The sequence below is a fragment of the Planococcus wigleyi genome, assembly GCF_014836985.1.
Classification (GTDB): Bacteria; Bacillota; Bacilli; order Bacillales_A; family Planococcaceae; genus Planococcus; species Planococcus notacanthi.
The window spans coordinates 115,344-230,686 of the sequence record NZ_JACSPU010000004.1 but is presented as its reverse complement, the minus strand read 5'-3'; the positions used below and the strand labels follow the sequence as shown (position 1 = coordinate 230,686).

At 44.1% G+C, this 115,343-nt stretch carries 118 protein-coding genes and 1 other annotated feature (2 of these 119 cut by a window edge); of the genes, 83 read left to right on the top strand and 35 right to left on the bottom strand.

The window, feature by feature from the left end; translation table 11 throughout:
- From mce to rnz, 5 genes are all read left to right on the top strand, one after another.
- A protein-coding gene (gene mce, locus H9630_RS12540) for a methylmalonyl-CoA epimerase (protein WP_191715822.1) crosses the window boundary here: on the top strand, nt 1-19 show its final stretch. The gene continues 380 nt to the left of window position 1, outside the view; 19 of the gene's 399 nt are visible here — the last part of the coding sequence; its start codon lies off the left edge, out of view; its stop codon occupies nt 17-19.
- A gap of 18 nt (nt 20-37) precedes the next feature.
- Nucleotides 38-1,579 (top strand): acyl-CoA carboxylase subunit beta, encoded by a 1,542-nt coding sequence (locus H9630_RS12535; protein ID WP_191716059.1) that lies wholly within the window; start codon nt 38-40, stop codon nt 1,577-1,579.
- Between the two features lie 23 nt (nt 1,580-1,602).
- Nucleotides 1,603-2,724 carry a M20/M25/M40 family metallo-hydrolase gene (locus tag H9630_RS12530; RefSeq protein ID WP_191715821.1) on the top strand — a complete coding sequence of 374 codons (1,122 nt, stop codon included), beginning with the start codon at nt 1,603-1,605 and terminating at the stop codon, nt 2,722-2,724.
- Nucleotides 2,725-2,810: 86 nt separating this feature from the next.
- On the top strand, nt 2,811-4,052 hold the full coding sequence (locus H9630_RS12525; RefSeq protein ID WP_191715820.1) for a DNA polymerase IV: 1,242 nt from the start codon (nt 2,811-2,813) through the stop codon (nt 4,050-4,052).
- Nucleotides 4,053-4,059: 7 nt separating this feature from the next.
- Complete coding sequence (rnz, locus tag H9630_RS12520) at nt 4,060-5,019, top strand: ribonuclease Z (RefSeq protein WP_191715819.1); 960 nt, start codon at nt 4,060-4,062, stop codon at nt 5,017-5,019.
- A gap of 387 nt (nt 5,020-5,406) precedes the next feature.
- Here rnz and namA read toward each other — a convergent pair whose 3' ends face one another.
- A complete protein-coding gene (gene namA, locus H9630_RS12515) occupies nt 5,407-6,423 on the bottom strand; it encodes an NADPH dehydrogenase NamA (protein ID WP_191715818.1) in 1,017 nt (338 codons plus the stop codon).
- 46 nt (nt 6,424-6,469) lie between these two features.
- Nucleotides 6,470-7,273, bottom strand: coding sequence for a pyrroline-5-carboxylate reductase (gene proC / locus H9630_RS12510; protein ID WP_191715817.1), 804 nt, complete (start codon nt 7,271-7,273; stop codon nt 6,470-6,472).
- Nucleotides 7,274-7,322: 49 nt separating this feature from the next.
- Nucleotides 7,323-7,528, bottom strand: a binding site (T-box leader).
- Between the two features lie 118 nt (nt 7,529-7,646).
- Between proC and H9630_RS12505 the strand changes: the two genes are divergently transcribed.
- The 9 genes from H9630_RS12505 to H9630_RS12465 all read left to right on the top strand — a co-directional run bounded on the left by H9630_RS12505 (nt 7,647) and on the right by H9630_RS12465 (nt 17,791).
- The gene (locus H9630_RS12505) at nt 7,647-8,594 is read left to right on the top strand and encodes an MBL fold metallo-hydrolase (RefSeq protein WP_191715816.1); all 948 of its coding nucleotides are present in this window, start codon (nt 7,647-7,649) and stop codon (nt 8,592-8,594) included.
- 157 nt (nt 8,595-8,751) lie between these two features.
- Nucleotides 8,752-9,303, top strand: a complete 552-nt coding sequence (locus tag H9630_RS12500; RefSeq protein WP_191715815.1) for a DUF3221 domain-containing protein — start codon at nt 8,752-8,754, stop codon at nt 9,301-9,303.
- A 141-nt stretch (nt 9,304-9,444) separates the two neighbouring features.
- On the top strand, nt 9,445-10,680 hold the full coding sequence (locus H9630_RS12495; protein ID WP_191716058.1) for an argininosuccinate synthase: 1,236 nt from the start codon (nt 9,445-9,447) through the stop codon (nt 10,678-10,680).
- Nucleotides 10,677-12,050, top strand: a complete 1,374-nt coding sequence (gene argH, locus H9630_RS12490; RefSeq protein ID WP_191715814.1) for an argininosuccinate lyase — start codon at nt 10,677-10,679, stop codon at nt 12,048-12,050. Before H9630_RS12495 ends, argH begins: the two co-directional genes overlap by 4 nt.
- Before the next feature lie 363 nt (nt 12,051-12,413).
- Nucleotides 12,414-14,168: an ABC transporter ATP-binding protein gene (locus tag H9630_RS12485; RefSeq protein ID WP_191715813.1), complete on the top strand. Its 1,755-nt coding sequence runs from the start codon at nt 12,414-12,416 to the stop codon at nt 14,166-14,168.
- Complete coding sequence (locus tag H9630_RS12480; protein ID WP_191715812.1) at nt 14,168-15,952, top strand: ABC transporter ATP-binding protein; 1,785 nt, start codon at nt 14,168-14,170, stop codon at nt 15,950-15,952. Before H9630_RS12485 ends, H9630_RS12480 begins: the two co-directional genes overlap by 1 nt.
- Before the next feature lie 286 nt (nt 15,953-16,238).
- Nucleotides 16,239-16,949 carry a cytochrome c biogenesis CcdA family protein gene (locus tag H9630_RS12475; RefSeq protein ID WP_191715811.1) on the top strand — a complete coding sequence of 237 codons (711 nt, stop codon included), beginning with the start codon at nt 16,239-16,241 and terminating at the stop codon, nt 16,947-16,949.
- Nucleotides 16,950-16,974: 25 nt separating this feature from the next.
- Entirely contained in the window at nt 16,975-17,298 is a 324-nt protein-coding gene (locus H9630_RS12470) for a thioredoxin family protein (RefSeq protein ID WP_191715810.1), read from the top strand.
- A complete protein-coding gene (locus H9630_RS12465) occupies nt 17,291-17,791 on the top strand; it encodes a CcdC family protein (protein ID WP_191715809.1) in 501 nt (166 codons plus the stop codon). The genes H9630_RS12470 and H9630_RS12465 overlap by 8 nt, the downstream gene beginning before the upstream one ends.
- A gap of 14 nt (nt 17,792-17,805) precedes the next feature.
- Here the strand turns inward: H9630_RS12465 and H9630_RS12460 are convergent, their stop codons facing one another.
- Entirely contained in the window at nt 17,806-18,240 is a 435-nt protein-coding gene (locus H9630_RS12460) for a DUF2621 domain-containing protein (protein ID WP_191715808.1), read from the bottom strand.
- Nucleotides 18,241-18,360: 120 nt separating this feature from the next.
- Between H9630_RS12460 and H9630_RS12455 the strand changes: the two genes are divergently transcribed.
- From H9630_RS12455 to H9630_RS12440, 4 genes are all read left to right on the top strand, one after another.
- Nucleotides 18,361-18,579, top strand: coding sequence for a DUF1659 domain-containing protein (locus tag H9630_RS12455; protein ID WP_191715807.1), 219 nt, complete (start codon nt 18,361-18,363; stop codon nt 18,577-18,579).
- Nucleotides 18,580-18,600: 21 nt separating this feature from the next.
- Nucleotides 18,601-18,816 (top strand): DUF2922 domain-containing protein, encoded by a 216-nt coding sequence (locus tag H9630_RS12450; protein ID WP_191715806.1) that lies wholly within the window; start codon nt 18,601-18,603, stop codon nt 18,814-18,816.
- 56 nt (nt 18,817-18,872) lie between these two features.
- Complete coding sequence (locus tag H9630_RS12445; protein WP_006831430.1) at nt 18,873-19,001, top strand: YvrJ family protein; 129 nt, start codon at nt 18,873-18,875, stop codon at nt 18,999-19,001.
- A 94-nt stretch (nt 19,002-19,095) separates the two neighbouring features.
- On the top strand, nt 19,096-19,659 hold the full coding sequence (locus H9630_RS12440; RefSeq protein WP_191715805.1) for an SCO family protein: 564 nt from the start codon (nt 19,096-19,098) through the stop codon (nt 19,657-19,659).
- 8 nt (nt 19,660-19,667) lie between these two features.
- Here H9630_RS12440 and mscL read toward each other — a convergent pair whose 3' ends face one another.
- Nucleotides 19,668-20,057 carry a large conductance mechanosensitive channel protein MscL gene (gene mscL, locus H9630_RS12435; RefSeq protein WP_191715804.1) on the bottom strand — a complete coding sequence of 130 codons (390 nt, stop codon included), beginning with the start codon at nt 20,055-20,057 and terminating at the stop codon, nt 19,668-19,670.
- Nucleotides 20,058-20,332: 275 nt separating this feature from the next.
- On the opposite strand from mscL, the gene H9630_RS12430 reads away from it, so the two are divergent.
- Nucleotides 20,333-20,971, top strand: coding sequence for a lytic transglycosylase domain-containing protein (locus H9630_RS12430; protein ID WP_191715803.1), 639 nt, complete (start codon nt 20,333-20,335; stop codon nt 20,969-20,971).
- A gap of 40 nt (nt 20,972-21,011) precedes the next feature.
- Here the strand turns inward: H9630_RS12430 and H9630_RS12425 are convergent, their stop codons facing one another.
- From H9630_RS12425 to H9630_RS12415, 3 genes are all read right to left on the bottom strand, one after another.
- Nucleotides 21,012-21,272, bottom strand: coding sequence for a GlsB/YeaQ/YmgE family stress response membrane protein (locus H9630_RS12425; RefSeq protein ID WP_191715802.1), 261 nt, complete (start codon nt 21,270-21,272; stop codon nt 21,012-21,014).
- 90 nt (nt 21,273-21,362) lie between these two features.
- Complete coding sequence (locus H9630_RS12420) at nt 21,363-21,905, bottom strand: cysteine hydrolase family protein (protein WP_191715801.1); 543 nt, start codon at nt 21,903-21,905, stop codon at nt 21,363-21,365.
- Between the two features lie 272 nt (nt 21,906-22,177).
- Entirely contained in the window at nt 22,178-23,038 is an 861-nt protein-coding gene (locus tag H9630_RS12415) for a site-specific integrase (protein ID WP_191715800.1), read from the bottom strand.
- Nucleotides 23,039-23,259: 221 nt separating this feature from the next.
- Here H9630_RS12415 and H9630_RS12410 point away from each other — a divergent pair, with 221 nt between their 5' ends.
- The 4 genes from H9630_RS12410 (at nt 23,260) to H9630_RS12395 (ending at nt 27,430) form a co-directional block, all read left to right on the top strand.
- Nucleotides 23,260-23,751: a DinB family protein gene (locus tag H9630_RS12410; RefSeq protein ID WP_191715799.1), complete on the top strand. Its 492-nt coding sequence runs from the start codon at nt 23,260-23,262 to the stop codon at nt 23,749-23,751.
- A gap of 141 nt (nt 23,752-23,892) precedes the next feature.
- Entirely contained in the window at nt 23,893-26,607 is a 2,715-nt protein-coding gene (gene acnA / locus H9630_RS12405; protein WP_191715798.1) for an aconitate hydratase AcnA, read from the top strand.
- A gap of 99 nt (nt 26,608-26,706) precedes the next feature.
- The gene (locus tag H9630_RS12400; protein WP_191715797.1) at nt 26,707-27,147 is read left to right on the top strand and encodes an acyl-CoA thioesterase; all 441 of its coding nucleotides are present in this window, start codon (nt 26,707-26,709) and stop codon (nt 27,145-27,147) included.
- Complete coding sequence (locus tag H9630_RS12395; protein ID WP_191715796.1) at nt 27,131-27,430, top strand: hypothetical protein; 300 nt, start codon at nt 27,131-27,133, stop codon at nt 27,428-27,430. Before H9630_RS12400 ends, H9630_RS12395 begins: the two co-directional genes overlap by 17 nt.
- Nucleotides 27,431-27,688: 258 nt before the next feature.
- On the opposite strand, the gene H9630_RS12390 is transcribed toward H9630_RS12395, so the two are convergent.
- Both H9630_RS12390 and plsY read right to left on the bottom strand, forming a co-directional pair.
- A complete protein-coding gene (locus H9630_RS12390) occupies nt 27,689-27,988 on the bottom strand; it encodes a HesB/YadR/YfhF family protein (RefSeq protein ID WP_191715795.1) in 300 nt (99 codons plus the stop codon).
- A gap of 22 nt (nt 27,989-28,010) precedes the next feature.
- Entirely contained in the window at nt 28,011-28,601 is a 591-nt protein-coding gene (plsY, locus tag H9630_RS12385; protein WP_191715794.1) for a glycerol-3-phosphate 1-O-acyltransferase PlsY, read from the bottom strand.
- 130 nt (nt 28,602-28,731) lie between these two features.
- On the opposite strand from plsY, the gene H9630_RS12380 reads away from it, so the two are divergent.
- The 6 genes from H9630_RS12380 to H9630_RS12355 all read left to right on the top strand — a co-directional run bounded on the left by H9630_RS12380 (nt 28,732) and on the right by H9630_RS12355 (nt 38,588).
- The gene (locus tag H9630_RS12380; protein WP_191716057.1) at nt 28,732-29,145 is read left to right on the top strand and encodes a CoA-binding protein; all 414 of its coding nucleotides are present in this window, start codon (nt 28,732-28,734) and stop codon (nt 29,143-29,145) included.
- 118 nt (nt 29,146-29,263) lie between these two features.
- Nucleotides 29,264-31,234: a DNA topoisomerase IV subunit B gene (gene parE, locus H9630_RS12375; protein WP_191715793.1), complete on the top strand. Its 1,971-nt coding sequence runs from the start codon at nt 29,264-29,266 to the stop codon at nt 31,232-31,234.
- A complete protein-coding gene (gene parC / locus H9630_RS12370; protein WP_191715792.1) occupies nt 31,231-33,657 on the top strand; it encodes a DNA topoisomerase IV subunit A in 2,427 nt (808 codons plus the stop codon). The genes parE and parC overlap by 4 nt, the downstream gene beginning before the upstream one ends.
- 303 nt (nt 33,658-33,960) lie before the next feature.
- On the top strand, nt 33,961-35,250 hold the full coding sequence (gene ilvA, locus H9630_RS12365) for a threonine ammonia-lyase IlvA (protein ID WP_191715791.1): 1,290 nt from the start codon (nt 33,961-33,963) through the stop codon (nt 35,248-35,250).
- 121 nt (nt 35,251-35,371) lie between these two features.
- Nucleotides 35,372-35,932 carry a DNA-3-methyladenine glycosylase I gene (locus tag H9630_RS12360; protein ID WP_191715790.1) on the top strand — a complete coding sequence of 187 codons (561 nt, stop codon included), beginning with the start codon at nt 35,372-35,374 and terminating at the stop codon, nt 35,930-35,932.
- 724 nt (nt 35,933-36,656) lie between these two features.
- Complete coding sequence (locus tag H9630_RS12355; protein WP_191716056.1) at nt 36,657-38,588, top strand: fructose-1,6-bisphosphatase; 1,932 nt, start codon at nt 36,657-36,659, stop codon at nt 38,586-38,588.
- 94 nt (nt 38,589-38,682) lie between these two features.
- On the opposite strand, the gene H9630_RS12350 is transcribed toward H9630_RS12355, so the two are convergent.
- The 3 genes from H9630_RS12350 to H9630_RS12340 are packed head-to-tail and all read right to left on the bottom strand — an operon-like array spanning nt 38,683 to nt 40,285.
- Complete coding sequence (locus H9630_RS12350) at nt 38,683-39,177, bottom strand: DMT family transporter (protein WP_191715789.1); 495 nt, start codon at nt 39,175-39,177, stop codon at nt 38,683-38,685.
- An 11-nt stretch (nt 39,178-39,188) separates the two neighbouring features.
- The gene (locus tag H9630_RS12345; protein ID WP_191715788.1) at nt 39,189-39,866 is read right to left on the bottom strand and encodes a Crp/Fnr family transcriptional regulator; all 678 of its coding nucleotides are present in this window, start codon (nt 39,864-39,866) and stop codon (nt 39,189-39,191) included.
- Complete coding sequence (locus tag H9630_RS12340) at nt 39,860-40,285, bottom strand: DMT family transporter (protein WP_191715787.1); 426 nt, start codon at nt 40,283-40,285, stop codon at nt 39,860-39,862. The genes H9630_RS12345 and H9630_RS12340 overlap by 7 nt, the downstream gene beginning before the upstream one ends.
- Nucleotides 40,286-40,580: 295 nt before the next feature.
- On the opposite strand from H9630_RS12340, the gene H9630_RS12335 reads away from it, so the two are divergent.
- Together H9630_RS12335 and H9630_RS12330 are read left to right on the top strand one after the other, a co-directional pair.
- Nucleotides 40,581-40,964, top strand: a complete 384-nt coding sequence (locus tag H9630_RS12335; RefSeq protein ID WP_191715786.1) for a hotdog family protein — start codon at nt 40,581-40,583, stop codon at nt 40,962-40,964.
- A gap of 170 nt (nt 40,965-41,134) precedes the next feature.
- Nucleotides 41,135-43,186 (top strand): GAF domain-containing sensor histidine kinase, encoded by a 2,052-nt coding sequence (locus tag H9630_RS12330; protein WP_191715785.1) that lies wholly within the window; start codon nt 41,135-41,137, stop codon nt 43,184-43,186.
- 125 nt (nt 43,187-43,311) lie between these two features.
- Here H9630_RS12330 and H9630_RS12325 read toward each other — a convergent pair whose 3' ends face one another.
- The 3 genes from H9630_RS12325 to H9630_RS12315 are packed head-to-tail and all read right to left on the bottom strand — an operon-like array spanning nt 43,312 to nt 45,734.
- Nucleotides 43,312-45,009 carry a cbb3-type cytochrome c oxidase subunit I gene (locus H9630_RS12325; protein WP_191715784.1) on the bottom strand — a complete coding sequence of 566 codons (1,698 nt, stop codon included), beginning with the start codon at nt 45,007-45,009 and terminating at the stop codon, nt 43,312-43,314.
- Between the two features lie 58 nt (nt 45,010-45,067).
- Nucleotides 45,068-45,535, bottom strand: coding sequence for a cytochrome c oxidase subunit II (locus H9630_RS12320; RefSeq protein ID WP_191715783.1), 468 nt, complete (start codon nt 45,533-45,535; stop codon nt 45,068-45,070).
- Between the two features lie 43 nt (nt 45,536-45,578).
- Complete coding sequence (locus H9630_RS12315) at nt 45,579-45,734, bottom strand: cytochrome c oxidase subunit 2A (protein ID WP_191715782.1); 156 nt, start codon at nt 45,732-45,734, stop codon at nt 45,579-45,581.
- A gap of 799 nt (nt 45,735-46,533) precedes the next feature.
- Between H9630_RS12315 and H9630_RS12310 the strand changes: the two genes are divergently transcribed.
- Together H9630_RS12310 and H9630_RS12305 are read left to right on the top strand one after the other, a co-directional pair.
- Nucleotides 46,534-47,415 (top strand): DMT family transporter, encoded by an 882-nt coding sequence (locus tag H9630_RS12310; protein ID WP_191715781.1) that lies wholly within the window; start codon nt 46,534-46,536, stop codon nt 47,413-47,415.
- An 80-nt stretch (nt 47,416-47,495) separates the two neighbouring features.
- Nucleotides 47,496-48,050 carry a GNAT family N-acetyltransferase gene (locus H9630_RS12305; RefSeq protein ID WP_191716055.1) on the top strand — a complete coding sequence of 185 codons (555 nt, stop codon included), beginning with the start codon at nt 47,496-47,498 and terminating at the stop codon, nt 48,048-48,050.
- A gap of 79 nt (nt 48,051-48,129) precedes the next feature.
- Here the strand turns inward: H9630_RS12305 and H9630_RS12300 are convergent, their stop codons facing one another.
- Complete coding sequence (locus H9630_RS12300) at nt 48,130-49,164, bottom strand: YeiH family protein (protein ID WP_191715780.1); 1,035 nt, start codon at nt 49,162-49,164, stop codon at nt 48,130-48,132.
- 105 nt (nt 49,165-49,269) lie between these two features.
- Here H9630_RS12300 and H9630_RS12295 point away from each other — a divergent pair, with 105 nt between their 5' ends.
- The 10 genes from H9630_RS12295 to H9630_RS12250 all read left to right on the top strand — a co-directional run bounded on the left by H9630_RS12295 (nt 49,270) and on the right by H9630_RS12250 (nt 60,803).
- Nucleotides 49,270-50,175, top strand: coding sequence for a LysR family transcriptional regulator (locus H9630_RS12295; protein ID WP_191715779.1), 906 nt, complete (start codon nt 49,270-49,272; stop codon nt 50,173-50,175).
- Nucleotides 50,176-50,480: 305 nt separating this feature from the next.
- Nucleotides 50,481-51,059 carry a lipoprotein BA_5634 family protein gene (locus tag H9630_RS12290; protein ID WP_191715778.1) on the top strand — a complete coding sequence of 193 codons (579 nt, stop codon included), beginning with the start codon at nt 50,481-50,483 and terminating at the stop codon, nt 51,057-51,059.
- 55 nt (nt 51,060-51,114) lie between these two features.
- A complete protein-coding gene (gene asnB / locus H9630_RS12285; RefSeq protein WP_191715777.1) occupies nt 51,115-52,989 on the top strand; it encodes an asparagine synthase (glutamine-hydrolyzing) in 1,875 nt (624 codons plus the stop codon).
- Between the two features lie 130 nt (nt 52,990-53,119).
- The gene (locus tag H9630_RS12280; protein WP_191715776.1) at nt 53,120-53,545 is read left to right on the top strand and encodes a hypothetical protein; all 426 of its coding nucleotides are present in this window, start codon (nt 53,120-53,122) and stop codon (nt 53,543-53,545) included.
- A gap of 220 nt (nt 53,546-53,765) precedes the next feature.
- On the top strand, nt 53,766-54,449 hold the full coding sequence (locus H9630_RS12275) for a response regulator transcription factor (protein ID WP_191715775.1): 684 nt from the start codon (nt 53,766-53,768) through the stop codon (nt 54,447-54,449).
- Nucleotides 54,450-54,461: 12 nt separating this feature from the next.
- The gene (locus H9630_RS12270) at nt 54,462-55,484 is read left to right on the top strand and encodes a sensor histidine kinase (RefSeq protein WP_225218534.1); all 1,023 of its coding nucleotides are present in this window, start codon (nt 54,462-54,464) and stop codon (nt 55,482-55,484) included.
- 102 nt (nt 55,485-55,586) lie between these two features.
- Nucleotides 55,587-56,399, top strand: coding sequence for an ABC transporter ATP-binding protein (locus H9630_RS12265; RefSeq protein WP_191715774.1), 813 nt, complete (start codon nt 55,587-55,589; stop codon nt 56,397-56,399).
- A complete protein-coding gene (locus tag H9630_RS12260) occupies nt 56,377-58,290 on the top strand; it encodes an ABC transporter permease (protein WP_318247998.1) in 1,914 nt (637 codons plus the stop codon). The genes H9630_RS12265 and H9630_RS12260 overlap by 23 nt, the downstream gene beginning before the upstream one ends.
- Nucleotides 58,291-58,625: 335 nt before the next feature.
- Nucleotides 58,626-59,711: an MBL fold metallo-hydrolase gene (locus H9630_RS12255; protein WP_191716053.1), complete on the top strand. Its 1,086-nt coding sequence runs from the start codon at nt 58,626-58,628 to the stop codon at nt 59,709-59,711.
- Nucleotides 59,712-59,939: 228 nt separating this feature from the next.
- Nucleotides 59,940-60,803 (top strand): AraC family transcriptional regulator, encoded by an 864-nt coding sequence (locus H9630_RS12250; RefSeq protein WP_191715772.1) that lies wholly within the window; start codon nt 59,940-59,942, stop codon nt 60,801-60,803.
- A gap of 128 nt (nt 60,804-60,931) precedes the next feature.
- On the opposite strand, the gene H9630_RS12245 is transcribed toward H9630_RS12250, so the two are convergent.
- Nucleotides 60,932-61,342: an Lrp/AsnC family transcriptional regulator gene (locus H9630_RS12245; protein WP_191716052.1), complete on the bottom strand. Its 411-nt coding sequence runs from the start codon at nt 61,340-61,342 to the stop codon at nt 60,932-60,934.
- Nucleotides 61,343-61,459: 117 nt separating this feature from the next.
- Here H9630_RS12245 and H9630_RS12240 point away from each other — a divergent pair, with 117 nt between their 5' ends.
- From H9630_RS12240 to H9630_RS12200, 9 genes are all read left to right on the top strand, one after another.
- On the top strand, nt 61,460-62,221 hold the full coding sequence (locus H9630_RS12240) for an MBL fold metallo-hydrolase (RefSeq protein ID WP_191715771.1): 762 nt from the start codon (nt 61,460-61,462) through the stop codon (nt 62,219-62,221).
- 512 nt (nt 62,222-62,733) lie between these two features.
- Entirely contained in the window at nt 62,734-62,877 is a 144-nt protein-coding gene (locus H9630_RS12235; RefSeq protein ID WP_191715770.1) for a hypothetical protein, read from the top strand.
- Between the two features lie 240 nt (nt 62,878-63,117).
- Nucleotides 63,118-63,405: a metal-sensitive transcriptional regulator gene (locus H9630_RS12230; RefSeq protein WP_191715769.1), complete on the top strand. Its 288-nt coding sequence runs from the start codon at nt 63,118-63,120 to the stop codon at nt 63,403-63,405.
- A 74-nt stretch (nt 63,406-63,479) separates the two neighbouring features.
- Complete coding sequence (copZ, locus tag H9630_RS12225) at nt 63,480-63,686, top strand: copper chaperone CopZ (protein WP_191715768.1); 207 nt, start codon at nt 63,480-63,482, stop codon at nt 63,684-63,686.
- Nucleotides 63,687-63,757: 71 nt separating this feature from the next.
- Nucleotides 63,758-65,869: a copper-translocating P-type ATPase gene (locus tag H9630_RS12220; RefSeq protein ID WP_191715767.1), complete on the top strand. Its 2,112-nt coding sequence runs from the start codon at nt 63,758-63,760 to the stop codon at nt 65,867-65,869.
- A gap of 525 nt (nt 65,870-66,394) precedes the next feature.
- Nucleotides 66,395-67,864 carry a sucrose-6-phosphate hydrolase gene (locus tag H9630_RS12215; RefSeq protein WP_191715766.1) on the top strand — a complete coding sequence of 490 codons (1,470 nt, stop codon included), beginning with the start codon at nt 66,395-66,397 and terminating at the stop codon, nt 67,862-67,864.
- A 160-nt stretch (nt 67,865-68,024) separates the two neighbouring features.
- The gene (locus tag H9630_RS12210) at nt 68,025-68,423 is read left to right on the top strand and encodes a VOC family protein (RefSeq protein ID WP_191715765.1); all 399 of its coding nucleotides are present in this window, start codon (nt 68,025-68,027) and stop codon (nt 68,421-68,423) included.
- Between the two features lie 445 nt (nt 68,424-68,868).
- The gene (locus H9630_RS12205; protein ID WP_191715764.1) at nt 68,869-69,021 is read left to right on the top strand and encodes a hypothetical protein; all 153 of its coding nucleotides are present in this window, start codon (nt 68,869-68,871) and stop codon (nt 69,019-69,021) included.
- A 79-nt stretch (nt 69,022-69,100) separates the two neighbouring features.
- Nucleotides 69,101-69,586 carry a hypothetical protein gene (locus tag H9630_RS12200; RefSeq protein WP_191715763.1) on the top strand — a complete coding sequence of 162 codons (486 nt, stop codon included), beginning with the start codon at nt 69,101-69,103 and terminating at the stop codon, nt 69,584-69,586.
- A gap of 1,552 nt (nt 69,587-71,138) precedes the next feature.
- Here H9630_RS12200 and H9630_RS12195 read toward each other — a convergent pair.
- Nucleotides 71,139-71,333, bottom strand: coding sequence for a helix-turn-helix transcriptional regulator (locus H9630_RS12195; RefSeq protein ID WP_191715762.1), 195 nt, complete (start codon nt 71,331-71,333; stop codon nt 71,139-71,141).
- 697 nt (nt 71,334-72,030) lie between these two features.
- Nucleotides 72,031-72,297: a SunI/YnzG family protein gene (locus H9630_RS12190; protein WP_191715761.1), complete on the bottom strand. Its 267-nt coding sequence runs from the start codon at nt 72,295-72,297 to the stop codon at nt 72,031-72,033.
- Nucleotides 72,298-72,876: 579 nt separating this feature from the next.
- Between H9630_RS12190 and H9630_RS12185 the strand changes: the two genes are divergently transcribed.
- Both H9630_RS12185 and H9630_RS12180 read left to right on the top strand, forming a co-directional pair.
- The gene (locus H9630_RS12185) at nt 72,877-73,530 is read left to right on the top strand and encodes a hypothetical protein (protein WP_191715760.1); all 654 of its coding nucleotides are present in this window, start codon (nt 72,877-72,879) and stop codon (nt 73,528-73,530) included.
- Nucleotides 73,527-73,934 carry a hypothetical protein gene (locus H9630_RS12180; RefSeq protein WP_191715759.1) on the top strand — a complete coding sequence of 136 codons (408 nt, stop codon included), beginning with the start codon at nt 73,527-73,529 and terminating at the stop codon, nt 73,932-73,934. The genes H9630_RS12185 and H9630_RS12180 overlap by 4 nt, the downstream gene beginning before the upstream one ends.
- 119 nt (nt 73,935-74,053) lie before the next feature.
- Here the strand turns inward: H9630_RS12180 and H9630_RS12175 are convergent, their stop codons facing one another.
- A complete protein-coding gene (locus tag H9630_RS12175) occupies nt 74,054-75,181 on the bottom strand; it encodes a 2-methylaconitate cis-trans isomerase PrpF family protein (protein WP_191715758.1) in 1,128 nt (375 codons plus the stop codon).
- A gap of 129 nt (nt 75,182-75,310) precedes the next feature.
- Between H9630_RS12175 and H9630_RS12170 the strand changes: the two genes are divergently transcribed.
- Nucleotides 75,311-76,174 (top strand): LysR family transcriptional regulator, encoded by an 864-nt coding sequence (locus tag H9630_RS12170; RefSeq protein ID WP_191715757.1) that lies wholly within the window; start codon nt 75,311-75,313, stop codon nt 76,172-76,174.
- Nucleotides 76,175-76,358: 184 nt separating this feature from the next.
- Nucleotides 76,359-77,666 (top strand): CitMHS family transporter, encoded by a 1,308-nt coding sequence (locus H9630_RS12165; protein WP_191716051.1) that lies wholly within the window; start codon nt 76,359-76,361, stop codon nt 77,664-77,666.
- 43 nt (nt 77,667-77,709) lie between these two features.
- On the opposite strand, the gene yyaC is transcribed toward H9630_RS12165, so the two are convergent.
- Entirely contained in the window at nt 77,710-78,210 is a 501-nt protein-coding gene (gene yyaC, locus H9630_RS12160; RefSeq protein WP_191715756.1) for a spore protease YyaC, read from the bottom strand.
- A 334-nt stretch (nt 78,211-78,544) separates the two neighbouring features.
- On the opposite strand from yyaC, the gene tcuA reads away from it, so the two are divergent.
- Entirely contained in the window at nt 78,545-80,047 is a 1,503-nt protein-coding gene (gene tcuA, locus H9630_RS12155) for an FAD-dependent tricarballylate dehydrogenase TcuA (RefSeq protein WP_191715755.1), read from the top strand.
- 67 nt (nt 80,048-80,114) lie between these two features.
- Here tcuA and H9630_RS12150 read toward each other — a convergent pair whose 3' ends face one another.
- Nucleotides 80,115-81,011 (bottom strand): LysR family transcriptional regulator, encoded by an 897-nt coding sequence (locus H9630_RS12150; protein ID WP_191715754.1) that lies wholly within the window; start codon nt 81,009-81,011, stop codon nt 80,115-80,117.
- A 362-nt stretch (nt 81,012-81,373) separates the two neighbouring features.
- Between H9630_RS12150 and H9630_RS12145 the strand changes: the two genes are divergently transcribed.
- Nucleotides 81,374-81,814 carry a hypothetical protein gene (locus H9630_RS12145; RefSeq protein ID WP_191715753.1) on the top strand — a complete coding sequence of 147 codons (441 nt, stop codon included), beginning with the start codon at nt 81,374-81,376 and terminating at the stop codon, nt 81,812-81,814.
- Between the two features lie 325 nt (nt 81,815-82,139).
- On the opposite strand, the gene H9630_RS12140 is transcribed toward H9630_RS12145, so the two are convergent.
- The 3 genes from H9630_RS12140 to H9630_RS12130 form a co-directional block, all read right to left on the bottom strand.
- Nucleotides 82,140-82,592, bottom strand: coding sequence for a universal stress protein (locus tag H9630_RS12140; RefSeq protein WP_191715752.1), 453 nt, complete (start codon nt 82,590-82,592; stop codon nt 82,140-82,142).
- Nucleotides 82,593-82,804: 212 nt separating this feature from the next.
- Nucleotides 82,805-83,698 carry an SDR family oxidoreductase gene (locus tag H9630_RS12135; RefSeq protein WP_191715751.1) on the bottom strand — a complete coding sequence of 298 codons (894 nt, stop codon included), beginning with the start codon at nt 83,696-83,698 and terminating at the stop codon, nt 82,805-82,807.
- A 158-nt stretch (nt 83,699-83,856) separates the two neighbouring features.
- On the bottom strand, nt 83,857-84,807 hold the full coding sequence (locus tag H9630_RS12130; RefSeq protein WP_225218531.1) for an MFS transporter: 951 nt from the start codon (nt 84,805-84,807) through the stop codon (nt 83,857-83,859).
- 85 nt (nt 84,808-84,892) lie between these two features.
- Between H9630_RS12130 and H9630_RS12125 the strand changes: the two genes are divergently transcribed.
- The 5 genes from H9630_RS12125 to H9630_RS12105 all read left to right on the top strand — a co-directional run bounded on the left by H9630_RS12125 (nt 84,893) and on the right by H9630_RS12105 (nt 89,971).
- Entirely contained in the window at nt 84,893-85,399 is a 507-nt protein-coding gene (locus H9630_RS12125) for an RrF2 family transcriptional regulator (protein ID WP_191715749.1), read from the top strand.
- Between the two features lie 2 nt (nt 85,400-85,401).
- Nucleotides 85,402-88,236: a YhgE/Pip domain-containing protein gene (locus H9630_RS12120; protein ID WP_225218553.1), complete on the top strand. Its 2,835-nt coding sequence runs from the start codon at nt 85,402-85,404 to the stop codon at nt 88,234-88,236.
- A 293-nt stretch (nt 88,237-88,529) separates the two neighbouring features.
- A complete protein-coding gene (locus tag H9630_RS12115; RefSeq protein ID WP_191715747.1) occupies nt 88,530-89,108 on the top strand; it encodes a histidine phosphatase family protein in 579 nt (192 codons plus the stop codon).
- Nucleotides 89,109-89,121: 13 nt separating this feature from the next.
- A complete protein-coding gene (locus tag H9630_RS12110; RefSeq protein WP_191715746.1) occupies nt 89,122-89,316 on the top strand; it encodes a GNAT family N-acetyltransferase in 195 nt (64 codons plus the stop codon).
- 148 nt (nt 89,317-89,464) lie between these two features.
- Nucleotides 89,465-89,971 (top strand): DUF3916 domain-containing protein, encoded by a 507-nt coding sequence (locus tag H9630_RS12105; RefSeq protein ID WP_191715745.1) that lies wholly within the window; start codon nt 89,465-89,467, stop codon nt 89,969-89,971.
- 90 nt (nt 89,972-90,061) lie between these two features.
- On the opposite strand, the gene H9630_RS12100 is transcribed toward H9630_RS12105, so the two are convergent.
- The 3 genes from H9630_RS12100 to H9630_RS12090 all read right to left on the bottom strand — a co-directional run bounded on the left by H9630_RS12100 (nt 90,062) and on the right by H9630_RS12090 (nt 94,503).
- Entirely contained in the window at nt 90,062-92,485 is a 2,424-nt protein-coding gene (locus H9630_RS12100; RefSeq protein ID WP_225218530.1) for a PAS domain S-box protein, read from the bottom strand.
- 277 nt (nt 92,486-92,762) lie between these two features.
- Entirely contained in the window at nt 92,763-93,674 is a 912-nt protein-coding gene (cyoE, locus tag H9630_RS12095; protein ID WP_191715744.1) for a heme o synthase, read from the bottom strand.
- A gap of 367 nt (nt 93,675-94,041) precedes the next feature.
- Nucleotides 94,042-94,503: a universal stress protein gene (locus tag H9630_RS12090; protein ID WP_191715743.1), complete on the bottom strand. Its 462-nt coding sequence runs from the start codon at nt 94,501-94,503 to the stop codon at nt 94,042-94,044.
- 253 nt (nt 94,504-94,756) lie between these two features.
- Here H9630_RS12090 and H9630_RS12085 point away from each other — a divergent pair, with 253 nt between their 5' ends.
- Nucleotides 94,757-94,933, top strand: coding sequence for a hypothetical protein (locus H9630_RS12085; protein ID WP_191715742.1), 177 nt, complete (start codon nt 94,757-94,759; stop codon nt 94,931-94,933).
- A 206-nt stretch (nt 94,934-95,139) separates the two neighbouring features.
- A complete protein-coding gene (locus H9630_RS12080; RefSeq protein WP_191715741.1) occupies nt 95,140-95,316 on the top strand; it encodes a hypothetical protein in 177 nt (58 codons plus the stop codon).
- Between the two features lie 2 nt (nt 95,317-95,318).
- On the opposite strand, the gene H9630_RS12075 is transcribed toward H9630_RS12080, so the two are convergent.
- A complete protein-coding gene (locus tag H9630_RS12075) occupies nt 95,319-95,549 on the bottom strand; it encodes a hypothetical protein (RefSeq protein ID WP_191715740.1) in 231 nt (76 codons plus the stop codon).
- A gap of 193 nt (nt 95,550-95,742) precedes the next feature.
- On the opposite strand from H9630_RS12075, the gene H9630_RS12070 reads away from it, so the two are divergent.
- Entirely contained in the window at nt 95,743-96,129 is a 387-nt protein-coding gene (locus H9630_RS12070) for a tubby C-terminal domain-like protein (protein WP_191715739.1), read from the top strand.
- Between the two features lie 74 nt (nt 96,130-96,203).
- Here H9630_RS12070 and H9630_RS12065 read toward each other — a convergent pair whose 3' ends face one another.
- Together H9630_RS12065 and H9630_RS12060 are read right to left on the bottom strand one after the other, a co-directional pair.
- Nucleotides 96,204-96,680: a DUF948 domain-containing protein gene (locus H9630_RS12065; RefSeq protein WP_191715738.1), complete on the bottom strand. Its 477-nt coding sequence runs from the start codon at nt 96,678-96,680 to the stop codon at nt 96,204-96,206.
- Nucleotides 96,681-96,852: 172 nt separating this feature from the next.
- Nucleotides 96,853-97,479 (bottom strand): RraA family protein, encoded by a 627-nt coding sequence (locus H9630_RS12060; protein ID WP_191715737.1) that lies wholly within the window; start codon nt 97,477-97,479, stop codon nt 96,853-96,855.
- 227 nt (nt 97,480-97,706) lie between these two features.
- Here H9630_RS12060 and H9630_RS12055 point away from each other — a divergent pair, with 227 nt between their 5' ends.
- The 5 genes from H9630_RS12055 to H9630_RS12035 all read left to right on the top strand — a co-directional run bounded on the left by H9630_RS12055 (nt 97,707) and on the right by H9630_RS12035 (nt 101,278).
- Entirely contained in the window at nt 97,707-98,585 is an 879-nt protein-coding gene (locus tag H9630_RS12055; protein WP_191715736.1) for a helix-turn-helix domain-containing protein, read from the top strand.
- 219 nt (nt 98,586-98,804) lie between these two features.
- Nucleotides 98,805-99,305, top strand: coding sequence for a GNAT family N-acetyltransferase (locus H9630_RS12050; RefSeq protein ID WP_191716049.1), 501 nt, complete (start codon nt 98,805-98,807; stop codon nt 99,303-99,305).
- A 177-nt stretch (nt 99,306-99,482) separates the two neighbouring features.
- Complete coding sequence (locus tag H9630_RS12045; RefSeq protein WP_191715735.1) at nt 99,483-100,415, top strand: DUF5996 family protein; 933 nt, start codon at nt 99,483-99,485, stop codon at nt 100,413-100,415.
- Between the two features lie 150 nt (nt 100,416-100,565).
- The gene (locus H9630_RS12040) at nt 100,566-100,868 is read left to right on the top strand and encodes a hypothetical protein (RefSeq protein WP_191715734.1); all 303 of its coding nucleotides are present in this window, start codon (nt 100,566-100,568) and stop codon (nt 100,866-100,868) included.
- A gap of 23 nt (nt 100,869-100,891) precedes the next feature.
- Nucleotides 100,892-101,278 carry a hypothetical protein gene (locus H9630_RS12035; protein ID WP_191715733.1) on the top strand — a complete coding sequence of 129 codons (387 nt, stop codon included), beginning with the start codon at nt 100,892-100,894 and terminating at the stop codon, nt 101,276-101,278.
- 90 nt (nt 101,279-101,368) lie between these two features.
- On the opposite strand, the gene H9630_RS12030 is transcribed toward H9630_RS12035, so the two are convergent.
- Both H9630_RS12030 and H9630_RS12025 read right to left on the bottom strand, forming a co-directional pair.
- Nucleotides 101,369-102,460 carry an FAD-dependent oxidoreductase gene (locus tag H9630_RS12030; protein WP_191715732.1) on the bottom strand — a complete coding sequence of 364 codons (1,092 nt, stop codon included), beginning with the start codon at nt 102,458-102,460 and terminating at the stop codon, nt 101,369-101,371.
- Between the two features lie 16 nt (nt 102,461-102,476).
- Nucleotides 102,477-103,058, bottom strand: a complete 582-nt coding sequence (locus H9630_RS12025) for a CDP-alcohol phosphatidyltransferase family protein (protein ID WP_191715731.1) — start codon at nt 103,056-103,058, stop codon at nt 102,477-102,479.
- A 189-nt stretch (nt 103,059-103,247) separates the two neighbouring features.
- On the opposite strand from H9630_RS12025, the gene H9630_RS12020 reads away from it, so the two are divergent.
- The 6 genes from H9630_RS12020 to H9630_RS11995 are packed head-to-tail and all read left to right on the top strand — an operon-like array spanning nt 103,248 to nt 109,842.
- Nucleotides 103,248-105,131, top strand: a complete 1,884-nt coding sequence (locus tag H9630_RS12020) for an FAD-dependent oxidoreductase (protein ID WP_191715730.1) — start codon at nt 103,248-103,250, stop codon at nt 105,129-105,131.
- Nucleotides 105,128-105,775, top strand: coding sequence for a TVP38/TMEM64 family protein (locus H9630_RS12015; RefSeq protein WP_191715729.1), 648 nt, complete (start codon nt 105,128-105,130; stop codon nt 105,773-105,775). The genes H9630_RS12020 and H9630_RS12015 overlap by 4 nt, the downstream gene beginning before the upstream one ends.
- Before the next feature lie 47 nt (nt 105,776-105,822).
- Nucleotides 105,823-107,070 carry an ABC transporter substrate-binding protein gene (locus H9630_RS12010; RefSeq protein WP_318247997.1) on the top strand — a complete coding sequence of 416 codons (1,248 nt, stop codon included), beginning with the start codon at nt 105,823-105,825 and terminating at the stop codon, nt 107,068-107,070.
- The gene (locus tag H9630_RS12005; RefSeq protein WP_191715728.1) at nt 107,054-107,938 is read left to right on the top strand and encodes an ABC transporter permease; all 885 of its coding nucleotides are present in this window, start codon (nt 107,054-107,056) and stop codon (nt 107,936-107,938) included. The genes H9630_RS12010 and H9630_RS12005 overlap by 17 nt, the downstream gene beginning before the upstream one ends.
- On the top strand, nt 107,938-108,753 hold the full coding sequence (locus H9630_RS12000; RefSeq protein ID WP_191715727.1) for an ABC transporter permease: 816 nt from the start codon (nt 107,938-107,940) through the stop codon (nt 108,751-108,753). The genes H9630_RS12005 and H9630_RS12000 overlap by 1 nt, the downstream gene beginning before the upstream one ends.
- A 12-nt stretch (nt 108,754-108,765) precedes the next feature.
- Nucleotides 108,766-109,842, top strand: a complete 1,077-nt coding sequence (locus H9630_RS11995; RefSeq protein WP_191715726.1) for an ABC transporter ATP-binding protein — start codon at nt 108,766-108,768, stop codon at nt 109,840-109,842.
- 180 nt (nt 109,843-110,022) lie between these two features.
- Here the strand turns inward: H9630_RS11995 and H9630_RS11990 are convergent, their stop codons facing one another.
- Together H9630_RS11990 and H9630_RS11985 are read right to left on the bottom strand one after the other, a co-directional pair.
- The gene (locus tag H9630_RS11990) at nt 110,023-111,306 is read right to left on the bottom strand and encodes an NAD(P)-binding domain-containing protein (protein ID WP_191715725.1); all 1,284 of its coding nucleotides are present in this window, start codon (nt 111,304-111,306) and stop codon (nt 110,023-110,025) included.
- A gap of 84 nt (nt 111,307-111,390) precedes the next feature.
- Nucleotides 111,391-111,711: an ArsR/SmtB family transcription factor gene (locus H9630_RS11985; protein WP_191715724.1), complete on the bottom strand. Its 321-nt coding sequence runs from the start codon at nt 111,709-111,711 to the stop codon at nt 111,391-111,393.
- Nucleotides 111,712-111,882: 171 nt separating this feature from the next.
- On the opposite strand from H9630_RS11985, the gene H9630_RS11980 reads away from it, so the two are divergent.
- The 6 genes from H9630_RS11980 to H9630_RS11955 all read left to right on the top strand — a co-directional run.
- The gene (locus H9630_RS11980; RefSeq protein ID WP_191715723.1) at nt 111,883-112,230 is read left to right on the top strand and encodes an ArsR/SmtB family transcription factor; all 348 of its coding nucleotides are present in this window, start codon (nt 111,883-111,885) and stop codon (nt 112,228-112,230) included.
- A 66-nt stretch (nt 112,231-112,296) separates the two neighbouring features.
- Complete coding sequence (gene arsC / locus H9630_RS11975; RefSeq protein WP_191715722.1) at nt 112,297-112,716, top strand: arsenate reductase (thioredoxin); 420 nt, start codon at nt 112,297-112,299, stop codon at nt 112,714-112,716.
- Between the two features lie 20 nt (nt 112,717-112,736).
- Nucleotides 112,737-113,114, top strand: a complete 378-nt coding sequence (gene arsD / locus H9630_RS11970) for an arsenite efflux transporter metallochaperone ArsD (RefSeq protein WP_191715721.1) — start codon at nt 112,737-112,739, stop codon at nt 113,112-113,114.
- A complete protein-coding gene (arsA, locus tag H9630_RS11965; RefSeq protein WP_191715720.1) occupies nt 113,111-114,898 on the top strand; it encodes an arsenical pump-driving ATPase in 1,788 nt (595 codons plus the stop codon). The genes arsD and arsA overlap by 4 nt, the downstream gene beginning before the upstream one ends.
- Entirely contained in the window at nt 114,898-115,170 is a 273-nt protein-coding gene (locus H9630_RS11960; protein ID WP_191715719.1) for an iron-sulfur cluster assembly accessory protein, read from the top strand. The genes arsA and H9630_RS11960 overlap by 1 nt, the downstream gene beginning before the upstream one ends.
- 172 nt (nt 115,171-115,342) lie before the next feature.
- Nucleotide 115,343, top strand: a 1-nt sliver of a protein-coding gene (locus H9630_RS11955; protein WP_191715718.1) for a long-chain-fatty-acid--CoA ligase. It continues 1,595 nt past the right edge of the window; just 1 of its 1,596 coding nucleotides falls inside the window; its start codon straddles the right edge of the window (only 1 of its three bases is visible, at nt 115,343); its stop codon lies beyond the right edge, outside the window.

Here is a 115,343-nt window from a genome sequence, read left to right as displayed (position 1 = left end):
ACTTTGTGAAAAAGAGTGATTGGGAGTGATTGGCGAAATGGACATTTACGAAAGAATCAATGAATTGTATGACCGCAAGCGTGAAATTGAGCTTGGCGGAGGCGAAGAACGTATAGACAAACAGCATCAAAAAGGCAAATTGACAGCACGTGAACGTATTGATTTATTGCTTGATGAAGGCACATTCGTTGAATTGAGTCCTTTTGTTGAGCACCGCACAACAGATTTCGGTATGGCTAAAGGGCCTGGCGAAGGAGTTGTCACTGGTTACGGTAAAGTAAACGGCCGGCCAATCTATTTATTCTCACAGGATTTCACGGTTTTTGGTGGAGCACTTGGAGAAATGCATGCAAAGAAAATCGCCAATGTAATGGATTTGGCAGCACGCAATGGCGCACCGTTTATCGGATTGAATGATTCAGGCGGAGCACGGATTCAAGAAGGCGTCTTGTCACTTGATGGCTATGGCCAAATTTTCTACCGCAACTCGATTTATTCTGGCGTCATTCCTCAAATTTCTGTCATTATGGGACCATCTGCCGGCGGTGCAGTATATTCGCCTGCAATCACTGATTTTGTTTTCATGGTTGATAAAACCAGCCAAATGTTCATCACAGGACCGAAAGTCATTGAAACGGTTACGGGTGAAAAAATCTCCTCTGAGGATCTTGGAGGATCGAGAGTACATACTGCAATTAGCGGAAACGCTCATTTCCGTGGCGATTCAGAACAGAAAGTACTGGAAATGGTACGCCAACTGATCAGCTATCTGCCACAGAACAATACGGAAATGCCGCCTCGCCTGGAAGGTGGAGAAGAAGACGATTACCGTCCCGACTTGGCTGACGTCGTTCCTTATGAAGCGATCCGTCCTTACGATGTACGGAAAGTGGTTGAGCAGGTGGTCGACAAGGACAGCTTTATGGAAGTGCAGCCTGAATTTGCGCGCAACATCGTGATCGGCTTAGCACGCATCAAAGGCGAAACGGTCGGCTTGATCTGTAACCAGCCGAAAGTGATGGCTGGCGGACTTGATATCGATTCATCCGATAAAGCAGCACGCTTTATCCGTTTCTGTGACTCGTTCAATATTCCATTGATCACTTTTGAAGATGTTACTGGATTCTTCCCAGGCATCAAACAGGAACACGGCGGCATCATTCGCCACGGAGCGAAAATTCTTTATGCTTACTCGGAAGCGACTGTGCCTAAAATGACGGTGATTTTGAGAAAAGCTTATGGAGGCGCTTATGTGGCGTTGAACTCCAAATCGATCGGTGCCGACTTGGTTTACTCATGGCCGAATGCTGAAATCGCGGTTATGGGGCCGAATGGCGCTGCGAATATCATTTTTGCACGTGAAATCGCTGCAAGCGATAACCCGGAAGAAACACGCGCAGCAAAAATTGAGGAATACCGCGTGAAATTCGCCAATCCTTATGTTGCTGCAGCACGTGGAATGGTCGATGATGTCATCGATCCACGCGAAACACGCATCAAACTGATCCAGGCATTGGAAATGATGCGCAATAAAAAAGATACACGTCCAGCTAAAAAACACGGCAATATGCCGCTTTAAGAGAAATAGAAGAGGTGCTAGAAATGAACAATGAAAGACTGATGAACGAGTTTCTGGAATTGCTGCAAATCGATTCAGAAACCAAACACGAAGGCGAAATCGCTGCCATTTTGCAGACCAAACTTGAAGCGATGGGTTTCCATGTAGCAGTAGATGAATCAGCGGCAGTGACGGGGCATGGCGCAGGCAATATCATTGCAACTTTGCGCGGCACGTTAAGCCAGGTTCCTGCTATCTACTTTACGGTCCATATGGACACGGTGACTCCTGGAGTCGGCGTCAAACCTGAAATCCGTGATGGCTATGTCTACTCGGATGGAACGACCATTCTGGGGGCTGACGACAAAGCCGGCATTGCCGCTTTGTTTGAAATGATCCGCACTCTTCAAGAACAGCAAATCGACCATGGGGATATTCAATTGGTGATTACAGCTGGAGAAGAAAGCGGATTGGTCGGCGCCAAGGAATTGGATTCATCTCTATTGATCGCCAAATACGGTTATGCCGTGGACAGCGATGGCAAAGTGGGCGGTATTGTAACAGCTGCTCCGAACCAGGCAAAATTATGGACGACCATCCATGGCAAAACGGCCCATGCCGGCGTTGCACCTGAAAAAGGCATTTCTGCCATTACAATTGCAGCCAAAGCCATTGCTAAAATGACGCTTGGGCGCATCGACGAAGAAACAACGGCCAATATCGGACGATTCGAAGGCGGACAAGCCACCAATATTGTTTGCGATGAAGTGAATATTTTATCGGAGGCACGTTCGATCAGCGAAGATAAATTGGCGGCACAGACTATCCATATGGAATCCGTTTTTGAACAGACGGCTGAACTATTGGGTGGACGTGCTGAAACGGAAGTTAAGCTGATGTATCCGGGCTTCCATTTTGATGACATGGATCCGGTCGTAGAGATTGCCCAGAAAGCAGCCGCGAAAATCGGTCGTCCTTCTCCGATTCTCACAAGCGGAGGCGGAAGTGATGCCAATATCTTCAATGGTTTTGGCATCCCGACCGTCAACCTATGTGTCGGATATGAAGAAATCCATACGAAAAACGAACGCATGCCGATTGAAGAGCTTGAGAAATTGGCTGAACTGTTGGTTGAAATTGTCAAAGAATCAACATCAATCGAATAAAGAGCGCCTTCAAAAAAGAGAGAACAGGATGTATGTTCTCTCTTTTTTTGATACACTGAAAGAAAACGGAAAGAAGAGCGATTTTCATGGCCAGCCGAGTTATTTTTCATATCGATATGAATAGTTTTTATGCCTCTGTCGAACAATCGCATAATCCTGAACTGAAGGGAAAAGCGATTGCCATTGCCGGGAATCCGAAAGAACGGAGAGGCATTATCGTCACCTGTTCTTATGAAGCGCGCGCGCATGGGATCTACACGACCATGCAGGTACATGAAGCCAAGCGGAAATATCCGGAACTTTTGCTGCTGCCGCCGAATTTCGAGCGTTACCGGGCAGCATCCAAAGCGATGTTTGAAATTTTGCGTTCCTATACCGATTTGGTGGAACCGGTTTCGATAGATGAAGGGTATGTGGATGTGACGGAATTGACAGAGCAGCGCCATGCATTGGAAATTGCGGATGAAATCCAACGGCGTCTGCTAAGTGAATTGGATCTGCCATGTTCAATCGGCATTGCACCGAACAAATTCCTGGCCAAAACCGCATCCGATATGAAAAAACCCATGGGCATAACTGTTTTAAGGAAACGGGATATTCAGGCAATGTTGTGGCCTAAACCAGTAATTGATATGCATGGCATCGGCGATAGTACGGCAGCCAGATTAAAGGGCTTGAAAATTGAGACCATTGGAGATCTGGCAACAGCAAATGAAGGCCTGGTCAAGGAAAAAATGGGCAAAAACGGCATCCGGCTGCAAGCTCGTGCGAACGGTTTGGACGATCGGCTGGTGGATCCGGATTCCATTTACGATACCAAAAGTGTCGGAACATCCACAACCTTGCCGATTGATGAAACGGATGAACAGAATCTAAAGGCATTGTTCCGCCAGCTCAGTGAAAAGGTGGCCAATCGTTTGGAAGCGAAAGAACTGGCGGGCCCAACTGTCAGTATTCAGACCCGCAGCTCCGATTGGAAAAACCGATCACGCAGCGTCACGCTGAACAATACCGTTTGGAAAGCAGAAGACATCCACCGGAATGCCTGGCAATTGTTCACACGGCATTGGAACGGAGAACCCCTGCGGCTAATCGGAGTTACAGTATCGAACGTTGCGGACAAAGGCGATATGACCGAACAATTATCAATCTTTAATTTTCAGGAACATGCCAAGGAAGAGCCGATTCTCGACTTGATGGCACAACTCGAAAGCCGTTTCGGCAAAAGTGTCCTCACGCGGGGGACAAAAATCAAAAAAACGAATTACGACTCCAAAACAAGCTTCAGCAAGGATTTTTTGGATGATCACGACCACGAGAGAAAGTAGGGGAAGCATGCAATTATTATTTCTGGGCACAGGTGCCGGAATGCCTTCTAAACAGCGCAATACATCTGCACTGGTTTTGAAATTACTCGAAGAGCGGGGAACTGTGTGGTTATTTGACTGCGGAGAAGCGACACAGCACCAGATTCTACATACGACGGTGAAACCGCGGAAAATTGAAAAGATTTTCATTACACATATGCATGGCGACCATATTTTCGGTCTGCCTGGCCTTCTGGGATCCCGTTCTTTCCAAGGGGGCGATGAGACACTGGATATATACGGACCTGCTGGAATCCGGGAGTTTGTTGAAATGGCTTTGGCGCTCAGCCGAACCCACTTGGCATACCCGATTGTTTATCATGAACTGGCAGACGGTTTACTGTTTGAAGATGAGTTGATGGTGGTGGAAACGCGCTTGTTGGACCATGTGATTCCGTCCTATGGTTTTCGGATCACGCAAAAGCCGTTGCCGCCTAAATTATTGATTGCAAAAGCTTTGGCGCTGGGCGTTCCAAAAGGTCCGCTGCTGGCAAAGCTGAAAAATGGGGAAGACGTTGAAACAGCTGAGGGGCATTGGGTCAGAAGTGCGGATGTAACAGAACCGGAAGAACCCGGTTTTGTTGTCACGATTCTCGGGGATACCCGTTTTTGCGAAGCAGCAATAGAATTGGGGCGCGGTGCAGATGTACTGGTGCACGAAGCGACCTTTGACGGAACCGCTAAGAAAATGGCTGCTGAATACGGCCATTCAACGGTCTACGAAGCGGCGGAAACGGCTCGTGCAGCAGGAGTGGATACGTTAATCATGACGCATATCAGCGCACGCTTCCTTCCGGAAGACGAGCGGATGCTGTTGAAGCAGATGAAGGAAATTCATCCGCTTGGATTTATTGCACATGATTTTTCGGAATTCGAGTGGCTGCAGCAAGCTAAAAAAATAAGGAAAAAACAAGAAAGCCGTTTCTAAAAGATGGCTTTTTTTGGTTGCGTTAAAATATTTAATGGAAATAATAGAACAAATGTTCCCGTTGTGCTAAAATAAAGGTACAGCTGTATGAGGGCGGTTTGGCCATTCCCCAGGAAAGGGGGTGGTAACATGACCATAGCAGAATCATTCGGTCTCGTGTTTACGAGTATCGGGATAACGATCAGCGCTCTGACACTTGTCGTTTCCATGATTTTGGTCATCAACAAAAAAAAATAACCGTCCCATGTGGCGTGGAATGACGGTTATCTTTTAAGCCTATATTCCAGCCAACCGCTCTCGTGGCGGCATACAGCTGGCCGAATGCTCACGCATTCGGTTTTTTACGTTACCCTTAGTATACTAAATCTCAAACATTTTGCAACCGCCTTATACCCAACCGCGTTTATAAGGCACTGGAGCCTCTAAATCGGCGTCAAGTTCCTGCGCAGCTGTGTACGCCCAATAAGGATTACGAAGCAATTCACGGGCTAGGAAGACCAGATCCGCGCGTCCGTTCTGAAGGATTTCTTCTGCCTGCAGTGCACTGGTGATCAAGCCGACCGCTCCAGTAGCTATTGGAGTCTGCTTTTTGATGGTCTCTGCAAACGGCACTTGGTACCCAGGATGGACGGAAATTTTTGCAGGTACGACCGCGCCTGAACTGACATCGATCAAATCGACGCCTTGTTGTTTCATCCATTGGCACATTTCCACGTATTGTTCCGGTGTCATGCCGCCATTGCTGTAGTCATGGGCGGAAATTCGGACGAATAACGGACCGTTCCATACTTCATTGACAGCATCGATAATTTGACGCAGAAAGCGATAGCGATTTTCTGCATTGCCGCCGTATGCGTCGGTGCGCTTGTTTGTTAATGGGGATAGGAACTGGTTGATCAAGTAGCCATGTGCGGCGTGGACTTCGATGACATCGAAGCCTGCGGTTTTGGCGCGGATTGCTCCTTTTTTAAACGCTTCAATGGTTTCTTCAATATCTGCTGGAGCCATTTCTGCCGGTTTTTTATAATTCTCGTCGAATGCCAATGCACTCGCTGAGTGGATGGCGCCTTCAACTCTTGCTTTTCTTCCGGCATGTGCCAATTGGATGCCGGTTTTTGCCCCGTGCTGTTTCATCAGGCGGACAATTTCTGCTTGCCCTTCTATATGGCGGTCATCCCAAATGCCGAGGTCTTGTGCTGAAATGCGTCCTTGTGGCTGGACAGCCGTCGCTTCGGTGATAATGAGTCCGACGCCGCCGACTGCTCGGGTTGGATAATGGATGCGATGCCAGTCCGTCACCATTCCATCTTCCTTATCACTTTGGTACATGCACATCGGCGCCATTACAATGCGGTTTTTAAAAACGACATCTTTAATTTCAAACGGTTCAAATAACTTAGCCATCAGACAACCTCCTCTATAGATACAACTGTAAATTATACAGAAGAGTTTACTTAAATTCTTTTCCGAGCTCTTGGGAACGCTGGGAAGCTGCTGTCACACAAGCTCCAATCGTTTCCTTGAAATGATTTTCCTCGAGTGTCTTGAGGCCGGCTGCTGTTGTACCATTCGGGCTCGTCACTTTTATCCGCAGTTCCGCGAAATCTTCCTGTTGGAGCATTTCGGCTGCACCGGAAAAAGTTTGGCGCACCAATTTTTTTGCATCGGCATGGGATAATCCATTGGCGACTGCCGCTTCTGTCATCGCTTCTGCGAAATAATAGATATAAGCAGGGCCGCTTCCGGCAACGCCTGTCACTGCATGCAATTGTTCTTCTGCTACAACGGTCACGCTGCCGATGGAAGACAGGAGCTTGCGCAATTCATGCTGTTGTTCAAGCGACACGTGTTTGCTCCAGGCAACTCCAGTAGCCGACTTGCCGATTTTAGCAGATGTATTCGGCATAGCGCGGGCAACCGGGAAATTCCCGACATGCCGTTGGATGGTGTCGATGGATACACCGGCTGCGACTGACAAGATGACGGTATTGCCAACCAGTTTATCTTTAATTCCGCTTAGCGCTGCTTCCACATCTTTCGGTTTCATCGCCAAGAGGATAAAGTGGGCATCTTTCAGTTCCGTTTTCTCCGGACAGACGATATTGACGCCGTATTCATCACTCAAAAATTCCAAACGGTCCTGATCGGATCGGTTCATAACGGAAATTTCTTCCGGTTTCATGATTCGTTTATTGATCCAGCCATGGATCATCGATTCGGCCATAGAGCCGGCTCCTACACATACGATTTTCATTCGACTCACCAACTTTCTTCATAATAAAAAGCGCAATCATCCCTGTTGTTACAAGGACGAAAACGCTTTGTTTCCGCGGTACCACCTAAGTTTGCCATAAAGACACCACTCGATGTCCATAACGCGGACAAACGGCCGTGTTTTCACGGCAGCTCAAAAGCAGGTTCCACAGAGGAGAGGGGGTGCGCATTTCAGCAAAAGCTGCACTCTCTTTACTCCATCACTCCGTGTACTGATCTTTATCTTCGCTCACATATGATAGTGAATTATAGAGGATAAATCGGCTTCTTGTCAAATGCCTGAAAGAAGTGACGGCATTCCGTTTTCCATGTATGATGGATGAATAGCGATTCATTTAAAGGAGATGGCCATATTGACTTTACATAAGATTATTATTCCGACACCCTTTGCGGTAGGAGACGTCAATTCCTATCTATTAAAAGGGGATATGCTGACGTTGATTGATGCTGGTCCGAAAACACCGGAAGCCTGGATGGCCATTAAAGCAGGATTAAAAGAATTTGGTGCAGAACCAGGTGACGTAGAACAAGTTGTGTTGACGCATCACCATCCTGATCATGCCGGGTGGGTGGACGGCTTCGAAAATGCAAAATTATATGGGCATCCTTACAACGATCCTTGGTTGCGCCGTGACCAAAATTTCTTTGATTATCATGATGCCTTCTATTTGGAGCGGTTAAAAGAAGAAGGGGTTCCAGGCGATCTGGAATTTTGGGTCAAGAAGATGAAGCGCCCCTTAAATCTGATGGGGAGCCGTCCGCTTGATATGTCCATTAATGAAGGCGATACGCTGCCAGGCCACCCTGAATGGCAAGTCCTTGAAACATTGGGCCATGCACAGAGCCATTTGTCTTTTTGGAATAAAGAAACGCATGAAATGATCGGTGGTGACCACGTTATAGCCAAAGTTTCCTCAAATCCTTTGATTGAACCGCCGTTGGATCCGACACAAGGGCGGCCGAAATCGCTGCTGCAATACAATGCATCTCTCAGCCGCTTGCTGAAAATGCCGGTGGATGTAATCTACAGCGGGCACGGTGAAGAAATCCGAAATGTTGATGAATTGATTACAGCCCGCCTCACCAAACAGCATCAGCGGGCCATGAAAGCGTTGGGGATGATCGGTGACGAAGAGCGTACTGTCTATGGGCTGACAAAAGAGTTGTTTGCCCATGCCTACGAAAAAGAACTTGGCCTGACGCTATCGGAAACCATCGGGCAAATCGATTACCTGCTGGAAGACGGTCTGATTACAGAGCGTTTGGGTGAGGATGGAATTTTCTATTATAATAAGGTATGAATTGAAAATTCGCGCGTAGCGATATGTTGGTTTTCAGGCGTAAGAAAAACGCCAATCGGCTCATTGCTGACAATTGCAACTATTCCGTACAACAGGTAAAATTAGCTGGTCGATAGGTTTTGGCATCACGAAATTACAGGAAAAGGATTGGGTCGTTTTGAAAAAATGGAGATTATTTTTAGCAAGTGTCCTGTTATTGGCAGCATGTTCAAACGAAGAAGCTGAGCCGGCTGAAAAAGAACAAGCCGATCAAGCCGAGATGGCTGTCGAACAGAAAAGCATGACAGAAGAAGGTTTTATTACACAGATCAATGAAACCGATATTTTAATCAACAGTATTTATTTCAGCATTCCCGAAGATGTGAAAGTTCAATTTAGTGATGGCGCCGAAGCGACGGAAGCTGAAGTGCGGGATATACGAACTGGAATGAAAGTGAGCCTGGATTACCAGGGGCCTCTTGAAGAGTCCTTTCCAATGCAGGGAGAGGCGGAAACGGTGACGATTCTGACCGATGAGGATTCAGCCAAACAATCGGAAGCACTTGAAGCATTCATTACCAAGGAACAATTGCCGCGCCTGATCATGATGGGCCAGCCCATTGTCCGTGATAATGAAATCGGCTTCCTTTTCAACAATATGGAATCAGGGGAAATTTCCGAAGTGCGGATCGATCTCGAGACATATGACTATACAATTGACGGAGAATAAAGTAAATTAAGAAAAAGAAAGCAGCTGCGGCTGCTTTTTTTCATGAAAAATTATAGTTGTATCTCTTGCGCTGGGCAAAAATCCATGATATAGTTTGTATATTCATTTCAAACATTGCATAAAAATACATTGGAGGTTTTCATATTGAATAAAAAGATTGTACTCGCATACTCAGGTGGATTAGATACATCAGTGGCCATTCCGTGGCTGAAGGGACAAGGCTACGACGTCGTCGCTGTTTGCCTGGATATCGGGGAAGGAAAAGATTTGGACTTCATTAAACAAAAAGCGCTTCAAGTCGGAGCGGTTGAAAGCTATATGATCGATGCAAGAGACGAATTTGCAGAAGAATATGCATTAATATCATTGCAGGCGCATACGCTATACGAAGGCAAGTACCCGTTAGTATCTGCGTTATCGCGTCCATTGATTTCGAAAAAATTGGTAGAAATCGCTGAAGCGACAAACTCTACTGCTGTAGCACACGGCTGCACTGGAAAAGGGAATGACCAGGTACGTTTCGAAGTATCCATCAAGTCATTGAATCCGAACCTTGAAGTGGTAGCACCTGTGCGTGCATGGGCTTGGTCACGTGATGAAGAAATCGCTTATGCAAAAGAGCATAACATTCCGATTCCGGTTAATTTGGACAGCCCGTTTTCTATCGACCAAAACTTATGGGGCCGCGCAAATGAATGTGGCGTATTGGAAGATCCATGGGCTACACCGCCGGAAGAAGCTTATGACATTACTTCTTCACTTGAAAACACCCCAGACACAGCAGACATCGTCGAAATTGAATTCGTCAATGGCGTACCGACTCAATTGAATGGCGTTTCGTACTCATTCTCTAACTTGATCCTTGAACTAAATGAAATTGCCGGCAAGCATGGAGTGGGAAGAATTGACCATATCGAAAACAGATTGGTCGGCATCAAATCGCGTGAGGTCTATGAAGCTCCTGCTGCCATGACATTGATTGCTGCGCATAAAGAGTTGGAAGACATCACATTGGTAAAAGAAATGGCTCATTTCAAGCCGGTTATTGAGAAGAAACTGACAGAATTGATCTATGAAGGACTATGGTTCTCTCCATTGCGTGTTGCGCTCGAAGCATTCTTGAAAGAAACACAGGCTTATGTCAACGGAACTGTACGTGTGAAATTGTTTAAAGGACATGCAATCATTGAAGGCCGTAAATCACCTAATTCTCTATACAGTGAGCAATTGGCGACTTATTCTACGGATGATACATTCAACCATGAATCTGCAGTCGGCTTTATCGAATTATGGGGCCTTCCAACAGTTGTCAACTCGATGGTCAATAAAAAAGAAGTTACAGTACCTGAAGATTTGAAAGAGAAGGTGAAAGCATGACCAAACTGTGGGGCGGCCGTTTTCAAAAATCGGCCGAACAGTGGGTCGATGAGTTCGGCGCTTCAATTTCCTACGATCAAAAATTGGTGATGGAGGATCTGGAAGGCAGTACGGCGCATGTAAAAATGCTGTCTGCCTGTGGCATCCTTCCGGAAGAAGATGCAAATCTGATCTTATCGGGTCTTAAAACGCTGAAACAAAAAGCGCAGGACGGCGATTTAGAATTCAGTGTATCGAATGAAGACATCCACTTAAACTTGGAAAAGCATTTAATAGATGAAATCGGACCTGTCGGCGGCAAGCTGCACACTGCAAGAAGCCGAAACGACCAGGTAGCGACTGATATGCATCTGTATTTAAAAAACCGCGTCCAGGAAATCATCGAAGCCATCACGGCGTTCCAGGATGCTATTGTGGCACAAGCGGAAACGCATGTAGAAACGGTTGTTCCGGGCTATACCCATCTTCAGCGTGCCCAGCCGATTTCCTTCGGCCATCACTTGTTGACGTATTTCTGGATGCTGCAGCGCGACAAAGAGCGGTTGACGGAATCGTTGAAGCGTATTGACATTTCTCCGCTTGGAGCGGGAGCGATGTCGGGCACGACTTTCCCGATTGACCGTGAATTGTCAGCCGAGCTATTGGGCTTTTCAAACGTTTACCAGAACAGCTTGGATGCTGTCAGCGACCGTGATTTTATTTTGGAGTTTCTCAGCAATGCGTCCATGCTGATGATGCACATGTCCCGTTTTGCGGAAGAAATCATTCTGTGGTCAAGCGAAGAATTCCGCTTTATCGAGCTGGATGATACCTTCTCAACGGGATCGAGCATCATGCCCCAAAAGAAAAACCCGGATATGGCGGAGTTGATCCGCGGTAAGACAGGCCGTGTCTACGGCAATCTGTTTGGCTTGCTGACTACCTTGAAAGGCCTTCCGCTTGCTTACAATAAAGACATGCAGGAAGACAAAGAAGGGATGTTCGATACGGTCCATACGCTGATGGGGGCGCTGCCGATTTTCGAAGGCATGATCCGCACCATGACCGTCCGTACCGATTCCATGGAAAAAGCCGTTCATTCGGATTTCTCCAATGCGACGGAATTGGCGGATTACCTCGCTGCCAAAGGCATGCCGTTCCGCGAAGCGCACGATGTAACCGGAAAACTGGTTTTCACATGCATCCAGCGCGGTTATTTCTTAAAAGACCTGCCTCTTGCAGATTTGCAGGAAGCAAGTCCATTGATCGATGAAGACATATACAATACGTTGATGCCGAGAACTGCAGTAGAGCGAAGAAACTCACTGGGCGGCACTGGTTTTGAACAAGTACATCATCAATTGGGACTTGCCAAGCAGCTCATCGGGTAAAAAGTCCATCTCTATAAAGCCGTTGGCGGTTGGTACCCGCTGCCGGTCCATAAAAGCCGATTTTCCTCTTCCCCTATGGAAAATCGGCTTTTATTTTTTTTGCCTTTTTTTCTGAAGAATGATTGAGGTATACAGAGAAAAAGAAGTTCAGCCGCAAGACTGATTTATTTTGCAAATCGAAATATTCTCTTTCCAATAGTTAACAGGCTTTGGTAAAATATATGAGATAAAAAATATCGGTACCAGCTGAATTTGTCTATGTTTTGCATGAACGGCAGGCAAAAAAAGTCCCATTATTCACGTAACTAAAAAATGGCTCAGTGGGTTATGAGTAAAACATTAAAAAGCAAGGGGCAAGATGCGATGAAAGTCTTTTGGGAGCTAGGCTGGTTTTTCAAAGAACGCAAAAAGCAATACACATTGGGGATCCTGCTGTTGCTGATGGTGGCATTTCTTGGTGTATTGCCTCCGCGCATTATCGGATTTGTAGTGGACCGCATCAGTGAAGGCAGCTTGACGCCGGAATACCTTGCGACATGGTTGGCCATTTTGGCTGGCGCCGCTTTAGTGATGTACGTGCTGCGCTACATTTGGCGTCTGTTGATATTCGGTTCCTCCATCATTTTGGCACGTAATCTGCGGGCACAGCTGTTTCAGCATTTTACACAGATGTCTCCGGCTTTCTATCAAAAACGTCGTGTCGGTGATTTGATGGCACATGCCACCAATGATCTGCAGGCGGTGCAACAGACAGCGGGTGCGGGTGTACTGACGCTGGTCGACTCCATCGCGACCGGCGGCTTCGTCATCGCGGCCATGGCACTCACCATTGATTGGAAATTGACTTTGATTGTGCTGTTGCCGATGCCGTTGATGGCTTATATGACCAATTATTACGGAAAATTGATGCACGAGCGGTTTCACGGGGCACAGCAGGCTTTTTCAGGGCTTAATGACAAAACCCAGGAAAGCATTTCCGGAATGAAGGTCATCAAAACCTTCGGCCAGGAACAACAAGACATCGATGATTTTAAAAGTTTATCGGAACGTGTGGTGGAAGAGAATATCCGAGTGGCGCGTGTCGACTCTTTATTCGATCCGACAATTTCCGCGATTATCGGCATCTGTTATTTTCTGGCCATCGGTTTCGGCTGTTATTTCGTCGTGAATGGGGAGATGACCATCGGAGATTTGGTCGCTTTTACTGCCTATCTCGGGCTTTTGGTATGGCCGATGCTGGCATTCGGCTGGCTTTTCAATATTGTGGAACGTGGTCGTGCCTCTTATGACCGAATTCAGGCATTGCTGGCAGAACCGGTTGATATCGATGACCGTGAAGATGCCATTGATGAAGAGCCATCCGGCGACTTGGTTTTTTCTATTGAGCAATTCAACTTCACCGGTGACGAGCGGGCGGCGCTCAAGGATGTCCACTTCACTGTCAAACAAGGTGAAACCTTAGGGATTGCGGGCAAGACCGGTTCCGGAAAATCCGCGATCCTGCGTCTGCTGCTAAGGGAATTTGACGACTATAAAGGGTCAATTCTCTTTGGAGGTATAGCGATCGATTCCTATAAAATGCAGCGTTTGCGTCAAGCAATCGGCTATGTCCCGCAGGATCATTTTTTATTTTCGACAAGCATTGCCGGAAATATCGCTTTTGCGCAGCCAAATGCCGGTCTCCGGGAAATTCAGGAAGCTGCATCATTGGCCCATATTCATGAAGACATCGAGAACTTTACGGAAGGCTATGAAACAATGGTGGGAGAGCGCGGCGTGTCGTTGTCTGGTGGGCAGAAACAGCGGATTTCGATTGCACGGGCATTGCTGAAAGAGCCGGAGCTGCTGATCTTGGATGATTCGCTGTCTGCCGTGGATGCCAAGACAGAAGAAGCGATTTTGCAGTCACTGAAGACGACACGGAGCGGAAAAACCACCATCATCACTTCACACCGTTTAAGCGCCATCCAACATGCCCATCAGATTTTGGTGATGGACAAAGGCACCATTGCGGAAATCGGTTCGCATGAAGAATTGATGAAGAAAAAAGGACATTATTACGAAATGTATGAGCTGCAGCGACTGGAAGCGCTCGTCGAACAGGGAGGCGAGTTGTAATGCTGGCTAAAGAAACCCAAAAACAACAAGAACTCACCGGACGGGACCAATGGATTGTTTTTCAGCGTTTGCTGAAATATTTGGCACCGCACAAGAAAATGCTGATTTTGGCATTGGGGCTGTTGATTTTGACTGTGCTTGGAGATGTCCTTGGGCCCTTGCTCATTAAAATATTCATCGATGATTATTTGACGCCTGGAAGCTTTCCGACAGGGCCGATTATAGGATTGGCAGGCGCTTACTTGTTCATTCAAACATCCAATGTCATCATCAGTTATTTTCAGCTGCTGAAATTTCAGGAAGTGGCATTGAAAATTATCCAGCAGCTGAGGATTGATGCTTTTGCGAAAGTGCATGGGCTCGGCATGCGTTATTTCGACCAGACTCCTGCCGGCGGAATCGTCTCGCGTGTCACCAATGACACCGAAGCCATCAAAGAAATGTTCGTCACCGTTCTCATCGGCTTTATCCAAAGCACTTTTCTGATTGTCGGCGTCTATATCGCCATGTTTTTCCTGAATATCCGGTTGGCGCTTATCACCCTTCTGCTGCTGCCGATTCTCGGGTGGATCATTTATCTGTACCGGAAATACAGCTCAGTATTTTATCAGGATTTACGGGAGCGTCTCGGGCAATTGAATGCCAAATTATCCGAATCGATCCAAGGAATGGGGATGATTCAGGCTTTTGGCCAGGAGACACGATTGAAGGATGAGTTTAATAAGATTAACGATAAACATTGGCAGGCAGGCAAACGTAATATTAAAATTGACGGTTTGCTGCTGCGGCCGGCGATAGACCTCGTATATGCATTGGCGCTCATCATGCTGCTCAGTTATTTCGGCATCACCTCATTTTCAAATACGGTAGAAGTTGGTGTCATCTATGCATTTGTGACGTATATCGATCGCTTTTTCGAACCAATCAATCAAGTGATGCAGCGGCTGTCAATTTTTCAGCAAGCGATCGTCGCAGCTTCTCGCGTCTTTTTGCTGCTGGATGAACAGGAGAAAGCACCCCGGCAGTTTGGCACTGCTGGTGAAATCACAAATGGCGAAATCGAATTTCGCAATGTCAGTTTTTCCTATGATGGCAATAAGGAAGTGCTGAAGAATATTTCCTTTAAAGCTAAGCCAGGGCAAACGATCGCTTTAGTCGGCCACACCGGCAGCGGAAAAAGTTCCATCATTAATTTATTGCTGCGTTTTTATGAATTCGAAAAAGGGGAAATCCTGATTGACGGCAACTCAGTAAAGGAATATGAAACAGATGAACTGCGCAGGAAAATGGGGTTGGTGCTGCAAGATCCTTTCTTGTTTTACGGAACGATTGCCAGCAACATCCGGTTGTATGATCAAACACTGACGAACGATGAGGTCCGAAAAGCTTCAGAATTTGTACAGGCGAACCCGTTTATTGAAGCTTTGCCGCAAGGCTATAACCAGCAAGTGACAGAACGGGGCTCGACATTTTCGAGCGGCCAACGTCAATTGGTGGCTTTTGCGCGGACCATGGCAACCGACCCAAAGATTCTGGTGCTCGATGAAGCCACCGCGAACATTGACACGGAAACTGAAGTGGCTATTCAAGCCAGTTTGGAGCGCATGCGGCGTGGACGAACGACGATTGCGATTGCGCATAGGCTCAGCACCATCCAGGATGCGGATTTGATTTTGGTGCTGCATAACGGCGAAATCGTTGAGCAAGGAACACATCAGCAGCTGCTTTATCAACGCGGACTGTACCACAAAATGTATTTGCTTCAGAATGGTATTGTTGAGTGAAAATGAACGGCTCAGGCCGTTCTTTTTATTTCATAAATTTTATCCAATTTTAAGTAATGCTCTTTTTTACTTACTATGTAGTAAACTACCAAAGGTTTTATCCTAAAACCTAAACACGTCAACAAGTAAAAAACAGTGGCAAAACAGAAAAAGAGACATTCAGCAGGGGTTTAAGCTACCGAAGAGAACAATTAGGCATTTGTCCACAAAGATTTCACAGGCGCAAGGGCGGTGTTTCGCATAAAAATTTGGTAAGATGGGAGAAGTATAGGAAGGAGAATTACCAGTGGCATCTGATATCAATTTATTTTTGGCTTTTGGAGCCGGCTTTTTAAGTTTTGTTTCACCTTGTACTTTGCCTTTGTATCCTGCATTTTTATCCTATATAACAGGTATGACCATGGATGAAATCAAAAACGATAAAAAAGTCATGCAACGCCGGGGCATGTTCCACACCTTGTTTTTCCTTTTAGGGTTTTCAACAATTTTTATAGCCCTCGGATTCAGTACTTCATTTTTCTATGAATGGTTTATCCGATATGATGAATTGATTCGACAGGTAGGCGCAATCTTCATCGTCTTATTCGGATTGATGATTGTTGGTGTCTTCTCACCGAAATTCCTTATGCAGGACCGCAAGTTCTCATTTAAAAACCGGCCTTCCGGATTTTTTGGGACATTTGTTATCGGATTGGCATTTGCAGCTGGATGGACACCTTGCACAGGGCCGATTACAGCAGCTATTTACGCTCTTGCTGCCACAAATCCAGGATCAGGTGTCTGGTACATGCTGGCTTATGTTTTAGGGTTTGCGATTCCATTCTTCGTCCTATCGTTCTTCGTGACACGTATGGGTTGGCTGCGCAAGCATAACAAGAAAATCATGAATATTGGCGGTTACATTATGATTGCAGTCGGAATTCTGCTGTTCTTCGACGGTTTGACGTATTTAATCCGGATCATGAGCCCAGTCTTTGGTGATTTCCAAGGATTTTAAAACAACAACTAAGTAGGTGAGCAAGATGGAAATCATTTCTGCGATAGAAGAATATCAATCAAAAATTGCACAAGAGCAGTCATTTCTGTTATTTGTAAAAACGGAAAATTGCTCGGTCTGTGAAGGGTTGCGCCCGCAGGTCGAAGCGTTCGAATCCGATTACGGGCTGCCTTTCTATTTGGTTAATGCGGCAAAAGTGCCGGAATTGGCAGGACAGTTGATGCTTTTTACTGCACCGGTTATCCTGTTGTTCCGTCAAGGGAAAGAAATTCAACGATGGGCGCGGTTCGTGCCTATCGATGAATTGCGCCACCGGTTAGATGAACTGGAGGAGAGTTTGAATGTTTGATCAGATTCCTTCAGAAGTCTATTTGATTATCACTACCGCGGGGGCATTCGCTATGGGGTTATTGGCCATGTTTGTCCGTTCGAAATCGGCAAAAAAACCGGCATCGGTCAAAAAAATCATTCTGCCGCCTTTCTTCATGTCGACTGGTGCGTTGATGTTCATTTTCCCAATCTTTCGTGTAGCACCTATACAGATTCTCGAAGCATTAGGTGTCGGTATTCTTTTCTCGACTGTCTTGATTTGGACTTCGAAATTCGAAGTCCGTGATGGTGAGATTTATTTGAAACAATCGAAAGCCTTTGTTTTCATCCTGTTTGGGCTATTGCTTCTGCGCGTAGTTGGAAAAGTGGTATTAAGCTCTAGCATTGATGTCGGCGAATTAGGAGGCATGTTCTGGATTCTGGCATTCGGAATGCTTTGGCCATGGCGTTTGAGCATGCTTTGGCAATATAAAAAAATCGCAGCAAAAGGTAAAAGCGCTGTTCCCATCTAAGGGAGCAGCGCTTTTTATTGTTCAAAATATTGCTCGTAAGGGCTTACGTCAATCTTGAGTTCAGCTAACTTTTTCCGCAAAAACTTATGGTCACGCTTTGGTGTTGCCAGGATGTATCCACGGATAATATGTTCCAGTTTCATCTTTTTAGCTTTTTCTTCAAGCAGAACCTGTCCGATCCTGCCCGCGATTTTCTGTTTTGCAACCGGACGGAATAAATCAGGAACAGGTTGCACCAGCTCATTCAACATCGCTTTTTCTTCATCCCCCCATAAATGGATGGTTTTATCGACATAATATTCTTCCCAGTTCAAATCTGAAAGGCCATCTTCCTTTGGCATGGACTTGAGGAACTTTCTGAACATGAAATATCCGCCAATCGCGAATAACCCAACCAGCACCACAACCCAAAATAGGATAAACCATAAAAACCAGCCACTCAGTTCCATATTGTTTCACCTCGTTTTTCCCATTACTTCTATTATAGAAGGGTTTGAAAAGAAATTCATTAAAAATGTATCTCTTTTTTTCATCTGTGTCTATATAGCGAATGAAAGGAGGTGGTAAACATGGCCTTTAGTGATTTTAAAAACGCCAGCATCCGTTGCACTTACGAAAACGGCTTGGATGCCAACGGCAAAGTAAAGAAAAAGATTAAAGCGTACCACAATGTGAAAGAAACAGCAGCCACAGACAACATTTTCGGAGCAACAGCTGTACTGGCAAATTTCGGAACAAGAACGTTGATGGATGTCGAGAAACAATCGACCATCACGATCTACCAATAATCGGCATAGGGGGAATGGAAAATGGCTAAAACATTGGAATTGATTTTTACAACCACTGCTGGGAAAGACGTCACTTTGACTGTAGAAGAGCCACGGGAAAATATCAACGATGCAGAATTGCTGGCAGGAATGCAGGCAATCATCGCTCAGGATATTTTTGAAGTGGAAGGTTCTTCATTCGCATCGGTAAAAGGTGCGCGTGTGGTTGAACGGAATATTGTAGAGTACGCAGTATAAGCAAGAAGCTCTCCTGATTTGGGAGAGCTTCTTTTTCAGTAGAAAGGAGTGAAACTATGGCTGAGTGGATGCAATGGATCCAAGAACTCGGATTCCCCATTTTTGTGTCATTTTATTTGATGCATCGTGTGGAAACGAAACTGGTCGCGATTCATGACGCATTGATTACATTAAAGCTGTCCTGACTTCACAAATTCGTGACAATGGCAGCGCGATATGTATTGTGCGGATTCTGCGCTTTCGCTATGATAAGGATGACGGAAGAGTGGAGGGCATTTTATGCGATATACTTACTTTTTGGCTTTGCTCAGCCTGGTTCTGCTGTTAACAGCATGCGGCAGTTCAACAATTGAGGATTTCTCCTATACAGACCATCGGGGAGAACCGGTGTCTCTTGAAGATTTAAAAGGAACGCCATGGCTGGCGACTTTTATGTTCACGAATTGTGAAACTGTCTGTCCGCCAATGACTTTCAATTTAAGCGGGATTCAGGAAGAGTTGGAAGCTGAGGGAATTGAAGATTATAAAATAGTAGCGTTCAGTGTCGATCCGACTGTGGATACGCCTGAGACGATGCAAGATTATTTAGCGAAGTATTCGGTTCCTGATGAATCAAAATGGCACCTGTTGACGGGGTATACACAACCCGAAATAGCTGAATTTGCGAAAGATAATTTCAGTTCTTTTGTCAAAAATGATCCTGAAAGTGATCAGGTCATTCATGGTACCGCTTTTTATTTAGTGGATCAAGAAGGAACCGTTGCCCATAATTACGACGGTTTTGAAGATGTGCCGATAGAAGAGATCAAGGAAGACTTGCGCGGATTAATTGAAGGGAAGTAAAAAACCGGTCAAAGACCGGTTTTTTCTTTGCCCAAAAGATCTCTGATTTCGAGAAGGATTTCCTGAGTTTTGTCCAGGACTTCCGGTTCTTCGTCGGCAGGTACATCTTTTTTGCGTTTCAGTTTGGTGAAAACGCGGATCACCATGAAGATGGAGAATGCAATAATAAAAAAATCGATGATAGCTTGGATAAATAGCCCGTAATTCAAGACTACGTCATTGAAGGTATAGCTCCAATTCTCCACGCTGATTCCGCCGACCAAAATCCCGACCAGTGGCATAATGATGTCTTCCACCAAAGAAGAAACAACTTTCCCGAAAGCGGCACCGATAACGACTGCTACTGCAAGGTCAAGGACATTTCCTTTTAAGGCGAACTTTTTAAAATCTTCCCACATAGTATTCACCTCCTCTGTTCATTTGTTTAGTCTATCAGAAATATTCTGAAAAATAAAGAAAAATATAAGAGTGCTTTTGAAAGAGCACCGGTGTATGGAACGATATAGTCTGGAAGCTATGTTACACTAAAAGATATAGATAAAAAGCAACTTAAATCATTAGGGACTCGTCTCTATTGATTGTCAGTATTTAATCAAGCTTTAACAGCTAGCTATTTCCGCTTGGAAAAGTGGAGTTATGTTGTCTGTTGAAACGGGATAATAGGTGTGTGTAAATGAAAAAAAAGAAACTACCCATGAAATGGAAGCGGAAAATCGGTTGCCTGATCCTTTTGGTGCCAGGAGCCATTGTCTTAGCGACACTAGGAATCCTTGTTTTTATGCTGGCCAATTCGGCTTCTGTGTTCACTACGCTCAAAGAAGCACCAAGCCACTTGATAGAGATGGAATTTCCAGAAGAAAATATTCCGCTTTACAAAGATGCGGCTGAAGTATATGGCATTCCATGGACGTTGCTGGCTGCGCATCACCGGATCGAAACAAGATTTTCGACAATGGATCCGTTGCTGTCTCCAGTAGGGGCAGAAGGGCATCTGCAATTTATGCCTTGTACGTTTGTGGGATGGAGACATCCGACTTGTTCTGGGAAAGGCCAAGGGGAGATCAGCGAAGAAGACAAGACCAACCTCGAAGTAATCGCTTATTATGGCGGTTATGGAGTTGACGGCAATGGAGACGGCATAGCAGATCCTTATAATTTAACGGATGCACTGTACAGTGCAGCCAACTATCTGTCCCTAAATGGAGCAGCGGATGGGGATTTGGAAAGAGCGATTTTCCAGTACAACCATAGTGAGGAATACGTAGCAGATGTTCTTCATTATTATCATCTTTACGAAGAAGATTATAATTGACGGCAAAAAAAAGAGTGGACATATGTCCACTCTTTTTTTATTAGGCTCTACGGCCTTTTCTCATAGATCCCATAATCAGGCTAAGAACGAATACGAAGATCAAAGCACCGATTAATGCAGGGATAATAGCTACGCCCCAAATGACAGGACCTAAATCTCCTAGAATCAATCCACCTAACCAGGCACCTATGATACCTGCGATGATGTTACCGATAATGCCGCCTGGAACATCCTTACCTAAAATCATTCCTGCGATCCAACCGATGATACCGCCCATAATAAGGTATAAAATAAAACCCATTTTTTCCAGCTCCTTTTAATGTAATGAATAAGTGCTACACTCTAGGTATAACCGGAATCAGGACGTTTGAAACATAAAAGAGAAAAAAAGTTATAAAACGTGTGCGCCCAAGGTAGTGCTGAAGTGGCGCAGGGCCCAATCATGGCCAGCTTGATCAAAGCTTGCAACAGCATTTTCATGAATGAATATTTTATAGCCTTTGTTATAGGCATCGACCGCAGTATGCAGTACACAGATATCTGTACAAACGCCTACGATATGGATTTCTTCAATTTTTCGTTCCCGCAGCAGCAATTCCAGGTTGGTACCCGCAAATGCACTGTATCTGGTTTTGTCCATCCAAATGATCCGGTCGGCATTGGCTTTATAGACTTCTGCTAGGCGGCCATAAAGTTCTCTTCCGGCAGTTCCTCTTATATTGTGGGGAGGAAAGAGTTCTGCTTCCGGATGAAAGGCGTTGGTTTTTTCATGAAGATCAACCGGCATAACCACCAGCTCTTTTTCAGTCAAAAATTCTTCTGTCAGATTGCAAATCGCTTCTTCAATAGCCTGTCCTGGTTTTCCGCAGGTTAAGGCTCCATCATCTGCTACAAAATCTATTGTATAGTCGACAACCAATAATGCTTTCTTCATAAAATCACTCCAATCCTTTTTCTTGATTATAGCTAAAAGCAGGAGAAAGAAACAATGCTTGCCATCTTCATTCGAATTCAGTATAATCAGACTATTCATAAGGGAGGGGTGGTCTTGATGCAATACGAAAATGTTGAGAAGCTTGACAGACAAGCTTTAATATTTGTGGTCCTTCATACATTGCTTATTTTTAATTTTGCATTGGATTTCGGTTTCTTGACATGAAGCGAAACAAGCAAAAGCCTATCCCGTTTTCAATGGGATAGGCTTTTTTAATGGGTGCCTCTTTTCAGGCGGACCAAAGAATCTTTTAGGATTCGGGATGCGGAGTCGAGTGAAACTCCTAAAATTTCCTGGATTTCTTCCAAATTCTTATGCTCCACAGAGTAAAGGTAATATACATAAGCAAAACGAATATCACCTGACCTCATGGGCATGCCGACAAACGAGGAAAGGGCTTCGGTGTAATCGGACAATGAACCCATCTGGAACATGGTGTATTCATTTTTCACTTTCGAAGATAACAGGTAGGGCGTACCGCGAAAGACGGCGCGTTCAATTCCATCCAACATAACAGGGATTTCTTTGTCTGTGAATTCAAGGCGGCATTGATAGCCGTCTTTTTTCTCGACTGCCAACGCCAGCTGACCATCTCGGTCATCAAAGTTATCGATATCAATAGCCACCATATCCCGCAGGCGGAGGCCGCGCAGGTAAAGGATATATAAAATCTTAGCATTTAATGAAAGGTGATCGGCTTCGAGCACCGCGTCTTTCTTTTTCAGCAGGTCTTCGTAATCCAAGTGAATATCGGAAGGGGTCAAATCCAGTTTTCTGTTGAATTTGAACTTGGGCATAAAATCGTTGGGAATGCGTCCGATCTGCCACATATAATCGAACCATCTTCTTATATAGATCAGTTTTCGGTTCAGTGTGCTGTCTTTGATGCCGGCAGCGTGCTGGTCCTGCAGAAATTGCTGAATATCGGAAGGACGGATTTCGTGAGGTTCCACCGGTCTTTTGTACGTATGCCTAAGAAAAGCGAAGAGCGAGCGGATCAATTGGACTTCATGGACAACCGTGTTGGGGCTGATGCCGTTGTCCAATCGGAATTTCTCGTAACCATAAGGCATAAAGCGTCACCTCTTCTAAGGGATTTCCTTAAATTATACCATTAATACAGGTAAATAGAACGTATTTTCCCTTTCGTTCCTATTTTGAAGAAACCAATCTCATTTTTATTCTTTCTATAGAAGGGAAAAGAAAATCTATCGCCATAAATGTATATAAACCATTCGATTTAGGGTATGTTAATAAGGATAGGCAATTAGAGGAAACGAAGGTGCATACTGATATGTTCAAAGAAGACAATGCCAAAATCAGGAACCAGATTCTGCAGGCCGTAGAAGGGATGCCTGATGAAAAGCTGAACAGAAAACCGACACCTGAAGAATGGTCACCTATTCAAATCTTGGATCATCTTCAATTAATGGAGACAACTGTCGCCAAAGGCGTATCCCGTGAGCTGAAAAAAGAAACTGGTGAAAAAGCGGTGAAAAAACCGATTGCGTTGACTGTCAGCCGTTCTTTTAAAGTGGATGCTCCGAAACACGTAGTGCCCACCGAAGACTTTGTTACACTCGAAGAAATGAAAGAACGCCTGAATGCTTCCCATAATTTCCTGTACGAAGTGTACAGCCAGGCTACGCCTGAACAGCTGAAACAAAAATCAATGCCGCACCCGGTCTTTGGGAAAGTACCTCTGGTCCAGTGGTTTCCATTTGTGGGCTTACACGAAAAGCGCCATTTCAAGCAACTGCAAGAGACCTTAAGCAAACTCGATTGAGTCGAAAGAAAGTCATTCGAAAAACTTATCACATTGTATAATTTTAATGTAATTTACTTATGCTCAAGCATTAGGTATGATGGAAGAGGAGAAAAGTGCTGTCACGAGCCTTTTCAGAAGATTTAAAGGAGGAACACACAAATGGCAAAGAGCAGTTTGCACAACAGCCGCACTTCTTTTGAGCTAAATGGCAAAACGTTTAACTATTATCGTTTAGCAGCATTAGAAGAAGCAGGGATCGCTAAAGTATCACGCCTTCCTTATTCAATCAAAGTCCTATTGGAATCCGTATTGCGTCAGCACGACGGGTACGTAATCAAAGATGAGCACGTTGAAGAATTAGCAAAATGGGGCAAAGACGCTAACAAAGAAGCTGAAGTTCCATTCAAGCCGTCACGCGTTATCCTTCAGGATTTCACAGGCGTACCAGTAGTCGTTGATTTGGCTGCACTTCGTTCAGCTATGGCTGAAATGGGTGGAGACCCGAACAAAATCAACCCTGAAATTCCAGTGGATCTGGTTATTGACCACTCGGTACAGGTTGACAACTACGGAACACAAGATGCACTACGCATTAACATGGAACTTGAATTCGACCGCAACGCTGAGCGTTACCAATTCCTTAGCTGGGCTCAAAAAGCTTATGACAACTACCGTGCAGTTCCACCCGCAACTGGTATTGTTCACCAAGTAAACCTTGAGTATCTTGCAAACGTTGTCCATGCTGTTGAAAATGCGGATGGTACTTTCGAAACATTCCCTGATACATTAGTCGGTACAGATTCACATACGACAATGATCAACGGAATCGGTGTTCTTGGATGGGGCGTAGGCGGTATCGAAGCAGAAGCCGGTATGCTTGGGCAGCCTTCATATTTCCCGATTCCTGAAGTTATCGGAGTTAAAATGACTGGCGAACTTCCAAACGGTGCTACTGCAACCGATTTGGCGTTGAAAGTTACACAAACTTTGCGTAAAAAAGGTGTTGTAGGTAAATTTGTTGAGTTCTTCGGCCCTGGTGTTACAACATTGCCACTTGCTGACCGTGCAACGATTGCCAACATGGCTCCAGAATACGGCGCAACTTGCGGATTCTTCCCAGTTGACGAAGAAGCGCTTGACTATATGCGTTTGACTGCACGTGATGCAGACCAAATTGCTGTCACTAAAAAATATTTGCAGGAGAACGGCATGTTCTTCACAGTTGACAACGAAGATCCGATCTACACAGACCTTGTGGAAATCGATCTTTCTGAAATCGAACCTAACCTTGCTGGACCAAAACGTCCACAGGATTTGATTCCTTTGTCTCAAATGAAACCTGAGTTCAACAAAGCTGTAACAGGCGAAGAAGGACCACACGGTTTTGCACTTGATGCAGCTGAAATCGCGAAAACAGCAACAGTTAACTTCAAAGACGGCAAAACTGCCGAAATGAAGACGGGTGCATTGGCGATTGCGGCAATCACGTCTTGTACAAACACTTCTAACCCGTACGTAATGCTTGGTGCTGGATTAGTAGCGAAAAAAGCAGTAGAAAAAGGATTGACTCCACCTGCTTACGTGAAAACTTCATTGGCGCCGGGATCTAAAGTCGTTACAGGTTACTTGAACGATTCTGGTTTGTTGGACTACATGAACCAAATCGGCTTTAACCTTGTTGGCTACGGCTGTACAACATGTATCGGTAACTCGGGTCCATTGCTTCCTGAAATTGAAGAAGCGATCTTGGACAACGATCTATTGGTATCATCTGTATTGTCAGGTAACCGTAACTTCGAAGGACGTATCCACCCACTTGTTAAAGCTAACTACTTGGCATCTCCAATGCTTGTTGTTGCTTATGCACTTGCTGGAACTGTGGATATCGACTTTGAATCTGAGCCGATCGGCAAAGACAAAGAAGGAAAAGATGTCTTCTTCAAAGATATCTGGCCTACAACTGAAGAAATCAAACAAGTCGTTAAAGACACAGTTACTCCAGAATTGTTCCGCAAAGAATACGAGCACGTATTCAACGAGAACGAAGCATGGAATGCGATTGAAACTAACGACGATTCATTGTATGAGTTCGATGCAACATCAACTTATATCCAAAACCCGCCATTCTTTGAAGGTCTTTCTAAAGAACCGGCACCGATCCAAGCACTATCCGGCCTTCGTGTAGTTGCGAAATTTGCAGACTCTATCACGACTGACCACATTTCACCAGCTGGTGCCATCGGCAAAGATACGCCAGCAGGCCTATACCTTCGTGAAAACGGCGTAGAGCCACGTAATTTCAACTCTTACGGATCTCGCCGCGGTAACCACGAAGTTATGATGCGCGGAACTTTCGCTAACATCCGTATCCGTAACCAAGTAGCTCCAGGCACAACTGGCGGTTACACAACTTACTGGCCAACGGGCGAAACAATGGCGATCTACGATGCTGCTATGAAGTACCAGGAGCAAGGCACAGGACTTGTTGTCTTGACTGGTAAAGATTACGGCATGGGCTCTTCACGTGACTGGGCTGCTAAAGGTACATTCCTTCTAGGCATCAAAACAGTTATCGCTGAAAGCTATGAGCGTATTCACCGTTCAAACCTTGTGATGATGGGTGTTCTTCCATTGCAATTCGTCAATGGCGAAAGCGCGGATTCTCTTGGTTTGACTGGCCGCGAAACAATTAGCGTCAACTTGACTGATGACGTGAAACCTCGCGACGTCCTTACTGTTACAGCTACTGCTGAAGACGGTAAAGTGACTGAGTTCAAAGTATTGGCACGTTTCGATTCTGAAGTCGAAGTGGATTACTTCCGCCACGGCGGCATCCTGCAAATGGTGCTGCGCAACAAATTGCTAGAAGTATAAGATTTATTCATGTGAAGGCTGCCGGGGAATTCTCCGGCAGCCTTTTCTGTTACATAAAGAATGAGATTTCTTGTATACTAATGTAGAGGTGAAATGGACATGTACATAAGTGAAAAAGAAATAGAAATCCGTTACGCAGAAACCGATCAAATGGGTGTGGTCTATCATGCCAACTACATCATTTGGCTGGAAATTGGCCGTACAAAGCTCATTGAAGACCTGGGATTTACCTATGCAGGTATGGAAAAGGACGGGTATTTATCCCCCGTAACAGACATCTCCATCCAGTATAAGGCGGCACTCCGCTATGGACAGAAAGCTGTTGTCCGGACGTGGGTCGAGGAGCATGGCCGGTTGCGGACCAAATATGGCTATGAAATTCTCCATGAAGATGGAACGATCGCCGCTACCGCAATCTCTGAACATGTCGTGGTCAAAAAAGACAACTTCCGACCAGTGTCCATCAAAAAGATTTATCCCGAATGGCACGCCAAATACGAAGAAATCAAAAAGCAGGTGGCCGATGGCGTTCGGAATTAAAAGGGACGAATTGAATCGCTGGAAACAGGATGTCACGGACGGCCGAATTGCTTTCTTGACGCATTACTGGGTGGATGAGCGTTTTCCCGGCTGCAGCACCGTGACGAAAGTGGGTTGCTGCGACATGGACAAATTGGAGGAATGGGGCAAAAAATACGGATTGAAACGGGAGTGGATGGATTTGCGGGGAGATTACCCGCATTTCGATCTTTTCGGCGATCGGCAACGGGAAATCTTGGAGACTGAAGGTTATCTGGAGCAATTAAACAGATTTCATCGGTAAAAAAACTCTTTATTCTACTCGAATTGCCGAAAGATGTGCGGACGAAAAGACTCGTGATTTTCGGGGGAATACGTGTAGCAATATTATTCAACTGATAAATTTTGTTGCAATTCCCAGGTTTTGAACATCTAAACCAGTCTGGAATTTGTCCGGAATACATCGAAAAAGCTGCCGTCAACTGTCAAAATCAAGACAGTTAACGGCAGCTTTTATGTTTATATGCATGAGAATGTATAAAACAACCAACTATTCATTCATTTAAGCGTTCTGTTTAGAGTATGAATAATCAAGTTCGTGCAGGTCATCATTAACCGTGACCTGAAGATCGTGTCCATCAAAATACCAGACATCGCTTTGTTCAATAAAGTAGGTGACTTGGTCTTCCTCCACCTGAACAGCCATTTCATGGGGCTGATCTTTAGTGACGCCCAATGAAAATCCGGGCTGAAGCTTGCTTGCACCTCCGTAGCGGACAAAAAACCTTACCGACTCACCGGGAGACACTTCCATTTCTTCCTTAAACCAATTGAATGCGTCGTCACTGATTTTGATTTGCATATGGCACGTCCTTTCGCAGATGTTACCAGTTGATTTTTGGTTCTGTACCCGCACGGATTCTGGAAATATTAGCCCGGTGGCGGAAAATGATGAAAATCGCTAAAATGTAGATGACGACCATAAACAAGTAATCACCGGTGATCACTCCATAGATGGTGGTGTAGATGATGAACACCACGGCCAAGATGATTGAAGACAAAGATACCATTTTAGTGATTTTCAATGCAATCAACAGCACTGCAACTGCCATGATGAATAGTGGCCATTGGTAGCCCAACAGAATGCCGCCTGAAGTTGCAACTGCTTTTCCGCCTTTAAATTTGGCGAATACAGGATAGATATGGCCAATGACTGCAACGACCCCGAATATCAATGGATGGATATCAGTAGCAATGTACAGGGGAATCAATGTAGCAGCGGTCCCTTTCAGGATATCCAGCAGCGTAACGACAATGCCTGCTTTTTTGCCGAGAGTCCGGAATGTGTTGGTGGCGCCCAGGTTGCCGCTTCCTTTTGTGCGAATATCGGTATTGTAGAATAACTTTCCGATCCACAGAGCAGATGGAATTGAGCCGAGCAGGTAAGCTAATAGAATAGGAAGCAATGTACTCATGATAAACTCCTTTAAAACAACCTTATTTTGTAGTATCAGTTTACCATGACTGAAGATCTTTGAACAATAGATGGCAGATTATTCAACAGGCAAGACGAAATCGTGTATGATAGAATAAAAAGGACAGGTGATCATCTTGAACAATCCTAGCCGTGAAGAAATCAAAAACGTACTCGACAATGCGAAAACCATCGCTGTAATCGGGCTCAGCCCTAATCCGAGCCGAACATCCTATATGGTTTCGGAAGCTATGCAACGGGCCGGTTATCGCATTATCCCAGTTAATCCGCAGACAGATTCCGTACTGGGCGAAAAAAGTTACGCTTCTTTGAGTGATATTCCAGAAAAAGTGGATATCGTCAACGTTTTCCGGCGCAGTGAGTTTTTGGTAGATATCGCTGATGAATTTGTGAAAATCGATTGTCCAGTTTTTTGGACACAATTGAATGTAGTGGATGAAAATGTATTTAATCGATTGGCTGATGCAGGCTATACGGTCATCATGGACCGCTGCATCAAAGTGGAACACGCCATTTTGAAATAAGGCATTACCGCTAAGAGCGCCCAGCGCTCTTTTTCTATGAAGTTTGACAGATGGCCATAGAATAGAATACGATTAAGAGAGAGAATTATACGAACAGATGTTTGTTGGAGGGAATTAGATGGCTAAAATTCAAAGCACGGCATACAACGAAGAAGCGATCCAAGTACTCGAGGGCTTAGATGCCGTCAGAAAACGGCCGGGAATGTATATCGGTTCGACGGACACACGCGGACTTCATCATTTAGTCTATGAAATTGTTGATAACTCAGTTGATGAAGCGCTTGCAGGCTACGGAGACAGAATCACCGTTACGATCCACGAAGACAATAGCATCAGTGTCCGGGATTATGGACGCGGCATGCCTACAGGAATGCACCGCAGCGGCAAACCCACACCAGAAGTGATTTTGACGGTTTTGCATGCTGGAGGGAAATTCGGGCAAGGCGGCTATAAAACAAGCGGAGGCCTGCACGGAGTTGGTGCGTCAGTGGTCAATGCACTGTCCAAGTTTTTGGAAGTCACTATTTACCGCGACGGCAAAAAATACCGCCAACGTTTTGAAAATGGCGGCAAGCCGGTCACCACATTGGAAGAAATCGGTTCAACGAAAGAAACCGGTACAGTCATTCACTTTTTGCCGGATGACGCCATTTTTTCTGTAAGCAAATACAATTATGAAACATTGTCAGAACGTCTTCGCGAATCGGCTTTCTTGCTGAAAGGACTGAAGATCGAGCTGTTCGATCAACGGACAGAAGCCAAGGATGTTTTCCATTACGAAACCGGTATTGAGGCATTTGTCTCTTATTTGAACGAAGAAAAAGATGTGCTGCATCCAGTGGCTTATATCGAGGGGCAGCAGGATGAGATGGAAATCGAGTTTTCTTTCCAATTCAACGATGGCTATTCCGAGACGATTTTGTCATTCGTCAATAACGTCCGCACTCGTGACGGCGGTACACATGAAACCGGCGCAAAAGCAGCGATGACCCGAGTCTTCAATGATTACGCAAGAAAAATAAATCTCTTGAAAGATAAAGATAAGAACCTGGAAGGCTCGGATATCCGCGAAGGATTGGCAGCTATCGTTTCTGTCCGTATTCCCGAAGGGATGCTGCAATTTGAAGGACAGACGAAAAGCAAGCTGGGTACGAGCGAAGCACGGAGCATCGTCGATTCGGTCGTGTCCCAAAAGTTAATGTATTTCCTGGAAGAAAACGCCGATCTCAGCGCATCTCTGGTACGCAAAGCGATTCGGGCATCACAGGCTCGCCTGGCCGCCAGAAAAGCACGAGAAGACGCACGAAACGGCAAGAAACGAAAAAAATCGGATGCTTTGTTATCCGGTAAATTGACGCCTGCCCAATCCCGAAATGCTGCAAAAAATGAATTGTACCTGGTGGAGGGAGATTCGGCCGGCGGCTCTGCAAAACAGGGGCGCGACCGGACATTCCAAGCGATTTTGCCGCTGCGCGGGAAAGTCGTCAACACTGAAAAAGCAAAACTTGAGGAAATCATGAAGAACGAAGAAATCTCGACCATTATCCATGCCATCGGCGGTGGGGTATCTTCGGATTTTTCAATCGACGACATCGCTTATAACAAAGTCATTATCATGACGGATGCCGATACAGATGGTGCGCACATCCAAGTGCTGCTGCTGACGTTCTTCTTCCGCTACATGAAGCCTTTGATTGAAGCAGGCAAAGTCTTCATCGCCTTGCCCCCACTGTACAAAGTCTCCAAAGGCATCGGCAAAAAAGAAGTGATCGACTATGCATGGACAGAAGCCGATCTTGATGAATCCATCAAAAAAGTCGGAAAAGGCTATATGCTGCAGCGTTATAAAGGTCTGGGTGAGATGAACGCAGACCAATTGTGGGAAACCACCATGAACCCGGAAACACGGACGCTGATCCGCGTAACCATTGAAGACAGTGCCCGTGCAGAACGCGGCATCACGACGCTAATGGGTGACAAAGTGGAGCCAAGACGCCGCTGGATTGAAAACAATGTCGACTTCGGACTGGAAGAAGACAGCAATATTCTTGAAAATGATTTGATTCACGCTGAGGAGGAACTTGTATGACACAAACCGAACGATTTCAAGATTTGCCACTGGAAGAAGTAATCGGTGATCGGTTTGGCCGTTACAGCAAATACATCATCCAGGACCGTGCACTGCCGGATGCCCGTGACGGCTTAAAACCCGTTCAGCGCCGGATTTTATATGCTATGTACCACGAAGGCAATACCAATGATAAAGCGTTCCGGAAATCAGCAAAAACTGTCGGTAACGTTATCGGTAACTACCATCCACATGGTGACAGTTCGGTTTATGAAGCGATGGTTCGCTTAAGCCAGGACTGGAAGATCCGCCACATGCTCGTTGAAATGCACGGCAACAACGGATCGATGGACGGCGATTCGCCGGCTGCAATGCGTTATACAGAAGCACGCCTGTCAGCGATTTCATCTGAATTGCTGCGGGACATCGACAAACGCACCGTTGACTTCATTCCGAACTTTGATGATTCGGATATGGAGCCGACCGTTCTGCCAGCACGTTTTCCGAACCTTTTAGTCAATGGATCAACTGGTATTTCTGCCGGCTATGCGACTGATATCCCACCTCACGCCCTTCACGAAGTGCTGGATGCGGTACTGATGCGCATGGACAATCCACAGGCAACCGTTGCTGAATTGATGACCGTCATCAAAGGACCAGATTTCCCGACAGGGGGCATCATCCAAGGGGTGGACGGCATCCGTAAAGCTTACGAAACCGGTAAAGGCAAGATCATTGTCCGCTCAAAAGCGGAAATTGAACCATTAAAAGGCGGAAAAGAACAAATCGTCATTACGGAAATTCCGTTTGAAGTCAATAAAGCCAGTATGATCAAGAAAATCGATGATCACCGCTTTGACCGCAAACTCGAAGGGATTTCTGAAGTACGCGATGAATCCGACAGAACTGGCCTGCGTATTGTCATTGAACTGAAAAAAGATGTTCAGGCTATTGGCATCCTTAATTATTTATACAAAAATACCGATTTGCAGGTCAGCTACAATTTCAACATGGTGGCGATCCATAATCGCCGGCCAACGATGATGACCCTGCAAACGATGCTTGACGCCTATATTGAACACCAAAAAGAAGTCATCACCAAGCGCTCGGAATTTGATCTGCAAAAAGCAAGCGACCGCATGCATATTGTGGAAGGCTTGATGAAAGCTTTGTCGATTCTGGATAAAGTGATCAAAACCATTCGTTCTTCAAAAGATAAACGGGATGCTAAAAACAACTTGATTACATCGTATGATTTCTCTGAAGCTCAATCAGAAGCGATTGTGTCGCTGCAATTATACCGTCTCACCAATACGGACATCACCGATCTTCAAAAAGAAGAGCAGGATCTGAAAAAACTCATCGCTGAGTTGACCGGCATCCTGACCAGTGCAACCAAGTTGAAAAACGTCATCAAAAAAGAATTGGCAACGATCCGCAAGAAGTTCGCCGAACCGCGCCGTTCAGTCATTGAAGACAAAATTGAAGAAATCACCATTACACGCGAAATCATGATTCCGAGTGAAGAAGTGGTCGTGACGGTTACGAAGGAAGGCTATGTCAAGCGGACCAGCACCCGTTCGCATGCGGCTTCCAACGGCAAAGATTTTGCGATGAAGGAATCGGATTATTTGTTGTTCGAAGGCAATTTGAACACTCAGCATACGATTCTGATTTTCACTACAGCCGGGAATTTCGTTTACCAGCCGATCAACGAATTACCGGACATCAAATGGAAAGACCTCGGCCAGCATTTATCAAGCATCGTCCAATTGGATGCGAATGAATCGATCCTTGCCGTCTGCCCATTTGAGAACTTTGATGCGGATGCCAGTATCCTGACCGTATCGAAATTCGGCCAGGTTAAACGTTCAGCTTTAAAAGACTATCATATCCAGCGGTATTCGCGTGCCATTAAAACCATGAACTTGAAATCTGGCGATGCCATGATATTCGCTGGATTGGTGACAAAAGAGACGGAACTGTTCATCGGAACCAACCAAGCATATGGTGTTCGTTTCCCGATGGATGAAGTGCCGCTTACTGGACTTCGCACCGCCGGAGTCAAAGGCGTCAACCTGAAGGACGGCGATGAAGTTGTTTCTGCTGTGATGATTGACCCGGAAGTGAAACAGGAACTTGTGCTGGTGACCCAACGGGGAGCAGCTAAGAAAATGAAGCTTCAGGAATTCGAAAGTGGCAGCCGCGCGAAACGAGGCGTAGTGATGCTGCGCGAATTGAAATCAAATCCTCATCGTGTCGTCGCCGTTATTGGGGCAACCGGAAAAGAAGAGATTCTGCTTGAAACAGCTAAAGGAATACGAATTCCATTGGTTGCCAACTCACTAAAAAATGTGGACCGTTATTCAAACGGATCATTCATTGCTGATGAAGCGACAGACGGCAAAGTAGTTGCAGCTTACCGAATTGAAACAAAAGAATAAACAAATTAACCCACTCCTTTGAATGTAGGAGTGGGTTTTATTCATTCATTCGATAAGGTATAGAAATGGTTAATTATTCATTTGGAATCCATGAAAAAGCAATGGGGAACAAATGGATAGAGAAGTGATTAAAGATGAATATAGGGAACTAGAGGGAGGCCTGAATTTTGTTGAAAGAAGGTGTGGAATTTCATAGCAAGCAGTCATGAAAAACTTTTCAACAAATTGTCGCAATCTTCTAGACATTATGACGCTGTGATGTGTTAGAGTAGTGAGATAAATAAAAATAAGAAGGTGACATCTATGACTAAGAGCAACATCAAAGAGCTCGACAGAGAACTTACATTAGCCAGAGTATCCGTGGAAGAAATTATGGTAGCCAACCAAGCGCTCAAAGATGTCGTCATCAAGACACCTTTGCAGAAAAACGAACTGTTGTCTGCACGCTATGACTGCAACGTCTATTTAAAGCGTGAGGATCTGCAAGTGGTGCGGTCCTTTAAATTGCGCGGCGCTTATAACTTCATCCGCAGCCTGAGCCCCGCAGACCGTGCCAAAGGTGTGGTTTGTGCCAGTGCAGGCAATCACGCGCAAGGCGTCGCTTACTCATGCTTTGCGCTTGGCATTGAAGGCAAAATCTTCATGCCCCTGACGACACCTCGCCAAAAAGTGTCGCAAGTGGAACGCTTTGGTGGAGATAAGGTATCGGTTGTTTTGATCGGCGATACTTTTGATGATTCATTCACTGCGGCAATGGATTATTGCACAGTGGAAGAAAAAGTCTTTGTTCATCCGTTCAATGACAGCCGCATCATTGCGGGCCAAGGAACGGTCGCGGTCGAGGTGCTGAACGATATGCAAGAACCGGTGGATTATATGTTCTGTGCGATCGGTGGAGGCGGATTGGCGTCCGGAGTGGGTTCCTATTTGAAGGGAATCAGCCCTTCGACGAAATTGGTTGGCGTGGAACCTCAAGGTGCTGCCGGCATGAAAACGTCACTTGCCAATGGGCAAGTGACGCGCCTGGATACCATTGATACATTTGTGGACGGTGCTGCGGTTAAACAGGTAGGCGATCTCTCTATGGCGATCTGCACGGATGTTTTGGACGATATCGCTTTGGTTCCCGAAGGCAAGGTCTGTACGACGATTTTGCAGCTGTATAATGAAAATGCCATCGTCGCGGAGCCGGCAGGAGCTTTATCTGTCGCCGCGCTTGATTTTTATAAAGACGACATCAAAGGCAAGAATGTGGTGTGTGTGATCAGCGGCGGCAATAATGACATCGAGCGCATGCAGGAAATCAAAGAGAAATCCTTGATTTATGAAGGCTTGAAGCATTATTTCATCGTCACGTTCCCTCAGCGTGCAGGAGCGCTCCGTAAATTCATGGAACAGGTCCTGGGCGAGACGGATGACATTACGCATTTCGAATACACGAAACGGACAAACCGCGAAGAAGGGCCGGTGCTGGTCGGAATCGAACTGAAATGCCGTGAAGACTACGAGCCGCTTGTTCAACGCATGGCGGAAAACGGCTTCCCTTATAAAGACCTTAACAACGATTCGATGCTGTTCAATTTATTGATTTAAGGATTGCGCCAAGTACCCGCGAATCCGGTAAAAAGGGTGTTCAGCCTAGGCTGAACACCCTTTTATCGTTTCAGGATTAAAATGGTATAGTAGAAAGAACTTAAGAAATGGGGTGGCGCATATGGAAAACCGCTGTTTGTGGGCGCAAAGCAATGCACTTATGCAGGCTTATCATGACGAAGAATGGTGCAGGCCGAGCTTTGATGACCGCTACATTTTCGAAATGCTGACACTTGAAGGCGCACAAGCAGGCTTATCCTGGAATATTGTGCTGAAAAAACGGACAGCTTATCAGGAAGCGTTCCATCATTTTGACCTTTCCTATTGTGCAAAACTTTCAGATGAGGATTTGGTGTCCATTAAAGAGAACTATGGGATCGTCAAACACATCGCCAAAATTCAGTCTGTCCGCAGCAATGCACGGGCGATATTGGATCTCCAAAAAGAATGGGGAAGGTTTGCTGATTTTCTATGGAGCTTTACCGATGGCAAGCCGGTCTACAACAATTGGACAAGTGATGCACAGATTCCTGCACAATCGCCTCTGTCCGTTCAACTGAGCAAAGAATTGAAAAAGCGCGGCTTCAAGTTTGTTGGTCCCGTTACAACCTATTCATTTATGCAGGCGATCGGAATGGTTCATGACCATATTGAAAACTGTGCATATCGGCTGGTTGAATAACGGCTGGAAACTTGAATGACGAGGCATGAAGTGAGCAGCGGAAAAAGGAAATCCTTTTCTGCTGCTTTTTTTATTTCTAGAAGGAATTTCCAAAAAAGAGGCGAATAAAGGAAATAGCCATGATGTAACGAATGAGCAGAATAGTTTAACTGCAGTGGACTATATTCGGCCAACGCCCGACTTTTAGGTTGGGCAAGGAAGAGATTTCTTGTTTGCCGTTAAGAAAAGGGTTTTCAGGATCGTACGGGCAGTCAGGGAAAACCACGCCAGATTCATCTGCCAGGTTCAACGCGGTAGCTAAAACTCTTCCTACTGTGGAAACGCCGTGGTATTGACAATTACCGAGAAATCCATCAACTTACCATTCCTCTTTTCATTTGGTGTATCGCTTTTCAACACCGTTTGCAATTTGTTCTTCTAATCCTACTTTTTTCCACTAGAGCTTATAAGGGTTCTGCGGTAAACTGAATCATAAGGAAGCCTAATTTTTCCTGTTATCTGGTTATTGGAGGTCTTATTGACAAAAGTTCGCTTCCATTCTCATTTATCAGTAAAAGAAGCTGGTTAATTTACCTTCTATCCAAATAAGACCATTATTTAAAGTGTAAGTAAACTGTTTTTCATAAGGATAACATTAGAGTTGGATACCGGTGTTTAAGCCATAATCTATTTGGATTTAATCGACAGAAAATTACGAGCAAGTTGTGAAGGGAGATGCACCATGTTGAATTTAAAATACTTGGATCTGTTGGCGCAAAAATACGATAGTGAAGAGAAAGTGGCGACTGAAATCATCAACCTGGAGTCCATCCTGGATCTGCCGAAAGGGACGGAGCATTTTGTAAGCGATTTACACGGGGAGTTTCAGGCATTTCAGCACGTATTGCGAAATGGTTCCGGCAATGTCAAAGTGAAAATCAAGGACTTATTTAAAGAGGAACTGAGTGAAAAAGAACTCAATGAATTTGCGACATTGGTCTATTACCCTGAAGAAAAGCTGCAATTGATCAAAAGCAATTTCACCAGCAAAAAGGAATTGCAGGAATGGTACATAGAAGTTATTGAGCGGATGCTGAAACTTGTTTCATATGCGTCATCCAAATACACGCGCTCAAAGCTTCGCAAAGCCTTGCCGAAGCAATTCGTCTATATCATTGAAGAGCTGTTGTACAAAACCGATGAATTCAAAAACAAAAAAGAGTATTACGCCAAAATGGTTGAGCAGATCATTGCGCTTGGCCAAGCCGATAAGCTGATTATCGGGCTTGCTTATACAACACAGCGATTGGTTGTGGATCATCTGCATGTGGTGGGCGACATTTATGACCGGGGGCCGGATCCGCATAAAATCGTGGACACGCTGATCGACTACCATTCCGTCGATATTCAATGGGGAAATCACGATGTTCTTTGGATCGGGGCTTTTGCAGGATCGAAAGTGTGTCTTGCGAACATCATCCGCATTTGTGCACGTTACAACAATCTGGACATCATTGAAGACGTCTACGGCATCAATCTGCGGCCGTTGCTGAACCTGGCCGAAAAATACTATGAGGACAATCCAGCGTTCCACCCGAAAAGAATTTCAGGGGAAACCATGACGGCACAGGAACAGCTGCAAATCACCAAAATCCACCAGGCCATTTCCATCATCCAGTTCAAGCTGGAAAGCCCGATCATCAAGAGACGTCCATGTTTTGCTATGGAAGATCGTCTCCTGCTTGAAAAAGTGGATTATGATAAAAATGAAGCCACCATCCACGGGAAAACCTATCCACTTGAAAACGGTTGTTTCGCTACTGTCAATCCGGAAAAACCGGATGAATTGCTGGAAGAAGAAGAGCAGGTCATCGATAAATTGCTGTTCTCACTCCAGCATTCTGAAAAACTGGCAAGGCATATGAATTTCCTTATGAAAAAAGGCAGCCTTTATTTGAAGTATAATGGCAACCTGCTGATCCATGGGTGCATCCCGCTGGATGAAGAAGGCAATATGGAGAAGATGGAAATAGATGGGAAAAGTTATGCCGGCCGTGATCTGCTGGATCTGTTTGAAGATTATCTTCGCCATTCCTTTGCCCATCCTGAAGAAACCGACGATTTCGCGACCGATATGGTCTGGTATTTATGGACTGGCGAATATTCCTCGCTTTTCGGCAAAAGGGAAATGACGACGTTCGAGCGTTATTTCATCAAAGACAAAGACACGCATAAGGAACGGAAAAATCCGTATTATTATTTGCGTGAAGATGAGGACATGTGCCGTAAAATGCTGGAGGAGTTTGATTTGAATCCGGACCACGGGCGCATCATCAATGGCCATACGCCAGTCAAGGAACGCGACGGCGAAAATCCAATCAAAGCGAACGGCAAGATGCTGGTCATCGACGGCGGATTTTCTAAAGCCTATCAATCGACCACCGGAATCGCAGGCTATACGCTGTTGTACAATTCATATGGCATGCAGCTGGTCGCGCATCAGCTCTTCAATTCGAAAGAAGAAGTCCTGCAAAAAGGGACCGATGTCTTGTCGGCGAAACGCCTCGTCGATGAAGAGCTGGAACGCAAAAAAGTACGAGAAACGAATATCGGTGAAGGCTTATTGCAGGAAATCTTCAATTTGAACAGCCTGCGCGAATACCGATATATGAAATGATCTATTATTGAATGGCATACAAAAAGGAAGAGCTGCAACAACGGCTCTTCCTTTTTGATGTGGTTTATTAATAAAACGTAGATAATTAGGCATTTCACCCTTTTACAGAACTGTCTGTGCGAACGGATTTTCGTTTCAAGGCATAGCGTTGTTCGAGATTAGGTCCAAGCTGAAACAACAAGACGCCTCCGCTAATCAGCAGGACGCCAAGCAAAGACTGCCAGGTGAAAGGCACTTTTTCCAGGCCGAACCAGCCGAGTGTGTCCCACATGAGGCCGAAGAAAATCTGCGACACCATAATCAGGGAAATGGCGCGGCTGGGTCCGAGAAGCTGGACGCCTTGCGTTACACAAGCGACAACGCCGACACCGAGAATGCCACTGAACCAGAACCAGGGCTGTGCCTGGAATTCGAACAGGCTACTGCCTTCAAAAGCGAGGCCGGCGGCGAGTGAAGCCACAAATCCGAGGAGCAGGACAAGGGCTGTAGTAGACCAGACGCTGACCTGTTTTTTGACGTTGGCGTTGAATGTATTTTGAAGGCAGACAAATGCCCCGCCAAGCAATGCCAGTAATATGCCGATAGCCATATACATATCTCCTATTCGTAAATATTTTGACCCGCCTCGACGAGCAGGGAAGAGCGGTCAAGGACAGTGATTTTCCCGCGCTTCTTCGTGATCCATCCGGCTTTTTCGAATTGCTGCAAGACGCGGTTCAAATGGCGGTAACTGGTACCGATCAAATCGGCTATATCGATAAGCGACGCGGAGTCGAGTTGTGGCTGCTTTGGCGTCATCGACAATAAGTAGCTCGCCAAACGCACGTCTACAGGATAAAACAGATTGAAATTCATTGCCTGCGATTTCATTTTGAACTTCTGTGTGATGGTCCCCAGAAGGAATTGAAGCCAAGGAACATGGTTCTCCATTTCTTTACGTAAAACCTCATAGGGAATCCGGATGACCCGTGAATCCGTGACAACTTCCACTGTATTGATTAACGGGCATTGCTGAATGTATTCAATGTCACCAACCAGATCGAAAGGCGTTTTAAAAGCCAGAATCAGGCGCTTCCCTTCAGGAGACAGCATGGAAATCTTCAGTTTTCCTTCCACCAGCAAATACAGTGACTGTGAAATGTCGCCTTGAGACAATAAGCAATCTCCTAGTGCCAAGTTTTCCAGCTGCATTGACCGCTGGACACGTTCCGGGAACACGGATGCTATTCCGTATTGATTGAGGTAATCATGGATGGTTTGTTCTCGATTTTTCACCATTTAAGAACGACAACTCCCACGATCATCAGCAGCAGCCCGGCAATCTGCGTTACACCGATCCGTTGTTTGACCATGTCAAACCAGCCTTTGGCGTCAACCAATACGGCTGTTAGCAATTGGGCAATCAGGAAAATGCCGATGGTCAGCGTCACGCCCATTCTGTGGACAGCAGTCATGTTGGTGTAGAGCACGATGGCGGCCAGCAGCCCGCCGGAAGCGTAAAGAAGCGGCACGTTTTTCAAGTTCCAGTAAGATCGGTCACGCAGCACAATGACAATCAATATTGCCAGCACAAAGCCGGTGAACTGCGTCAACGTGGCAGCTTGCCAAGTGCCGATGCTGTCGCTGATTGTGGCGTTGGCGACGCTTTGGAAGGTCAGGAAGAACCCACCCGCTAATGCAAAAAAGATTCCTTTCAAGCGCTTCACACCCTTTCTTTGGCTATAGTTTACGATATCAAAAAAAAGGACATATGTCCTTTTGGGTGCAAGGAAAGATTAACTGTTTTGCAGAAAGTTTGATTGGAACATAATCAGCGAAAAAATATACGATGAATTTTTCAGATGAATCGATTCTTTATGTTTATAATAGAAGAACACAGCCTATTTGAAGGAAAGCAAGTATTCAACTACAAAAAAGTTGCCGAGTAAGAGCGGGTGAAAAAACAATTAAGGTCATCTTTATGAAACAGGCTGCTAAAAAGGAGGAAATGCTTTGTCACTATCTGTCGGAGATATCATTACATTCGAACGGACATTTACGAAAGAAGACATAGAATTATTCACTAAGGTTTCTGGGGACTACGGAAATCATCACCTGACGCCCGACGAAGAAGGCAGGCTGGTTGTGCAAGGTCTATTGACAGCCACGTTGCCGACAAAAGTGGGTGGAGATAACAATGTACTGGCACGCACCATGAACTTTGAATTTCTGCGTCCCGTTTTTTCTACAGATACCATTCGTTGTGACGTGAAAATCGATCGCTACGATCGATTGGAAAACAGGCGGACGGCGATAGAAGCTTCCTTCAGCTGCAAAAACCAATTTTCTAAAGAAGTGTTGATCGGTGGATTTGCAGGCATCATTCTGCCTGTCTAACGGCAGTCAGCTTAACAGAATTGCGACTAACCGCAAGTTCAGCAGAAATTATTTAGCCGCGAGAAATCATTTATGGTAAGCTACTGACATAATGTCTTGACGGAATAGAGGGAGTTGCATCGGGAAGCTGCAACCCCGTTTCCCGATGATCAAGAGCGGAGCGAATAGCCATGTTAAAAGAACAAACAAGATATTCGAGGCTGGCTGAATTGACGAAAATCATCAATACCAAGCTGGAATTGAACGACATGCTGCAGCATGTCACTACAGCAATATCTGAAGAAATCGTCCAATGCGATTCTGTCGGAATTTATTTGCCGGGTGAAGATGGAGTATACAGAGGGGTGGCTGGTAAACCTGACTTCATCAATAACGAGATGATTACTGCACAACTGATCGATTTTGAAGCAGATGCATTTGCTAGACAAGTCATGGAAACTAAACAAACGATTTATATTCCGGATACCTCCATTGATTCGCGTCCGGATCCAAGGTCGGTGGCTGCGTTTAATATCAAATCACTGCTAGGGCTGCCAATTATTTATGAACAGCATTTATACGGGCTGATTTTTTTGTTTGATTGCGGAAAGCGGATGAATTTGACGGAAATTGAGATCCAAAGCATAGAAGCGTACGTCAATATGGCGGCTGTCGCTATTCAGAATGCCAACAACTTGAAACAGAAGGAGTACTTGATTGCGGAGAAGCAGCTGTTGCTTGATGCAAACCGGGAACTATCCATGTGTTCAACCATTTCGGAAACCTTGGATACGTGTTTTCATTATTTGGGCAAGACGGTAGATTGCAATAACGTCGCAGCTTTTCTTCGCGACCCGCAACAAGAAGGAAACCTCAGTTTCAAGAAAATGGGCAAAGATTCCGAGTGGTCTGAAGATGAATGGAAAAGAGCGCTTGAAGATATTCAAACCAACCAACAGACGGACCATGTGATTCATGAAGTCATGGTCAACCGGACAGTCAAATTTATCCCAAGTGAGGACAGATGCAGGCTGCTGTTGATTCCGATGATTTCCAAAGGAGAGGTCTTCGGATTTATCGCCATTGCTTGCCTGATGGAGACGCTGCAAGCCGATGAAAAATCACAGGTCCATTTAGCGCATTCCATTGTTGATGCTACAGCGCTGACTTATTCGAATCTAACGTATATGGACCAGCTGGAGCTGCGTGTGGCGAGGCGGACCAATCAGTTGGCGACTGCCAACGACAAAGTAACGAGTCTTATTGGAAGCATCACGGATGGATTTTTTGCACTCAACAAGGAATGGGAGTTCATTTACATCAATGAACATCAATACCTGCCTAAAGGAAAAACTTTTAAAAATGTACTCGGGGAAAGCATTTGGACAATTTACCCCGATACACTTAATCCGGTTCTGCATGAGGAACTCCATCGGGCAATGGTCGAGAGAGTCCCTGTCCAGTTTGAAGTGTCTTCAGCAAATGGCTGCTGTTTTGAAGTGGTTGCCTATCCCTTTGATGACGGTATTTGCTGCCTGTGCAAAAATACCACCGAGAAGAAGAAATATGAAATGGAATTGCAGCGTTTGTCGAACCTCGAGCTGATCGGCCAGATGGCAGCCGGAATCAGCCACGAAATCCGAAATCCGATGACCACCGTCCGGGGATTCCTGCAATTGCTGACAGGTGAGCAAGGATTAGAGAAATACAATACGTACTTTGATTTGATGATTGATGAACTCGATCGCGCCAACTCGATTATTTCTGAGTTTCTATCCATCGGCAATACACGTTCTTCGGATATGAAAATGCAGAATCTGAATGCCATTATCTATGACATTGCACCTCTTTTGGAAATCGATACTTTCAATCAAAATAAGGCGATTGAATTCTTTACACAGCCGATTCCTGAAATGTTGCTGAACCGGGATGAAATCCGCCAATTGCTCATTAACTTATGCCGCAATGGCTTAGAAGCCATGGAGCCGGGCAAGTTGCTGACAATCCGAACGTATATGGAAAATGAAAATACACCTGTTCTGGAAATCCGTGATCAAGGCGGAGGAATAGACAAGAACGTATTGAAAAAAATCGGCACACCTTTCTATACCACAAAAGACAATGGAACCGGACTGGGCCTTGGGGTAACCTATGCCATCGCCGCACGCCACAACGCGCAAATTGATGTTAACACGAGCGATGAAGGGACCGTGTTTTTCGTCAGATTTCGACAGGATGGCTAGATGAGGAAATTTGTACTTTGATAACAGGAACTGCTGGATGCCAGATTGATGATAAAAGAAACAGCAAAAGAGGAAGAGCCCGTTTGGGTTCTTCCTCTTTTGGATATCGTAAATTAGTGCCTGGATCAAGGCATCAAAAATGGCGGTGAACCCGGACTGTGGCCTGAAGCGAAGTCCAGCAATGGAATCACATAGGCAATGGCGATTGAAAGTGTGGCAAGCACCACCCATATCGACCAGCGGTCCATGAATAAAGGCGAAGCGTCTTTCGGATTGTAATCCTCGCCGATCGGAAAATCAGTATCACCTTTTGGTGCGAAAAATGCCAATTGAATCCAGATATAGACCAACAGCAGAATGCCCACGAACAGGATAACACCACCCATGGCCATGAACATTTCATAAAGCGCCCAGTCAGAAGCGGCACTGTGGCCGTTATACGTCGTATTCGCAGTTCGGCGCGGGCTGCCAAGTAAGCCATTGGCATGCATGGCACCCGACATAAGCAACATGCCGCAAGCCCAAATGATGGTTTGGGCGATGCCCAGTCGGTTAAGGTTCCTCGTCAGTTTTCTTCCGGACAGATATGGAATCAACCAATAGGATATGCCGAAAAAAGTCAGCATGACCGTCGTGCCGACAGTCAAATGCAAGTGGCCGGTAACCCAGATCGAGTTATGGACCACTTGGTTGACCTGGTTGCTGGCATTGATGATGCCACCAAGCCCAGCGGGAATATAAGCAAGCATCGCGACAATCAAAGCGAAAAAGCGTGCATCGGACCAAGGCAAAATTTTCCACCATCCTAATAAACTCGTCACGCCTTTTGCCCTTCCGGAACGCTCCATGGTTGCGAGCATTGCAAAAGCTGTCATAAGGGAAGGGAAGATAATCATAAACGTTTGGATGACATGCAAGAATTTCAATTCAACCGACAGTCCCGGGTCGAGGATCTGGTGGTGGAACCCACCAGGTACATTGGCAACCACAAGAATGACGACTGCGACACGTGCCAGTGAATCACTGAACACTTTTCCGCCAATGATTTTCGGCATAGAGACATACCAGGCAGAAATAGATGTCAGCATCCAAATGTTGACGAGTGTATGGCCGAACGCCCAAAACAAAGTACGCCCCATCATTGGATCGATGGTCGGCACCCATCCGAATGCCCAAGGAATGACCATTCCGACGACGAATACAGCGATAAAGAGAGAAGCGAAAACCCACAGAACAAAAACAGCATTCGAGAAGAAGGCAAATAGTGGAGTCAGCACGCCCGGATTTCGTTTTCTCCAACTCTGGTAGGTGATGAACATCCCGATGCAATTCAACAGGATTCCAACGACCAGAAGAGCCAGTCCGATGTAAAACCATGGATGTGCCTGCATCGGTGTATAGAATGTGTAAAGAACGTTAGCGTCGCCAGCCAAGATGAAAAAGGCGGCGATGATTGTCCCAGCAGTCATTAGTGCAAATCCGGCCCATCCGAAAGCAAGTGTCTTATCGGCGAGACCGCCCAGTACACGCGAAGTTCCTGCGTACAAGTACCCGATACTGAAGAAAGAACTTAATACCAAAACCAATAGGACTCCGTGAGCCGTTAAAAGTGCATAATAGCTGATCCAGGAAGGCAGTTCCAAAAATCCGCTGCGGACAAATCCCTGCAACAAGCCTGCTGCTCCGCCGACCAGCAAAGCGATAAAAGCGATGGACAAATTAGCAATGGACAAATGGAAATCCCGCTTTGAGATGCCGGCTGCGACATCTTCATTTACGGCTGCCCCTTTATGGCGAGTGTGTATATCGGTGATATGCGTCATGGTTTCCCCTTCTTTCTGATGGAATTGATTCGGGTAAATCAGAGCGATCTGCATTTGTTTAGTTGACTGTAATGGTATTGGCCATGTATTCATGCCCAAGGCCACAGTATTCGTTGCATAAGATCAAGTATTCACCAGGCTGATCAAAGGTATGGCTGACTTTCGAGATATGGCCGGGCACCACCATGACGTTCACATTGGTGTCGGTGATCTTAAAGCCATGTGTGACATCCGGAGAGGCCAAGGTAAAATGCACCGTCGCACCAGCGGGTATTTCCAAGTCTCCAGGCTGGAATGAAAACATTTCAGCTACAATGGCGATTTCGTATTCGTTGTCGCCAATCTCCTTCAGTCCGGCATCTGCAAAGATTTCCGATTCTTTGACAGTTTGCGGATCAATCATCTCAGCATGGCTGGGCGGACCCATTTCAAGGTAAAAAGTTTGAATCGCTAAAATGGCCAAGAATACCAATAAGATAAGAGAGCCGATAATTAACCATAGTTTTTCATAACGATGGATATGCATGTGTGACAGTCTCCTTTCTAAATTCGGGAGTAAACCGTTAATTTTAATTGCGCTCCAAGAATAATAAGAATACGCTGAACCAGGAGATAAGCATAAAAACCGCGATAATCAAAACGGATACAAAAGTGCCGCTCAAGGAAGTTTCATCGTATTTCTTACGTGTGTTGCTCTTTCTGTTTGTAGAAGAAGAATCAGTCATTTTAAGCTCCTCCTTTCCTAATATTTACATTAGAGAACCGGCTGGCAAGTTCTTTAAGGCACAACTAAGCGGAAATAATATTATTAGAATTATCTGAATTTTATCAAATATATACACTCTTTGGAAGGGGAATCTGCTTTCTTTTTGAGTTAGCACGACAAATAAGTAAAAGGAAAAGCTAAAAAAGATTTCATTGATTGTTTATCATACCGAAGTCCATCCCACATAACCTTGACCTGCGTCAAGGAAATCCTGTCATTTTTATTTTCTTAAAATTACTGGGAAACCGGCTTTTTCGGTCAATTTGGCCATAAAAAAGTAGTACAGCTAAAAGTTGATGCAGGTCAATGCTATCGATAAGAAATTTGGGTATACTACAGTAAGCAAGCAGAAAAACAAGCTTGGAGGAGATTCCTATGCTAGTAATCATGTCTCTCGTTCTCATTGTTACAGCCATTTTAATGCTCATCATTTCCGTTGAAGTCAGCGGGGCAGATGACAAGTTGTAAAGCAAATTGTTAAGCTTTGGATTATTGCGGGAATGAAAATGAAAACGAAGAGATCTCGCTTATAAAAGCGAATCTCTTTTTTTGTTTTAAAAGTAAACTTTCAACGTGAGCAAAAAAATTAAGTAGTGCAATTTATATTCTTAAAAATGGTATGATTATTCCAATTAAGCGCTCGACTGACGTCATTAAAACTGCTGAGAAATTGTCGACAAGAAAGCTCGCCTTGTAATAATACAGAATAGAGAAGCGCTGAAGTGCGAAGGCAAGCTTCAGGTAAAGGGGGTGGCCAGATGAAAGAAAAATTAGTATTCTCGTTTCTGGTCGTCCTGACGACTGGGTTGATGGGGTCTTCGTTTGTGGTAGCCAAAATCGGCTTAACCTACATATCGCCTTTGTTGCTGGCAGGTCTTCGTTTTGTCATTGCTGGCTGCATCATGCTGCTCTTTGTGCGTTTGTTCAAAAGAAAGCAGCCTGCCAACAAAGGCGAATGGGGCAAGCTGATCCTGATCGGCGCCATCCAAACAGCCGGCGTCATGGGATCAATCTTTTTGAGCCTGCGCACTATTACGTCCGGTGAATCCGCGATTTTAACTTTCATGAATCCCTTATTGGTGGTATTGATCGGCACTCTGGCACTGGGCATCCGGTACCGAGTGGTTCAATGGACAGGTGTGCTTTTGGGTTTTGCCGGGGTCTTCATTGCCATGGGAAGCCATTTGACGATTGAAATCGGTACGTTTCTCGGATTTTTGAGCGCTGTTTTTTGGTCGGTTGGGACATTGATTATCAAGAAATGGGGTGGGCTGTTCGATATTTGGGTCATGACTGCCTATCAGATGTTTTTTGGCGGGCTTATTTTGCTGGTCGGGTCGGTTTTCCTGGAAACGTCCCGTCTGGTCATCAATTCAAGCTCCATTTTGATCTTGTTATGGCTGGCCATCCCGGCTTCAATCATCCAGTTCACGGTGTGGTTCTACCTGCTGCAAAAAGGTGATTCCGGAAAAGTGAGCGCGTTTCTGTTTTTAGCTCCTTTATTCGGCATCCTGTTCGGCTGGCTGGTTCTTGGAGAGCAGCTTGGATTGCCTTTACTAATTGGAGGAAGCTTGATTTTTGCAGGGATTTTCCTGGTGAACTGGCCGGAAAAACAGTTGGCGGAAGAAGCTGCTGCATGATAAGGGCTTGAACACAAAAGGCAGGTACATAACGTGATCGATACAAAATAAAAAACAAGCGAGAAAGGATGCAAACGGTGTTGGTAAATATCATTGGCAAAAAAGTGAAACTTGAAAAAGCAACAGCAGCCCAGATGGATCGCATCTATTACTGGCGTTACGAGGAAAAACAGCAGGAAGCGAAAAAGTGGAATGGGCCTTACATTCCGGAACCCTGGCTGAGTAAAGACCAGCACCGAAAACAATGGATGGAAGAAGAGGAAATCACAAATGGCGTTCCCGCTTCGCTCGTCATTACAGCAGATGAGAAAACGATCGGCTACGTCGGAGCTTATTGGATCGACCGCCATACAGATTGGGTGGAGACAGGCATTGTCATATACGACACCCAGTACTGGAACGGTGGGTACGGCTCCGAAGCCTACCGGTTGTGGATCGATTTTTTATTCGACTCCACAACACTTCACCGTCTTGGCATGTCTACCTGGTCCGGCAATGAGCGGATGATGAAAGTGGCGGAGCGGCTGGGCATGAAAGAAGAAGCGCGGATTCGAAAAGCACGCGTCGTGGATAGCAACTACTTCGATGCCATCAAGATGGGGATGTTGCGTGAAGAATGGCCAGCGCAATCATAAATGCAAAAAAGGAAAAGCGATGGCCTTGGAGGCATCTGCTTTTCCTTTTTTTATTAGGTAGAATACAGCCTGAAATTATTCAGACAGCGAAATATGTAAAGACTGCCAGCAATATCGATGTAATGGTCATTGCAGCGAGCGGCAGCATGGCACGTTCACGCAAATCGCGCAAGCTGACCGTCAATCCAAGCCCAACCATCGCAGCCGTCAGGAGCCAGGTAGTCGCTGTCGATACAAACTCCTGCAACTCTTGCGGGAATGGAATCGATTGGCCAAAAACATAGCTGCCTAAAACGCTCAATAAGAGAAAGCCGAGAAGAAACCAGGGGAACTCAATTTTTGCGTTTGTTTCCTGATTTTTGTCTTTTCGTTTCATCAGAAAAATGAAAATCAAGCAAAGAGGAACGAGCAGGAAGACACGCCCCAATTTCCCCAATAACGCCATTGCCAGACCGTCTTCACCAGCGGGCGCTCCGGCTAATGCCACATGGGCAATTTCGTGCAGGCTGATGCCGACCCACATGCCGTATTGGACATCATCAAGTGGCAAAAACGGACGAAGAATGGTGTATGAAATAGCGAAGACCGTGCCGACAAGGGCGATGATGCCGACACTGATTGCCGTGTCTTCGTCTTTAGCTTTGATGATCGGGGCGATTGCGGCAATCGCAGCCGCTCCGCAAACTCCGGTTCCCACACCAAGCAACAGGGAAATGGTCTGATCGGCTTTAAAGTGTTTCGCCAGCCACACCGTCAGTAAAATAGCGAAAGCAATGACAACCATATCCCGCAGCAACAAGCCAAGTCCATCACTCAGTATGATATCGATGTTCAGTTTCAATCCATAAAGAATGATGGCGACCCGCAATAGGCGTTTTGAGGAAAACACAATGCCGGAACGAATGGCATTCGGATAACCGGAAATCTGCCGGTAAAAAACCGCAATGATGATGGCACAAGCAAGTTGGCCGACTTGGTTGAAGCCAGGGATTTGAGCCAATAAATAGCCGAGAAAAGCCAAAAGAAAAGTAAATAGCACTCCGCTAATCCAGGCAGCAGTTGGTGATAAACCGGTGGAATTGGATTGTGCAGGTTTATTATAATGTGCAGACATGATGAAACCTCCTGCAGTTAGTATAAAAAACTTCTATACATTAGTAAAATAACGATCTAATATGATTATCATAAGCAAAAGCATATAAATGATTGGAGGATAAAGATGGATCAGCGCTTGGAAGTATTTCTCAAGGTAATCGAAAAGAAGAATTTTTCGAAAGCGGCAGAAGAGCTGCACATGACACAACCTGCCGTCAGCCAGTATATCCGTTCATTGGAAGAAACAACAGGCGTCAAATTACTGGAACGGACAAACAAATATGTGCGGCTGAACAAAGCTGGAGAAATCGTTTACCACCATGCCATCGAAATCAAAGAGCTTTACGCGAAAATGAATCATCTTCTCGATGATCTCACCAATAAAGCAAGCGGATCGATTGCCATTGGTGCCAGCTATACATTTGGAGAATACTTGCTGCCGCAAATCATCGCAGAAGCAAAAGAGCAATTTCCGGATATCAAGCCAACTGTCACCATAGGCAACACCACTACCATTGCCGGGCTCGTCCTCAGCCATCAATTGGATGTCGGCATTGTAGAAGGCCATTTCAAAGGAGTTCAGGAGTTGAAGACTGAACCTTTTGCTGAAGACCGGATGTTCGTAGTCGCTGCTGCTGATCACCCTTTGTTGCAGCGCACTAAGCCCATAAAAGTAAAAGAGCTGATTGAAGAAACCTGGATATTGCGGGAACTCGGTTCAGGGACAAGGGAAGCATCAGAAGCTGTCTTTAAGAAATTTTCGATTTTACCTCCGTCCCTCATGCACTTCAGCAGCACACAACCCATTAAAGCCATGGTCGAAGCGGGAATGGGCATCAGCTTGGTTTCCGAGTGGGCGATTCAAAAAGAGCTGCGCTACGGAGACTTAAAGGTTCTGAATGTGGAAGGTCTTCCATACACCAGGGATTTTTCGATCGTGACAAGATCGCCTTTCCAAACAAAAGCCCTTTCTGCCTTTCTGGATTTGCTGAAGAACCATAAAGAACTGACAGACTTCAAAATTTTGTGATCTGCAGGAGTTTTATTTATTCGCAGTGATGTCTGGGAAAGATGAAGAATGAATGTACTGAAAAGTATATAGAATTGCAAAGAAAGAAGATGCTGCCAATACTGCATCTTCTTTTTATTTCCTTTTCAGCCGATTTTCTTGAAATTCGTATCTTGCAATATTGTAAGGTAAACGTCATCTGGAACAAACGATAAAGTGAATAGCCTCTTTTATACTAAAGTTACTAAAGTGCTCCGTGAGCAAGAGCAGCTTTACATAAAATGTTAAAGGCAACTCATGAAAGAACGAAGAGAGGAGAGATTGCATTGAAGAAAACCTTATCAGTATGCGCCGCAGCAATCATGGCAGGGGCATTAATGTCTGGCTGCAGTTTTTTTCAAAAAGCGAATGGAATCATTTTGTACGGGGATGAAGTGAAGGTAGCCGAAGCATTGGAACAGGAGAAGGATGAGTTGATCGACGAGAGCCAATATCCGATAAAAATAGTGGCCGAAGCAGGCGAATGGATGATGGTTTTGAGTGAAGAGACAGCTCAAGCTATTGCGGACAAAGAATTGTTGAGAAAAGTCACCACCGGAGATAAAACAGAAGCCATCTCATCGGTTGCAAAGCTTTCTGAAGGGGAGGCCGTCGTGTATGCAAAAACCGAACAGGAACAATTGAACTTGGATGGCCAAAACCTAAAGGCAAGCTATGGCGGCAACTCGATCATCGGTGATGGCAGAGCATACGTCGAGAAATTTTTGATCGTCGACGATGCTGATTGGCCGAAAATCGAAGGAGAAGAAAAGTTCATGGCAATCATGGAATACAAAAAAGATCCCAGCATCAAACTGATGGACTTTGATGTAGACGACACCCAACTGGTTAGGGTAGTGGAATAAACAAGCATTACGCAAAGGTTTAGGAATTTATTTTTTATTAAAAGGGAGAATGGAAATGTGTGGGTTTACGGGGTTTATTGGGAAAACAGCTGACATGAAAACAGATTTGACGAATATGATGGATCGGATTATACACAGAGGTCCTGATTCAGCGGGAGAATTTATCGAAGGCGATGCAGCTCTCGGCTTCAGGCGTTTGAGTATCATCGATTTAGAGACCGGAGGACAGCCTTTTCATAACGAATCCAATTCGTTGGTTGCGATGGTTAACGGCGAAATTTATAATTTTTTGGAACTCCGTAAAGAGTTGATGGACAAAGGGCATGTTTTTGAAACAGCGTCAGATTGTGAAGTGATTCTTCATGGCTATGAAGAGTATGGAGAAGCCATTCTGTCCAAATTGCGTGGCATGTTCGCTTTTGTCATTTGGGACCGGATAAACAAGAAACTAATTGCAGGGCGGGATATGTTCGGCATCAAACCGCTTTATTATGGGAAAATGAAGGATACGTTCTTTTTCGGATCTGAAATCAAAAGTTTTCTTCCGCATCCAGGTTTCCAGAAAGCGTTCAATCAAGACGCTTTGTTGCCTTATCTTTCATTCCAGTACTCTGTTTTGGATGAAACTTTTTTTAAAGGGATATTTAAATTACCGGCTGCCCATTATTTGGTCTATGAAAAGGGAAAAGTTACGCTCCAGAAATACTGGACACCTGATTTTCAATCAAGCGACCGGAAACTGGAGCAGCTGGTGGATGAAATCGATGAGACCATTCAGGAATCCATCCTCAGCCACCGTGTCAGTGAAGTGAAAGTCGGATCATTTTTGTCGAGTGGCGTTGACTCCAGTTATGTGGCTTCCGTATTAAAGCCGGACAAAACGTTTACAGTAGGATTCAGCGACCAAAATTTCTCGGAAATCGACAATGCGAAACTATTGTCAGATGAACTGGAGATCCAAAACAACCATGCCGTACTGGATGCGGATGCCTGCTTTGGGCAATTGGAAAATATTCAGTACCAAATGGACGAACCGCATGCAGATCCATCGATCGTGCCGCTGTACTTTCTGGCCGAACTGGCCAAAAAAGACGTCACCGTCATTCTATCGGGGGAAGGAGCAGATGAATTGTTCGGTGGTTATGAAGCCTACGACATGACACCGTTGATGAAAAAGTATGGGAAAATCCCGAGCATCGTCCGTAGACCGGCAGGAAGAGTTGCTTCCAAACTTCCCGAAATGCGCGGCAAACAATTTTTGATGCATGCCGGTCTCCCTGTAGAAGAATGGTTTATCGGACAAGCGAATATATTCAGTGAGACGGATGCGAAAAGGATCGTCAAAGAACCGTTTCAGCACGGTCCGTCCATTAAACAAATCGTTACTCCCTATTACGATCAAGTAAAAGACAAAGACAATTTGACCAAAAAGCAATTTCTGGATATGAATCTATGGCTGGTGGGCGATATTTTGTTGAAAGCCGATAAGATGAGCATGGCCCATTCACTCGAGGTGCGTGTGCCTTTCCTGGATAAAAAAGTGATGGCTATCGCAGAACAGGTTCCTTCCAAATACCGGATCACTAAAACGGAAACAAAACATGCGATGCGCCTTGCCGCACGGAAAGCCCTTCCTGAATTTTCTGCTGCCCGCAAGAAAATCGGTTTCCCGGTGCCGATCCGCAATTGGATCCGGGAAGAACGATTTTACCGCCAAATTCAAGAGTATTTCTTAAGTGCGGATGCTGCCGACTTTTTCAATACAGATGAAATCATGCTGTTGTTGAACGACCATTACGAAGGGAAATCCAATAACGGCCGTAAAGTATGGACAATTTTCACTTTTCTGATTTGGTACAAGCGCTATTTCCGCCTCGAAGAACAAGTTGTAGCTCATCGTGAACCGATGTTGGTCGGTGCAGCAAACTAAAGATTGCCATACCAGTCATCTTATCTGTTGACTGGTATTGTTGTATGCCGATAAATAAGGAATAATATAGAAGACCGTTTAATAGCGGTAAATAGATAGATGATAGATACCAGCCAAGGGAGCGCTTTAGTTGAACACTCACAACACGGGAGAAAGAATTATTACAGCTTTAAAAAGAAAGATCGTAACGGCACTTGTCAGTAGTTTGTTGTTCGCCTTTATTTTTTCAGTAGCTGGCGGATTTGATTTTTCAGTAAATGGATTCGCAAACATGTATTACTTGAATTTCATGTTTGCTGTTTCCTATGGATTGGCTGCTTCTCTCTTTAGTGACTGGATCAGCAGAAAGATTAGCAAGAAAACGGTGACACGTGAAATTATTTCGCTCGTTTTCCATTGTTTATTTGGATCCATCTTATTGGTGATGAGCCTGGTGTCCGCTATTTCCTTCTTTACAGTGGACCGGTTATTGACGAGGGTGAAAATCGGATGGGCTACGGTTATCATTGCATTAGCTGCCGTAGTGCTGGTTTTCGTCATTTTGCTCAACAAATAGCAGTAAAAAAGCAATAAACGGGAAATTAAAACTCATTGATTGAATAGAGTCCGGCGCAAGCGATTCGTTAATGCTTGTGCCGGGCTTTACGTATAACTAACAACTTAATGTGCGAAATAACTTTTCGATCTGTTAAAGGGATCGGATTCGGTTTTGCTATTGATTGATTGCTTGAACGGATTTTTAGTAGAATTAGGAGAAAGAAAGGAAGTGCCTAAAAATGGAAATGAAAATCTTCATTGTAGAGGACGATCTGGCCATTTTTCAATCATTAAAAGAAAACTTGGAAAAGTGGGGCATGCACATTTCAGGACCGGAAAACTTTCAAGACGTCATGTCTGATTTTAGGGGAGATGAACCACACTTAGTCATTATGGATATCCAATTGCCGGTTTACGACGGGTTTCATTGGTGCCGTGAGATTCGTTCGATTTCGAAAGTGCCGATTATTTTCCTGTCTTCACGCGATCACCCAATGGACATGGTTATGGCGATGCAGATGGGAGCGGATGACTATGTTCAAAAACCGTTTCACTCGGATGTCCTGCTTGCGAAAATACAAGCCACATTGAGAAGAGTGTATTCTTATGGAGAAGAATCTCCTGACACCATGGAGTGGAACAGGGCATTGATCGATTTGAAACGCGGCATGATTCGTTTGGATGGGCAAGAAGAAGAACTGACCAAAAATGAATTTTTCATCTTGACTGTTTTGGTTAAGGCAAAAGGAGAAATCGTCTCCCGTGATGAGTTGATCCGAGCTTTATGGGATGATGAACGATTCGTAAACGACAATACCTTGACGGTCAATATTACACGGCTTCGCCAAAAACTGGCGAATCTGGGTTTAGGGGAAGCGATACTGACGAAAAAAGGGCTGGGTTATGTAGCCGGTACTTCATGATGGAGGGATTTTATGTTTTTCAGCTATATAAATGATATGAAAAGCTGGATATTCTTTTTTTTCCTGTCTCTCTTGTCAGCTGATTTGTTGCTGTGGTTGGATCCAGGAATTGACGTGGAAATTTCTTCGCTGGTTTACGTAAATGCATTACTGCTGATTGCTTTTATTGCATTTATCAGTTGGCGGTATTACCGTGAGACAGCGTACATTCGGCAGTTGGCATTACTGGAAGAAGAAACGGAGACTGACTGGTACGAAGCCTTGCCTGACCCAATATTTGAGCGCGATGAACAGGTAAACGACATGTTGCAAAGTGCAGGCATTTCGTTCTCTAAACAATTGAGTGTAGTTCGGCAAAATACGATTATCCAAGATGATTATATCGCCGGATGGGTTCACGAAGCGAAAGCCCCGCTTACCGCCATGAAACTCGTCATTGATGCAAACCGCAAGGATCCGCATATGCGCAAAATCGAAACAGAATGGCTGCGCATCTTTTTATTGGTCGATCAACAATTATACATATCCCGGCTGTCCTCCTTAGAATCGGATTATGTATTGGAGAGAGTTCCTCTTCAAGAAATCATAGCCGCAGAAGTACGGGAGCTGATGTCTTGGTGCCGGGAAAAGAACTTGGCAATTGAAATGGAAGGCTTGGAAACGAACGTTGTGACCGACAGGAAATGGTGTCGTTTTATAGTACGCCAGATTTTGTCGAATGCTGTGAAATATAGCCCAAGAGATGGGACCATCCATATTGCAGCACGCACAGAAGCCGCAGGACATTGCATTCTGTCCATCAAAGATCAAGGAGCAGGCATACCAGATCATGACATGCCGCGTATTTTCGATAAAGGTTTTACAGGCGGAATGGGGAGGCTCCACAACACTGCGACCGGCCTTGGTCTTTATTTGGCTAAAACAGTGTCTAACAAAATCGGCATCCGGCTGTCAGCGGTATCTACAAAAGACAAGGGAACGATTTTAGAAATGGGGTTCTCACTGGAAAACGATTTTGATCAAATACGCAGGTGACAACATTGTCACTTTGTACACCCTGTTTGTCATGCGAATCAAACGACTGCCGAATTTTTACGCGGTAGTATAAGGATATAAGAAAACAGGGAGGTAAAAAGCATGGCACTTTTAAAAAGAAAATCAAAAACTACTGATCAAATCTCGAAAAATACGGTCTTATATGCTCAAAACGTCCGAAAATCATTCGGTTCGAAGGGCAATGTCCAGCAAGTATTGAAAGGAATAGATCTGCGCGTAGAAGAAGGCGAATTTGTTGGGATCATGGGCGCTTCCGGCGCCGGCAAAACAACCTTGCTCAATATTCTTGCGACGATCGACCGGGCCACGGAAGGGACGATCCTCATCAGCGGTTCGGATATTTCGAAGATGAAAGATGCCGCCATGGCAGCTTTCCGGAGAAACCAGCTGGGCTTTATCTTTCAGGATTACAATTTGCTGGATACCTTGACCGTTAAGGAAAACATTTTGCTTCCGGTATCACTCGGCAAAATGAGAAAGAAGTTGGCGGAAGCGGAATTCCGTACAATCGCCGATATTTTGGGAATTGCAGATCTTGCTGATAAATATCCGCATGAAATCTCAGGCGGACAAAAGCAACGTACTTCTGCAGCGCGTGCACTGATCAATCAGCCTTCAATGGTCTTTGCGGATGAACCGACTGGAGCGCTCGATTCCAAATCCGCTTCATCGTTGCTTGGCACCATGGCAGATATCAATGAGAAGCGTGGCGTAACGATTATGATGGTTACCCATGATCCACTGGCTTCAAGTTATTGCAGCCGTGTCGTGTTTTTGAAAGACGGCAATATCTACACGGAGCTCTATAAAGGAGATAAAACGAGACAAGCTTTTTTTCAGGAAATTTTAAATATACAAGCTGTGCTCGGAGGTGAAAGCATTGACGCTCTTTGATCTCGCTTTCCGCAGCATGCGCAAAAACATCAAACATTATTATTTATACTTTTTCGCACTCATTTTCAGTGTGGTGCTGTACTTCGTTTTCGCTACGTTGCAGCACGACCCTGCGGTTCTTGCACAAAACGAACAGATGAGTACGGCTTTTCTGGCAGCAGGAATCCTGCTGATCTTCATTGCCGGCATCTTTGTGGTCTACGCCAACTCGATTTTCCTGAAAAGAAGAAGCCGGGAAATTGGGCTTTACCAGTTGATTGGATTGAAAAAAAGAGTCGTTGCACGACTTTTGGTTATTGAAAATTTCCTGCTGGGCATCACAGCACTTATATTAGGGATTATTGTGGGAATGTTGGTATCACGTGTTTTCCTATTGCTGCTCATGAAGCTGATCGGTTATGACCTGATGATCGATGTTTCGTTTTCAATGACTGCTGTCATTCAAACCGTTTTTGTTTTCATTGGAATTTTCATGTTTACGACCATTCAAATGATTTCCACCGTTTACCGCAACACCCTCTTGTCCTTGTTCAACACAGAAAAAACCGGAGAGCACCCGAAAAAACCGAAAACCAGAAATGCAGCTTTTCTGGCGATTCTCGGCATCGCCTTAATCGTTTTAGGTTATCTCATTTCGGACAATATGCTGAATGATTTATTTCTTTTTAATATACTGGCTGTATTAGCATCAATTGGTGTAGGGACCTACCTGATTTTCCGCGTCACCATCGGTTGGGTATTTTACAAAATCCGTGATGGAAAAGCAGGCCATCTAGGCTTATCCAACAGTTTATCTTTGGCTCCATTGATGCACCGGTTAAAAGGGAATGCGAATTCGTTGACCATCATCACGATTCTTTCGGCCATGACATTGACGATGCTTGCTGGCGCTTATTCTTTCTACTATGCCACTGAACATGAAACCCGTTCGCAAATGCCTTTCGACTTCATTTTTGAAAAAAATGAAACAGAGGCTACTGAATTGAGCAAAGAGTTTGATGAAAAAGGAATTTCATATACCCATGGGGCCATTGACTTGCTCGTGTTATTCGGTCGGATGGAAGAAGGGGCGATGCCTGTCCCGAGCAATGAATTGTATATCGCCATTGTCAGCGATAAGCAGTTGCAGCAAGCTGGAAGTGACATAGAAGCTCCTGCGGATGGATCGGCAATTTTCTATAGCACTTCATCGATTTCCATGTTCAGAGATGTGATAGAAATGCCGTTGACACTGCATTTAGCTGATGACGAAAAGACCACAATCGAAATCGCAGAATATGCGGAAGGCAACAGCATCAATGGGACGATGCTTTACTCTCAATTAGTGGTTAATGAAAGCACCTATGAGCAGTTAAAAGATCAGTTTACAGCGACAGGCCAGGCGGAAATGAGCCGGGTAGATGGATTTACCATTACCGATTCAGCGGATCTGGAAGCGGCGTCTGAGATTTATGTGCAACGCTATAATACAAGTGGGCACATTGACTATTATTCAGCTTACCAGAGAGCGATTGAAACGAATGGACTGTTGATTTTCATATCGGGCTTTTTAGGACTTGTATTCTTGATCTCGACAGGCAGTATTTTGTACTTTAAACAAATGACGGAAGCTGAACAGGAAAAGAAAAGCTATGGCACCTTGCGCCAGCTTGGATTTAGTGTGAAAGATATCATGCGCGGCATTATCAAAAAACAGGTTTTTGTTTTTGGCTTACCGCTTGTACTTGGATTAGTGCATGCCATCTTCGCCATTAAAGTGCTGTCTTCTTTCTTCCAATCAGACATCGCCTTTGCAGCTTTTGTTGCTATGGCCATGTACACATTTATTTATCTGATCTTTGCTTTCTTGACAGTCGGCTATTACCGGAACACCGTAAAAAATGCCTTATAAGCATTAAAAGACGAAAGGAGTCAGCTCCTTTCGTCTTTTTTATTTTGCATCTCTTGTAATTGATTAATTCATGTGAGGGATTCACCGAGCAGTTTCACAAACGGACTTTTCAAATTAAAAATAAAAGGCAACATTTTTTGGCAAATTATGAACGATAATCTTTTCTTTTCGGCTTTATGTGGAGGTATACTGGAAGTGAGTTTGAGCTAGCATCAGTTACTGGCCAATAATATGAGGCGAGGGATAGAATGTCGAATTTCGAAAGCCATCGAACAATAACGAAACAAAAAGGACAGGATGCATTAAGAAGCAAAAAAAGAAAGCTAACGAAAATACTGTTTTATTTAGTGATGCTGATCGTTGGCTTAGGGGTGGGGATTTTAGTGTTTACCAATATCTATCCGACTTTTGGGAGCAATCCAAGCAAGGAACAAAAAGAAGTTTATGAAACCTTTGCGAATTATGAAGAGGGCAAATTCATTAATCTGCCATCGGAAATCGTGGCTGCTGGCAGTCCCATCACAAAACAGGAGCCCAACTCAGCCAGTGATGAAAGGAGCCCAACCGGCCAAATTCCTCTATCGGAAATCGATTGGGACCAAATCAATGCTGAAGAAGACAGCCTGACTTGGTTGGGGCATTCTGCTTTTATCCTGAGTCTCGATAATAAGAAAATTTTAATTGATCCCATGCTGGGACCGGTAGCTTCACCGGTTTCTTTTATCGGGCCAAAGCGCTATAGTGACGATCTGTTGGATACGATCGAAGAGATGCCTCCTATCGATGCCGTCTTTATCACGCATGACCATTATGACCATTTAGATTATCAGTCCATCAAACGACTGAAGAGCAAGGTTGCCCATTTCTTTGTCCCTTATGGAGTCGGCAATCATTTGGTGAAATGGGGCGTTGAAGAAGACAAGATTACGGAATTGAATTGGTGGGATGAAACTGAGTTCCAAGGATTGACGATTGCCTTGGCTCCAGCCAAACATTTCTCCGGAAGAGGGATCTTAAATCAAAATTCCACGCTTTGGGGCGGGTGGGTGATTATCGGAAACAATACCCGTTTCTATACCAGTGGCGATGGTGGGTATGATGCACATTTCAAAGAAATCGGAAATAAATACGGACCTTTTGATATCGCTTTAATTGAGGGTGGCCAATACGATAGCCGCTGGCCAGATTCGCATATGCAGCCGGAAGAATCGTTACAGGCCAGTATCGATTTGAAGTCCGAAAACATGATGTTGATGCACTGGGGAGCATTTACTCTTGCGCGGCACAGTTGGTCGGATCCGATAGAACGGGCAGTAAAAGAAGCGGAAGCCAAAGAGGTGAAGCTCTTGACGCCGAAAATAGGAGATACGCTTCAATTGAATGAAAGCCTGTCGATTCCTGTTAGCGGCTGGTGGGAATAAGGACGAAAAAGCCATAATGCTACTGGAAAAAGGCAAAGAGGAAGGCAATGCTAATCAGCACTGCGCTTCCTTTTTCTCTTTACAAATAGACTATCACGAACATTTTTCTTTTATCATTTATCCTAATAAATAAGGGTGAAGCAATTGTTTCATCTGTCCATAGTGAGCACAAACGGACAGGATGGCGCATACGGCATTTGGTATGATCAGGATAAGGGGGGAATGGTTATGGGATGGGTCGAATCGTTGCAGCGTGCCATTGATTATATGGAAAAGCATCTCGACGAACCGGTGACGATTGAGCAGATTGCCAAGCAGGCAAATTCTTCTGTGTTTCATTTCCAGCGGACTTTTTCGATTTTGACGGATTGTTCAGTAGCTGACTATTTGCGCAGAAGGCGTCTGACTTTAGCTGCCCAGGAATTATCAGCCACTGACCAGAAGATTATCGATATCGCTTATAAGTATGGCTATGATACCCCTGAAGCTTTTTCAAAGGCGTTTCGGCGGCAGCACGGGGTGTCTCCGAGTGAAGCCAGAAAGCATGTGGGAGAGCTGCAATCATTTAACCGCCTGTTAATCCAGGTGAATTTGAAAGGGGTGGACCCGATGAAATACCGCATTGTGGAAAAGGAAAGCTTCCTGGCAATTGGGGTGAAGCGAGAATTCTCATTACGGGATGGAGAGAACATGACGGGCATATCAAAGATGTGGATGGAGTTAAACGGAGATGGAACGAGTAAAGAGATTGCTGCACTGAAAGACGGAGAGATTGACGGCTTGTTGGGTATCTGTACGGACTACCAGGATGGCAAGACGATGGACTACTGGATTGCTGCCGAAAGCTCACAGCAAGTACCGGAAGGCTTTATGCAGCTGAAGGTGCCAGCGGCTAAATGGGGTGTTTTCGAAGTGCGGGGAGCTATGCCTGATGCCATTCAAAAAGTATGGAAACAAATTTTTTCAGAGTGGTTCCCATCCAATCAATACGAGAACGCAGGCAACGCTGAGATGGAAGTTTATCCTGAAGGAGATCCATACAGTGATGATTATGTATCGGAAATCTGGATTCCATTAAAACGAAAGATGTAAGGGGAAGGAATTGCCAGGGGCTATTCAGAAATTTAAAGATGGTTGTACAGTGGATAGATCATTTTACAATCATCTTTATTTATTCCGTTAAGAAAGTTTCATTACACCGGCGTCTTGATTAATGCGATTTATTTACTAATGATGATTGATAACTTGTAATTTACAAAATCACTCAACCCTATCAAAAATTCATCCAGTCTTTCGTTGGAGGGAAATTTGCATTCCAGGAGGTAGCAACTGTCTCCGCTAATTTTATAGTTCTGAATGACAAAAGGAGTTTGTGCATTTATATAGGAAAGATAGGGCTCGTGGTGGTTGCTTTTCATGATTACACTGATCATTGCATGTACAAAGTAGCCCATCTTCAACTGGTTCACTTTAATGGTATATCCTTCAATTATGCCCGCAGTTTCCAATTTCAACACCCTTGCAGAGGTGGCGGGGCTGCTTAAATGAACTTTTTCACTTAACTCTTTCATGGTGATTCGGCTATTCTGAGAAAGTTCGTCTAAAATTCGCAAATCCGTTTGATCCAAGATTTTTTCAATTCCTTTCGTTTGTAAAGTCAAAGCGGCAAAAGACTTTATTTAATCTATATAAATTTGAATTGGCTATAGTATACAATGGTTGAACACCAAACAAAAGGAGTTGGAATTATGAACATCCGCCACATTCGTAACGCAACCTTGGTTGTAGACTATGCAGGAAAAAAGTTTTTAGTAGATCCATTTTTATCAGAGAAAGGAACGCTTCCGCCTTTTCCGAATTCAGCAAGGCAAGACCAGAAAAATCCGCTCGAGAGCTTACCCGTATCCATTGATGAAGTAATTGGTGGAGTAGACGCCGTAATTGTTACGCATACCCATTTGGACCATTGGGACGATGCAGCAAAAGATGCGTTGCCGAAAGACATGAAATTGTTCACACAAAATGAAGAAGACAAAACCGAGATTGAAAGTGCTGGTTTTACTAACATCGAAGTTCTTCAGGAAGATACGGTATTTGAAGGCATCCAACTGATCAAAACAAAAGGGGAACATGGGAGAGGCGAGATCTTGAAGATGGCCGGCCTTGTATGCGGCGTTGTCTTTAAGCATGAAGATGAAAAAACCCTTTATGTAGCTGGAGACACGGTATGGTATGAAGAAGTACAGAAAACCATCGCTGTCCAGAATCCGGAAATTATCATAGTAAATGCAGGAGACAACCAATTCCTTCAAGGCGGTTCACTTGTCATGAATAAAGAAGATGTTTACGAAGTGCATAAAGCTGCCCCGAAAGCGAAGATAATTGCTGTTCACATGGAGGCAGTCAACCACTGGACATTATCAAGAAAAGAACTGAAAAAATTTGCTCAAGAAAAAGATATGTCTTCAAATGTATTTGTACCAAATGATGGAGAATCTTTTTCATTTTAAAATAACATTCAATGAAAAAAACAAAAAGCCTATCTAATTTTATAAAAGAAAGAAGAAGCTCAAATAAGAAATTGCCCTTAAAGGTGGAGTTTCAGTTATGAGCTAATTGGCTGGCGTGAGCCCGGAAGTGTACCGGACTCTTGCTGGTCATTTTTTGCTTATCCACTACTTTAATGTGTCTAAACCAGCTTCAGCAGTTGCTGTTTTCGAAGAACTTTTATTTCTGCATAAAAAAATACACAAACACCTTTACATACTATAGGGGGGGTATAGTATATTCATTTTGAGAAGTTGATCGTGCAACTGGATGTCATAGATATAAAAAGGAAAGTGAGGGTCTATAAACTAAGAGTACGGTAACCTGAATGGTTCATATTCTGCCACAATCAACGGCGGTAATACTGACGCCGTATGCGTAGCAGGCGATTAGAATAAAAGTACTTACTTCATTATTCGCAGCATTGAGAAATACTCTTGCATATTTGCCGGCAACAACAGCGTCGGTGTCTGCAGTGGGATCCGAAAAGTCGGGTCTTACCTCAGGTCTGTACAATACGTTTTATCAAATAGGATCTGCAATCGGATTGGCCGTTATGGTAGCGGTTGCCGGAGCGGCTTCAGCTTCAAGTGGTTCCGCTGATCCGATTGCGGCGTAAAATGTAGGATTTCACCAAGCGTTCTTTTGGTCAGCAATAGCAGCATTTGCGGGTGCGGTACTGTCACTCATATTTGTACGTACTCCTGAGTTGGCACAAATTCCGGTAGAGGAATAAACGATAGATGATTTCACTTTCAACATAAAGAGTAGATTTCTAAACGAATCAGTTGCTTTGACATAAAATTGTTATTTTTGTATTATACGGGTACAGGGTATATTGATTCGGGAGGCTCAAATTATGGGAGAGAACATTAAAACTACAGTGCAACCTAATAAGCAGCAATTATTGAACCGGTTGAAACGGGTTGAAGGGCAAGTTCGGGGAGTTCATCAGATGGTGGAAAATGATCGCTACTGTGTGGATATTTTGCATCAAGTCAGCGCCATTCAATCTGCGATGAATAAAGTATCTCTCGCTTTATTGGAAGACCACACACACCATTGTGTAGCCAAAGCCATCAAAGAAAATAAAGGCGAAGAAGCGATCAGTGAACTGATGGATGTTATGAAAGCCATGACCAAGTAAGAGAAGAAGTGAAATAATCTGAAAATCCGAAATAGGCGGATCAACTTCAAGAAAGTCAAATCTTAGGGGGAATAATGATGAACGAAACGTTGAAAGTAAAAGGCATGTCTTGTGGACATTGTGTCAATGCGGTTGAATCGAGCGTAAGTAAACTGCAGGGGGTTTCATTGGTAAAGGTGGATCTTAATCAAGGTGAAGTTGCCGTGGAATTTGATGATGGTAAAACATCAATAACTGAAATTCATGAAACCATTAAAGAACAAGGATATGAAGTGGTATAAGAGTGCTGAACAGCACTCTTTCCTTTTAAATTAAATATACCCCTATGGAGTATTTAGAGGAGGGATAGGAAATGGAAAAGAATAAAAAAAATCATTCTAATCACGATTCTCACTATGAAGACACGGATCACTCTGAACATGTTGGGCATAGTTACCATGAAACTCAAGTAAAAGAGGGCATTCATGATCAAAGCAGTTCATCTCAGCAACACAATCATCATGAGCATTCCAATGATAGCGGACATAAGGGTGGACACCATCATCACGGTGATTTTAAAGGGATTTTCTTAAGATCACTGCCGATTGGCATCATCATTCTGTTATTGTCGCCGATGATGGATGTTCGGCTTCCCTTTCAATTCACTTTTCCGTACTCGGATATTTTGGTCGCTGTATTGGCAACCATCTTATTGGTTTATGGAGGGAAACCATTCTTTCAAGGTGCAATAGGCGAATTCAAGCAACAAGCTCCGGGTATGATGGCCTTGGTTTCGTTAGGGCTGTCGGTTTCATATCTGTACAGTATTTATGCAGTACTTGCCCGCTATGCGACGGGCGGCCACATCATGGATTTCTTCTTTGAATTCGCTTCGCTGCTCTTGATTATGCTTCTTGGCCACTGGATTGAAATGAAAGCTGTCGGTGAAGCAGGAGATGCGCAAAAATCACTTGCTGAGCTTGTGCCAAAAGATGCACACGTGGTATTGGAGAACGATTTGATTGAGACGCGTCCGGTCGCCGAGTTGAAAGTTGGAGACCTTGTCCGGGTTCAAGCTGGCGAAAACGTTCCAGCTGATGGCCTCATCAAAAGAGGAGATTCCCGCATCAATGAAGCTTTATTGACGGGAGAATTCAAGCCTGTTGAAAAAGGAATTGGAGACACAGTAATCGGCGGTTCGACGAATGGAGAAGGGGTTTTGTATGTAGAAGTGCTAGAGACGGGCGACCAGTCTTTTATTTCCCAAGTTCAAACCTTGATTGGACAGGCTCAAGATCAGCCTTCAAGAGCTGAAAATTTAGCTCAAAAAGTAGCCGGCTGGCTATTTTATATTGCAATTGCAGCGGCCCTCATCGCTTTTGTCGTCTGGTTGTATATTGCAGACATTCAAACCGCTATTCTCTTTACAGTCACCACGTTGGTTATCGCTTGTCCGCATGCACTCGGCCTGGCGATCCCTTTAGTAATTGCACGGAGCACCAGTTTGGGTGCAAGACGCGGGTTGTTGGTGAAAGACCGTGAAGCATTAGAGCTCGCCAATAAAGCCGATGTGATGATATTGGACAAAACAGGCACATTGACGACTGGGGAATTTAAGGTATTGAACATGGAAACATTGAATGTCCAACATACCGAAGCTGAAATCGCAGCAATCATGGCAGGTATGGAAGGGGGATCGAGTCATCCTATCGCCCAATCAATTGTCCATTACGCTGAGAATCAAGGTATTCAGCCTGTCCGTTTCGATTCGATTGACGTCGTGTCAGGAGCGGGTGTGGAAGGCAGCGCTAATGGCCGCAACTATAGATTAATCAGTCAGAAGACATTTGGAAAAGACGTGGCGATGGATGTTCCGAAAGGGGCTACATTAAGTATATTGGTCGAAGACGGAAAACCAATTGGTACGGTCGCATTAGGTGATGAATTAAAAGAAACGAGTAAAACACTGATACAAGCGTTGAAACATTACCACATACAACCGATTATGGCTACGGGTGACAACGAAACAGCTGCCCAAGGGGTGGCCGAAGAACTGGATATTGAATACAGAGCGAATCAATCCCCACAAGACAAATATGAGTTAGTTGAATCACTAAAGAATAATGGGCAAACTGTAATCATGGTAGGCGATGGCGTAAACGATGCACCCTCTCTCGCAATTGCAGACGTTGGTGTAGCAATCGGAGCCGGCACTCAAGTCGCTATCGATTCCGCAGATGTAATTTTGACGCAATCGAATCCAGGCGATATCGAATCCTTTATCGAATTGGCCAATAAAACCACCAGTAAAATGAAACAAAACCTTTTGTGGGGCGCCGGTTATAACTTTATTGCAATTCCTGTAGCTGCGGGAATTTTAGCCTCCATCGGGATTACGTTGGCTCCTGCGGCAGGAGCGGTTCTGATGTCAGTGTCAACCGTTATCGTCGCGATCAATGCAATGGCGTTGCAACTAAAGAATTAAATCTGTTTGATCTAGTTTTGATAACTGGAAATGAGAAATGGTGCCTTCCAAAAGTTGAATTGCTTTAACTTTGGAAGGCACCATTTTGCAGTAAACTAAAGTCCAATAGAGGTGTGAAAGCTTTGAATGATTGAATCTTATTTATCGGTATCATGCAAGTAATTATACGCAGTCCATTAAAAATAATGAAGCTGTTAATTAAGTATTATCTCTCTGTTTTTAAGGCTTCAGTTTTTACTAATCCCATATGCCAACCATTTATGAAGAAAGATTGTAATAGCACATTATGGAAAAAGAATGCGGACAACGATAGACACATTCTGCTCATAACGTTGTCAGAATACTAGCTCATATAAGGAAGTGTCATTGATAATAAATCTTTGAAATAATATAATTTATGTAAGAAAGCGCTCTCAGTCGAGGTTGAATGGAAATTGCTGCATAATTAAAAGGAGTGTTATGACAAAAAATTCTGTACAGGCTGCAAGGCAACATTCAAGTTTTACTAAAAGGAGCATTCATCAGATGGAACTACCACGGGGGAAAAGTTATATTCGAATTGACCAGGTCAGCCAAGAAGATATAGATAAGTTGATTGCCAGGGTTAACAGCTGTTCGTGGCGGCAAACGTTTCATATCCAACCCGTTTCTGGGCTTCTCAATGATCCCAACGGTTTCTGTTTTTATCATGGTGAATATCACTTGTATTATCAATGGCATCCGTTAGGGCCTTTTCATGGCTTGAAATATTGGTATCATACCAAATCAATAGACCTCGTAAACTGGACGAATGTCGGAATTGCGATTAAGCCTGATGAATATTTTGACAGCCATGGCGCATATTCAGGAAGTGCCGTTGAGCATAACGGAAACTTATATTTGTTGTACACAGGCAATACACGAGATGAGAATCTTGAAAGGCATCCTTATCTGTGTATAGCCTTAATGGATGATGACGGGAATATCATTAAATCGAAAAAATCAGTTCTTGATAAAGTCCCAGCGGGGTATACAGAGCATTTCCGTGATCCGAAATTATGGAAAGAAGACGACAAGTTTTATGCGGTAATAGGCGCGCAAAGAACCGATAAAACAGGCTGTGTCTGTTTATTAAGTTCATCTGATTTGCTGGAATGGAATTTTGAAGGAGAGCTGGCCACAAACTTGGACCACTTCGGTTTTATGTGGGAATGCCCGGATTATTTTGAAATGGAAAATAAGGGTATCCTGGTTTTCTCTCCGCAGGGACTTGATTCTATTGGGGATCTGTACCAAAACATATACCAGGCGGGTTATGTGCTGGGTGAAAAGGTTGATCTGAAACGGCGGGTATTGACTCACGGAAGTTTTATTGAACTTGACCGCGGTTTTGATTTTTATGCTCCGCATACAATGAAGGATCCGAGCGGCAGACGTCTTATGGTCGCTTGGATGGGGTTGCCGGAAATCGAATACCCCAGCGATATCAATGGATGGGCCAACTGCTTGACCATCATGAGAGAATTATCGCTTCGCGACGGAAAACTGATACAAAAACCGGTTTCTGAACTTCAGTCACTCCGGAAAAATAAAGTCGAAGCAGAAGATGAAATTACAGATGAAAAGAAAATGTATGAGGGAATCTCAGGGGTCACTTATGAGCTTATTTGTGAGTTTGAACAAAGAGACGCCCTGGAATATTGCATAGAATTCCGTGCTGGTGCTGAAGAAAAAACGGTGATTAAATATGATGCAGCCCAGGGCAAAATTATAATGGACCGTACACTATCGGGCAAAGTGATTGGAAGCAAGTATGGAACAGTAAGGAAGTGCCAAATTGTGGGAGATGTTCGCAGGTTTCATTTGTTTGTTGATTCTTCATCGGTAGAAATTTTCGTGGACGATGGAGAAGAAGCGTTTACCGCCCGGATTTTCCCGGAAATTAGAAGCCAGGATATTCGGTTTTATGCAACTGGCGGTACTGCGGCGTTCAAAGCAGTGAAGTGGGATTATTAATAATTGAGAGTCTTCAGCGGATGATGTACTGAATTTGCATGAAAATGGAGAGCATGGCTTTTCATTTTATAGAATCTTTCCACAGATTTTCTTCTTGGAGCCACAGAAGTATATGCCAACTGGTTCCAAAAAAATTTAAGTGAAGATAGGGGAGCAAAATATGAAGAACCTAAAACCATTTTTAATGTTTCAAGGGGGTATTGCGGAAGAAGCTATGAATTACTACACATCCCTCATAGAGGATTCAGAAATTAAAAACATCACTCGATACGGAGCTGAAGGGCCGGGTGAAGAAGGAACAGTTATACAAGCTGTATTCTCGTTAAAGGGGCAAGAATTCATGTGCATTGACAGTCATGTTGACCACGATTTTACGTTTACCCCGTCTTTTTCCATCTATCTTACGTGTGATACCGAAGAGGAAATTGACAGCTTATACAATAAAATGATGGAGAATGGCAAAGCACTTATGCCTATAAACAACTATGGATTCAGCAAAAAGTTCGGATGGCTGGTTGACCAGTTCGGCGTATCTTGGCAGTTGAATTTGCCGGAATAATCTGGTTGTAAATGGAGTATGAAACATCTTGTTAGCGAGCGCTAATCTAGCAATAAAGATTAGCGCTCTTTTTCGGATAATAAGAATTTTAATTAAGTAATTTGAGGAAGGTGTATTATTGAGAAACATCATAACTCTTTAAACGAAACAAAAATAACAGCCGGTTTTACACCATCACAGAAGTCGCGGCGCTACAGGAGTCTATGACGGTCAGAAAAAGCAGTGACATAACTTTTGAGAATGCTGTTCAAGAAGCTGCTACGAGCTTAAAAAACTGAATCTGCCATAACGCCAGAAAACGGCGTCACAAGACCACCGCGGCGTCATAACAACATTGCGAAAGCCGTTATCTTCAGGAAATTGGAAGGTCTTGAAGAAGAGAACCGAAGTTTGAACGAAGAGATGCGAAAACGGGACTCTTTGTTAGTTGGAGGCCTTGGAAGAAATGAAGCATAAGTTGGATCGAAAAGAAGAGCATCAGCAGCCGGCCGCACCAGTACCGTCCATGCAGGAGGAAGAAAGCCCAGCTGAGCCAGTAACGCCCAAAAAGACAATCGAAGTTTATGAGCGAGGATTTGGAATAAATAAAAACTGCTAATGTAGGTGAAGTGAATGTAACTTAAGTGCAGTTAAGTTACATTCACATTCGCTAAGTGATGAATAAGGGCGGGGAAGAAATGAAAAGAGAAGACAGAAACTTCGCAGAGAGAGCTTTAAAAAAACTGCTTATTGGAAGTCAACTTGATGGTTTCCAATTTGGCATTGGTCCAGGGATAGTGCGTGTCTGTTTTTCCCATTACTCTGAGCCAGATCCAGACCAGTTATGGTTGAACATCGAAGTAAGGAAAATTGCGATTATTTCAAGTGATGAGCAATTAACCACGATTTCTAAAGAAACCTTAGAAGAACTCGACGATGAAGAGTCGTTTCAGCTGCTGTTGAGAAACCGGAGAGAAAAAGTGAAAGATATTTGGCTCGGAGAAGATTCGCCGCATTTATATATTTCGCTTGAGTCCGGAAAAGTATTGTATGTAAATGGACATGATGAAAACTATGAGTGTTGGCAAGTTGGAGATAATCATGGATATGGGGATGGTGACTGGTTGATTGTGGCTGTTCCAGGTAAAGAAATCGCCATATGGAATCCTGAAGAGTTTAAATAAGATCAGTTAGGAAGAGAAAGTGAATGTAACTTAATGTGAATTAAGTTACATTCAAAGATATTTAATACTTTAAAGCTAGAAGCCTAAAAGTGCAGTAAGTGAAAAAAGGGGGGAAATTATATGGAAAGTATTTTTCTTGTTATTGGTGTATACCTCGTCCCAATTTTGAGTATTATATTTTGCCTTAACCTTGTGACTATAATCAAAAAGGTGAAAAAGGACGAGCAAACAACGGTTAATACAATTTGGCTCACAACATCGTTTGTATTAATTACATGGAGTATCGCTATTATGGCTTCTGTAGGAGTCTAATAAAATAGCTAGAAGTGAATGTAACTTATTAGCAATTAAGTTACATTCGGAACCTGTAAAATAAAAGAGTTGCTGATTTCAAAAAATCAGCAACTCTTTTGGATGCATGCTCATTTTTATAGCTGGAATAGATAAAACGAAAAGAAGATTAGAAATATAGCCAGGACTGTAAGAATTCTGCTCGTTCTTTTACTGATCTCTTTGTCCAAAAATGAAAGTTTTACAAAAAAAGCACTTAAAATATAAGCTGAAACACCTGCTAAAATAGCGCCTATTAACGTGTGGAATTCATAAATATATTCATCAATGGAAATGACAAGAATAATGGAGAAAGCAACAGAAAAGCCAGTTAAGTGGTACTTCAAGTTATATTCTTTCTCGGCATTCAAATTCATTTCGCCCCTTAGTTCAACAAGTTTATAATTACTATACTAATTAAATTCCAGTAAAGTTTCATTTTTTTAAAAAAGAGGAATTTATTAAAAGGTTTTTGATGCTTTTGAATGTAACTTAATACTAATTATGTTACATCCAAAACCCTTATTCCATAAACTTTATCAGAAAACCTGACGTAACTCATTTCAGTAGAAATGATGATACATTCAAAAGGTTTTAAAAATCGAATTTTAAAAGGATAAAGGTTTAACTATCATAAATTTTATCGGAAGTAATCAGCTGTATCTCATATAATATAACTAAAACAAAAAGAGACAGTCCCAAAAGGTCATGAAAATTATGACTCTTAGGGACAGTCTCTTCCTTTTTTTATCCAACGCTCCACTTTATATCAATTCCCTATTTCTGTTATAGGAGCGCTTCAGAGAAACGAAATTTATGAAAAACATCATGAATCCTGCCTATGTTGAGAATCCTAAAACTCCAAGCCATTCGCTGATACTGGCTGGCGCCCCACTTATGATCGGATATACTAAAATGAATATAGCAGTAAATCCGGCAGATTTCATCACAACTACTTTTAATTCTTTTTTATATTCCTGTTTAGTTGCAATATTTGTAAATTCGATGCCCGATGTGATATACCTTCCTAAAATGTAAATCACGAATAGACCAATATGCAAAAAAAGAACTGTTTTAGTATCAAGGTTAATGAATCTGCTGCAAACGAATGTGACAATAAGGGATGAGAAAAGCAGGATTGCCCCTTCTGAGAAAAAATGCAATATTTTTTTCTCTTTGTATTCATCATCTGGCAGTAAGAAAGATATTCACGATTTCATCATTACTCGACCTCCCAAAATAATTCGTCTAAGGTTTTCCCCAATTCTTTTGCGATGGTCATACAAAGATGGAGACTGGGATTATATTCTCCTTTTTCAATCAATCCGATTGTTTGCCTTGTTGCTCCGACTTTTTTAGCCAACTGCTCCTGAGTGATTGACAATTCCATCCGAGTTATTTTCACTTTATTTTTCATCGATCCACCTGCTTTTTGCAATATATATCTAACATATGAAATTTATATATTACATCAGATGTGGAAAATGTCAACTTCTTATAACCTTCTTATTTTATCGAAGATGGAAATTGAGTGAAGAACAGTTAACATATGAGGGATTATCGATAGTTTTTCTCAACTTCCTGTGCAAAATATAGCTTCAAATTCATGCAAGTTCTCTCTTAAACTGACAGATTATGAAATATCATCGCTCCAAAAATTGGCCGGTAAAGACTGCAACCACCATAATCGAATTAAAAAATGAATCATGGAGTCTTAAACGAAGGTTTTTTCTGTTATGGTGGCACATTTTATTTGTATACATCTAACGCTTAATTATCGTAAATAATGGAATGCTAATACGATCCATATTTTCGAACCTAAGCTTTTATTCGTTTTATATATAACTTATCAAGCTGGAGGACAAAATTCGGCTTCGTCTCGATTCCTGCAACGGGGAAGAGAAAATAAAAAAAGAGTAGCCGCAACTATTCCTTTCTAAAATGACTATTAAAATAATTGCCCCGACTCCAGTATAAGCAACGGGTCCTCTAGATATTATTCTCAGGAGTTATGTTGGATTCTCTAGTACTGAAAAATAGGCATGTGAAATATGTGGATTTTTTACTTAAACAAATTATTCAACTCAACTGTACCAGGTTTAACTGTCCGGCTATCAAGCTGATTGGATGTAGGAGTTCAGTTTTTTCTGTATTGATGTATAGTTGGTTGTAAATAAAATATAAGTGTTTTCCTTAGTGATGATAACTAATCTATCGGTTGTGCCATATGGTGTTCCAAGTCTTATTGCCTGTTTTTCTTTACCGCCATAAGTGTCATCCGTGGTAACTGCTAAAATATCAGCTATTGGAATTGTGACCTTTGTTAATAGCCATCTAATCACAACATCAGAATTAACTTTTTTTACAAATATCTCAAACAAAATATCCCTCCATTCAGTAATTAACTTATTTTAACATATTCTGATAATTTAAACTCTTGATTCATTCATTTAACTCTAAAACATCTTACTCCAGTAGATGAAGGGTGGAGAAGTGCTGCTCAATAATAAGATCCATGAAAAGAATCATCTGTAACTCAAAACGTTATTAAATTATTGGAAATCCTGGATTATCCCAAAAGTATAACCAGCCAAGCGAAACAACTGGTACAGCATGTCACCGATATACACGAATGGAAGGAGTGAAGCAAGGTCTAAATAATTCGGATTTCAGCTAGGGCGATTGAAAAAGCAAAATCAATATGAAAAATCAAAACGGAAATTATTAAATCTATGCAGTAAAAAAGTGGGGTCTTCTGTGAATAAAAAAAGATGGGTAAATATTTTTTGGGTGTTGTTGGTAATATACATGGTTTATTCTGTGTCTATTAGTAATGAGCCCTTATGGGTTAGAGTTCTTGGATTAGTCATTGTTATGATGTGGGGGGCGCTAACGCCAATTATTGGTAAGAAAAGAGAAAAAAATGAGATATAATTAGACTATAGTTAGGAGGAATTGAATTGAAAAAACATGGCATGATGTTAGGTGTTTCAGCAGTCTTATTATTGTCTGGATGCGGAAGTACAGAAGAACCGGAAACCGAAAGTCCTCAGAGCGAAGTTCGAGAAACACAAACTTCATCAGAAAAAGTTACTGCTGCAGACGATGAGTCAGAGGATGAAGTTACTTTGGAATCGCCTTACAAAGAAATTAAACAACACTTTGATCAATGGGAACTTCCAGAGGGAGGAGAAGAAGGAGAATTTGTTAATAGCATAACTTATGAAAATGGCTATACGTTTGATAAGGATACGAAGGCCATGATGGCTCGCAGCTGGGGAGAAAATGGAGAAGAACCTGAAGCGACTGAAGAGCAAGAGGTCGGCATTATAATGGGGCATCTTCTTGACGCTGCCGAAATTCCATCACCTGAGAATCGGACAAAAGGAAATGCTTCAGGCCAGACTGAACCTATAGTGCAAAAACTGCAAGAAGTGAAAGAGCTGAATGACTTTGAGCCATTAGAAGAATGGATTCTCAAAACGGAAGAAATCTATAAAGGCTATGATGATCTTGAAGATGAAGAAAGAGCGGTTGTTTACACGAAAGGCTACGAAGAGCTTCAAAAAATGGCCGATTTAATTAGTAAAGATGGAAAGGAACAGGGCAGTTGAGGAAAATTATTTTTGCAGCACCTTTTGTCATTCTTGTTTCTTTGGCGACTGTCATCGCTTGGGTGAACCTTGCTGCGGTAGAAGAGGGAATCCCAGAAGATTATTCCAAAGAAGACACAGAGGAGTTTAATGGGGAAGAATACATAGAAACAGCGTGGATTCATTGGAACTTCGGAGGCGGTTTCGCTGACGAAAATTATGAAAAGAATCTCACCTTTATTGCGCTTAGGGCGATTGACGCTAAACAAATGGAAGCGCTGGGATTGAGTAGTGAAATAGCAGAACTTCGAAAAATATCAGGACTGATAGACGGAGAATTAGGAATGTTATCAGAGAAAGAAAAAGAAGCTTACTTTACTGTGTTTGAAGAGAAACTAGATGCGGTATACGAGTCAATAAACTAACAAAAAGGGAACCTTAGTTGGCTCCCTTTTTGTTAGTTTCCACGTCATTTGGTTAGATTTCCGAATCTCGGCTTCATTAGCAGATAAATGGATGTATCAAAGGTTTCAAAGTTGTTTGATCAAGCTAAAGCTTTAATATTATTATAGCTGTTTTTAGTATAAACATATCCTTCTAGAATCAATCTAGCGGTGCGAACGACTTTTATATTCCCAATGTGGCCAGCAATTAAATCTACTTTCGTTTCAATGATTCCTGAAGGATGGCCTAGGCGCAACACGGTATTTTCGACTTGGATAACATCATTTAAAATGGTATCTGTTAAAAACGCTCCTGCTGTTGTGCAAATAGCGCCAGTGATTGCTAATGCCTGATGAGGTTTTTGCATGGACATCATTCGAATTCGGCAATCCATATCATCTGCTTTCCTTTCAACATGGTTAATATCCAGATAATTTTCTGGAGGTGCGATAATTGTGAGTTTAGGAACAGCAGGTGATTTCACAGTAGCTTCTTCTTTGGTTGAAAATAAACAAATTTCAGCTGCAGCTGAACGGATTTCTTCTAATTCTGCCAGTTTTTCAACTGTAAATTCATGTGGCAGTTCAGATCCCGTCAAGCCTACATCTTGTGCTTTCACAAATACCAAAGGATTGGCGACGTCAATGATGGATACTTCAAGAAGTCCTTTCTTCGTTTCCAACAAATCAATCGGATTTCCACTTGGGAACAGTTTTCCAGTAACAGCGCCTTGTGCATCTGTAAAGGATAAATAGATGGGTGAACCAGTCCCTGGAACACCAGGAATCGAGCACTGTCCGTCTGACTTTACTTGTCCATTCTCCACTTCGACTTCAGCGATGATTACCTTCTGTGTATTCGTATTAAAGATTCTTACGACAGTCACTGGTTCCACTGCTGCAACCAGCCCTTGCTCTATGGCATACGGACCAACCGCGGAAGAGATGTTCCCGCAATTTCCCTTAAAATCGACCAACTGATTTTCGATACTCACTTGTGCAAAGGTATATTCCACGTCGATTTCTTTCATCTCCGACTTCTTAATGATTGCAGCTTTGCTCGTTAAGGAGTTTCCTCCTCCAAGACCATCAATTTGCCGTTGGTCAGGGCTTCCCATAATATCCAATAAGAAATTGTCCCAAAGCTTACGGTCCTCCGGCATTTCACTATAATTGATGAATATTCCTTTACTAGTTCCGCCGCGCATGACGGCAATCGGTACTTTCATAGGATGAACCACCTTTCTGAAAATTCTATTGCTTCTAAAAATAGAATATGGTAATTTAGATCATAAGTGAAATAGATATTTTAATGAGTATCCTATAAAAATAACTTATAACACAAAGGGGTGATTGAAATGGATGAAAAAGATTGGGAAGCCATGCAAGTTTTATATGAGGAAAAAAATATCAGCCGAGCTTCAGAACGTCTCTATATTTCTCAACCTGCTTTAACGTACCGCTTAAAAAACTTGGAGAAAGAAGTAGGGACAAAACTTTTCTTTAAAACGAAAAAAGGGATCGAACTGACATCTGAGGGAATCTATTTAGCGCACTATGCTGAAGAAATGACGACAAAACTTCAAAATACGAAAGATTACCTTCAAAACATGCAGCAGGATATCCGGGGAACAATCCGTTTAGGCGTTTCAAGTAATTTCGCTCAATACAAATTGCCTCCATTATTGAAGGAATTTTTGACTATTTATCCCAATGTCCAGTTTAGTGTTAACACCGGATGGAGTGCAGATGTAATGGGGTTGCTTAATTCTTCGGGCGTCCATCTGGGAATTTTACGTGGTGATTACAATTGGACGGGATCGAAAACATTGTTACAGACAGAGCAATTATTTTTAATCTCCAAAAAAGAAGTGGATATGGAGAAAGTGCCGGAACTGCCTTTCATCAATTACAAAACGGATAGTTCATTAAAAGACATCATCAGCAAGTGGTGGCATAACCGTTATATCGAACCACCGATGGTCACTATGGAAACAGACAGACAAGAAACCTGCAAAGAAATGGTTAAAAATGATTTAGGAATCGCTATTTTGCCGGAAATTTGCCTTCGACCTTCCGATGAACTTTACAAATACCCTCTGTATTACGAGAACGGAGAACCGGTCACGCGGGACACCTGGTTAATGTACAATCAAGAATTCCTAAAACTATCAACTGTTCAAAAATTCACAAACTTTCTTGATACCCACCCCTCCTTTTAAAAAGTTTGTTGATTTTACAATTAGAGATTAGATTATAAGTTTTTTTGTTCATTTCTAATAAGATTTATCTATTTTACTTATTTGATTAGATGAAATATTCTTATAACTAATTCGAAAAGCAAACGGCCAAGGGTATTATGCTTTGGAATAATTGTAAGCGAATACATTAAAAGGGGGAATTACTATTCTTACATTTTTAGGAGTATCGATGGTTGTTATATTTACGTATCTAATTATGGCGAAAAAAATGTCGCCAGTTGCGGCATTAGTAGTGGTTCCGATATTCTTTGCACTGACAGGTGGATTTTGGTCAGGGCTAGGGGATATGATGATGGAAGGATTGAAACAGGTTGCTCCTTCCGCGGCTTTATTGTTATTTGCGATTTTGTTCTTCGGCATTTTAATCGATGCCGGCTTGTTTGATCCACTGATCAACAAGGTCATGAAAATTGTTAAAGGGGATCCAGTAAAGATTGCAGTAGGGACAGCCGTAATTGCGATGATTGCTTCTTTGGACGGCGATGGGACGACTACCCATATGATTACCATCTCAGCGATGTTAGCGCTATATCTGCGCTTAGGCATGAATCCCTTGGTTTTAGCGACAATTTCTATATTATCTGTAAGTATCGTTAGCGGCATGACACCCTGGGGAGGGCCGGCAACACGGGCCATCGCATCGCTTGGTTTGGATGCCAACGAATTCTTCATACCCATACTTCCTACGATGTTAGGAGGGATGCTCAGTATTTTAGGAGTAGCTTATCTCATGGGCAAAAAAGAACGTGCCCGTCTTGGCATCATAAATGTGGAAAAGGTTCCAGTCTCTTCAGAAAGCATGCTTCAGGTAGCTGCTACTCATGCTGTGGAAAACGATTTGAAAAGGCCGAAACTAATCTGGCTCAACTTGATATTGGCCGTTACAATTATGACAATATTGATCATGGGCTTATTGCCAGCGCCAATCAGTTTCCTAATCGGTTTTGTCATAGCAGCAACCATTAATTACCCTAATTTAAGTCTTCAAAAAGAACGAATTCTTGCCCATTCTGGAAATGCCATTACTGTCGTAGTTCTGGTTTTTGCAGCCGGCATATTCTCCGGCATTTTTTCCGGAACCGAGATGGTTGATGCCATTTCAAATTCTTTGATTTCCATCATCCCAGCTTCAGTTGGTTCGTACTATCCGCTGATAGTAGCAATTACCAGTATGCCATTTACATTTGCACTTTCGAATGATGCCTATTATTTCGGCGTATTGCCGATCTTGGCAGAGGCAGGAGCCGCATACGGTGTCAGTCCGCTGGAAATTGCCCGGGCCTCCGTACTCGGTCAGCCAATCCACTTCTTGAGCCCGCTTGTGGCATCCACGCTATTGGTTGCAGGAATGGTTCAAAAAGATATTGGTGAACTTCAAAAATTTGCATTTAAATGGGCTTTTATCTGCTGCATCGCTATCATTGCAGTGGCATTTATCACCGGAGCAATCTAAAAAAAGGATCCAGCCATTCATGGCTGGATCCTTTTTTTACTTTTTACTCTTCTTTGTCGCTGTCTATAATAATTTGGGTAATCAGCTTCGCCAGTTTCATGACTGTGTGGAGTCGCGTATCGTTCAAAAATTGGGAGCTGGGAAATGGGTCGAGGTAGTTGACAATCCCTTGGAAATGATAATCTCCTACTTCCGGAAGCATTTTCTTAAGGGCTTTTCCGGGAACTAGAGGGCCTTCCTTGAACAGGACATCTCCGACTTGTTCTTTCGTTCCAAGACTGGCGTCAATGCTAATCAAGATTGGATTTTCGTTTTTCTTGTGAATGTCTTTTAAAGCAAGTTTTAAATTAAACGCATGAACCGGTTCCTCTAATGTGCCATGCACAGGACGGGAAATCCCGTTTTCCAGCATCATGCTGCCGATTAATGGGCCGAGAGAATCGCCGATATAACGGTCAGAACCGATACACAAAAAAACTACCTCGCGCTGTTGCTGTTTCGCTTTTGAAAAGATTTCCTTCAATTTTGATTTCAACAGAGTCATTTCTTCTCCATGGGTCTGTTCATTAAAGTGTAAAGGTGCATTTATGGGCACTTGTAAATGTGAGTTTTTATATTTCCGAAAAGTATGCATAAACTCATACCACCCTCGATTAGATTTGCCGGACTGACTATGACTTCATTATAGCTTTAGAACTGTTTGGATGTGTAGAAAATTGCTTTGTTTTTCAAAAGAGGTTTTAAAAGATAAGTAAATGCTATTAAAAAAACAAATTAAGATATAATTATTTTATGATTAAACATAGATATTTTCGATTTTATTTTCTGACAACTTGACTCTATTATAAAAGTAGGAAGAATATTAAGGAGGAATAACAATGACAGAGAAAACGAATGGGTATGATGTAGTGGTTGTAGGAGCGGGGAATGCGGCGTTATGTGCGGCAATTTCAGCACACGAATCGGGAGCGAATGTCCTGGTTCTGGAAAAAGGTCCGAAAGAAAAAAGAGGAGGCAATTCCTTTTTCACGGATGGAGCAATCCGATTTGCCTATAATGGGCTGGATTCCATAAAAGAGATAGTTGCAATCACAGAAGAAGAGGCGGAAAAGATTGAAATGCCGAATTACAGCGAAGAAGATTATTACAATGATCTCATGCGGGTGACCGGAAACCGCAGCGAACCAAGTTTGGCAGGCCAACTCGTCTCAAAATCATATGAAACAATTGCATGGATGAAAGACAACGATATAACATTTGAATTGATTTATGATAATCAGTCGTTCGAAAAGGACGGCAAACGCCATTTCTGGGGCGGGTTGCCGGTAAAGACAGCGGACAAAGGGGTTGGCCTGATCAAGCAATTGAACGAGCGTGTCAGCAAACTTGGAATCGACGTCTGGTACGAATCAGCGGCAGTTAGGTTGAAAAAAGAAGCAGGCCAAATTACTGGGATCCTCATCAATCAAAAAGGCGACGAGCTGACAGTCAACACAAACTCTGTGGTGCTGGCTTGTGGCGGATTTGAAGCCAATAAAAAAATGAGAATGGAACATTTAGGGGAAGAATGGGAGGCAGCCATAGTTAGAGGAACGGAATTCAATACTGGTGAAGGACTTTCTATGGCAATTGAAGCTGGTGCAGCCACTTTCGGCCAGTGGTCAGGCTGTCATTCAATCGGTACAGATTACAATGCCCCAAAGGTCGGAGACTTCACTAAACCGGGAGATATCTTCAAAAAACACTCATATCCGCTTGGAATTATGCTGAACAAAGAAGGCAAGCGCTTTGTTGATGAAGGAGCGGATTTAAGAAATTACACCTATGCCAAGTATGGCCGAGAAATCTTGAAACAACCTGGACAGATGGCAATCCAGATATTCGACGCTCAAGTAAAGCCGCTTCTGCGTAAAGAATATGTTCTGGAAGAGGCATCAGAATACAAAGCGGATACGCTTGAAGAATTGATTGCGCAATTGCCGGTTGACCAGAAGCAATTTTTAGAAACGATCCAACAATACAACGAGGCGGTTCAAGAAGGTGAATACAGCCCGAATGAAAAAGATGGAAAAGGGACTACCGGCATCACACCGCCAAAATCGAATTGGGCACTGAAAATTGAACAGGGACCGTTCTATGCGTATCCGGTCACTTGCGGCGTAACGTTCTCCTTTGGAGGACTGCATGTGAACCCGAACGGTGAAGTATTGGGTGAAAACGGAGAGATGATTGATGGATTGTTTGCAGCAGGTGAAATGGTTGGTGGTATTTTCTACGACAACTACCCTGGTGGATCCGGGCTGATGTCCGGTGCCGTATTCGGGAAAATTGCGGGAGCCACAGCCGCATCCCGTTCAAAAAAATCAAAGATAACTGTATAGAAAATCGCAACGATAACCCCCTGGCTACTATATAGCTAGGGGGTTATCGTTTTCAGAAGGATTTATCTTATTCAACTGAACGATCTGCTGATTCCGCTTCAGCAGGAGTATAGGTACGTGTCAAAAAGTCGATGAAGTTCTGGACCGCAGGATATAAAACTTCCGTTTCTTTGTAAATCAGCCAAGTTGGCCGGTTAAGTGGCTGTTCGTTTCCATCTTTCAAAACTACCTTGTGGAGGTCCGTCATATCCGTCACAGCCAGCTCGGGTACAATGGCGTATCCCAACCCTCTGGAGACGAGCTTCGTGCACGTTTCGATATTATCAATTTCCATATTAATAGCCGGAGGTTGTGAATAATTGCTGTACCACCAGCTATCCATGATTTGCTGGAGTTTGGGATCGGTCTTGAAAACGATGCGTGGTTCTTGGGGCAGGCCTGTTAAATCAATAGGATCTTTTGAAATGATGCACAAACTTTCCCGATTCAACAAAACTTTATTGTTCTGCCAGTAGATATCGCCTCGCACAATTCCAAGTGCAATATTGTCTTGCTCGATTTCCTTCAGCACTTCATAGCTCCAGCCGGTAAAAACCTTGAACTGGATGTTGCTGTATTTCTCGGAAAACTCCTTTAACACATCAGGCAGGATGAAGCGGGCATAATTACTGGAAACGCCTAAGCGAATCATTCCAGCAGATTCTTCAGTAGTATTCAGCAAATGATCTTTTGTCTGTTGGAGCTTTACAAGCATTTCTTTTGCGTACTTTACAATGTATTCGCCTTGAGGAGTGAACTTGATGCCCTTTTTGTCGCGCCATATGAGTCGAACACCGACTTCTTCTTCCAATTGATTTAATCGATAAGTAATGGCGGGTTGAGAGGTGAACAGTTTATTCGCCGCTTTAGTGATATTTTTCTCTTCATATACCGTTGTAATGATTAGCCAGTCTTTTTCATCCATATTTATCCCCCCTACAGAAAGTATACTCTAATTAAAGAAATCAAATTCTAAAATTGAATCTCTCTGAGAGTTTCGCTTTCAGCCCAGTTGTAACTAAGCATTAAAAAAATTAAGTTTTGAATTACCTAAACTGCCGAGAAGGAATTTTTAACATCGTCTTTATGGTAAACCGGCATAATTTTTAACATAAGCAGTAAGCAATGGCGCATACTATATAATAAGAAACAATTGCAAGTTCTTCTCAAATTTCTTTTAAAAAGAAAGGAATTTTCCTTGAAGATGATTTCAGAAAGATATCGGTTCTCATAACGAGGATATCTCGTTATTTGAAACATAAAAACCGTAATTAAAAGGAGAAATCGATGTTACTCAATTACTTGAAAGGATCCTCTGCATCCGTGCTTTCTTCTATCGCTGTCATGTTCTTATTTATGATTTTGTTCGGTTCGGACTTCAGCTTAAGCGACGCATTATATGGATTTTATTCATATCTCTATATAGCCACATTTTTTGGCTATATCGGAGGGGTAGTTGCAATCGGAGTCGTTAGCCACTTCTCAGACAAAGGCATTTTCAACAAGCGCCTGCTCGCTGTTTTTGCCATTGTCGGCCTCTTGATCGGGTTGGGCCTTGAATGGTTAACCGACTTTGGTGCATCGCCGTTCTTCTTGATAGGCGGCGTCGTGGGATCCCTTGCATTTTTAGCAGTACAAAACATACAAAGCAAACTGATCGGGTGGAGCATCGTAATCCTACATTTCGTGTTTTTCTTTATTTATCCTCTTGTTGACACGCACCTTTGATTATTAAGAATTGGAATAGAAATGTGGCTTTGTCTGGTGTTTGGCTAGTAAATGCCGAATCGGGAATTCTATTGGACTTCAAATTAGACGAAAGAAGATGAGAATCTGTGAAATATTCATTTCAAGTCATGACACAACAACAGGCACAACAAATTGCCGATCTCTGGCATTCTTAAAAGCAGGTCTATTCGTTCAGGCATCTGCGGTTAAGAAAATACACAGATCTAAAAGCCCGGTTAACTTAAACGATAAGTTAGCCGGGCATAGAAAAGTATTATGATAAAGAATACAGGCTCATATCATTTCTTCATTTCCGATTTTCTTCTCATTTACTTCTTTTATTGCCCCGAACCACTAAAACATCGCAAGGGCTGCTGCTGACAATATGTTGCGATACGCTTCCCATCAGATAATGTTCAAATGCATTCAAGCCTTGGGCGCCGCATACAATTAAATCTGCATCTAAACGGTTCGCATAATCACGCGAAATGACTTTTTTAGGAGAACCCGGCGTGATATAGACATTCACTTCCGGAATGCCAGCTGCTTCAGCTTCTTTTTTGTATTTACTAAGAAGTTCTTTTCCATCCTCGAAGATTTCATCATCAATATCCGGAACGTGTTTCGTCATCGTAGTGTAGGCTCGGGTATCTACAACGTGAAGCAGATGGAGAACGGCATTATGCCGTTTAGCCAACTCAATCGATTTTTTAAATGCCAGTTCCGCTTCATGTGAACCGTCCACAGCTGCCAAAACATTGTTGTATTCCAGTGTCATACTTACGCCTCCTCGTTTTTTCACTCGCTCCTATAGTTAATTCTTCACTTCTTTAATAAAACCTTTTAAAACTGAAAATTCAATTAATTTAAATGAATTAAAGAGTTAGAAACATGATTTTTAAATGGTGCTGAAGATTTTAGCTATACACTAAAAAAAACTTACAGCCCAAGAAAAACAGGGGCTGTAAGCTTTTAGTATTTTTTGAGGGATTAGGCAGTCGGTATGCCGCCCGTGATGCTGTAGATCTGACCCGTTACATAGCTGGATTCGGGAGAAGCCAGGAATACATAAACGGATGATAATTCCACAGGTTGTCCTGCACGTCCAACAGGAGTTTCAGGTGTACCTTTTCCGAATTCCGGAATGTTTTCCTGCGGTTGGCCGCCGGAAATTTGAAGAGCAGTCCAAATTGGTCCCGGAGCAATGGAATTGACGCGAATGCCTTTTTCCGCCAATTGTTTCGATAAGGATTTTGTGAAACCGATAATTGCGAATTTCGTCGCTGCATAATCGACCAGCATCGGGCTCGGATCGAATCCTTCCACTGAGCTGGTTGTGATGATGGAAGCTCCTGCAGGAAGGTGCGGAAGCGCTGCTTTTACAGTCCAGAACATGGAATAGACGTTGATCTGGAATGTTTTCTCAAGTTGTTCAGTAGGCAAATCCAAAATATCCTCGACTGCTTGCTGCTTTCCGGCAACCAGTGCCAGGATGTCCAATCCGCCAAGTTCGGCGTTTGCCTGTTCGACCAGTTTCTGGCAGAAAGCCTCATTGCTCAGATCTCCTGGAATCAAGACGGCTTTACGACCTTCGGCTTCAATCAGCTTTTTGACTTCTTCTGCATCAGGCTGTTCCACCGGCAAGTAGTTGATCGCAACGTCCGCTCCTTCACGGGCATAAGCGATTGCAGCTGCGCGGCCGATACCAGAATCGCCACCGGTTACAAGCGCTTTCCGCCCAGCTAGTTTGCCGGAACCGACATAACTTGTTTCACCGCAATCGGGCAGGGGATCCATTTGATTTTGAAGGCCTGGCGGCTCTTGAAATTGTTTTGGGAAATCATCTGTTGTGTATTGTGTTCTAGGGTTCGGCAAGTTTGTCATCTAACTCTCTCCTTAGTGGTTGATAATGGATAGTTTCTTTCTTTATCTACCACTTAAAAATAAGGCGAAACATAGATCGCTAAATGTAAGCGTTTTTAAATATAAAAAGGCTAAAACCGGCAATGGCGACTGTTCATGATGCTTTCGCATCGGACTTTTCATTGCTTTTTTATATCAGAAGATAAAGGAAGAATGGTGGTTCTACAAAAAAGAAAAAGAAGACCGATGATTGAAAACAGGATAAACGCAAAAGGATAGGAAATGCCTTCGACCAACATGCCTGCAGCTATAGAACCATCGGACTGGCCAATTCCCAATGAGAAAAATGAAATACTGACGCCGGTCGAAGGCGAATCAGGAAATTGTCGGGTACCCCAGACGATAAAGAGGCCAGTCATAAAAATAAACGATACGCCAAAAAGCAGAGCCGATACATAGATAGCTGCAGAATGTGATAGAGTTAAACCGAAAATAGCGGCTGATACCACCAGCACACCTAATTGGTAGGAGCGGTGCAGTCCAATTGAGTGGATGATGGTTCCGGCTATGCCTTCAATAATGCCCGCACCTCCCATAATGGTCCAAAATCCTACACTTTCACTTACTGATAAGTCGTGAATAGCGGTAATATAACTTCTTGAGAAGGTCCAATAAATTGCTGAGCTGAAACCGACCCCGAAGGAAGCCAGTATCAGAAAGCGCGCCTTAACCAATGGCTTAAATTTGAATTTAATTTGCTTGAACATTCGAACTCTCTGATTTTCTTCTTTGATTGAATAACTGTTCCACCAACAAATTATTAAAGCAATGATTGCGAATAAGACATAACTCCATCTCCACTGTTCCCCAAATGCCAAAGCTACAGGACCGGTCAATAAAATACCGAAACTCGTCCCCGTATTAATCCAGGTGTTTCCCTTATCCTGCAAGTCAGAACTCATCGATTGTGCTACCACTTGGCTAAAAGCCGGCGATACCCATCCGCTTCCTAAATCGTTCGGCAATGTCCACTCGTTTTTTATGCAATTAAATGTATCTTTATTTAAATTATAGCATAAAATTCCAACTGATTCAGATTCGTTAGTCCGAGTTAGATATGGCTCTTGCATTTTTTTGAAAAAGGTGTAGAATTCCTAAATAGATATCAGATGTCCATAATGGATATCTGAAGTAGATGAAAAAGAGGTGCTAGATATGCAATTGACAAAAGGGGTAGAGCAAGCATTTTGTATTATTGTCTTGCTGGCCACACAGGAAAGCAGCGCACCGCTCGCTTCTGATGAAATCAGCAAAAGACTGGGCGTGTCGCCTTCGTATATGAAAAAAATCATTCGAAAATTGGTTGTCCAGGGAATTGCGGTTTCGGTCTCTGGAAATAATGGGGGCGTTTCACTTGCGAAGCCTGCAACTGATATTACCTTGCTGGATGTCATCGAAGCGATGGAAGGGCCGATTCAAATGTATCCGGATACTGGGTTGATCGGCTTGGCATTTCATGACGGAAAATATGCGAAAAAAGGACAGGAACTTCTGCGTAATGTGTTTGCGCAAGGAGATCGTTTGCTCATTGAGTACTTTTCTAATTTGACTGCAGCGGATTTGCTGAAAGAAGGACTTGGAACGGCAAACTTGCCGACTTTAAACTGGAACCGTGAAACTTTAAGTGACGTAATCGGTAAAGAACAGGATGATGACAAGTGAACATGCTTAGATTGGAATGGAAAAAATTGTTTTCCAAACCGCTGTTATTGGGAACAATGATTGTTATGATGTTTATCCCAATTATTTATGGAGGGTTTTTCCTTGGATCGTCCTGGGATCCTTACGGTAAAACTGATCGTTTGCCGGTGGCTGTTGTGAATGAAGACACAGCTGCAGATTACGATGGCACTACTTTCGCTGTCGGGGACGAATTGGTCGGTAACTTAAAAGAAAATGAAACACTGGACTGGCATTTTACAGATGCCAAAGAAGCTGAACGCGGCATGAATGACGGAAAATATTTTATGGTGTTGACCATTCCGAAGGATTTTTCAACAAATGCGGCGTCCATTATGGATGATCAGCCGAAAGCCATGAATTTGCAGTATGAAACCAATCCTGGCCGAGGCTTTTTCATTGAAGCTGTCAGCAAGCAGGCGACCATGGCCATTAAAGAAGAAATCGCAGAAAATGTAACAAAAGAATACGTAAAAGCAGTATTTGCGCAAATTGAAACACTTGGTGAAGGAGTAGGGCAGGCAGCTGAAGGTGCCGAACAGCTCAATGAAGGAACTGTTGAGCTCCAGGATGGCAATAAGGAACTGACTGCAGGGCTAATGGAATTGTCAGAAGGCAGTTTGACGTTCAAGGAAGGGGCCGAGCAGTTGGAAATTGGTGTTGGTCAATTTTCAGCGGGAACAACTGCACTGCGCAAAGGGGCAGACCAGTTGAACAAAGGAATTTTTGAGTACACTGAAGGCGTTGGAAGACTTCAAAGCGGAGTAGCTGGACTGGCTGAAGGCACAGCCGAGTTGAACAGTAATGGTTCTGCATTGGTTCAAGGGTCCGTGAAGTTGGCAGATGGCCTAGGTTCGCTGGTTCCTGGAGCTCAGCAGCTGAATGATGGATTGTCGGAAACTCAGCGCGGTAGTGAAGAGCTGGACAATGGCCTGCACGAATTGCAGTCACAAACCAGTCAACTGGCAGACAGCTCTTCAGGCATACAGCAATTGGTTTCGGGTCAAGCCGCGCTCAATGATGGACTTGCAGAATTAGCTGCAGGAGGTTCGGCATTGAAGAATGGGTTAAACGAATTGAATGATGAACTGCCAGCGGCTGATCAAATCGCCAGCTTGCAGCAAGGGCTCACCGCCATTCAAGAAAGCCTTGGCCAATTGAACAGTGCAGTTTCTGCAGGAAGCGCTCAGGATGCATCCGGACTGCAAACGAATTTAGCTGCAGCTCAACAAAGTTTAGAGGAACTGCAGCCAGTTTCTTCCGCCTCAGCAGTGGAAGCTTTACAGGCGTCTCCCACTTTTGTCAGTTTGACCGAAGAGCAGCAGGCAGAGCTGTCAGCTGCTGTCAGTGGCAGTATGGAAGAAAAGTCAGCAGTGCAGCAAGCTACTCTTGAAACACTTAAGAATAGCCTTGGAGCGGTGTCGTCCGATTTAAACGATCACTTGATTCCGGCTTTTCAATCACTCGGTTCATTGCCGGGACAAATCGCCGAATTGAATAATGCGGTAGAGCGTATCAATCCACAAGCGGTACAGGCACTCGGTGGTTATGCATCTCTCCAGGATGCGCTTACTGGCAAGTTGATTCCTGGCGCAGCCGCTCTTGCTGCAGGTGCAGACGAAGCCAAGCAAGGCAGTGGGGAATTATTGGCCGGTACAGAGAAAGCAACAGAAAAACTGCCGCAACTGGCAGATGCAGTTGATCGTTTGGCACAAGGCAGTTCTTCGTTGACTAAAGGCGTATCGTCTCTTGCTGATGGTTCAGCTGGATTGGTCGAAGGGGCAAGTGCCTTACAGCAAGGCTCGCAGGAGCTTAAAAATGGAACTGCTGCTTATGCAGAAGGGGTGGCCCAAGCAGCGGAAGGTGCGGGGCAACTTCAACAAGGTACCAATCAGCTTGCTGCAAATTCCGAAAACCTGAATTCCGGTTCCAGCGATTTGGCGGATGGTGCCAATCGTCTAAATGAAGGCATTCCAGCACTTTCCGGCGGAGCGGGCGAACTTGCCGGCGGTGCAGTTGAATTGCGCAACGGGGCAGGGCAACTAAAAGAAGGATCAGGTGAACTGGGAGCAGGTCTTGGCAAGCTATCAGAGGGGTCATCTGAACTCGCTGCAAGTTTGGGCGAGGGAGCAGAAGAAGTAAATGGTACTCAGCTGAATGATGCCAATTTCAAAATGCTGGCTGCCCCGGCAACAGCTACAGAAAGCCAACGCAGCGAAGTGCCGAACTACGGCCATGCATTGGCTCCGTATATTTTATCGCTTGGCCTCTTTGTTGGCGCTTTATCGTTCAATCTGGTGTTTCCAATCAATGCGCCGGCAGGGCGTCCGACTTCCGGTACCGCTTGGTGGCTCAGCAAGTTTTCGATTGGCTTTGTCCAGGCGACCGCTGCTGCATTGATTGTCGATGCCATCATGTTGTTCGGTTTTCACCTTCAAGTGGAACATATCGGAGAGTTCATCGCAGTTTCTGTGATCACCTCACTTACTTATATGTTCCTGATCATGTTCTTGGCAATCACATTCGGTAATCCAGGCCGCTTTATGGCCATGATCTTGCTCGTCGTTCAATTGGGTGCGAGCGGTGGCATGTTCCCGGTAGAACTGACCAATGGATTTTTCCAGAAAGTCCATGACTTTGTTCCAATGAGCTATGCGCTTCTTGGTTTCCGGGAAGCTATGTCTTCCGCTTATGGAAATGAAACGTTTATGATGAGCATATGGGTGCTCGGTGGGTTTATTCTGGTCTTCAACGTGCTGCTATGGCTTGTTCTAAGCATCAGAAGCCGCAAAGCATTTAGGTTGGCAGAAGAAAATTAATCGAAAAAGCCTCTTTTGAACGGCCGTGTAAATCGGTGTTCAGGAGAGGCTTTTTTGTGTAGATTAAAGTCTTTTGCTAGCAATAGAAATCAATCTTCAAAAAGAAAAGAATATTCAATCATTTGATGTTTCCGCTGGGTTTATTTGGTATATTAGAAGGAGAGAACCAACATCTTTTTCGGATAGGTGATAGATGTTTCGATTGGAAATAGATCAGAAAAAAATGGCAGCTTTAAAGGGACAGGAAGAAAGGTAAACAATGGGGTCGGGAACATTGCAGGGAGGCAAAAAATATGGATTTGATATTTATTCGTCATGGCCAAGGAGAGCATGCGAGTAATTTGCCGGACAGTCTCGGATTGAGAAATCCTTCGCTAACCAGCAAAGGAATAGACCAGGCGGAAAAATTAAGGTCTGCACTGCCTTTGACTGCTGAGGATGTTGTGGTTGTCAGCCCTACTCTGAGAACGCTCCAGACTGCTTCTGTGTGGAGCGGAAATGTGGATTGTATTAAAGTTGTCCACCCGTTGGCGGCGCCCCGGATATTTCCTGCCCACGCCGATGCTGTGACATCTTGCTGTGATGAGCTGCTTGATGCAAAAGCTATGCAAGAGGAATTTCCAGCCTTTCATTTTGCTCGAAATTTGGATTCTTCGTTGTGGAAAACAGGGATCAATCTGCTGACAGAATATGAATTCAGCTGCTTGGCCGAAGACTTTTTTGGCTTTTGCCGAAGTTTTCAACGAAAGAGAATCTACATTATTACACATGATGGGACCATCACTTCTTACCGGCAACTCATATCAGGGCGATTGCTTACAAGACAAGATTTTCTGGCTGAGACAGAATCATTCAGGTTAGTTATTGGCTAAGAAGCGGAATGGCTTGGCCAAGCACTGGACGATTTATGTCATTTTCGTGGACAAAGAGTGTCGGCATCAAGCTGTCGGCAGCCAATTGCTCACTGCACTTAACCAAATGCAGATAGAAAGTGGAGCATTAGAACAATTAGTATCTGTACAGGAAGGCATTCAAAAAGGAATTCCATTTTATGAGGCGTGGGGGTTATATACAAAGTAAAGCGAGCATAAACCACGAGTACCGGTGAGCAGCAAGTCTCGCTGCGCTATTTAAGAGATTTGTAAACCTTGGGAGCTATTGCTTTGTTCAGCCTCTTCATGGTGTTTTATCTTTAGTTTTATCTAACTGTAAATTGAGGAGAACTGACATGAGAGAGAAAAAAGTTCGGGGGATTAAACAGAAGACGGAAAACATGGTCAAACGGATTAAAGAAAACACAGCGGTATTTCCAACGGATTTCTATAATGGATACTGGCATATGCATTTGCCGGTTCACCAAGGTTTTATCAACTCCGATCAAACACCTCGGAAAGTTAAACAGCTTTGTATGCAAACACTTATAGAACGGGTGGCATACCTTAAAGATCTAAAGCCTTATGACCAAGTGGAATACCGTGTTGTAGCTTCAATTGATTTTCCGAGTTTGTGGAATTCACAAATCATTGTTTTCAAAGGGAACGAACATTTCCAAGATTTCTTTATCCGTGAGGATGAGGACCAGAAATGGATTCCGCTTCCGGAGACTCGAAATGTTCGGGCAGAATGGAATTTGGACGTTCCTGAAGACTTATCCATTTCCGGTTTCAAGGAAATAATCGATGATGAAGAAGGCTATTATGAAAATGAAATTTGGTTTATCGGTGATAGTAAATAAACGAAATTTAAATGAAAGAAGGAGAAAAACGATGCCAACGCATGGTTTTTCTCCTTCTTTCGTTCTGCTCTCAGTTAAGCTGCCTGGTTTTTAATTGTAAATCCGATAATGATCGTGGTCTGATGTTTTCGCCTCGTAAAGAGCCATATCTGCGTATTTAACCAATGATTTTTCATTATCAGCGTTGTCGGGGTATAACGAAATGCCGATTTCGGCTCCAATTTTAATTTCACAACCGTTAAAGAGCAGGGGAGATTCGAGTGATTTCAGTATTCGCTTTGCTGTTTGTTCGGCCACTTCGACTGAATCAAGTCCCGGTAAAACAATCCCCATTTCGTCACCGCCCAAACGGGCAACCGTGTCGCTAGATCGGATGCTGGACTCTAGCCGCATCGCCATTTCCCTGATGACTGCGTCTCCTGCGTCGTGTCCGAACCGGTCATTGATTTGTTTAAACTTGCGGCCATCCAACATAAGTACCGCCACTTTTTTTCCGGTGGCATCGGCTTGGAAAATAGCTTTCTTTAATTTGTCATCAAAAGTCCGGCGGTTGGGGATACCGGTTAAATGATCATAAAATGCCATCTTCTCTACTTTGTCCTGTAGCCTCTTGCGTTCTGTAATGTCCCTTGCAATCGTGAAGAATTGCTTTAATTCCCCATTCGACAAGACTGGGGTGGGGGATATCTCCATCCAGACATAATGTCCCTTCCGATGCATACACCTCACTTCTACTGTGGTAGATTCTCCTCTATCAATGAGGGATGCGACACTTTCAATTAAATTACAAGTATCCTCCGGATGAACGTTCGTAGTAAAAGGGCTTCCGATAAAGATTTGATCCGAGTATCCCAACACTTTTTCGCTGGCGGGCGATACGTATTCCACTTTTCCGGAAAGGTCGATCAATGTAATGATGTCAAAAGTGCTTTCTGTAATCAGCCGGTATTTTTCCTGGCTTTTCTGTAGTTCCTGTTCTGCTTTTTTTAATTCGGTCACATTTTTATAGACGATTGTCGCGCCAATGACTTTTCTATCCGAATTTCGGACTGGGGAATAGGAAGAAATGATATTCAACGGTTTCCCGGTTTTGTCGATGCGCAGTGTATCATGAAACTTGACCGTTTCTCCGTCCAATATCCGTCCTATAATATGGTCTTGATCAGATCTCATATGAGATGGGATGATTGTTCCTTTTCCAGTTTTCATTTCGTCTTCTGTAAAGCCGAATGTTTCTTCAAAGGCTGGGTTTACTTTTAAGATATCTCCTTTTGTATCAATATAAAAGAGGGGATCGGTTGAGTTTTCCCAGAAAACTTCGAGCTCTTCTTTGGCCTTTGTCAGCGCCTTAGCAGCTAAATTTTTTTCAGTGATATCGGTGATGATGCCGTGGATTCCAAGCATTTGACCATCTACGATCAGGGGGATATTCAGGACCTGCAAATCAATCAACCCGCCATTTTTCTTATGGAAAGCCATTTCATAACGTTCCGGCTGTTCGCTGTTAATCGCTTTGTAAAAATAGTCGCGTACTTTTTCTATTTCTTCAGGCATAACAATCGACAAAAATGAATTTGCCTTTAATTCCTCAAACGAATAACCGGTGATGTTTTCGGTGCCGGCATTGATGCTTTCCAGATTGCCGGTCCGGTCAAATGTGAAAATTCCATGCGGATGATTATCGAATAGCGATTTATACCGCTGTTCATTCTCACGCAACAAACGCTCTGTTTTTTTCTGATCTGAAATTTCTTTGGCAATGGCATAAATTCCATTCACTTGATTTTCAATGATGATGGGAATGGTATTCACTTGAAAGACAGCCTTCTGCCGTTTTTTTGTATAGATCACCGTTTCAAATTCAACAGAAACTCCGGTCAGCGCCTTTTCAAAATGAGAGAGCGTGTCCTCTAAATAGCGATCGACGACCATTGAAACAACGGACTGGCCAATCAGCTCTTTTTCAGAGAACCCTGTAACTTCTGTGACTGTATGGTTGATGCTGATGAAATTTTTGTCTTGATCAAATTCAAATACCGCATTTCCGTTGTTTTCGACCAGTGAGTTCAATCGTTTTCTCTCGACATCGATTTCCCTTTTAGTCTTCAGCAGAGCTTCCTTTCTCTGTTCTCTTTCGGTGACGTCCCGCACGACAGTCATTATATACTGGCATTGATCAGGTTTGACTAGTACCGGACTCAACATTATTTCACCGATAAAAAACCCATTGTCTGTTTGAATCTTTTCAATAAATTCTCTCGGTTTTTGCGCAGCTGTTACTTCTTGGTGTTGTCGGATTATTGCTTGACTTTGCTCAGGAAGGAAAACTTCTTCAATCAGACAGCCGATAATTTTCTGTGGGGGCATGATAGCCAACGCTGCTGGATTAGCGTAAAGATAACGATAGGAATTTCCGTCTTTCGCCATCAGGAAAATGGGGTCTTGAATCAAATCAAAAAGAGCAGTGGAAGCTAAAATATCCTGTCCCAGCTCTTTTGACAAATATTTCATCATTATTGATCTCCTTCCAATCATAACTTTTCTTCTTTTATGTATGGATAGTTTATGCGCGGGGGTCTATTAGACTAGTTCTCCAAGATTCTTAAAAAGTAATTAATTCCCATGTAATTTAAGTTTACTAGATTAAGCAACAGCAAGATAGGGGTTTCTAAAACTTAATACAATAATTTAGAATATTTAGAAGGAGATTTATGGCAATAAAAAAACAGGTAGATCAGCTGCGATACTGTCTACCTGTTTGGTCACGTAACATTTTTTACTGGATTGTTTGTCAATAAATTCCGGAAAGAATCATCCCGATGGAAGCATAAATGATCACTGTTGAATAGATAACGACCATATGCACCAAAGAGAATAAAAACATTTTATCCGCCCAAACTTTTATGCCATATTTCTGTGAGCCGAAGAGACTCAAGCCCAGCCAAAGGAGTCCCATGACAAGAGAGACCAAAGTTAAGCCAAGGCTTAATGGCAGAAACAGCAGGCTGGAAAGCACCAATAAGACTAAATAAATATTGGTTTGGAGGTAAGTGCGCTTTGCGCCTTTCGCAACTGGAAGCATCGGAATATTTGCTGCTGTATAATCCTCTTGCTTACGAATGGCAATTGCGTAAAAATGGGGCATTTGCCAGATCACCATAATCAGGAATAACGCCCAGCAGGCAGGATGCCAGATATCAGGTGCTACAGCGGCCCAGCCGATCAAAGGAGGCATAGCGCCTGAAATACTTCCCACTTCCGTGTTCCAGATTGTCCGGCGCTTTGTCCACATGGTATAAGGCACCACGTAGAAAAACACGCCGAGAAATCCGAGAAATGCGGTTAGTGGGGAAGCCACATACAATAAAGCCAAGCCGATAACCAATAACAGAATTGCAGCCCATAAGACTTTTTTGATCGCTATAGATCCTGTTACCGTCGGGCGGTTTTTGGTCCGGTTCATGACAGCATCGATGTCACGGTCGTAAAGATTATTGAACGAACCAGCTGCTGCAATAATAGCTGCTGTACCTATTAAGGCTAAAAGGATATTGCCGATATTCTCTGTAAAGCTTTCTTGGTACGTATACAACGCGAGCATCAATCCTGCGAGCATGGGAATCAAATTCGATTTGATAATTCCTGTTTTCACGACTTGTGCCCATAATGTTTTCTGAGATGGTGCAGTTAGTTCTATTTTCATTTTCAAACTCCTCTTATGTCCACGACTATTAATATACCTCAGCTGACAGGCAAATTTCCATTAAACCAGCATTTTTGCTTAATCATTTTTGAACATTTCAAGTCAATCACAAAAGATGTGGAAATTTGCTTTAATTTTAGCTGACATTTGAGTTGAGAATGAAATAAATTCAATCGTCTGGAGCGGGCGGATTTGACAGGAGAAGCTTGTCTGGAGTTTATTTTCAAAGACATACCAAAAAGCCTCTTCCTAACTGGAGGAAAGAGGCTTCTGGAAATGAAGCGTTTTAGAAATTGAAATGGCTATCATTCAAATCCCGACACATCAGACGCAATCAGTAGCTCACTGACAGTGAGAATTGAACTCTTTAATTGTCTTCATCTTCTGGGTCTGGGATGCGGACCACCAGTACATCGCAGGGACTGCTTCTGACAATGTGCTGGGAAACACTTCCGAGCATGAACCGTTCCATGGCATTGATTCCGGATGCACCGCATATAATCAGGTCTGCTTCAACTTGTTTCGCAAAGTCTCTCGCAATGACCCTTTTAGGAGAACCTGAAGTGACGATGTTGTTTACATTTTCCACTCCTGCGTCCAAGGCGATGGCTTTGTATTTCTCCAATAGTTCTCTGCCATACTTAAAAGCCTGCTGTTCAGTATCGACGCCATGAAGTCTGATAGGTGTATAAGTACGGGGATCTGCAACGTAAATTAAGTTCAAATTGGCATTATTTCGTTTGGCGATGCCGATCGACTTTTTGAATGCCAGTCCTGCTTCGTCCGAACCGTCAACTGCTACAAGAATCTCTCTGTAAGCTAAAGTCATGGTATTCCCTCCTGTCAATTTGTGTAGTAATAAGTACTTCTCCATGAGATAGCTGAACTCCTGCAGTTGAACGGCATAAACAGATTAGTTAAAGAGACTTGGCAAGGGAGACAGTCAATATGTTTCGAAAGTCAAGAAATGGATGATACAGTTGAAAGAGAATTCCTGTTTATTTTGAAGTGGTTGTTGGAGTTTGGACTGGTACATAAGAAAAAGAGCTTTGGGTGAATCAATAATGACGGGAGGACATCATATGTTTGCGTTTGTGGAAAAATACGGAGCTTTTGCAATTGCGGCCGTGTGTTTGATTTCGGTCATTACGTCTTGGGGAAATAATGGAATATTGACAGGGATTTTGATAGCGGGGGCAATTATTTGTCCATTTATTGGACTATCAAACTTAAAAGATGGCAAAGAACGTAATAGGTAATCAGCAAAGTTCGTCATCCGACCGACAATCCAGGAGGTGAGTAGCATGGGTAGAAAATTGAAGTACCTGCTGATTTTTATCGCTGGAATGATCGCTTATTTGGTGATTTCAACTTTATGGATATAGGGGAAAAGAAAAATAGATGAAACTTGCAGTTTACTCATTCGTATATTTAGTATCAACTATAAATTTAGGGAGCGGTTAACATGAGAGTCAAAACATTTGTTGGATGGAGCGAAAATAACTTAGATCAAAAAGTGAATGGATTTCTCGAAGATTCCACGTTGGAGATTGTGGATATAAAATTTGCAATTCATTTCTTTTTCTTCAGCGCAATGGTGCTCTACAAATCCACAGCTTATTCAAAAGACTTGTCTAACTAAAATCATGAACGTTTATTGAAGACAGAAAGTGTTCCATAAACTACAGCTATACAAAGTAAAACAAGTCCGAATGCATTCGTAATCAAATCGAAATCCAGTTCATTGACCGAACTTAAAGTTTCTCCATCTTTTCCAATTGAAATCATGGTCCATCCGTTATAGCTGAGGAGAAAATAGGATAGCGTCAAACCTAAAATCAAGCCTATAACAATCGAGATCCAGCCTTTTTTCATGGATAATTCCTCCTGATCGACTAAACTTTATAGTAAATTAAAATAATGTAAGGAGGCAGGGGATGCAGCAGTTTACTTATCGAGTCCGCAAAACGTTTCAGCGGCCGAAAAAAATGACGCTAAGAGACGAATCGGGACAAGCGTTGTTCTTGTTGCACCGAATGCGCCATCATTTATAGCAGGGATTTTCAATGTGCTGCTGAGTTCCGGTTTGCCTTATACATATATAATTACACAACTGGACGGAAAACCCTTTTACAGCACCGAATGTTCGTTTCCCGGTTTTGGTTATCGTATTTTTGACCACCAATCCCAGAAATCCGGACGGGTCGCAGGACACCGAGTTCAATTGTTAGAAGTGGCTTATTCCTTTAACTTGGACACCCGAAGCTATTACTTTGAGAAAGACTTTGCAGGAACTGGCCGTTTGAAATGCGAGGATACAGAAATTGCGGCTGTGTCGATGTCCAATTTAATTGTTAGCTCTGAGCTTGACGTGGTCCATGTCGAAGCGGTAAATAAGGAAGTGGCTTCTCTAGCCGCCGTTTTGTTTCACACCTTTTTTTATTACAACGCATAGGAGATAAAAATTAAGCGTGCAAAAAATCCACCCTGTATCGGATATCCGACAAAGGGTGGATTTTTGTTAACTAATTAATACTCTTTTACATCCGGCATAGAAGTTGGAGAATAGGTAGGATTGATTTTTTCGGGAGACTTGCGGTTTTTGATCATATTCACCAAACCGATTGCCGTATTGCTGTATTGGTTGACTTCCGCGATATTGCGTTTATCCCGATCCACTCGAGTCGTAATATCTCCTGTAATAGAGCGGACGGTTGCATTCAAATCAATAACTGAATTCATGGTGCCTTTAGCAGCATCTACCAAAACCCCGATTTTTTCAGATTTTACTTGTACATCTTCTTTTAATTCATTTGCAGTATGCGATAAAGTCGTTGCTTCCAGGTTAAGCTTATCCACACGCTCTTTCAAGTTGTTTGCGGAACCTTTCATTTTTTTCATCGGTTCCTTGATTCCTGAAATCAGCATAACGACGCCGACGATCGCGATAATCAGGCCCAGGACGAAGATTCCGAGCGCTATGTACAGCCATATTGTTGAATCCATGCTGTTTTCCTCCTTTAACTTTATTGATGTCTTGATATGCTATACCCGTTATATCCTGCCGCTTAACCCATCAGTGGATGGTTTTTGCCCGTATACCAAAGGTTTTTGAAAGAATGGCGATTTACATAATGAAATAAACCGTTGTTTTTATGAAAATTGCGCCAAACAGCCATTATCCTTTTGCAAGTTGCTCTTTTAAATGCTTCTTGATGGCCGCAATGTCCTCTGAAACCGAAGCGGCACGCTGATCATCTTTCTGGAGTTTTTCAAGTGAGCCGGCTAACACATCTTCTGCACTGGCGAATGGAATGGCGGTGACGCCATCACAGTCTCCGACAATGATATCACCTGGCTGAATCGAAACGCCTCCACAGGAAATTGCTGTATTGATCTCTCCTTGGCCCGCCTTATTGCCGGCCGCAATTGTGGTGCCTTTACAGAAAATCGGAAAATCCAATGCTTTGCATGCCTCCAGATCCCGAATGGCACCATCCACAACAAAACCGGCGATGCCCAGGGCCTTGGCCATGCCGATGACAAAATCACCTGCGACCGCACGTGACAAATCACCTTTTGCATCAATGACGATAATGTCCCCAGGTTCGGCTGCATCTAACGCTTTCATAACACTGTAATTGTCTCCGATAGGCATTTTGACGGTAAGGGCTCTTCCGCTGATTTTGTAGGTGTCCTTAAGCGGTTTAATGGATGGATCCAGATTGTTCATCCCTTTCATTGCATCAGAAATTGCAGTGGTCGGAATGGATTTGAATTGTTCACTGATCGGTTTATTTGTCATATTGATCATCACTCCTTCGCTTAATGGGGCTGTATAAATAAAAGCATATCGCTGAAAAGAAGATAAGTAAAATTGAATCTGTTAATGAATGCCGATAAGTTATTGTTATGTTCTGTTTATTTTCTTTAAGATACAGTCATATATCGTGTGATCTGCTCAAAAACTTTAGCAAGAATAATCAAATATTCCTTTTCTATTTCCGATATCATAATTTTGAGGTGAACAGGATGCAGTACAGTGAAGTTACACAGAAAACCATCTCCTATATTGAAGGGAACTTGACGGAAGAAATTCAGCTCAATACCTTCCCGGCTGTAATTGGGTATTCAAAGTTCCATTTGACTCGCATTTTTAAGAAAGAAACAGGCAAGTCAATTGGTGAATACATCCGTCTGCGTCGATTGTCGATGGCGGCAATGCTTCTATTGCATAGCGATGAAACGATAATGTCGATTGCTTTTCTGTTTCATTTTCAATCTCAGGAGGCTTTTACCAGAGCTTTTAAGGAAGTATACGCCGTGCCGCCGGGAAAATACCGAAAGTTGATGAAAATTGTACGAATGACGGAGGAGGAGAAAAACATGAATACACACGAACAAATCAAAGGATGGAGTTTAAGCGGATCTAATCCGGAATTGTATGGACTTGTTTCAGATTCAACTGTGTGCCATACAGGAACACAGTCAGGATTGCTCTACGCAAAAGGAAATGCAGATGGACAGCACTTCGCTACGATGATGCAAGGCTTCCAAGCCCAGGAATATAAAGGGAAGCGGCTGAAGCTATCCTGTTTTCTAAAAACAGAGGATGCGGATAAGTGTGGAGCTTGGCTGCGGATAGATAATGTCAACGGCGATACAGTTCAGTTCGATAATATGGATAATCGATCCGTACAAGGAACGACCGATTGGAATCATTACTCACTTGTTTTGGATGTACCGGAAGATAGTGCTTCCATCCATTTTGGCGTCTTACTGATTGGAAAAGGAAAAGTTTGGGCAGATGGCTTCCGCTTTGAAGTTGTGACAGACAAAGTTCCTACGACAAACATGCTTTTAGAGGAACAACTTCCAGCGCAGCCGACTAACTTAGACTTTAGTGAGTAAGGCCAGAAAAACGATGATAGAGAGAGGAGGTAAGACTGATAAGAGACCACCTCCTCTTTAATTTGCCTTATAGATAATTTTTCCGAACGCTTTTTTAGGAATTCTAATACGAGTAAAACAAATATAGAAGATTTCTGAAAATTCTCCTTATCTTCGAAAGGCACAGGTATAATTGGTATACAAATAGCTTACGCAATATGTAAAAGAGGAAGGTGAATGATGGAACTATCTATAAAATTAATAAAAGAGAGTGATGCAGAATCCTTACTTGAGTTTGAAACTGAAAATCGGTATTTTTTTGAACAAATGGTCCCGAGCCGAGGAGACGATTATTATACATTCGAGGTATTTAGAAAAAGACATCAAAAACTGCTTATCGAGCAAGAGAACGGCTTTGCTAAATTTTATCTGATAAAAAATGATTCTGGGGGAATTTTAGGGAGAGTCAACTTAGTTGATATCGATAAGGTAAATAACAGTGCAGATGTTGGATTTAGAGTAGGAGAACCGGACGTGGGAAAAGGCATCGGAGACAAGGCATTAAAACTGCTATTAAGAACCAACTTACCCGTAAGGCAAATACGTGGAAAAACCACAACTGTTAATCACGCATCCCAAAAGGTCTTAGAAAAAAACGGGTTTAAACAAGTCGGCATAAGCAAAGAAGAGTTCGAAATGAATGATCAAAAGGTGAGGTTTGTCCATTATTTGTGGAGTTAACAATTGATAAAGAATTCATTAACTCGTTCCTTTATTTAAAATAGAAATTAACTTCCATATATAAATCAGGTTAAGTATTTATAGTGACAGGAGAGCGTATTAAGAATGTAAAGTTTCTCATCAGTCGGTAGTTGGAGTAGTAACTACTAACGATACAGGATCCAGGAGGCGAACAGAATGAAGGTTGATGGGATCAAGCATTCCGAGTGGGCTGATACCAAATTCACTTTGCATTTGATTTCACAGATTCTGGGGAAAATAAAACTGGAAACTGCCCAACAGGAGCCGCAGTGGGCGCATGTCGGACTGTGCTTAACAACTGATGGATTTTCGACAGGGATGCTGTTTCAAAAGAATACAGCTTTTCAACTGGATGTAGACATCCGCAACAGCCAAATCCTTATCAATGTGGACGGCAACGTCCGATCCCTGGAATTGAAATCCTCCAAAGCCATAAAGGATTATTTTGAAGAAATAATGGAAGCGTTGAATTCAAATGGCATCCGCGTCACGATCAATCCTAAACCGCAGGAAATGGCCTATCAGAAAAACTTGAACGAAGACAGCACTCCCTTAACTTTTAATCGCCAGCAAGCGATGAGGGGGCTGCAACTATTCCATTTGGCACAGCGTGAACAACTGAAGTTTGTAGGCCCGCTCAGATGCCGGAAAGTGAAACCTCAACTGTTTTGGGGAACATTTGATGTGTCTTTGTTGATTGTCAAAAACAAAATGGACCCATTTCCGGAAAACAAAATCATCGAAAAAGCGGCTTTTGATGAACAGATGATCGAATATGGATTTTGGTTGGGAGATGATAAAGTCGATGTTCCGACTTTTTTTGTGCTGCCTTATCCATTCATCTATAAAGACTTAAATTTTGACGCCCTGAAACCCAAAGAGGCTTACTATGATCAATCAGTGAGTGAATACTTTCTCAGTTTAGAAAATGCCTTTAGTTCTGATGGTGCAGGTCAGCCAATACAGGATTTTTTTCATTCCAGTTTCGATATTTTGTCTCGGGAACTCCTGTGGGCAGACAGCGCCCATTATTTCATTCCCTTGAAGATGAACAAACAAAATGATGCCGATCGCACGGATAAGGGGTAACAAAGCTGATTAATACTGCTGAATTGGCTGTGCTATAAAAGTATGGCCTGTTTTTAGGATGATTATTATTAGAAAATTCGATAATTTTTCGTGTACAGGAATGGAGTTGGTTGATATACTAAATAATGGAATAAAAAAGGGGAGTTGGGTATGAAAATAATGGGGCAGGCTTTGTTGGGAGCGGCCATCTTCCACATTCTTTATTTTTTGGCGTCGCTTGCAGTCGGCTATGTGAAAACCGTCACCTATAGGCCTAATTTTTCGAGCGCGTGGGAAAATACAGGGGATCTGCAGAGTACCGTGTCTTTTGGGACTGCAAATTCTCCTGTTTTCTATATGGGAACGTTTTTGGCAACGGCTCTTGTCTGCGGACTGATGTTGATCGCTTATAAAAAACTTACTTCTTTGCCTTGCCGAATTGGAACGGAAGGCAAGCGCCAACCTAAAAGATAAATGCCGATAAGGAGGTCCGCTTGATGAAAAAGAAGCTGTTACTGACTATGCTGATCGTTTTATTGGCCGCATGCACTTCGGACGATTCGATCCTCAGCTTCAGTGAAGTCGAAACCGTGCCGGAAAATTTAAATCAGCTGATCAATCCACATGAACCCCTGCAGCTCATCTATGAAGGTGAACAAACAGCCTACGTAATTTATCAATCTGCAGGAGATCTTCTTACCGATATTGAAGAACAGGACGACACACTTAAAATTTTGATCAGTGAAGCGGACGGCAGCAGCATTCCTGCAAAGCAGCATGTCTACAAGCTGACTTTGGATGATCACCATGAAGTGATTGATGTCTTCATCAATGGAAAGTCAACAGCATTTGATCGCGTGTCGACTCTAGGTGAAGAAAATTAAAAAGAAAAAGCCCATTCCTATGCTGACTTTACAGGTCGTCACAGGAATGGGCTTTTGCATGTCAGAAATAACAATCTGTATTTCCGTTCTCTATTCATATAGATCTTTGTAGCGCTTCATAAATTTCCGGTCAATCCGTTGCTTCATTTTCCAAGGAATCTTGCCGTGCAACGGCCGTTTTCCGTATGTCAGAAAAGCTTCACCTTCACCGGTCGACAAGATGGAGACAAATCGCTTTTGCGGAACAAAGGGCAACAACACATTTTCGGAAAGTCTATTCTTTAGGTTTTTCCATAAAATCGGGCCTTGGCGGACCGCATAAACGCCATTTTTGGCGAGAACCGGATAGCGGTCGATGGCAACACAGTCCCCGGCTCCAAATAAATCAGGGTGTTGGATGCTTTGCAGCTTGTCGTTGACCAGCAAAAATCCGCCGGCATCTGTGGCTAAGCCGGAAAGGCTGAAGAGAGCTGCGCTTTTCGGACCCGTCAGCCACAATACGCCTGATTTGGGATAGATTCTGCCGTCACTCGCCGTAACGCTGATGCCGTCGATGGCTTGTACAGACACGCCTGTGATAAATGGCAAAGCTTTTTGTTTAGCGACATTTTCAATTTTTCTTGAAGCCGCTTTACCTTGGCTGTGGAGGAGGGAAGCTGAACTGAATAATGCTACATTGGCAGGGAGCTTATTATGCTTTCTCCAGGCCAGAATGGAAAATGCCAATTCCACTCCCGAAGCCCCTCCTCCAACGACTGCAGGATGCGCCGTGTTTCTAAGCTGAAGCAATTGCTCCGGAAATCGGTAATTCGGTTTGATTGAAGAAACAAAATCTGCCGCTGCCTGTGGAACATCGCTTTGCGAACCGATATCAAACGATGCCAGGTCATAGGGATAAACCGCTCCGTCTGCACCTGTAAGTTCTTTAGCCTGGGCATCGACAGCGATAATGGTATCTTCAATAAATAACGCACCGACGTGCTCGCTCAGTTTTTGAATATCGATGCGGATCTCTTCCTGGCTATAGATTCCTTCAGCATATCCTGAAAACATTCCGGAATAATATTGGTAGGGGGAAGGGGAAATCAGGATAACGCGGCAGGATTTCGGGAAATCCGTTGTCAGTTGTTCGAGACAGTGCAAATGTGCATGTCCGCCTCCGACCAGCACAAGATTCTTCATCCATTTCTTCTCCTGTCTATTTCAGAATGCGCCGGGCTTCGGCCATACGCTGGCAGATCGTGATGATTTGCACAGCGAAAAAAAATAAAGTAATTGCAGTTAAGTATGTTGAAAAAATAATCATTAGGGTAAAGAGAATAAAGCCTTCTGTTCTTTCAGCCAAGCCAGCCTGGTAATAGAACGACTTCATCCCTTGTTTATCGGACAAAGCACCTACCGTCAGGAACACGGTCATGGCAATGATGATGGAGACACTCAGCAGCAGCAATGCCCACATCGATTCGGGATAACGGAATGCCAACCCCACGATTACACTGATTTCCACCAAACGGTCAAAACTGATATCCAGCAAGGTCCCCCATGAAGATGGTTTGGTTTTGCGTGCCATGGTGCCGTCAACGACATCGAGGTAGCCGGAAAACCAAAGAACAAAAACAGCCCAGAAAGGCTGGTCCAGGTAAATGAAAACACCTGAAGACATGCCGATAGCAAAAGCGATTTTTGTAACGCTGTCGGCCGTGAAACCCTTTGACAGCAAGAAATCAGCCGACTTTTCTACGGACGGTTGAACATGTTTTCGAGCGTGAGTATCCAGCATTAAGTTCACCTTTTTCATTTTCAAGTTACTTTCAGTATAGTATATGTTCCTGATTCAAACCCGTAATCCCACTCGAAGGCGAAGAAGGGGATTTCATTTTTTCTCGCGATCCGAGTCTGATTAGGAGTAAGTTTTTTTAGTAGTTTGTTAAGATGATACTAATTTAGAAAAAGAAAGGAAATGGTAAAGATGGTAAAAAAATATGATATCGCAATAATTGGAGCTGGCGCAGCCGGTTTGACAGCTGCATTTACAGGAGCGGGATTCTCGAAAAAAGTGGTTTTGATCGACAAGAACTTACCGGGCGGAGAATGTACTTGGTCAGGCTGTATTCCAAGTAAATCGCTGATCAATACGGCAAAAGAAGTCCATCATGCCAAAAAATATTCACCCAACCTCCAAATCGATACATCAGTCGTCCTGAAAGATATCCAGGAAGTGATACAGAAAGTTTATGCGGGGGAATCACCGGAAGTGCTGAAACAATCCGGCATTGATTTCATCAACGGCTATGCCAAGTTTGTGGGTCCGCATGCAGTAGAAGTGGATGGCGAACGCATTGAAGCGAAGAAGTTTATCCTTTCCACAGGCTCTTCACCGATGGTACCGCCAATCGAAGGACTGGATAAAGTGTCGTATTTGACGAATGAAACCATCTTTACCCAGAAATCATTCCCGAAATCCATGACCATACTCGGCGGTGGGGCCATCGGCGTCGAAATGAGCCAGGCATTGAACCGCATCGGCGTGAAAGTGACGCTGGTCGAGAAATTCGAACGAATCCTGCCGAAAGATGAAGAAGAATTGGTCTTGATGATCCAACAGCGTTTGATCAATGAAGGCGTAACGATCCATACGGGTGCTACTGCTGTTAAAGCTAATCAACAAGGCGGTCAAATCGATTTGACAATTGAAAAAGACGGCAAAGAAACGACGGTAACCGGAGAAGGGCTTTTGGTGGCGCTTGGGCGCAAAGCCAATGTCAAAGGCTACAATCTGGAAAAAGCAGGCGTTGAATACGATTCAAAAAGCATCCAAGTGGATGACCATATGGAAACTACCGCTAAAGGCATCTATGCCATCGGTGACGTCGTCGGACCTTACCAGTTGTCCCATATGGCCAATGCGCAGGGCATTACGGCTACGCAAAACGCCATCTTGCCTATCAACAGAAAAATGGATTACGAGCATGTGACGTGGTGTACATACACGGATCCAGAACTCGGCAGATCCGGTTTATCCGAAGAGGAGGCGCGCGAAAAACACGGCGACTCGATCCGGGTTTATGAACACGATTACGCTGACATCGATCGTGCCAATACCAAAAAAGACAGCATTGGCAAAGTGAAAATCATTCTGGATAAAAAAGGTTACATTTTAGGGGCGAGCATTCTCGGTGATCGTGCCGGGGAAATCATCAGCCAGATCCAGACCATCAAATCCCTGCACATCAACATGGGCAAACTGTCTGGTGTCATCCATCCCTATCCGACTTACAGCGAAGTGCTGGTGAAGATCGGTAAGAAAGTCTATGTCGATAACTTGTTGAACCAACCGGTCGTCAAAACATTCAACAAAGCGAAAGCTGGAGAAATTCCAGCAGAAAAAGTCGCCATTTACGGAGCGGCAACTGCAGCTGGGATCGGCATCGCGAACATGGCCATCAAAAACAACGTTAAACCGAAACTCGGCGTAGAAAACGGCCGTCTGAAAGAAATGCCGTCAACACCAAACGCCGTGTCATCCCAGTCTAGTTCTAAAGACAAATTTGTTCCTGCGTGGCCATATAATGGCACGAAAAGCCAGGCGAAAAAGAACTTGATCGGCATGTTGAAAGGCTATGAAGGTGTGACGATCGCCCAAAACGACGAAAATTACGTATACGCTGTCGCGAAATCCAAAACGATGCGCTTTAAAGACGACATCGAATTTTATTTTAACGATGCTGACCAACGAATCGAATTCCGTTCAGCTTCACGAATCGGCTATTCAGACGCAGGCGTCAACCGAAAACGCTACGATGAAATGAAAAACCGGTATTACAACATCTCGGCGCATACGCGCAATTCATGAAAAAAGGCACCGCTCCAAAAATCGGGAAATGGTTGCTGGCAGCCGCCGCCATCGTCCTGATTATCTGGTTGAGCCGTTCCGTTTTTGATGTTGACGCAAATGGCCTCCGCCGCTGGATTTTATCATTCGGCTTTTGGGCACCGGCCATCTATATGCTGATTTATACCATCAGGCCATTGGTCTTTTTCCCGGCATCGGTACTGTCGATTGCTGGCGGCCTGGCGTTTGGCGCCTGGCAAGGTACGTTCTACACCATTATCGGAGCGACACTCGGAGCTATGCTGTCCTTTATTATCGCAAAATCAGTAGGGAAAAGCCTGGTCCGCAAAGAATGGACTGGGAATGCCGGGAAAATCCAATCGCAAATGGAACAAAACGGCTTTCTCTATGTTCTGTTGTTCCGCTTTATTCCGGTCATCAATTTCGACTTGATCAGCTACGCAGCCGCATTCGCGAAAGTTCGTTTTGGATCTTTTGCCTTAGCGACATTGATTGGTATCATTCCAGGTACCTTCGCCTATAATTTCTTAGGGAGCAGTTTTATCAGCGGAAATCCACGGATTATTATTTTGGCGGTCCTGGTTTTTGCCGTTTTGACCGCAGTTCCGATTTTGATTCGCAATAAATGGAATAAAAAGCAATAGCTCGACGAATAAAGTGCATTTTACTAAGCGTTTAGGAAGTGGAAAGAGTGAAAAAGTTTACATTGTTAATGCCAGGTTTGGTGGCACTTACACTAGCTGCATGTTCTGATGAATCCGGAAGCGGAGCAGCAGAAGAAACAGAAAACCTATTGACGGACGACTGGGATGAAGTTTCTGAAGCTGGGATGGGACAGGAAGTCAATATGTACATGTGGGGCGGAAACGACAACATTAACCGCTACCTCGATGAATGGGTGGCTCCCCGGTTGAAAGAAGAGCACGACGTGGAATTAACCCGTGTGCCGGTAAATGATGCACAGGACATCATCAATCAACTGGTCGACGAAAAAGCAGCTGGCAAAAACGAAGGCAGCATGGACATCATTTGGATCAACGGCGAAAATTTTAAAGCGGCGAAAGACAATGAGTTGCTGTGGGGAGATTTCAGTGGCCAATTGCCGAATTTCAATGACTATGTCGATGCAGAAGCACCGGAAATCGCAACCGATTTCGGGGAAGCAGTCGACGGACTTGAAGCCCCATGGGGCAAAGCCCAATTCGTTTTTGTCCATGACGAACTGAAGTTGGAAAACCCACCGAAATCAATGGAAGAACTGGCCGAATGGGTCAAAGAAAATCCTGGCCAATTCACTTATCCCGCGTTGCCTGATTTTACAGGAAGTGCATTTATCCGCCACGTGCTCTATGAAACGACGGGCGGTTATGAACAATACCAGCAGCCTGCCGCAGACATCGAAGACTTGGAAGCACGTCTGGAACCGATGTGGCAGTACTTGAATGAAATCGAGCCTTATTTATGGCGTGAAGGAACAACTTATCCTGAAAGCCTGGCCAAGCAAGATCAATTGTTTGCGAGCGGTGAAATCGGAATGACCATGAGTTATGATCCGGCGCTAGCTGCCAGCGAAGTATTGAAAGGGCGATTCCCCGAATCCACGCGCACATTCGTGCTGGAAGGCGGAACACTGTCCAATACGCATTTCCTTTCGATTCCCTTCAACTCTTCCGATAAAGCGGGTGCAATGGTGGCCATCAACGAAATGATGTCGCCGGAAGCCCAAACCGCTAAACTGTCTCCTGAAAACTGGGGAGATCTGTCGGCGTTGGATTTGGAGAAACTGTCTCCTGAACAACAAGACGCCATGAATAATGTGGACATGGGCGAGGCAACTCTTCCATTAGAAGACCTGGAAGAACACCGCCTTCCTGAATTGTCTGCAGATTATATCGAAATTATCGAAAAAGGGTGGATGGAAAATGTGGCAAAAGAGTAAGCCTTATCTTTTGCTGCTGCCAGCCATCGGCACCATTGTCCTCCTGTTTTTTGGAGGACTTTTTGATGGGCTGCTGAAAAGCCTCGGCTATTTTCCGGCAATCGGGGAAACCGGTTTTGAACTGACCGCCTATACGGAGTTGTTCCGCTCTTCTGCGTTTTGGGAATCCTTATCCTTGACCGTGCGTGTGGCCGCCTTGTCGTCTCTGATTTCAGCCGTAATGGGTGCAGCCATTGCAGTGTCGCTTTTTATGCTGAATGAATCTGCAAAGTCGCGAAATACACAACTCTGGCACCGAATGTTCCAATTGCCGTTAACCATACCACATCTGGTCGGCGGCTATATTATTGTGCTGCTCTTTATGCAAAGCGGTTTTATGTCAAAGATTTTCGCAAACTTTGGATGGATCGGGGAAATCCAGGAGTTTCCCGTGCTGGTCAATGATCCATTCGGCTGGGGCATTATTTTAACCTATGCCTGGAAAGAGGCCCCTTTTGTATCTTTGATGATTTATCCGGTGTTGTCTCGGATCCACCGGTCGTGGCGTGATGTATCCCGTGTCTACGGTGCGGGAAACTGGAGTTTTATCCGTGAAATTGTCCTGCCGGCGATCTTGCCGGCATGGACGATTGCGGCATTCATCGTTTTCGTTTTCACGTTTTCTGCTTTTGAGGTTCCATTCCTGTTGGGAGTAACGTACCCAAGCATGTTGCCGGTCTATTCGTATCAACTTTACACAAGCGGTACATTGGCGGACCGGCCGGAAGCGTTAGCTGTGAATATCGTCTTGGCGGCTTTAACCATTTTGTTGGGGCTGGTCGTTTATTATTTCAGCAAACGCTGGAATGTAATGAAGGGGTGGGATTGATGAATAAGAAACCATTCTTATTGAAAACCACTTTATTCATTCTGTTATTCATAATAATCGGGTTGCCATTCATTCCGTTGGTACTGTCGAGTCTGTCGTTTGGCTGGCAATGGCCGCACATTCTGCCTGAGTCATTCAGTTTCCGTGCCTGGGAATATGTGCTATTTGGAAGCTCCGGTACGTGGCAAGCCGTTTGGATGAGCTTATTAATTGCATTTACCGTCACGGCTGTGAATATTCTGCTTGCAATACCCGCTGCCATTGCTCTTGTTCGCCATCAACTCCGCGCCAAATGGCTTTGGGAAGCGATCCTTTTTGCACCGATTGTGATTCCGCCTTTTGTTGCAGTGATGGGCATCCATTTGACGTTTCTGAGATTGGGACTGACGGAAACCATCTGGGGTGTAGTCCTGGCACATATCTCACCGACTTTGCCTTATGTGGTGCGAGCGATCATCATCAGCTATTCCACTTTGTCAGTTGATTGGGAAAATCAGGCACGCATGCTTGGGGCTGGCCCGGTTTCACGTTTTTATTATGTAGTGCTGCCGCATCTGTTGCCAGGCATTGCTGCGGGGGCCAGCTTAAGCGTCCTGATTTCTTTAAGCCAGTACTTGATTACCTTCATCATCGGGTCCGGCCAAGTGGTGACGTTGCCTATACTGTTGTTCCCGTTCATCAGTGGTGGGGATCCGGCAGTTGCTTCCGCTTATTCCTTGCTGTTTGCGGGCATCGCCATCGTGACTTTGACCGTAATGGATACCGCTTTGAAAAAATACTATCAAAACAAGAAAACCGCCATAGAGAAGGGCTAAAGGAGTGGGACGATGAGCGATCTGCGCATCATCAATCTTGAAAAACAATACAGCCAGACGCCAAAAAAGAAAAATCCGGCATTTTCTTTGAAGCCGGTCGATCTGACCATAAACGAAGGCGAGTTTTTTTCTCTGCTTGGCCCTTCTGGGTGCGGCAAAACAACGCTTTTGAAACTGGTGGCAGGCCTGGTGCAGCCGGACGCAGGCGAAATCTGGATAGGAGACGCCAATATAACGGCAGTTCCACCCGAAGCCAGAAGATTCGCCATGGTGTTTCAGCAATCCCTGCTGTTTCCGCATATGACAGTGGAGGACAATGTGGGCTTCGGTTTAAAAATGCAGAAAATCGGCAAAAAACAGCGCTTGGCCCAGGCGCGTGACATGCTTGTTCATGTCGGGCTCGACGGGTTCGGCAGCCGCTTTCCGGATCAATTGAGCGGCGGCCAGCAGCAGCGTGTAGCGTTGGCAAGAGCCTTGGTATCCAACCCGCGTGTCTTGCTGATGGATGAACCGTTCAGTGCCTTGGATCCCGGCCTTCGGGAAGAAATGAGGGACCTGCTCAGCCGCATCCATAAAGAATTTCGTTTTACGGTGCTGTTCGTTACCCATGACCGTGAAGAAGCTTTCCATTTGTCCGACCGAATCGGAGTCATGAGCGAAGGACGTTTGCTGCAGGTTGGAAAGGCGAAAGACATCTATGAACAGCCCGAAAGCAAGAAAGTTGCCAGATTCCTTGGACTGAAAAATATCATTGAAGGGAACGTTGCAAACGGCCGCTTCGCTTCAATGGATCAGGCCATTGAATTTCCGGTAGGCGAGAGCATTAAGTCAGGTGCTTCCTACATGGTATTGCGCCCGGAAATGTTGAAGGCAGCCCATCGCCATGACTTGCAGTCCCCTGATTCCTTGTACTTAAGGGGAACGATACAGCAGCTGCGCTTTAACCACGGATTCTATACAGCAACCGTACAAGTGGAGGGACATCAATTGGAAAGCCATTTTTCCAACCAAGAAGCCGAGGGCATGGCCGTCGGACAGGAAATTCTGTTGGTGGTTGAGCTGGATGCAATTCATTTAACTTCTGAATAAGTTTATGAATAATAATGAATAAAAGCCGGTACTCTAAATGAGTGCCGGCTTTTATTGATATTCGTATATATTCACTCAGGGTTTTCGAGACTGCGAAAATTCAATGGATAATTTGTTGGATGATATTATTTGTTATTCGTGAATAATTTAATGAATAGAATTATTTGTTCTCGCTCTAATTTAACAGCAGTTATTTCCCGCTCCGGCAATGGTGAATGTTAACGGCCGGCTGCTGCAGACGCCTGTTTCAGGCAAATCCAATTCAACGCGCACTGCTGCTTCGTAATCGCCTGAAAGGTGGGCAACGACAGAACGGGCTTGTTCAAAGCCGGTGGCCATCAAGAAGGTAGGCGCCCGTCCGTAGCTTTTCGCACCGATAATATAGAAGTTTTTTTCCGGCTGGCGCAGTTCCCGTTCGCCATGTGGCCGCACCGTGCCGCAGCTATGGACGTTCGGGTCAATGAGCGGCGCCAGTGCAGGCACACTTTCAGAAGCTGGATCAAATGCATAGCGGATCTCACGCAAGAAATCAAAGCTTGGGCGGGAACCGGTATTGGCGATTACCCGGTCGAATGGGCCAAGCTCCAGTTCTTCGCCATATCGAAATGCTGTCAGTATGGCCAGGCCATTGCCTAACTGCGCGGACTGGATAAAGCAGGATGTCAGCACATCGATTTGCCCAGCATCCAGCAATGCTTTGACTCGTTGCCCAAGTGCTCCACGCTCCGGCAATTGGTCAGCGTCTCCGCCGCCTAAAGCCTCTTCAACCGAAGATTTCCGGACAATCCATGTAATCTGCGTTTCTGGAAATGCCGCTTTCAGGCCGACCAAATCCAACAAGGAATTCAAAGCGGAGTGGCCGCTGCCGACTACCGCAATCCGTTTGTTTTCATAATGCTTTTGGTCCTCTCCAAGAATCGCTGGAATACCGTAATCCACTAATCCTGAAGTTTTGTCCGCCACACCGCCAGACACGATCGGATTGGGGTTTTGCCACGTACCGGTTGCATCGATGACTGCACGTGCCAATACGGTCCGGCGTTCACCGGATCCGATTTCGATAAGCAGTTCGAATGGTTTTTCTTCACGGCCGGCTGTTTTCATTTTATCCAATCCTTGCCGCTGCACATGAACAACTCGGCTGTTCAAGTGGATAAAAGGCTCCAGTTCCGGCAGTTGGCCAAGCGGCTGGAGGTATTGCTGGGCGATTTCCCGTCCATAAGGCAGCCGGTCCGGATCCGGCAAAGCGATTCCATGCTCTTTGAATAAAGCTTTGGAAGCCGCGTCAATATTATAGCGCCATGTGGAAAACAAACGGACATGGCCGTATTCAAGAAAATGTGTCCCAAGTCCGGAACCGGCTTCAAATAAGACGAATGGCTGCTTGTACTGGACCAGCTGAGCGGCCGCTGCTAACCCTGCAGGTCCGCCCCCGATAATTGCTATGGGTAAAGTGGTGGTCATTTTAAAGGACTCCTTTTATTTTAAAAATTGATGATCCTATATCGCTTTCTGTCCATGCAAAACATCATTGGCTGAATCGGACATTCATGTCACGTTGATGAGGGAGCTGTACAGCTGCTTAGGGAGCAGGCGTTCCATTTCAACGGATTCCAGCGCGTAATAGCTCCATGTTCCTTTGGTTTCCTTAGTCAAAAGGCCGGCATTCAACAGAATCTTCAAATGGTAGGATAGCTTTGATTGAGGCATTGCCATCTCTTCAACAAGATCGCAGACACAGACAGAACCTTTCTTTCCGATCAGTTTCAGCAATTCCAGCCGTTTCGGATCGGCCAGAGCTTTGAATTGTATGGCATAGGTTTCATAATCTGCAGGAGCTCTGAGTTCTTTTTCCAGCTGGTAAGCCATGCTTAACACACCTTTCATTAAATCAATTTTATTTGATGAATCAAGTATAGAACTCTAAACAGCTGTTTTCAAGCTTTAAATCAAATTTTCTTGATTTAAGGATTGAATCTTTATCGCAATTGACTTATATAACGAAATGGTTATATACTGAAATCAAAGGAGTGGATCTTCATGGAGACTTTAGCAAAAACAACTGCAGCTGACGTCACGGCTTGCCTGAAAGCCGTCAGCGATCCCACACGCCTGCTGATGATGAAGCTGGTGGAGACCAATGAACTATGTGTCTGCCAGTTTGTCGAGATGTTCGGCATGAGCCAGCCGGCCATCAGCCAGCACCTGCGTAAGCTGAAACAAGCAGGACTGGTGAAAGAAAACAGAAAAGGGCAATGGCGCTTTTATTCCTTGAACCAGGATTCGGTGCATGCGCCGCTGCTGCAGAATATTTTGAGCCATATTGAAGAGGCAGACCCCCAGCTATTAGCGCTGCGCGCCAAAGAAGCTCCAGTGGATTGCTGCTGATAAGAAGAGAATCGCAGACAAAAATAAGCGGCTGCCAAAAGCTGCTCAATTGAGGAGAACCTAATTATGCCGAAAAAAACGATTTATTTTTTATGTACCGGAAATTCCTGCCGCAGCCAAATGGCTGAAGGCTGGGCGAAACAACATTTAGCTGGAGAGTGGGATGTTTACAGTGCCGGCATCGAAGCTCATGGCTTAAATCCGAACGCGGTAAAAGCCATGAATGAAGTGGGCATCGACATCTCAACCCAAACTTCTGACATCATTGATCCAGAATTGTTGAATAGCGCGGATTTCGTTGTGACGCTTTGCGGCGATGCAGCCGATAAATGTCCGATGACTCCGCCTCACGTCAGACGTGAACATTGGGGCTTTGAAGATCCAGCGAAAGCACAAGGGACAGATGAAGAAAAATGGACAGTGTTCCAAACAGTCCGTGATGCAATCGGCACCCGTATCGAAACTTTTGCCAAAACGGGAAACTGAATGTTAAAGGAGAATGTCTGATGACTAAAGTGACGATATACGATCCAGCTATGTGCTGTGATACCGGTGTTTGCGGTCCGGTAGTAGACCCGAAACTGACTGCAGTGGCAGCCGCTGTTTTTTCGTTGGAGAAAAAAGGCTTCGACATCAAGCGGTTTAATTTAGGGACTGACCCTGCTGCTTTTGTGGAAAATAAAACGGTCAATGCGCTATTGTTCGACAAAGGTGTCGAATCGTTGCCGCTCACAATCGTTGATGGGGAAGTGGCTAAAACCGGAGAATACCCGACTGCCCAGGAATTTGCTGCCTGGTTCAAAGTGGAGGAAACGGAATTGCAGCCGGTTAAACAACCCGGGATTCCACTGAACGTCAAAATTGCATCATCCGGTGCAAAATGACCGGCGATATCTTTAAACCGGCTGATATCAGCGGAACACCATTTTTGTTTTTCACAGGCAAAGGCGGAGTCGGCAAGACTTCCACTGCGTCTGCTACTGCTGTCGCTTTAGCGGATTCCGGCAAACGGGTACTGTTGGTAAGTACGGACCCGGCTTCCAACCTGCAGGACGTTTTTAATGTGGAACTGACCAACGAACCACAGGCGATAGAAGGGATCCAGAACTTGTTCGCCTGCAACCTCGATCCGGAAGAAGCGGCGCGCGCCTACCGGAATTCAGTGGTGGGGCCTTACCGCGGCAAATTGCCGGAAGCGGTCATCAAAGGGATGGAAGAGCAGTTGTCCGGTGCCTGCACGGTAGAAATCGCGGCATTCGACGAATTCACCAAGCTCTTGGCCGACAAACGCGTCATGGACGATTACGATCATATTCTTTTTGATACGGCACCGACCGGCCATACCTTGCGGCTCTTGAAGCTGCCGACTGCCTGGAGCGGATTTTTGGATGAGTCCACACATGGGGCGTCTTGCCTCGGGCCGCTCGCTGGACTGGATGCCAAAAAGGAACTGTATGCCAGTACTATGGATGCATTGTCCGATCCGAGCCAGACTGCATTGATCCTGGTGGCGCGTCCGGACACGGCTTCGTTCAAGGAAGCTGCCCGTGCGTCCCAGGAGCTTCAATCCATCGGCATCGAGAATCAGCTGCTGATTTTGAACGGTATCTATTCTCCGAAACAAAACGAAGACCCGGTGTCACAGGCGTTTGCCCTTCAGCATCACCAGGCTTTGCAGCAAATGCCTCAAGCTTTGAAGAACTTGCCGGCACACAGACTGCCGTTCGTGGCATTCCCATTGACCGGCATCACGAACTTGCGGCGTTTGTTCACTCAACCGGATTGGCGTCCCGAACCACTGGAAATTGGGGAGCAACTGCCAGCCGGACTTGAACAGTTGAAGGATTTAGTCGACCATTATTCAGTGAACAATACACGTGTCATTTTGACAATGGGCAAAGGCGGAGTCGGCAAGACAACGGTTGCATCGCTGCTTGCGGTCGGTCTGGCTGAAAAAGGCCATCCTGTGCACTTGACGACAACCGATCCTGCGGCGCATTTGGCGGACCGCTTTGAAGGAACCGGCGGTGATCGGTTGACGGTTTCCCGCATCGATCCGGAGCTTGAAATCGAAGCCTACAAAGCACAAGTTTTGGCAGCGGCAGGTCCGCTTGACGAGGAAGCACGAGCTTATTTGGAAGAAGATCTGCGTTCACCGTGCACCGAAGAAATTGCAGTGTTCCGTGCGTTCGCGGAAGTGGTGGCTAAAGCGGACAACGAAATCGTCATCATCGATACGGCGCCAACAGGGCATACTTTATTGCTGCTGGATGCGGCACAGACCTACCACAAGGAATTGGCACGCTCGACTGGAGAAGTTCCGCAAAGCGTCCAAAACCTGTTGCCGCGCCTGCGCAATCCAGAAGAAACCGATGTTCTGCTCGTCACCTTGCCGGAAGCGACTCCGGTTTTTGAAGCAGCTCGCCTGCAGAAAGACTTAGAGCGTGCAGGAATCGTTGCGAAAAACTGGGTCATCAACCAAAGCCTGGGAGGGACAGGAACAATGGAAGCTCTTCTGCAAGCCAAAGCCCAAAGTGAATGGCCGTGGATTCAAAAAGTCAGCCGTGAGCTTGCTGCGCGCACGGCGCTGATCCCATGGCAGGCACAGGACAGCATCGGCTATGATAAAATGAAGAGACTCATCACAACAGAAAAGGGGATTTTTTAATGAACATCACACAACCGGCAAAAGACATGCTGTTGGAATCCATGAAAGAAAATGCAGCACAAGGCATCCGTTTTTATTTCGCGGGGCAAGGCTGTTGCGGGCCGCAATTCGGCTTGTCGATGGACGCGCCGGAACAAGGCGACGTCATCAAGCAAATCAACGGCATCCAAGTTGCGCTTGACGAACGCGTCAGCACGATGGTGGAAGAAGTGTCGCTTGATTTCAAAGACGGCGGACTGGTGCTTGAAGGTCTTCCTGAAAACAATTGTTAAAATGGCCATAATGAATTTCCAAACCGGAAGCCCGATAAACGGAGCTTCTGGTTTTTTCTTTGGTCGTCCGAATTGTCGAGCGATTCCGAAAACTGTATTGACACAGTTAAGGGCACTACCTATACTTGATATATAACAGTGAAGCAATTTACAGACGAAAGGGGATTTACTTA

Bases quoted from the DNA above. Each gene is read 5' to 3' on its own strand.
- yyaC (WP_191715756.1), bottom strand. From the start codon at position 78,210: ATGACTCTGTTGAAATCAAAATTGAAGGAAATCTTTTCAAAAGCGAAA.
- H9630_RS12040 (WP_191715734.1), top strand. From the start codon at position 100,566: ATGAAAATAATGGGGCAGGCTTTGTTGGGAGCGGCCATCTTCCACATT.
- H9630_RS12415 (WP_191715800.1), bottom strand. From the start codon at position 23,038: ATGCCTTATGGTTACGAGAAATTCCGATTGGACAACGGCATCAGCCCC.
- mscL (WP_191715804.1), bottom strand. From the start codon at position 20,057: ATGTGGGAAGATTTTAAAAAGTTCGCCTTAAAAGGAAATGTCCTTGAC.
- H9630_RS12130 (WP_225218531.1), bottom strand. From the start codon at position 84,807: ATGCAAGAGCCATATCTAACTCGGACTAACGAATCTGAATCAGTTGGA.
- H9630_RS12445 (WP_006831430.1), top strand. From the start codon at position 18,873: ATGGCTGAGTGGATGCAATGGATCCAAGAACTCGGATTCCCCATTTTT.
- H9630_RS12205 (WP_191715764.1), top strand. From the start codon at position 68,869: ATGAAGCATAAGTTGGATCGAAAAGAAGAGCATCAGCAGCCGGCCGCA.
- H9630_RS12275 (WP_191715775.1), top strand. From the start codon at position 53,766: ATGGAAATGAAAATCTTCATTGTAGAGGACGATCTGGCCATTTTTCAA.
- H9630_RS12150 (WP_191715754.1), bottom strand. From the start codon at position 81,011: ATGGATGAAAAAGACTGGCTAATCATTACAACGGTATATGAAGAGAAA.
- H9630_RS12535 (WP_191716059.1), top strand. From the start codon at position 38: ATGGACATTTACGAAAGAATCAATGAATTGTATGACCGCAAGCGTGAA.
- proC (WP_191715817.1), bottom strand. From the start codon at position 7,273: ATGAAAATCGTATGTGTAGGAGCCGGCTCTATGGCCGAATCGATGATC.
- H9630_RS12080 (WP_191715741.1), top strand. From the start codon at position 95,140: ATGAGAGTCAAAACATTTGTTGGATGGAGCGAAAATAACTTAGATCAA.
- H9630_RS12425 (WP_191715802.1), bottom strand. From the start codon at position 21,272: ATGGGTTTTATTTTATACCTTATTATGGGCGGTATCATCGGTTGGATC.
- H9630_RS12395 (WP_191715796.1), top strand. From the start codon at position 27,131: ATGGCGTTCGGAATTAAAAGGGACGAATTGAATCGCTGGAAACAGGAT.
- H9630_RS12175 (WP_191715758.1), bottom strand. From the start codon at position 75,181: ATGAAAGTACCGATTGCCGTCATGCGCGGCGGAACTAGTAAAGGAATA.
- H9630_RS12170 (WP_191715757.1), top strand. From the start codon at position 75,311: ATGGATGAAAAAGATTGGGAAGCCATGCAAGTTTTATATGAGGAAAAA.
- H9630_RS12195 (WP_191715762.1), bottom strand. From the start codon at position 71,333: ATGAAAAATAAAGTGAAAATAACTCGGATGGAATTGTCAATCACTCAG.
- H9630_RS12420 (WP_191715801.1), bottom strand. From the start codon at position 21,905: ATGAAGAAAGCATTATTGGTTGTCGACTATACAATAGATTTTGTAGCA.
- H9630_RS12100 (WP_225218530.1), bottom strand. From the start codon at position 92,485: ATGATGAAATATTTGTCAAAAGAGCTGGGACAGGATATTTTAGCTTCC.
- H9630_RS12240 (WP_191715771.1), top strand. From the start codon at position 61,460: ATGAACATCCGCCACATTCGTAACGCAACCTTGGTTGTAGACTATGCA.
- H9630_RS12250 (WP_191715772.1), top strand. From the start codon at position 59,940: ATGGGATGGGTCGAATCGTTGCAGCGTGCCATTGATTATATGGAAAAG.
- H9630_RS12360 (WP_191715790.1), top strand. From the start codon at position 35,372: ATGGAAAACCGCTGTTTGTGGGCGCAAAGCAATGCACTTATGCAGGCT.
- H9630_RS12210 (WP_191715765.1), top strand. From the start codon at position 68,025: ATGAAGAACCTAAAACCATTTTTAATGTTTCAAGGGGGTATTGCGGAA.
- H9630_RS12020 (WP_191715730.1), top strand. From the start codon at position 103,248: ATGGTAAAAAAATATGATATCGCAATAATTGGAGCTGGCGCAGCCGGT.
- copZ (WP_191715768.1), top strand. From the start codon at position 63,480: ATGATGAACGAAACGTTGAAAGTAAAAGGCATGTCTTGTGGACATTGT.
- H9630_RS12320 (WP_191715783.1), bottom strand. From the start codon at position 45,535: ATGCATATCCATCGTTATGAAAAACTATGGTTAATTATCGGCTCTCTT.
- namA (WP_191715818.1), bottom strand. From the start codon at position 6,423: ATGGCTAAGTTATTTGAACCGTTTGAAATTAAAGATGTCGTTTTTAAA.
- H9630_RS12310 (WP_191715781.1), top strand. From the start codon at position 46,534: ATGAAAGAAAAATTAGTATTCTCGTTTCTGGTCGTCCTGACGACTGGG.
- H9630_RS12300 (WP_191715780.1), bottom strand. From the start codon at position 49,164: ATGTCTGCACATTATAATAAACCTGCACAATCCAATTCCACCGGTTTA.
- arsA (WP_191715720.1), top strand. From the start codon at position 113,111: ATGACCGGCGATATCTTTAAACCGGCTGATATCAGCGGAACACCATTT.
- H9630_RS12060 (WP_191715737.1), bottom strand. From the start codon at position 97,479: ATGACAAATAAACCGATCAGTGAACAATTCAAATCCATTCCGACCACT.
- H9630_RS12480 (WP_191715812.1), top strand. From the start codon at position 14,168: ATGCTGGCTAAAGAAACCCAAAAACAACAAGAACTCACCGGACGGGAC.
- H9630_RS12055 (WP_191715736.1), top strand. From the start codon at position 97,707: ATGCAGTACAGTGAAGTTACACAGAAAACCATCTCCTATATTGAAGGG.
- tcuA (WP_191715755.1), top strand. From the start codon at position 78,545: ATGACAGAGAAAACGAATGGGTATGATGTAGTGGTTGTAGGAGCGGGG.
- arsC (WP_191715722.1), top strand. From the start codon at position 112,297: ATGCCGAAAAAAACGATTTATTTTTTATGTACCGGAAATTCCTGCCGC.
- H9630_RS12315 (WP_191715782.1), bottom strand. From the start codon at position 45,734: ATGACTGATTCTTCTTCTACAAACAGAAAGAGCAACACACGTAAGAAA.
- acnA (WP_191715798.1), top strand. From the start codon at position 23,893: ATGGCAAAGAGCAGTTTGCACAACAGCCGCACTTCTTTTGAGCTAAAT.
- H9630_RS11985 (WP_191715724.1), bottom strand. From the start codon at position 111,711: ATGGCTTACCAGCTGGAAAAAGAACTCAGAGCTCCTGCAGATTATGAA.
- H9630_RS12220 (WP_191715767.1), top strand. From the start codon at position 63,758: ATGGAAAAGAATAAAAAAAATCATTCTAATCACGATTCTCACTATGAA.
- H9630_RS11995 (WP_191715726.1), top strand. From the start codon at position 108,766: ATGAGCGATCTGCGCATCATCAATCTTGAAAAACAATACAGCCAGACG.
- H9630_RS12085 (WP_191715742.1), top strand. From the start codon at position 94,757: ATGTTTGCGTTTGTGGAAAAATACGGAGCTTTTGCAATTGCGGCCGTG.
- H9630_RS12030 (WP_191715732.1), bottom strand. From the start codon at position 102,460: ATGAAGAATCTTGTGCTGGTCGGAGGCGGACATGCACATTTGCACTGT.
- arsD (WP_191715721.1), top strand. From the start codon at position 112,737: ATGACTAAAGTGACGATATACGATCCAGCTATGTGCTGTGATACCGGT.
- H9630_RS12035 (WP_191715733.1), top strand. From the start codon at position 100,892: ATGAAAAAGAAGCTGTTACTGACTATGCTGATCGTTTTATTGGCCGCA.
- parC (WP_191715792.1), top strand. From the start codon at position 31,231: ATGACACAAACCGAACGATTTCAAGATTTGCCACTGGAAGAAGTAATC.
- ilvA (WP_191715791.1), top strand. From the start codon at position 33,961: ATGACTAAGAGCAACATCAAAGAGCTCGACAGAGAACTTACATTAGCC.
- H9630_RS12330 (WP_191715785.1), top strand. From the start codon at position 41,135: ATGTTAAAAGAACAAACAAGATATTCGAGGCTGGCTGAATTGACGAAA.
- H9630_RS12075 (WP_191715740.1), bottom strand. From the start codon at position 95,549: ATGAAAAAAGGCTGGATCTCGATTGTTATAGGCTTGATTTTAGGTTTG.
- H9630_RS12400 (WP_191715797.1), top strand. From the start codon at position 26,707: ATGTACATAAGTGAAAAAGAAATAGAAATCCGTTACGCAGAAACCGAT.
- H9630_RS12525 (WP_191715820.1), top strand. From the start codon at position 2,811: ATGGCCAGCCGAGTTATTTTTCATATCGATATGAATAGTTTTTATGCC.
- H9630_RS12440 (WP_191715805.1), top strand. From the start codon at position 19,096: ATGCGATATACTTACTTTTTGGCTTTGCTCAGCCTGGTTCTGCTGTTA.
- H9630_RS12350 (WP_191715789.1), bottom strand. From the start codon at position 39,177: ATGGCTATCGGCATATTACTGGCATTGCTTGGCGGGGCATTTGTCTGC.
- H9630_RS12215 (WP_191715766.1), top strand. From the start codon at position 66,395: ATGGAACTACCACGGGGGAAAAGTTATATTCGAATTGACCAGGTCAGC.
- asnB (WP_191715777.1), top strand. From the start codon at position 51,115: ATGTGTGGGTTTACGGGGTTTATTGGGAAAACAGCTGACATGAAAACA.
- H9630_RS12430 (WP_191715803.1), top strand. From the start codon at position 20,333: ATGAAAAAAAAGAAACTACCCATGAAATGGAAGCGGAAAATCGGTTGC.
- H9630_RS12325 (WP_191715784.1), bottom strand. From the start codon at position 45,009: ATGACGCATATCACCGATATACACACTCGCCATAAAGGGGCAGCCGTA.
- H9630_RS12485 (WP_191715813.1), top strand. From the start codon at position 12,414: ATGAAAGTCTTTTGGGAGCTAGGCTGGTTTTTCAAAGAACGCAAAAAG.
- H9630_RS12050 (WP_191716049.1), top strand. From the start codon at position 98,805: ATGGAACTATCTATAAAATTAATAAAAGAGAGTGATGCAGAATCCTTA.
- H9630_RS12390 (WP_191715795.1), bottom strand. From the start codon at position 27,988: ATGCAAATCAAAATCAGTGACGACGCATTCAATTGGTTTAAGGAAGAA.
- H9630_RS12140 (WP_191715752.1), bottom strand. From the start codon at position 82,592: ATGACACTGGAATACAACAATGTTTTGGCAGCTGTGGACGGTTCACAT.
- H9630_RS12230 (WP_191715769.1), top strand. From the start codon at position 63,118: ATGGGAGAGAACATTAAAACTACAGTGCAACCTAATAAGCAGCAATTA.
- H9630_RS12450 (WP_191715806.1), top strand. From the start codon at position 18,601: ATGGCTAAAACATTGGAATTGATTTTTACAACCACTGCTGGGAAAGAC.
- H9630_RS11980 (WP_191715723.1), top strand. From the start codon at position 111,883: ATGGAGACTTTAGCAAAAACAACTGCAGCTGACGTCACGGCTTGCCTG.
- H9630_RS12460 (WP_191715808.1), bottom strand. From the start codon at position 18,240: ATGGAACTGAGTGGCTGGTTTTTATGGTTTATCCTATTTTGGGTTGTG.
- H9630_RS12115 (WP_191715747.1), top strand. From the start codon at position 88,530: ATGGATTTGATATTTATTCGTCATGGCCAAGGAGAGCATGCGAGTAAT.
- H9630_RS12145 (WP_191715753.1), top strand. From the start codon at position 81,374: ATGTTACTCAATTACTTGAAAGGATCCTCTGCATCCGTGCTTTCTTCT.
- H9630_RS12200 (WP_191715763.1), top strand. From the start codon at position 69,101: ATGAAAAGAGAAGACAGAAACTTCGCAGAGAGAGCTTTAAAAAAACTG.
- plsY (WP_191715794.1), bottom strand. From the start codon at position 28,601: ATGAGTACATTGCTTCCTATTCTATTAGCTTACCTGCTCGGCTCAATT.
- H9630_RS12000 (WP_191715727.1), top strand. From the start codon at position 107,938: ATGAATAAGAAACCATTCTTATTGAAAACCACTTTATTCATTCTGTTA.
- H9630_RS12465 (WP_191715809.1), top strand. From the start codon at position 17,291: ATGTTTGATCAGATTCCTTCAGAAGTCTATTTGATTATCACTACCGCG.
- parE (WP_191715793.1), top strand. From the start codon at position 29,264: ATGGCTAAAATTCAAAGCACGGCATACAACGAAGAAGCGATCCAAGTA.
- H9630_RS12105 (WP_191715745.1), top strand. From the start codon at position 89,465: ATGAGAGAGAAAAAAGTTCGGGGGATTAAACAGAAGACGGAAAACATG.
- H9630_RS11990 (WP_191715725.1), bottom strand. From the start codon at position 111,306: ATGACCACCACTTTACCCATAGCAATTATCGGGGGCGGACCTGCAGGG.
- H9630_RS12065 (WP_191715738.1), bottom strand. From the start codon at position 96,680: ATGGATTCAACAATATGGCTGTACATAGCGCTCGGAATCTTCGTCCTG.
- H9630_RS12125 (WP_191715749.1), top strand. From the start codon at position 84,893: ATGCAATTGACAAAAGGGGTAGAGCAAGCATTTTGTATTATTGTCTTG.
- H9630_RS12120 (WP_225218553.1), top strand. From the start codon at position 85,402: ATGCTTAGATTGGAATGGAAAAAATTGTTTTCCAAACCGCTGTTATTG.
- H9630_RS12270 (WP_225218534.1), top strand. From the start codon at position 54,462: ATGTTTTTCAGCTATATAAATGATATGAAAAGCTGGATATTCTTTTTT.
- H9630_RS12025 (WP_191715731.1), bottom strand. From the start codon at position 103,058: ATGCTGGATACTCACGCTCGAAAACATGTTCAACCGTCCGTAGAAAAG.
- H9630_RS12015 (WP_191715729.1), top strand. From the start codon at position 105,128: ATGAAAAAAGGCACCGCTCCAAAAATCGGGAAATGGTTGCTGGCAGCC.
- H9630_RS12135 (WP_191715751.1), bottom strand. From the start codon at position 83,698: ATGACAAACTTGCCGAACCCTAGAACACAATACACAACAGATGATTTC.
- H9630_RS12045 (WP_191715735.1), top strand. From the start codon at position 99,483: ATGAAGGTTGATGGGATCAAGCATTCCGAGTGGGCTGATACCAAATTC.
- H9630_RS12410 (WP_191715799.1), top strand. From the start codon at position 23,260: ATGTTCAAAGAAGACAATGCCAAAATCAGGAACCAGATTCTGCAGGCC.
- argH (WP_191715814.1), top strand. From the start codon at position 10,677: ATGACCAAACTGTGGGGCGGCCGTTTTCAAAAATCGGCCGAACAGTGG.
- rnz (WP_191715819.1), top strand. From the start codon at position 4,060: ATGCAATTATTATTTCTGGGCACAGGTGCCGGAATGCCTTCTAAACAG.
- H9630_RS12295 (WP_191715779.1), top strand. From the start codon at position 49,270: ATGGATCAGCGCTTGGAAGTATTTCTCAAGGTAATCGAAAAGAAGAAT.
- H9630_RS11960 (WP_191715719.1), top strand. From the start codon at position 114,898: ATGAACATCACACAACCGGCAAAAGACATGCTGTTGGAATCCATGAAA.
- H9630_RS12005 (WP_191715728.1), top strand. From the start codon at position 107,054: ATGTGGCAAAAGAGTAAGCCTTATCTTTTGCTGCTGCCAGCCATCGGC.
- H9630_RS12090 (WP_191715743.1), bottom strand. From the start codon at position 94,503: ATGACTTTAGCTTACAGAGAGATTCTTGTAGCAGTTGACGGTTCGGAC.
- cyoE (WP_191715744.1), bottom strand. From the start codon at position 93,674: ATGAAAATAGAACTAACTGCACCATCTCAGAAAACATTATGGGCACAA.
- H9630_RS12265 (WP_191715774.1), top strand. From the start codon at position 55,587: ATGGCACTTTTAAAAAGAAAATCAAAAACTACTGATCAAATCTCGAAA.
- H9630_RS12455 (WP_191715807.1), top strand. From the start codon at position 18,361: ATGGCCTTTAGTGATTTTAAAAACGCCAGCATCCGTTGCACTTACGAA.
- H9630_RS12470 (WP_191715810.1), top strand. From the start codon at position 16,975: ATGGAAATCATTTCTGCGATAGAAGAATATCAATCAAAAATTGCACAA.
- H9630_RS12345 (WP_191715788.1), bottom strand. From the start codon at position 39,866: ATGGTGAAAAATCGAGAACAAACCATCCATGATTACCTCAATCAATAC.
- H9630_RS12530 (WP_191715821.1), top strand. From the start codon at position 1,603: ATGAACAATGAAAGACTGATGAACGAGTTTCTGGAATTGCTGCAAATC.